This window comes from Streptomyces sp. NPDC050315, from assembly GCF_040655775.1.
GTDB lineage: Bacteria > Actinomycetota > Actinomycetes > Streptomycetales > Streptomycetaceae > Streptomyces.
In genome coordinates, this window is sequence record NZ_JBFAKN010000002.1 from 340,601 (window position 1) to 455,390 (window position 114,790).

The window sequence follows — 114,790 nt, forward strand, 5'->3', positions numbered from 1 at the left end:
CGGACGCCGCGCCGCCGCGGCTGGCCGACGACCCGCGGGTGCGGGCCGCGCTGGACGCGCGCCGGGCCGGTCTCGCGCCGTTCTGGCTGCGGATGCAGACCACCGCGCCGACCGCCGCGCTGAGCGGCCACGCGCTGGTGATCGACGCCGAGGACACCTTCACCGCGATGCTGGCGCACCTGCTGCGCACCTCGGGGCTGACGGTGGAGGTACGGCGGTACGACGAGCCGGGGCTGCGGGAGGCGGCGCTCGCGCACGAGGGGCCGATCGTGCTGGGCCCGGGGCCGGGCAACCCGTCGGACGCGGCCGACCCGAAGATGCGGATGCTGCGCGCGCTCGCCGCCGAGCTGGTGCGGGAGCACCGGCACGGGCTGCTGGGCGTGTGCCTGGGGCACGAGCTGATCGCCGCGGTGCTCGGGCTGGAGATCGCCCGCAAGGACGTGCCGTTCCAGGGGGCGCAGGAGCGGATCGACTTCTTCGGGCGCGAGGAGACGGTCGGCTTCTACAACACCTTCACCGCGCGCTGCGACGAGGCGGCCGTCGCCGAACTGGCCATGCACCGCGTGGAGCTGAGCCGGGACCCGGCGACCGGGGACGTGCACGCGCTGCGCGGGCCGGGCTTCGCCGGGGTGCAGTTCCACCCCGAGTCGGTACTGACGCTGGACGGCGCGGCCCTCACCTCCCAGCTGCTGGCTGCCGTTCTGGTGTGAGCCGCCCCTCGGGGGTCACCAGGAGGTTCTCCCCGGCGCGGCCGGCCAGGTAGTCCTCGATGTTGCGGACCGTGGTGTCGATGACCTGGCCGACCGCGTCCTCGGTGAAGTACGCCTGGTCCGCGGTGAGCAGCGCGTTCGGGAAGGGCATCAGGCGGGCGAGGGTGTCGTCCGGGACTCCGTCCAGGGCGACACCGCGCAGCCGTCCGGCCGCGAGCGTGGCGACGAGCGCCGCGGTGTCCACCAGGCCGTCGCGGCCGGTGTTCACCAGGACCGCGTCGTCCTTCATCGCGGCGAGCGCCGCGGCGTCGATGAGGTGCCGGGTGCTCTCCACCAGCGGTACGTGCAGGGAGACCAGGTCGGACTCGGCGAGCAGCTCTTCCTTGCCGGTGTACGTCATGCCCAGCTCCGTGCAGGCGGGGTTCTCGACGGCGTCCCAGCCGAGCAGCCGCATCCCGAAGCCGTGCGCGATCCGGGCGAAGGCGGCGCCGGTCCGGCCGGTGCCCAGTACGCCCGCGGTGCGGCCGTGCAGGTCCCGGCCCATCAGTCCGTCGAGCCGGAGGTCGGCGTCGCGGGTGCGGCGGGCGCCCCGTACCAGCCGGCGGTCGACGGCCAGCGCCAGGCACCAGGCGAACTCGGCGGCGGAGTGCGGCGAGGAGCGGGCGACCCGGCCGATGGTCAGTCCGAGGTCGGCGGCCGCGCACAGATCGATGGTGCGGTGGCCCGTGGCGCGCTGGGCGATCATCTTCGTGCCGCCGGCCGCCAGTTCCTGGAGCACCTCGGCGCTCAGATCGGCGTCGACGCCGACCGTGATGATCTCGTAGCCGGCCGCGATGGGGGCGGTGTCGCGGTTGAGGAGGACGTCGAGGCAGCGGATCTGGTGGTGGCCGTCGAAGGCCCGCTCCAGCAGCGGCCGCTCATCGGCCTGCACGCCGAACGCCAGGATTTCCACGCTTCCTCCCACTGATCCCCGTATCGGGCGGCTTGCGGCGATGGGCCGAATATACGGCCCACCGCCCGGCGGCGCGCGTCGCGTCAGCCGAAGAAGACCCCGGCCTCGGAGTACAGCTTCGGGTCGACCGTCTTCAGCTTCGCGGTGGCCTCGGCGAGCGGCACCCGCACGATGTCCGTACCGCGCAGCGCGACCATCTTCCCGAAGTCGCCGTCGCGCACGGCATCGATGGCGTGCAGCCCGAAGCGGGTGGCCAGCCAGCGGTCGAAGGCGCTGGGCGTGCCGCCGCGCTGGGTGTGGCCCAGTACCGTCGTGCGCGCCTCCTTGCCCGTGCGCCGCTCGATCTCCTTGGCCAGCCACTCCCCCACGCCGGAGAGCCGGACGTGCCCGAAGGAGTCGGTGGAGTCGTCCTTCAGGACCATCTGGCCGTCCTTGGGCATGGCGCCCTCGGCGACGACCACGATCGGCGCGTACCGCACCTTGAAGCGGGACTCGACCCAGGCGCAGACCTGGTCGATGTCGAAGCGCTGCTCGGGGATGAGGATGGCGTTGGCGCCGCCCGCGAGGCCCGAGTGGAGCGCGATCCAGCCCGCGTGCCGTCCCATGACCTCCACGACCAGGACCCGCATGTGCGACTCGGCGGTGGTGTGCAGCCGGTCGATGGCCTCGGTGGCGACGCCCACGGCGGTGTCGAAGCCGAAGGTGTAGTCGGTGGCCGAGAGGTCGTTGTCGATGGTCTTGGGGACGCCGACGCAGGGCACGCCGTGCTCGGCCGACAGCCGCGCGGCGACGCCGAGGGTGTCCTCGCCGCCGATCGTGACCAGCGCGTCGACCTCGTGCTTGGCGAGGTTCTCCTTGATCCGGCGGACGCCCTCCTCCTGCTTGAAGGGGTTGGTGCGCGAGGACCCGAGGATCGTGCCGCCGCGGGGCAGGATGCCGCGCACCGCGGGGATGTCCAGGGGGACCGTGTCGCCCTCCAGCGGGCCGCGCCAGCCGTCCCGGAAGCCCACGAAGTCGTACTCGTACTCCTGGGTGCCCTTGCGTACCACCGCCCGGATGACGGCGTTCAGACCGGGGCAGTCGCCGCCACCGGTAAGCACTCCTACCCGCATCGCTTCTTCCCTTCGTCCCGTGATGGACCGACGCGGGTCACGCTAATGGTGATCCAGGTCACTCAGGAGAGGGACGAGGGGCTGATTCCGGTGATTTTCCGGGGCGTTGGGGCATTGCCGTTCACTCGTACGAGCGTTTCCCGAAACGGCGGCGGCGTCAGGGCGTATCGAGCCCGCGCTCTATCGCGTACCGGACCAGCTCGACCCGATTGTGCAGCTGGAGCTTGCCGAGGGTGTTCTGCACGTGGTTCTGCACCGTGCGGTGCGAGATGACCAGGCGCTCGGCGATCTGCTTGTACGAGAGGCCCTTGGCGACCAGCCGCAGCACCTCGGTCTCGCGGTCGGTGAGCCGCGGCGCGCCCGGCTCGTCCTCGGTGGCCGGGGCCGGGTCGCTCGCCAGCCTGCGGTACTCCCCCAGCACCAGCCCGGCCAGGCCCGGGGTGAACACCGGGTCGCCGACGGCGGTGGAGCGCACCGCCTCGATCAGCTCCGCCGTGCTGGCGGACTTGACCAGATAGCCCGTCGCGCCGGACTTCACGGCCTCCAGCACGTCCGCGTGCTCGCCGCTCGCGGAGAGCACCAGGACCCGCAGCCGGGGGTTGGCGCCGACCAGCTCGCGGCAGACCTCGACGCCGGGCAGACCCGGGAGGTTGAGGTCCAGGACCAGCACGTCGGGACCGGCGGCCTGGGCCCTGCGGACCGCCTGCGGCCCGTCGCCCGCGGTCGCGACCACGTCGAACCCGGCCTCGGCCAGGTCCCTGGCCACCGCGTCCCGCCACATCGGGTGGTCGTCGACCACCATGACCTTCACGCCCTGCGGCTCGCTCATGCGCCTGCCTTACCCCGTCGTCCGCCCTCGGGCGCGCCGCCCTTGGGAACCATCAGCTCCACCTCCGTGCCCTGGCCGTGGACCGAGATCCACTCGGCGCGGCCGCCGAGGTCCCGCAGCCGCCCCCGGATGGAGAGCGCGACCCCGAGCCGGCCCTCGCGCTCGGCGTCGGCGAGCCGGCCCTCGGGGATGCCCGGGCCGTCGTCCCGCACCGTCACCAGCACCGCCTCCGGCTCGTCCTCGACCAGGATCCACGCATGGGCGCCGGGCCCCGCGTGCACTCGTACATTGTCCAGTGCGGCACTGACAGCGGCGGCCAGCTCCGCCGCGCGGGACGCCGGGAGCAGCACCGGAGCGCCCGGCTCGGAGAAGGTCACCCCGGCGCCCGCGTGCGGCGCGAGCAGCGCCCGCACGTCGCACGGCTCGTCCGAGAACTCCTCCCCCTCGGGCACGCAGTTGTCCCCGTACGAGGACCCGGCCGCCTCGCCGTCCTCGTAGCCCGTGCCTTCCGTGCCCGCCGCGTCCGGCGCCGTCGTCCGCCGCTTCGCGGGCACCAGGCCGCTGGAGACCAGCGTGCGCAGCGCGACCTCCTGTTCGCCCGCCATCCGGCCCAGCTCCGCCGCCTCGCCGCCGAGCGCGGCGCCGCGCCGCTGCACCATCGCCAGCACCTGGAGCACGCTGTCGTGGATGTCGCGGGCCAGCCGCTCGCGCTCGCGGGTGGCCGCCTCGATCTGCAGGGCGCGCGCGAGGGTGCGCTCACTGGCCCTGGCCACCTCGACGACGTAACCGATCGCCACGCTCGCGACCCACACCAGCAGCACGTTGTGGACCGTGTCGCGGGCGAACTCCTGGCGCTCCACGAGGTTGGCGACCGCCACCACCGAGGAGGCGCCCGCCGCCCAACGCCAGCCGCCCTTGATCGCGAAGCCCAGCGCGGCGCCCGCCGTCCATATCGACGGCAGCGTGGGCGCGCCGCCCACGATCCGCGCATGGGTGTCGACGAGCGGGGTGAGCAGGATGCCGGTGACCGCGAACGCGAGGTCACCGAAGAGGAAGCGGCGGCTGCACCGCTCGGCGGAGGTGGTGCAGCGCCAGGTCAGCACCATCCATACCGTGAGCGCCGCCATGTACGCGGCGCCGCCCAACGGGTGCGCGTACTCGGTGTAGTTGAGGGAGAAGATCACCACGGCGTAGACCAGGGTGAGCACGCGGTACCCCGTCAGCGCCCGCCACAGCGGGAGTTCGACGGACATCCGCAGCACCCGCGGCTGACGGGTACGCGCCTTGGCCCCCTCGGCCGCCTCCACCGCCGTCGTGCTCGCCGGCCCCGCCGCCACGGCCGGTATCCGGTCCTCCGCTGTCATCTCTGGCCCACCCCCTCGCCGGCCGGCTAAGCGCCGGACCCGGACTTCTTCGCCGCCTTCTCCGCCTCGGCCTGCTTCTTCGCGGCGTCGGCGAGCTGCCGCTTGGCCGCGGTCGCGTAGATGTCGACGTACTCCTGGCCCGACAGCTTCATGATCTCGTACATGACCTCGTCGGTGACCGACCGCAGGATGAAGCGGTCGCCCTCCATGCCGTGGTACCGGCTGAAGTCCAGCGGCTTGCCGATGCGGATGCCGGGCCGGATCATCTTCGGCACGATCTTGCCGGGCGGCTGCACCTTCTCCGTGTCGATCATCGCCACAGGGATCACCGGCGCGCCGGTGGCCAGCGTCACCCGGGCCAGGCCGCCGGGCTTGCCACGGTAGAGCCGGCCGTCGGGCGAGCGGGTGCCCTCGGGGTAGATCCCGAACAGCTCGCCGCGCTCCAGCACCTCGATGCCGCTCTTGATCGCCGCCTCGCCCGCGCCGCGCCCGCCGGAGCGGTCCACCGGCAGCTGGCCCACGCCCTTGAAGAACGCGGCGGTCAGCTTGCCCTTGACGCCGGGCGAGGTGAAGTACTCGGCCTTGGCGATGAAGGTGACCTTCCGGTCGAGCACCGCGGGCAGGAAGAAGGAGTCCGAGAAGGACAGGTGGTTGCTGGCCAGGATCGCGGGCCCCTCGGCGGGGATGTTCTCCAGGCCCTCTACCCAGGGGCGGAACGCCAGCTTCAGCGAGTTGCCGATGGAAAACTTCATTGCGCCGTAGATCAACGCCACTCCTTCTTGGTCCGTCGCAAAGACCTTAACCCGCGCGGCGGCCCGCCTCCTCACCGTGCGTGGCGCCGGGGCCGCACCCCGCACGGCACACCCTTCCCTGCGGACCTATCCGGGCGGCTGGGCTTTGCGTACCCTGCAGTTACCAGCTTTCGCCGCAGGTTGGCGCGCTTCCTCCTCTCGATCACGCACGCTTCCCCTTTACCGATTTACCGAACGGAGTCCTCCGGTGCCGCTTCTCCCCGGGGCCGAGCCGTTCCGCCATGAAGGCGGTCGGGTCGGCGTCCTCGTCTGTCACGGCTTCACCGGCTCCCCGCAGTCCGTCCGCCCCTGGGCCGAGTACCTCGCGGCCCGCGGCCTCACCGTCTCGCTGCCTCTGTTGCCCGGACACGGCACCCGCTGGCAGGACCTGCAGGTCACCACCTGGCAGGACTGGTACGCGGAGGTGGACCGCGAGCTGCGCGCGCTGACCGCCCGCTGCGACCAGGTCTTCGTCTGCGGCCTGTCCATGGGCGGCGCGCTGTCGCTGCGGCTGGCCGCCCGGCACGGCGACGCGATCAGCGGCCTGGCCCTGGTGAACCCGGCGAACAAGGTGCACGACGCGGCGGCCCCGCTGCTGCCGGTGCTGCGCCATCTCGTCCGTACGACCAAGGGCCTGACCAGCGACATCTGCCAGGCGAACGCGATGGAGACCGGCTACGACCGGGTGCCGCTGCACGCCGCGCACTCCGTACGGCAGTTCTTCCGCCTGGTGGACGCCGAGCTGCCGCAGGTCACCCAGCCGCTGCTGGTGATGACCAGCCCGCAGGACCATGTGGTGCCGCCGGCCGACTCCGAGCGCATCATGAGCCGGGTCTCGTCCAAGGACCTGCGGCAGAAGCTGCTGGAGCGCAGCTATCACGTCGCCACCCTGGACCACGACGCCGAGCAGATCTTCGAGGACACCTACGACTTCATCGCCCGCCTCGCACCGGCCGTGAAGGGGGAGGGGACGACCACCAGTGGGGGAGCGTGACCCGCGCGATCCTCTGGACGAGGACGCCGCCTGGGCAGAGATCGTGGCCTCCTACGGGGAGGAGCCGGCCTTTCCCGCGCCGGAGGACCGGCCGTCCGCGCCCGTCTCGGTGCGGCCGGAGGCCGGGGATCCGGAGCGCCCGGTGACGGATCTGGACCTGGAGAAGGGCCTGGAGAACTGGGAGAAAGGGCTGGGCCTGGAGAAGAGCCCGGAGCCGCAGCCCGAACCGGAGTCGCAGCCGGGTTCCGGGGAGGCGGCGGGCGACGCGCCGCCCGCCGACCGGCCGGGGAGCGGTCCCGCCGACCGGCCCGGCGACGCGTCGGGTGACCGGCCCGGCAGCTTCATCGTGTACGCGCCGGGTGTCGGGCCGGGCGCCGGGCCGCGCGACTGGTCGACCGACGAGTCCGCCGACGACGGTGACAAGGACAACGGTGCCGACGAGGACGACGAGGGACACTTCACGCCGCCCGAGCCGCCGCCGCTGCCGCAGGCCGATGTGACGACGAAGTTCGCGTGGATCGCGGTGCTGGGCGGGCCGTTGCTGCTTGTCGTGGTGATGATTCTGCAGGTGCCGGTTACGTGGTGGATCACCACGTTGGGGATCGGTGGGTTCTTGGGGGGCTTTGCGACGCTGTTTGCTCGGATGAAGACCGATGATGATGACGACGATCCCCGGCCCGGAGGCGGTGCGGTTGTCTGACGGCTGACGCGCCGTCGTGGCTGGGCGCGCAGTTCCCCGCGCCCCTGGAGCGCCCCTTACGGGGCGATCTGTGTCGGCACCCGTAGTGCCGCCAGGACCGGCAGGTGGTCGGAGGCCGCCAGCAGGTCGGCTTCCGTTACGCCCGGGAGGTCGATCGGTACGCCGCATGCCAGGACCTCCACGCCCGAGGTCGTGAAGACGCCGTCGATGCGCTGGTGCGGGTCGTGCGGTGTGGAGGTGTACTCGCCGCCCCACGGCGCGGCCTGCCAGGCGTCCGTCAGGGACCCGGCCAGGCGCCGGAAGCTGCGGCCCTTGGGCCGGTCGTTGATGTCGCCGCCGGCCACCGCGTGCGGCGCGTCCAGCAGGGCGAGCCGCTCCAGGAGCAGTCCCGCCTGCTCGTACCGCTCCGCCGCGCTCAGGCTCAGATGCGCGCTGAGCACGCCGAGCCGCGCTCCCCCGATGCGCAGCACCGCGGTCGCGAAGCCGCGCCGGTGCAGGCCGGGGGTCTTCGGCAGCAGGACGTCCTCGGCGCGCTCCACGTGGGCGCGGAGCGAGGTGAGGATCATCGGGCCGCAGGCGGTCGCGCCGCCCGTGGCGTACACCAGCTCCGACCCCCGGGCCAGGGCCGCCGCGGCCTTCCGCCAGCGGAAGAAACGCGGCGCCTCCTGGATGAGCGCGACGTCGGGGGCGCAGGCCCGGATGACCCTGGCGAGCGCCGCCCGGTCGTCACGCATCGAGCGGATGTTGTAGCTGAGCACCCGGATGACGGCGGAGCCGTCGGACTCGGTCGCGGACTGCGGGAACCCGGCCGCGGTCTCCGGGCGCTCGGCCACCACCGCGTCAGCCCTGGCGCGCCAGGTCGGCAGCGCCCACCAGACCCGCCTTGCCGCCGAGCTGGGCGGCGAGGACCTGGGCGTGCGGGCGCCACTGGTTGCCGACCAGCCAGCGGCGGAAGGACTTGCGGATCGGGTCCAGGACCAGTTCGCCCTCGTCCGAGACTCCGCCGCCGACGATGAAGGCGGAGGGGTCGAAGAGCGAGGCGAGGTCGGCCAGGCCCGCGCCGGCCCAGCGGGCCAGCTCGCGGAAGGAGTCGATGGCGACCGCGTCGCCCTGGCGCGCGGCCTCGCTGATGTGCCGGCCCTCGATGCCCTCGGAGGTGCCGTCGCCCAGGCTCAGCAGGACCTTGGCGTTCTCCGGGGTCGCGAAGGCGCGCTGCTTGGCGTACCGCAGGAGCGCGCGCCCGGAGGCGTACTGCTCCCAGCAGCCCTGGCTGCCGCAGCCGCAGAGCAGGCCGTCGGGCACGACCCGGATGTGGCCGAACTCGGCCGCGACGCCGAAGCGGCCGCGGCGCAGCTTGTTGCCGATGATGATGCCGCCGCCGAGGCCCGTGCCGAGCGTGATGCAGATGACGTCGCTGTGGCCCTGGCCGGCGCCGAACTTGTACTCGCCCCAGGCCGCGGCGTTCGCGTCGTTCTCCACTACGACGGGGAGGCCGACGCGCTGCTCGACATTGTCCTTGAGCGGCTCGTGACGCCAGTTGATGTTCGGGGCGAAGAGCACCGTGGCGCGCTTCTCGTCGACGTATCCCGCGGCGCCGATGCCGACGGCCTCGACCTGGTGGTCGGCACCGACGGTGCGGACCGCGTCGGCGATGGCCTCGGTCAGCTCCGCGGCGGTCGGCGGGGTCGGCACCTTGCACGTCTCGAGGATCGTGCCCTCTTCGTCGACCACGCCGGCCGCGATCTTCGTGCCGCCGATGTCGACGCCGATGGTGAGTCCCATGTGTCCCTCAGTTTTCCGGTCGAACCCCGCCAACGGACAACCGTACCGGAGCCGGGGCCCCACCGGAGGCCAATGGATCACCAGCCGGACACCCGACTTGCTCCGGACCGCCGGTCGAGGCCGCTCCGCTCGGTCGAGGTCGCTCCGTTCAGTCGAGGTCGATGCGCTCGCTGCCGCCCGCGCCCGCCGGGCCGTCGTCGTCGCGCGGTCCGCCGCCGGGGCGCTCCGCGTCCTCCGCCCGCGGGCCGCGCGCCGTGGCGTCCCGGCCGTCGGCGGCGCCCCGGGTCCAGCGCCGCTCCCCCGCCTCGACGGCGGAGCGGTACGCGGCGAGCAGCTCGGAGCCGGCCGCCGCGAGGTGGTCGAAGACGTCGGGGTTGCGCTCGATGACCGGCTCGACGGCGGCCTTGGCCTGCCGGAGGAGGTGGTCGACCGCGCCCTTCGCGGCCAGGCCGCCCGCGCCGGGCAGCTGGATGCCGGCGAGCTTGTCGGTGACGGCCTCGGCGAGCTTGCGCAGCTCCTCGGCGGCGCTGCCCGGCTGCTGGCCGTACTCGGCGCGGCGGCGGGCCCGCTCCGCCGCCAGATCCTCGGCGCATGCCTGTTCCCAGGCCTTGTCGTCCGTCCCGTGCGGGTTGTCGGCGGGGCGCTCGGTGTCATCGGTCATGACGGGCTCCTGGCGGCGGTACGACGGAGTGCGGGTGCTTCCGACGGTACCGGAATGGCGGTACTCAGTGGCCTCGCGCCCGGGACCTGCACCGTTCGTTCATCGGCCGTCCGGCCCGCCGCGCTCCCGGGGCCACAGGTCGGGGTCGGGGCTGAAGCGGACGTGCAGCGCGCCGTCCCGCAGCCCGGCGCCGGAGACGGTGCAGCGGCGCAGCGCGGAGGGGAGCGTACGGATGCGCCGGAACGGGCCGACCGTGATGATCAGTTCGTCGCCGCGGCGGACCAGGCCGAGGCCGTCACGGACCGCGCCGGGCAGCGGCAGCCGCCAGACCAGCAGCCCGTCCTCGGCGAGGCGGTCCTCCACGGTCCCGGTGAGGTCGGCGGCGCCACTCGCGCCCGCCTCGCCGGTCTCCCCGGCCGGCCCGTCGAGCAGCTCGGCCAGCTCATCGAGGCCCTGCGGGTCGCGGCCCAGGTGCCGTACCTCGTGCACCGGCACCCCGGCGAACTCCTCCCGCAGCTCCTTCAGGGCGGCCTGCTGCTGGCCGGAGAGCCCGGCCAGGAACGGGTCGGCGGAGCCGGTGGGCAGCACCCGGTTGGCGAGCACGGCGTCCAGCCGGTGCCCGAAGAGGGCGAGGCCCGCGCGGGCGGTGCGCAGGTCGGCGGCGCCGGCCGGGCCCGGCTCGACGACCAGCCGCACGCTGGTGCCCGGGTCCTCGATGACCGCCTGCACGGCGGCGAGTTCGTGCTCCCAGCGCGCGGCGGTCTCGTACACCTTCTGCGCGGGCATCGGCACCCCGGCGAGCTGGGCGAGTACCGGGCGCAGCGCGCGGGCCGCCTGGCGTTCGGCGGGCAGCAGCCGGCGCAGGCCCCGGCGGGCCTGCTCGGGCAGGGCGAGCAGGCGGACGGCCCGGTCGGCGGGCGGCAGATCGACGACGACCAGGTCCCAGGCGCCGGCCTCGTGCGCGGCGCGCAGCGCGTGCAGCAGCGCGAAGATCTCCGCGCCGGGGAGTTCAGTGAGCTCGTCCTCGTCCAGCGGCGTGGCGCCCAGCAGGTCGAGCGCGGCCTCCGCACGCTCCTGGAAGGCCAGGAACTCGCGGCGGAAGTGGTCGGCGGTGTCGACGCGGGCCGCCCACAGGCCGGGGGCGGCCTCGGTGGGCTCGCCGGTCAGCGGCGTGCCGAGGGCCGCCTCGGGGACGCCGCTCTCCAGGGTGAGGAAGAGGACGCGCTGCTGCCGCCGGGCCGCCGCGAGGGCGGTGGCGGCAGCGACAGTGGTGCGGCCCGCGCCGCCGGGACCGGTGACGAGGACCGTACGCACGCTCAGCTGCTCGCGGCCTCGTCGGAGGAGCCCGGGGCGCCGCTCTCGACGCGCTTCTTCAGGCCGGCCAGCGCGCGGTCGATGATGACCTTCTCGGCCTTGCGCTTGATCATGCCGAGCATCGGGATCTTGACGTCGACGGTGAGCTGGTAGGTGACCTCGGTGTGCTTGCCGCCCGCGGCGGGCGCGAGCCGGTACGAGCCGTCCAGCGCGCGCAGCATCTGGGACTTGACGAGCGACCAGCTGACCTCGTGCTCGCCGGTCCAGGTGTAGGCGAGGGTGTGGTCGTCCTTGATGGCGCCGGCGTCCAGCACGAGCCGGACCTGCTTGGCGCGGCCCTGGTCGTCCTTCTCCAGTACCTCGGCCTCCTTGACCTCACCGGTCCATTCCGGATAGCGGTCGAAGTCGGCGATCACTCCCATCACATCGGCGGGTGCCGCCTCGATCGTGATGCTAGAGCTGGTGTGTTCGGCCATCGCCGTGACTCCTCCATGCCGATCCATGCCGATTCGTGCCGGTGCGCCGACTCGTGGGCCCGTGTCCGGACGGTGCGGACGACCGTGTCCGACCCTGCTGCTGAAGGCTACCGCGCGGCGGGGGCGGCCCCGACCCGCGGTCGGCGGGCGCGGCCCGGTACGGCACGGGTGTCCACGGGTCCCGCGGGTCACCACTCCAGCGCGAACGGCGTCCCGGTCGCATTGAAATGCCCGACATTGATGCACTCCGTCCGGCCGATCCGCATCCGCCGGGACAGCGGCTGGTGAACGTGGCCGAAGAGCGAGTAGCGCGGGCGGGTGCGCCGGATGGCATCGAGGAGGGCGCGGCTGCCGCGCTCGAAGCGGCGGGCGACGGTGTCGTAGCAGAGGTCGGGGACGTCGGGCGGGATGTGGGTGCACAGCACGTCCACCTCGCCGACCGCCTCGATCTTCGCGGCGTACTCCTCGTCGCTGATCTCGAAGGGCGTGTTCATCGCGGTCCGCAGGCCACCGCCGACGAAACCGAAGACCCGGCCGCCGATTTCCACCCGCTGGCCGTCCAGGACGGTGGTGCCGGGACCGGCGAACTCCGGCCAAAGACGGGGCAGATCGACATTGCCGTAGGTGGCGTACGTAGGAGTGGGGAACGCGGCGAACATTTCGGCGTACTGCTTGCGTACCGCGCCCTCGATGGCGGCGTCCCGGTCCCGCCCCGCCCACAGCCGGCGGCCCAGCTCGCGCGCCTCCTCGAAGCGGCGGGCGGTGCGCAGTTCGACCAGGCGGTCGGCGTTCTCGGTGCCGAAGAGGTCGGGGAAGATGCCGCGCGAGTGGTCGGCGTAGTCCAGGAAGAGGACCAGGTCGCCGAGGCAGATCAGGGCGTCGGCCCCGTCGCCGGCGGTGGCGAGGTCCCGGCTGTTGCCATGTACGTCACTGACCACATGTACGCGCATACGGCTCAGATTAAGCCCCGTGGCCGGGCCCCGGGAGACCGCGCCTACCTGCGGTTACTTTCGAGTCACCGAGAAACTCGACTACGCTTCGCGGGAGCCGTCCGGATGTGTGTGACGCATAAAACATCTGGGCGGGACCCCCTATCCCCGAAGGCATACCGATGGGTAACGTCCGGGCAGTCCAATCCCCTTTGCCTGATCATGGACCGCAGCCGGCCTGACGCACCGCGTGGTGACGCCGGCGCCACCGAGGAGCAGCAGTCTTGCGCGAGTTCAGCCTTCCGGCCCTGTACGAGGTCCCCGCGGACGGCAACCTGACGGATCTCATCCGCCGGAATGCCGCGCAGCACCCCGATGTCGCGGTCATCGGCCGCAAGGTCGCCGGCCAGTGGCAGGACGTCACCGCCGCCGCGTTCCTCGCCGAGGTGCGGGCCGTGGCCAAGGGCCTGATCGCCTCCGGCATCGGCCCGGGCGACCGCATCGGCCTGATGTCCCGCACGCGGTACGAGTGGACGCTGCTGGACTTCGCCATCTGGAGCGCGGGCGCGGTCACCGTCCCCGTCTACGAGACCAGCTCCCCCGAGCAGATCCAGTGGATCCTGGGCGACTCCGGCGCGGTGGCCTGCCTGGTGGAGACCCCGGCGCACGAGGCCGCGGTGGAGTCGGTACGCGACCGGCTCCCGGCCCTCGCCCACATCTGGCAGATCGAGCGGGACGCGATAGCCCGGCTGCACGCCGCGGGCGACGGGATGCCGGACGAGGAGGTCGACGCGCGCAGCGCGCTGGCCGACGCCGACTCCCCCGCCACGATCGTCTACACCTCCGGCACGACGGGCCGCCCCAAGGGCTGCGTCCTCAGCCACCGCGCGTTCTTCGCCGAGTGCGGCAACATCGTCGAGCGGCTGCGCCCCCTCTTCCGTACCGGTGACTCCTCCGTCCTCCTCTTCCTCCCGGTCGCGCACGTCTTCGGGCGGCTGGTCGAGGTCGCCTCCGTGATGGCTCCGATCAAGCTCGGCCATGTCGCGGACATCAAGCACCTCACCGACGAACTGGCGGCTTTCAAGCCGACGATGGTGCTCGGCGTGCCGCGCGTCTTCGAGAAGGTCTACAACACCGCGCGGGCCAAGGCGCAGGCCGACGGCAAGGGCAAGATCTTCGACAAGGCCGCGGACACCGCGATCGCCTACAGCCGCGCGCTGGACACCCCGGCCGGCCCGTCGATGAGCCTGAAGCTGAAGTACAAGGTCTTCGACCGGCTGGTCTACGGCAAGCTGCGCGCCGTGCTCGGCGGCCGCGCCACGCACGCGATCTCCGGCGGCGCGCCGCTGGGCGAGCGGCTCGGCCACTTCTACCGGGGCATCGGCTTCACGGTCCTGGAGGGTTACGGCCTGACGGAGTCCTGCGCCGCGACCGCCTTCAACCCCTGGGACCGGCAGAAGATCGGCACGGTCGGCCAGCCGCTGCCCGGCTCGGTGGTGCGCATCGCCGACGACGGCGAGGTGCTGCTGCACGGCGAGCACCTCTTCACGACGTACTGGAACAACGAGCAGGCCACCGCGGACGCGCTGTCCGACGGCTGGTTCCACACCGGTGACATCGGCACCCTGGACGAGGACGGCTACCTCGCCATCACCGGGCGCAAGAAGGAGATCCTGGTGACGGCCGGCGGCAAGAACGTCGCCCCCGCCGTCATCGAGGACCGCATCCGCGCCCACGCGCTGGTCGCCGAGTGCATGGTCGTCGGCGACGGCCGGCCCTTCGTCGGCGCGCTGGTCACCCTGGACGAGGAGTTCCTGCCGCGCTGGGCCACCGAGCACGGCAAGGTCGGCAAGAGCGCCGAGGAGCTCGCCGAGGACCCGGAGCTGCTGGCCGCGGTCCAGCGCGCGGTGGACGACGGCAACGCGGCGGTCTCGCGCGCCGAGTCGGTACGCAAGTTCCGCGTCCTGCCGACCCAGTTCACCGAGGAGTCGGGACACGTCACCCCGTCCCTGAAGCTCAAGCGCAATGTCGTGGCGAAGGACTTCGCCGAGGACATCGAAGCGCTGTACCGGAGCTGAGCGCCCCGTACGCACGACGTCGGCCGGCCCGCTTGTCCGCGGGCCGGCCGACGTCGTTCCGGAACGCCTAGAGCAGCTCCTTGAGCCGTTCCGCGAGCAGGTCCCAGCGCCACTTCTCCTCGACCCAGGCGCGGCCGCGCTCGCCCATGCGGTGGCGCAGGGCCGGGTCCTGGAGGAGGGGGACGATGCGGTCGGCGACGGCGGTCGGCGAACCGCCCGGCACCACCCAGCCGGTCTCGCCGTCCAGCACCGCGTCCGGGGCGCCGCCGGAGTCGCCCGCCACGACCGGCAGCCCGGTCGCGGACGCCTCCAGATACACGATGCCCAGGCCCTCCACGTCCAGGCCACCGCGCCGGGTGCGGCACGGCATCGCGAAGACATCGCCCGCACCGTAGTGCGCCGGCAGCTCCTCCCACGGGACGGCGCCGGTGAAGTACACCTCGTCGGCGACACCACGGGTCTCCGCGAGGGCGCGCAGCTCCTTCTCGTACGGACCGCCGCCGACGATCAGCAGCGCCGCGTCCGGCACCGACGCACGGATCCGGGGCATGGCCTCGATCAGGGTGTCCTGGCCCTTGCGCGGCACGAGCCGGGAGACGCACACCACGACCGGGCGGCCGGCCAGCCCCAGGCGGGCCCGCACCTGGTAGCCGCCGGAGCCGGGGTGGAAGGTCTCCTCGTCCACACCGGGCGGCAGTTGGACCATGCGCCCGGCCGCCGCCGGGGTCAGCGCCCGCGCGATCCGGGAACGGGTGTACTCACCCAGATACGTGATCGTGTCCGTGCCCTCGCCGATCCGCCGCAGCAGCTCCCGCGAGCCCGGCAGCTGCGCCCAGCCCGCCTCGTGGCCGTGCGTGGTGGCCACGATCCGGCGCGCGCCTGCCGCGCGCAGCGCGGGTGCCATGAGCCCCAGTGGGGCTGCGGCGCCGAACCACACGGACGTGCAGCCGTGTTCGCGCAGGAGGGCCGCTGCGCGGCGGGTCACCCGGGGCGTCGGCAGCAGCATGGTCGTACGGTCCCGGATTACCGGGTACGGCTGCTCGGCGTCGAATGCCGCGGTTGCCGCGAGGCCGTCTGCGCTGCGCTTCCAGGTCGAGGCGTAGACGACGACCTTCTCCGGGTCCAGGCGGAGGGCCATGCTGTGCAGGAATGCCTGGATTCCGCCGGGGCGGGGCGGGAAGTCGTTGGTGACGATCAGGGTCTTGTCCATCGGGGCCGACAGTAGCGCGTGCCGCATGGGGCGCCCCGTAAGGGGCGCGGGGAACTGCGCGAGCAACCACAGCGGCGGGAAAGGTGCGGACCTCGTACCTCAGCCCAGCACACGCTGCACGTACACCCGCCACTTCGCCGTGAACTCCGCCGTTGAGACGTGTAGTTCATCCCGGAGCGTGCGGTCCAGGCCACTCGCCCCCTTCGGGGCCGTGGCCATTGCCCGGTAGAAGCCCGCCAAGCGGGCTTCACCCCACGTGTCGGCGATCAGGCGGCACGCCAGCCACGCGCCCTCGTAGGCGCGGTTCAGGCGGTCGGCGCCTGCGTTGAAGCCGAAGTCGGACGTGGTCGGCAGGCGGTCCGGGAGGCGGCCCGCGGCGACCGCGCGGGTCAGTTCGGGGGCGGCGGCGCGTGGCGTGCGCTGGGCGGTGCGGTATGCGGTCCAGTCGGCGAAGCCCTCGGAGAGCCACAGGGGGGTGGCGGCCGTCGTCACGGCACGGGTGGCGACATGGGCCGTCTCGTGGGTGAGGACGATGCGGCGGCCGAGGTCGCTCAGCTCCCCGTACGCCTGCGGGTTCACGATCACCCGGTCCGCCGGTGCCCGGTTCGAGGCACCCGCCTCGCCCGTGGTGACGGCCGCGATCCCCGTGTACGCGGAGTCGTCCGAGGAGCCCAGCAGCTCGGCCATGCGGCGCACCGAGTCCGGCGCCTCGATCACCACCTTGCGCGACCAGCGGCCCGGCCAGGCGTCCGCGACGGCCGGCACCGCGGCGTCCGTGCGCCGGGCCAGCTCGCGCAGGCGCGCGGTGGGCTGCCCGGTGCCCAGCACCAGGCTGCGCTCGCCCCGTACGAGACGGACCCGCCCCTGGTCCCACAGCTGACGCGCCGTCCGCTTGCCGTTCAGCGCGCCGTCGCTGTCCGAGGTGATCCGCCAGTGGCCGTCGTGCCGGGTGAGGGTGAGGTACTGGACGGCCGTGACGGGCGCGGTGTCGTACCCGGCGAGGCGGTAGCTCAGCCGGACCTCGGCGGCGACGCGGGGGCCGCTGCCGGCCGCGGCGGGCAGCGGGAACGCGCCGGTGCGCACGAGGCGGTAGCGCCAGTCGGCGAGCGGCACGCCGCGCAGGTTCGCGAACATCTCCCGCTGCCGGTCCCGGAAGCCGTCCGCCGCCGGGTCCACGGAGGCGAGGAAGGCGTCTTCGTCGTGGTCGCGGACGGCGGCGGCGCGGGCGTCCAGCACCTGCTGCACGGCCGTGCTGTCGGGCACTTCGCGGGCGGGACCCCCGCAGCCCGCGAGCACCGCGAGCAGCAGGGCCAGACAGGCCGCCGCCCAGGTCACCGCCGTGTGCCGCCGGTACGGCCGCCGCTCTTCCGTCACGCGGCGAATCGTACGCGTGAGCGGATACCGGCGGGCAACATTCGGACGCCGGCCGACCGCTTCCGGACCGCGACGCCGGTCGGCCGCTTCCGAGGCGACCGGACTCAGACGCGGGTCACCCCGGTCACCGGCATCATGCCGACCGGGTCGTAGCGCACCTGGGCGCCCGGGTGCGGCGCGTGCACGACCTGCCCGTTGCCCACGTACATCCCGACGTGGCTGGCGTCGGAGCGGTAGATCACGAGGTCGCCGGGGCGGGCCTGGGAGAGCGGGATCTGGCGGCCGGCGTGCCGCTGCGCCTGCGAGGTGCGCGGCAGGGAGACCCCGGCCCTGGCGTACGCCCACTGCATCAGCCCGGAGCAGTCGAAGGACCGCGGGCCCGAGGCGCCCCAGACGTACGGGGCGCCGACCGCCGACCGGGCGGCGGCCACCGCGAGCCCGGACCGGCCGGAGAGCCCGGAGAGTTCGGTGAGTTCCGGGAGCGCCCCGTCGCGGGCGCCGCGCGAGGCGCGGGTGTACGCCGCCCGGTCGCGGGCGGGCAGCGAGGCGAGCAGCTGCCGGGCCACGCCGAGCTTGCGTTCGACTGCGTCCTTGTGGCGGGCGACGGCGCGCCGGGCCTCCTCCAGCCGGGCCAGCCGCCCGGCGGCCTCCCGGCGCTGCTGCTGCAGTACCCGCTCGGCGTCCACCAGCCGGTTCAGCCGCCCGGCCTGGGCGGTGCCGAGCCGGTTCAGGGTCTGGGCCTTGTCGAGGTAGTCGGCGGGGCGCGCGGAGAGCATCAGGGCGAGCGAGGGGTCCACGCCGCCGGACCGGTACTGGGCGGCGGCCATCGCGCCGAGCCGGTCGCGCAGCCGGTTGACCCGTTCCTGGGCGCGGGCCGCGCGGTCCTGAAGGACGGCCACTTGGTCGCGCAGCTCGGTGGCGCGTTCCTTGGCGCCGTTGTACCGCTCGGTGGCCCGTTCGGCGCGGGCGTAGAGCGCGTCGACGCGTGCGGTGAGCTTCGCGTGGCTCGCGGCGCGGCCGGTGCCGGTGCCCGGGTCGGCGGTCGCGGGGACCGCGGTCAGCGCGGCGGCGGTGGCCGCGGCGGCGGCCGACATCAGGGTGATCCGTGCCGGGCCCTGCGGGCCGGCCGGTGAGGAACGGCGGTGGGACGCCACGTGAGGCCGCACTCCCTTCCCGTGCAGCCCCTGCCGCCCGGGGCGGGCGGTCGTATCCGGCGACTGCGAGGGCAGACAGTAATCGCGCCGGTACACCCCGGCCAAAGACCTCCGAACCCGTACAAAAATCCGCCTCGCCGGTGACTGCGCAGGTCACCGGCGAGGCGGTAAGTCAGGGGCGGCTGCCGCAATTCCCCCGATCGGGCGGTACGTTCGGACGTTTCCGGCGTGTCGGGCCGGCCGTCGTCACGCAGCGTCAGCCGCGCACGGGATCAGGAGACAGGCCCTCAGACGCGGACGCCGTACATGAAGGGCATGTTGTCCATCGGCTCGAAGCGCACCGCAGCACCGGGCTTGGGCGCGTGCAGCACCTGGCCGTTGCCCGCGTACAGGCCGATGTGGTGCAGGTCGTCGTAGAACATGACCAGGTCGCCGGGCTTGAGCTGGTCGCGGCCGATCTGGGTGCCGGCGGTCGCCTGCTCCTGCGAGGTGCGCGGCAGCGACTGCCCCGCCTGCTGGTACGCCCACTGGGTCAGGCCCGAGCAGTCGAACGAGGAGGGGCCGGTGGCGCCCCAGACGTAGGGCGAGCCTATCTTCGTCTTCGCGGCGGCGAGGGCCGCGGCGGCCCGCTGCGAGCTGGGAACGGCGGTGCCGAGGTCGACCCGGCTGTTGGCGCGGTTGGCGCGCTCCTCCTTCGCCTCGAGCGCCGCGCGCTCCTTGGCGGTGAGGGTGTTGAGCAGCTCCTGCGCCTCGGCGAGCTTGCCCTGGATCTCGTCCTTCTTGTCGCCCAGCGCCTTGCGGGTGTCGGAGAGGTCCTTGATCTTGCCGGCGGCCTCCTGGCGCTGCTGCGACAGGGTGCGCTGCTTGTCCGCGATGACCTTCAGCTGCGAAGCCTGCTTGCCGCTCAACTGGTCGAGCGTGGACGCCTTCTCCAGGTAGGTGTCCGGGTCGCCGGAGAGGAAGAGCTGTACCGAGGGGTCGATGCTGCCGCTGCGGTACTGGCCCGAGGCGACCGAGCCGATGTCCTTGCGGAGCTTGTTCAGCTCCTCCTGGCCACGGGCGACCTTGTCCTGGAGGCGGTCGACCTCCTTCTGCAGCTCCTGCTGGTCCTCCTTGACCCCGTTGTACTTCTCGGTGGCCGCCTCGGCCTCTTCGTAGAGCTTGTCGACCTTGGACTTGACTTCTTCCTTGGTCGGCTTCGGGGCGGCCTGAGCGGACCCGGCCTGGGAGGACAGCGCGACTGCCGCCGCTGCGGTCGCGGTGAACACGGTGACACGCGTGCGGCTCGGCTGCTTGGGTCGACGGTGGGACGCCACGGGGGCGAGCTCCTTCTTCCTTCAGCCGCCTACCGGGTGGTGGGGGGAACTGGTCCCCGGCTCCGCGTCAACGCCGCGGACTCGGCGGTTCCTTCACTGTTCATCCCGGTTGGATGATCAACTGCATGAAGGCTCGGGGCCTGACCTTAGTAACCGAGTTGTGATCGCTTCAAATCTTCACGGGAAAAAACTTGGCCACACGCGCATCCTTTACCAATGTGGCACCGCCCGTAGCAGGTAATTGACGCTCCGAGACCGCTGGAAGGGCCGCGGAGTGTTCTATCCCACACCTTCTAGATCGCGGCCGACGCCCGTTCAGGTACGGGCAAGTCGCTTGAGAAGAAGGGCCGATGCCACCGGGCGGGCGCCCGCCTTCGCCACCCCGTCGGCCACTTCGCGGTCGGTGGAGACCACCACGACGGGACGGCCGGGCGGTTCGGCCCTTACCAGCTGACGAATCAACTCATCTGCCGTTACGCCCGGTTTGCTGAAAAGAACCCTTACGCCGCGCGGTGGCGCGAGCAGTACCGGCGCGGCCAGCTCGGCGCCGTCGAAGACGCACGTCATCTCGGCGCCGGTCTGCGCGGCCAGGACGGCCAGCCCGCCCAGCAGCCGCAGCCGCTGCTTGTCCAACGGCATCGTCGGATAGCCGGTCTTGGTGACGTTGTAGCCGTCCACCACGAGGTGCGCCTGCGGCAGCGCCAGGAGCTGGTCCAGCAGCGCCGGATCCGTTTCGGACAGGGCGCGCGCCGCGACGTCCTTCGGGGTCATCCGGCCCGGCTCGACCGCGTCGACCGTGTCGGCGGGGTGGACATTGGCCGGCGGCAGCGCCAGTTCGCGACGGAGCCCCTGGGCCGCGTCCAGGACGGTGTCCAGAAGCAGTCGCAGGCGCATGTCCTCGACACTGCGCCCCTCCCGCGCGGCGCGGCGCCCCGCTTCGAGCGCCGATTCCGCCTCCGCGACCCGGGCCTTGAGCCGGCGCATCTCGCTGTCGGTGGTCGCCTTGTCCGTGGCCGCCGCGGAGCGCAGCGACTCGGTCTCGGTCTCCGCCTTGCGCGCCGCGGCCTGCGCGCGCTTCACGTCGCTGAGCGCGCTGCGCAGCTTGCGCTGCAGCACGTCGTTCTCCTTGCGCGCCGCTTCGAGGTCGCCTCTCGCCCGGTCGGCTTCCGCGCGGGACGCCGCCCGCGCCTCGGCCAGCTCCTCCCGCAGCCGGGCGAGCTCCCGCTCGGCCTCCTCACCGGCCCGCTGTTCGTCCGCGCGCCGGACCTCCTCGCCCGCGGCGGCGACCAGCTTGGCCCAGCCCGGCGGGCGCAGAACATACGCCGCCGCCGCGACGTCCTGCGGGTCGGCGGCGGCGGGTGGGGTGCCCTGCTGCAGGGCCTCGGCCAGCTCGGCCTGGGTCTCGCGCAGCCGGGCCGCGATCCGCTGCCGGAAGACCGGATCGCTCTCCAGCGCCGCGGCCATCGCGTTGCCCGCGAACTTCACCCGCCGGGACGGAGTAAAACGGGCGTACTGCCGCAGAGGTGGCGGAAGTTCGGCGACCGTCAGGCCGCCGAAGGACTCCGCGGTGAGCGCCACGACACGGCGCCGCACGCCCTCGGGCAGGGGACGGTCGAGCACTTCGTCGGCCGCACCGGCCTCCGGGTCGCGCTCTTCCCCCTCATGCCCTGCTGGACGCTCCACCACTGCTGCACCGCTCCGATCTCAGGCGTCCGCGCCGGGGCGGTCCACCAGCTCGATCTGGTCGACCGCGTTGCACCAGCGGCAGCGGACGGACTCGATGCTCTCACTGAGCACCTCCCGCTCCTCCACCTTGGGCTCACCGGCCAGGTCGAGGTGGACGTACTCCACCACCTTGGACCGGCGGGTCACATCGAAACGGGTGAGGTTGCCGCACAGAGTGCAGCGCCACCGGGTTTCGGCCGTCGGCAGGGGAACAGCCATTGTGTCGTCCTCTTTCGTCAAGCGTGATGCGGTTGTGCGGGCTCTCGCGGTGCGCCGTCGAACTGCGGAGGTACGGAAAGTACTGCCCGTAACCCTACGGCCTGGTGGCGACCGGGTGCCGTCCCCGCCCGGGTACCGGAACACGGCGAGGCACTCTGTCCCCTTTGTGGCTATTACGCCATGATCACTTCATGTCGGCCTCGTTTCCGTCCCCGCGGACCGTGTTCTCCCGGATGACCAACATCCTGATCGGCATCTGCTGCCTGGTGTTCGTCATCGGCCCGGCCTCGGGGCTGAACGGAATACACGGCACCGGCGAATCGCTCCTGCAGGCGCAGAGCGCGTACTTCGCCCGTTGGGGCGTCATCCCGCGCGACCTGTGGAGCGGCGACCCGCAGGCCCTGGTCACCCCGCTCACCGCGCTCTTCGTGCACGGCAGCTGGCTGCACCTGCTGGGCAACATGCTCTTCCTCTACGTCTTCGGGGGCATGGCCGAGGCCAGGATGGGCCGGCTGCACTTCGCGGTCTTCTACGTCCTGACCGGTTACGTGGCCCTGATGGGCTACGCGGCGGCGCACGCCGAGTCGGGCCAGACCCTGGTCGGCGCGTCCGGATCGATCTCCGGAGTGCTCGGCGCCTTCCTCTACCTCTTTCCCCGCGCGCGGGTGACCAGCCTCTTCCCGTTCCTCTTCTTCCTGCCGCTGCGCTTCCCCGCCTGGGCGGTGCTGCTCTTCTGGTTCGTCCTGCAGTGGCTGGCGGCCCAGCGCGCGGTCAACGGCCCCGGCGTCGCCTACCTGGCCCACGTCGTCGGCTTTGTACTGGGCTTCCTGTACGCCTGGGTCCGCTACCACGTACCGGACGCTCCACCGCAGGCCGCGCCGGGGCTCCCCGGTAGGGTGGAGCCCACAGAACGGCCGACCGAGGGAGAGAGCCAATCGTGATCACTTCGATCGTGCTCATCAAGACCAGCGTGGATCAGATCCCGGAGATCGCGGAGAAGATCGCGACGATCGAGGGCGTCAGCGAGGTCTACTCGGTCACCGGCGCGCACGACCTGATCGCGATGGTCCGGGTCCGCGAACACGACGACCTCGCGGACGTCATCCCCGGCCGCATCAGCAAGGTCCCCGGCGTCGCCTCCACGGAGACCCACATCGCCTTCCGCACGTACTCCCAGCACGACCTGGAAGCGGCGTTCGCGATCGGCTTGGAAAGTTGAGCCCGTCCGGCGATTGAGGACATCTTGAACGCCAAACGGCCACCGGCCGGCGCCGGTCCCGCTACGGGAACCAACACCGGCCGGTGAAACCCGCGGCTCAGCCGCGGTCGGGGACGCAGCGGCCATCCTCGGTCCGGTAGGACCACCGCGCCCCGTCCCGTACGAGCTCCGTCACCGCCGTGACGAACCGCTCCACATGCTCATCCGGCGTCCCCGCACCGAAGCTCACGCGGATGGCGTTCAGGGACCGCTCGCCGGGCCGGGCGTCCGGCGCGCCGCACTCCCCCGGGTCCTGCGGGTCGCTGCCCAGCAGGGTGCGCACGAGCGGGTGCGCGCAGAACAGCCCGTCCCGTACGCCGATGCCGTACTCCGCCGAGAGCGCGGCCGCGAAGTGCGAGCTGTTCCAGCCCTCCACGACGAACGACAGCACGCCCACCCGCGGCGCGTCGTCGCCGAAGAGCGACAGCACCTTCACCTCGGGCACCTCGGCGAGCCCGGCCCGCACCTTCGCGATCAGCTCCTGCTCCCGCGCGACCAGGTTGTCGAACCCGGCCTCGGTCAGCGCCTTGCAGGCCGAGGCGATCGAGTACACGCCGATGACATTCGGCGAACCGGCCTCGTGGCGGGCAGCCGTGGTGTGCCACTCCACCTGCACGCCGCCGTCCTCGCGCCGCGCGACCTTGCGGCTCGCGCCGCCGCCGGCCAGGTACGGCTCGGCGTCCTGCAGCCAGTCGGCGCGCCCGGCCAGTACGCCGGACCCGAAGGGCGCGTACAGCTTGTGGCCGGAGAAGGCCACCCAGTCCACGTCCAGGTCGGCGATGTCCACCGGGTGATGCGGGGCCAGCTGCGCGGCGTCCAGCACGATGCGCGCGCCGTGCGCGTGCGCCGCGGCGGCCAGCTCGCGCACCGGCCAGAGCTCGCCGGTCACGTTCGACGCGCCGGTCACGCACACCAGCGCCGGGCCGTAGGGCTCGCGCTCGGCGAGCGCCTTCTCCAGCGTGTCGACCGCCTGCTGCGGGGTCCGCGGGGCGTTCAGGTAGGTGACGGTGACGTCGGACCGCTGCTCCCAGGGCAGCAGCGACGCGTGGTGCTCGGTCTCGAAGACGAACACCCGGGTGTCCGCGGGGAGCACGCCTGCCAGCAGGTTCAGCGAGTCGGTGGTGGACCGGGTGAAGATCACCTGGTCGGACTCGCGGCAGCCCAGGAACTCGTGCACCGTCACCCGGCTGTTCTCGAACAGGTCCGTCGACAGCTGCGAGAGGTAGCCCGCGCCGCGGTGCACGCTCCCGTAGTACGGCGCGTACGCGGCCACGTCGTCCCACACCCGCTGCAGGGCCGGGGCGCTGGCGGCGTAGTCCAGCGCGGCGTAGCCGACCTCGCCACCGGTGACGAGCGGGACGAGCACGTCGCGGCCGAGGACGGGGAGCGGGGCGCAGGCGGGGTCGGCGTCGGCGGAATCGGCGGTGGCGAGGGCGGTGTCAGGGCGCACGGACATGGCGGAGTCTCCCGGAGGCGTAAAACCGTACGGAACGCACGGAGTAGGCGAATGACACGCACAGGGCGTGGAAGGACCCGCGGGCGCACGCACACCTCGTACGGCTCGTACGGCTCGTACGGCTCGTACAAAGGGGGCACCCAGGCGGGGTGTTCGGAAACGGGGCCGAGCGGCCCTAGCGCATTCGCTGCATCACGGAAGAGCTCCCTCGATAACCAGGATCCCTGGCGAGGGATCCGCGCTTGCCGCAGACCTCGCTGCCTGCGGCCTGGTCATCACCCGGGGCACCCCGCCACGGACGGAGGGTTGCCGGACAGCAAGCCGGGGCCTAATCGCTGTCACTCGTGACCTGCCGAGAATCATGCCACATGATCGCGGCACTGCAAGGGGTGTCCGGGATGCGGACACCCCTCGCGTCGCAGGGCCGTTACGCGTGCGAAGCGGTCACCCAGCGCTCCAGCACCGCCCGTGCCGCGCCCGAGTCGATCGACTCGGCGGCCTTGGCCATCCCCGCCGCGATCTGGTCGTTCAGCGGTGCGTCCGTCGGGTCCAGGGCCACCAGGGCCGCGGCGGAGTTCAGCAGGACGGCGTCCCGTACCGGGCCGGTCTCGCCGGCCAGCAGGCGGCGGGCGACGTCCGCGTTGTACGAGGCGTCCGCGCCGCGCAGGGCCTCCACCGGCACCAGCTCGATGCCCACGTCACGCGGGTCGAAGGGCACCTCGCGCACGGTGCCGTCCCGGACCACCCACACCGTGGAGGTGGCCGTGGTGGTCAGCTCGTCCAGGCCGTCGTCGCCGCGGAAGACCAGCGCGGAGGAGCCGCGCTCGGCGAGCACACCGGCCAGGATGGGCGCCATCCGGGCGTCGGCGACGCCGGTGGCCTGGGCCGCGACCTTGGCCGGGTTGGTGAGCGGGCCGAGCACGTTGAAGGTCGTACGGATGCCCAGCTGGCTGCGGGCGGGCGCGACATGCCGCAGCGAGGGATGGAACTTCACCGCGAAGCAGAAGGTGATGCCGGCCTCCTCGGCGACCTCCACCACCCGGCGCGGCGTCAGGTCCAGGTTCACGCCGAGCTTCTCCAGGACGTCGGAGGCGCCGCTGGCGGAGGACGCGGCGCGGTTGCCGTGCTTGACGACCTTCGTGCCCGTACCGGCCACCACGATCGAGGACATGGTGGAGATGTTCACGGTCTTGGCGCCGTCGCCGCCGGTGCCGACGATGTCCACGCTGCGGCCCGGCACCTCGATGAGGTTGGCGTGCTCGTACATCGCGCGGACCAGCCCGGAGATCTCCGCGACCGTCTCGCCCTTGGCGCGCAGCGCCACCGCGAAGCCGGCGATCTGCGCGTCGCTGGCCTCGCCGCGCATGATCCGGTCCATCGCCCACTGGGTGGAGTCGGCGGAGAGGTCACGGCCTTCGAGGAGGGCGTTCAGTACGCCCGGCCAGGTGCGGGCCGCCACGCTGCCGCCGCCATCCGGGGTCACAACGTTCATGGTCCACGCTCCTGGGTGAGTCAAAAATCTTCACAGCGAGCCTATCGGGCCCGCGGGTACGCCGGAGGGCCCCGTCCGATGCTCGGACAGGGCCCTCTGGGTGGCGTTCTTTGCTACGTGCACGAGGTCACGGTGTCGGTACCGCTCCCCCGCGGAGATCAGTGGTGGCCGTGGCCGCTGGTGATCTCCTCGTACTCCTCCACCGTCGGCTTCGGAATGTGGCTGTCCTCGCCGTAGAAGCTCTTGGAGAGCTTGGCGCGCAGCTTCTGCGAGCGCGGGATCTTGCGCTTGACGCCGTTCTCGTCGACCTCGGGGCCGATCTCCAGCGGCTTGGGCTGCTCGTGCGAGGTGAGGTGGTGGAGCTGCTCCTGCGTGAGCGGCTCGTGCACCTCGATGAACTCACCGTGCGGCAGCCGCTTGATGATGCCGGACTCGCGTCCGTGCAGCACCTTGTCGCGGTCGCGCCGCTGCAGACCCAGGCAGATCCGCTTGGTGACGATGAAGCCCAGCACCGGCCCGACGAAAAACGCGATCCGGATGAACCAGGTGATCGAGTTGATCGACAGGTGGAAGTGCGTGGCCCACAGGTCGTTGCCACCACCGACGAGCATGACCAGGTAGGCGATCAGCCAGGCCACACCGAAGCCGGTACGGGTCGGGGCGTTGCGCGGGCGGTCCAGCAGGTGGTGCTCACGCTTGTCGCCGGTGACCCAGGACTCGATGAACGGGTAGACCGCGATGGCCGCGAGAACCAGCGGGAAGACGATGATCGGGATGAGCACACCGAAGTTGAGGGTGTAGCCACCCGGGAGCACCCATTCCCAGCCCGGCATGACACGGACCAGACCCTCGGCGAAGCCCATGTACCAGTCGGGCTGGGCGCCGGTGGACACCTGGTCCGGGCGGTACGGGCCGATGGCCCACACCGGGTTGATGCTCGCGATCGCGGCGATCACCGAGATCACACCGAAGACCAGGAAGAAGAAGCCTCCGGCCTTGGCCATGTAGACCGGCAGCAGCGGCATGCCGACCACGTTCTTCTCGGTCTTACCGGCACCCGGGAACTGCGTGTGCTTGTGGTAGAAGACCAGGATCAGGTGCGCCACCAGCAGGCCGAGCATGATGCCCGGCAGCAGCAGCACGTGGATCGTGAAGAACCGCGGAATGATGTCGTGGCCGGGGAACTCCCCGCCGAAGATGAACATCTGCAGGTACGAGCCGACCAGCGGCATCGCCAGGATGACACCCTCGATGAAGCGGACACCGGTGCCGGAGAGCAGGTCGTCCGGGAGCGAGTAACCGGTGAAGCCGGTGAACATGCCCAGGACGAACAGCAGGAAGCCGAACAGCCAGTTGACCTCGCGCGGCTTGCGGAAGGCGCCGGTGAAGAACACCCGCATCATGTGGACCATCATGCCGGCGAGGAACACCAGCGCGGCCCAGTGGTGGATCTGCCGGATCAGCAGGCCGCCGCGGACGTCGAAGCTGATGTCCAGCGTCGACTCGAAGGCCTGCGTCATCCGGATGCCGTGCATGGGCACGTAGGAGCCGTGGTAGACGACCTCGGCCATGCTCGGGTGGAAGAACAGCGTCAGGTAGACGCCGGTCAGGATGATGATGATGAAGCTGTAAAGGCAGATCTCACCGAGCATGAAGGACCAGTGGTCCGGGAAGATCTTGCGCATGTTGGACTTGGCGAGGCTGTAGATGCCCAGCCGGCCGTCCGCCCAGTCGGCGATCCGCTCGCCCCGCGGCGCCTGGCCGCGGCGCGCGTTGGTCGCGCTCGTCTCGTTACTCATCCGCGCTCCCAGAAGCTCGGGCCGACGGGCTCCGCGAAGTCGCTGACGGCTTCGAGGTAGCCGTCCTTCACCGTGATGTTCAGCTGCGGCAGGGCGTGGCCGGCCGGACCGAAGATCACGCGGCCACCGTCGGAAAGGTCGAAGGTGGACTGGTGGCAGGGGCAGAGCACGTGGTGCGTCTGCTGCTCGTACAGGGAGATCGGGCAACCGACGTGGGTGCAGATCTTCGAGTACGCCACGATGCCCTCGTGCGACCACTCAAGTTCCTGCTTGTCCTTGATGTTCTGCGGCTGGATCCGCACGAGCATCAGGGCGTCCTTGGCGATCTTGGTGTTGAACTCGTGATCGTCCTCCTCCAGGCCCTCGGGCTTGGCGAAGGTCAGCGAGCCGACCGCGATGTCCTCGGGACGCAGCGGGAGGTTGGTGGACTGGTTGACCAGGCGGATGCCCTTCTTCCAGCCCGTGGTGCGGAGCTTCTTCTCCGGCAGCGGACCGAGGTCGCGCAGCAGCACCACACCGGACAGCGGCACCAGGGCCAGCGCGCCGAACATGGTGTTGCGGATCAGCTTGCGGCGGCCCATGCCGGACTCCGCGGCGCCTTCCCGGAAGTCGGCCATGACCTTGGCCTTGACCTCGGGCTCGGCCTCGATCGGGTGCCGCTCCTGCGCCACCTCGACGTCCGACATCAGCGTGCGGGCCCAGTGGACCGCGCCGGCGCCGATGCAGAACAGCGCCACGCCCAGCGTCAGGCCCAGCGCGAAGTTCAGCGCGCTGATGTGGCCGAGCGGCCAGACGTAGATGATCTTGTCGACCGGGAAGATCACGTACGAGGCGATGAAGCCGATCGTCGCGAGCATGGACAGCGTGAAGAGCAGGGCCACGGTGCGCTCGGAGCGCCTGGCCGCCTTCTCGTCGATGTCCTGGATGCGGTGCTCGTGGGGGGGCAGGCCCGGGTCGGCGAAGGGGTTCTCCCTCGTCGCCACGTCACCGTGGGCACCGTCGCGCCCACTGGGCAGGGTTTCTTCTGGCACGTCTGCGTGTCGTCCAGTCTCACTCATGACTTCTTGGCCTTCGCTGTCCGGGCTGCGACCCAGATGGCGACCGCGACCAGTGCGCCCAGGCCGAAGATGTAACCGAAGAGGCCCTCACTGACCGGGCCGAGACCACCGAGGTCCATGCCACCGGGGCTCGCGGTCTTGTCGCCGTTGACCTCACCGAGGTAAGCGACGATGTCCTTCTTGTTCTGCTGCGAGAGGCTGCCGTCAGGGAACGAAGGCATGTTCTGCGGGCCGGTCTCCATGGCCTCGTAGATGTGCTTCGGATCCACACCATCAAGCGCCGGTGCGAACTTTCCGTTGGTCAGGGCGCCGCCCTTACCGGTGAAGTTGTGGCACTGCGCGCAGTTCGTACGGAACAGCTCACCGCCCTTGGCGATGTCCGCTCCGTCCTTGCTGTACTGCTCCTTGCCGGGCACGGCGGGACCGGCGCCGAGCGACGCGACGTACGCCGCCAGCTGGTCGATCTCGGCCTGGCTGTAGATGTTCTTCTTCCGCGGCACCTGGGCGCCGGGCTGCTGCGCCGGCATCCGGCCGGTGGCCACCTGGAAGTCGACGGCGGCAGCGCCCACGCCGACCAGGCTCGGGCCGTCGGAGGTGCCCTGACCGCCGGTGCCGTGGCAGCTGGCGCAGCCCACGGCGAAGAGCTTCTTGCCCTCCTTGATGGCAAGAGACTGGGCGGTGTCATCGGCCTGAGCCTTGTCCGCCGGCGCGAACGCGGCGTACAGCCCCCCAGTGACCGCCAGCGCGAAGAGTAGGACGACGAGCGCCGCCAGCGGATGGCGCCGTCGTGCGGAGAGCTTTTTCACGGATTACCCCGGTGTCAGGATCTTCTGCGTCGATGCTTCTGGTCTGTGTCTGTCTGAACTGCGGGTCCGGTCGGGACCGGACTACCTACTTGATCAGGTAGATCGTGGCGAAGAGGCCGATCCAGACGACATCGACGAAGTGCCAGTAGTAGGACACGACGATGGCCGCGGTGGCCTGTTCGTGGGTGAACCTCTTGGCCGCGTACGTCCTGCCCAGGACCAGCAGGAAGGCGATCAGACCGCCTGTCACGTGCAGTCCGTGGAAGCCGGTGGTCAGGTAGAACACCGAGCCGTACGGTCCGGACGAGAGCGAGAGGCCCTCGTGCTTGACCAGCTCCGTGTACTCGAAGACCTGACCGCCGATGAAGATCGCACCCATGATGAAGGTGACCACGAACCAGGCCCGGAGCTTCTTGACGTCGCCACGCTCGGCCGCAAAAACACCGAGCTGGCACGTCAGAGAGCTGAGCACCAGAATCGTGGTGTTCGTCGCGGAGAACGGAAGATTCAGCGCATCGGCGGATTCCTTCCAATACTCGGCTCCGGTCACCGATCGGAGGGTGAAGTACATCGCGAAGAGGGCCGCGAAGAACATCAGCTCGGAACTCAGCCAGATGATGGTTCCGACGCTGGTGAGGTTCGGCCGATTGACCGACGGGTGCGCGTGCCCGGTTTCTACTGCTGTTGCTGTCGCCACGACCGACATTATGTCGGTCGCTTATCTTGCGCTCACTCCGGGGGGTGCCGTTCGGTGTGTCAAGGGGGTGTGCGCTGGCCATACGGTCCAGTGGCGAGGTCCCCCGAAGGGGGGAAGCGCAGCTTCCGCCCCCCTCTGGCGCCCCCGCTCCGACCAGTCCTGACGGGCCGTCGGGCGCAGCATTGATCCGTACGAACCCTCCTGCGCGGGCCCTTCCGGGCAGTAGCATCCGCTGAACGGGACCGGCCCCAGTGGTGCTCCCGTCGACGGTGCTCCCCAAAAGCGTGGAGGAACGATGCAGGCGACTGCCACGGTGCTGGTCTACAGCGATGATGCGGGCACCCGCGAGCAGGTGCGCCTCGCGGCCGGCCGGCGACCCGCCGCCGATGTGCCGCAGGTGGAGATTGTGGAGTGCGCGACACTCCCGGCCGTCCTCGCGGCCCTGGAGCAGGGCGGCATCGACGTCTGTGTGCTGGACGGTGAGACCGCCCCGGCGGGCGGCATGGGCGTGTGCCGGCAGATCAAGGACGAGATCTTCCACTGCCCACCGGTGCTGCTGCTGATGGGCCGCCCGCAGGACTCCTGGCTCGCGACCTGGAGCCGGGCGGACGCCGCGGTGACCCACCCGGTCGACCCGGTGGCGTTCGCCGACGCGCTGGCGGGGCTGCTGCGCCGCCGCCTGCTCGCGCAGACCTGAGCGGTCCCGCACAGCGCGGCTTGAAGACGTACAGCGCCCCGTCCGGGCGGGAATGAGCCCGGACGGGGCGCTGTGTGCCGTTCTGCGGGCCGCTCAGACCCGCGGGCGCAGTCGAGCAGCGTCGGCGGGTGCCGCGGCCTCCTCGTCGCTCCCGGCGCCACTCACGCCGCCGCCCAGGGCGCTGCCGGCGCGCCACTTGTCCCAGGACAGGTTCCAGTCGCCGAACCCGTTGTCGAACGGGACCATCTTGTCGCCCTTGCTGTTGACCACCTGGACGATGTCGCCGACCCGTACGCGGCCGAAGAACCAGCGCGCGTCGGCGGTCGACATGCCGGTGCAGCCGTGGCTGACGTTGGCCGCGCCCTGCGAGCCCACGGACCAGGGCGCCGCGTGCACGTACTCGCCGCTCCACGTGACCCGGGTGGCCCAGCGGACCGGCAGGTCGTACGCCTCCGAACTGCCGCGGGCGATGCCCACGGTGGTGCTGCGCATCCGGACGAACGCCTCCTTGCCCAGCACGGTCTTGATGCCGTTGCGGGTCTCGAAGCCGGCCTTGCCGGTGGTGACGGGCAGCGTCTTGAGCACCTTGCCGTTGCGCCGGACCGTCATCCGGTGCGCGGCGGCGTCGGTGACCGCCACGACCCGGTCGCCGGTACGGATCCGCACCGGCTTGCCCGGCCCGCCGTACAGGCCCTTGGCGACCTTCAGGCCCTGGAGGTTGCTGTACGCCTCGACGGAGGCGTGCGCGGGCCAGTACGTACGCGGGCGGTAGTGCAGGGTCCGGTCGTCGACCCAGTGCCAGGAGCCCACCACGCGCGGGCTGCTGTCGACCTTCAGGGCACCCTCCACGAGCGCCTTGGCGCGCGCGCCGTGCACCGGGCGGCTGAGCTCCGCGGTGAGCGGCTGGCCGACGCCGTACGTGCCGCTGTCGGGCCCGAAGGTGACCCGCAGCCGCTTGTCGCCGCTGCCCTTCGTCGCCATCCGCAGGACCTTGCGGCCCGGCTTGCCGTCGCTGTCCTCGGTACTGACGCGCACGGTGTAGCGGGTGCCGGCGGCGAGCGGCACGGTGCTGCGCCAGCGGGTGCCGTCGGCGGTCAGCCGGCCGCGGATGTGGCGCCCCGCGGCGTCCGTCGCGGTGACGTCCGTGATCCGCGCCTCGTCGCCCGTGGTGGTGACTTCCAGTGGCCGGTCGGGGTCGGCCTTCCGCTCGCCCGCCGGGGCGTTGGCCGCGATCTGGCCGGCCGCGTCGTAGGGCTGGGCGGCGAGCGGATCCGAGGTGGCCCCGCCGCACCCGGTGACCCCCACCGCCAGGGGCAGCAGCAGGAAGGCCGATCTGAGCACCGTCCGGGATCGTGGCATATGGCTCATAGGCCCAAAATAGGAAGAGACACGCCGGTGCGGCGCGTTCAAGGACTGCAAATGGGTCGGGCCCGGCCACTCCTTGGAGTGACCGGGCCCGACCCGTCCGTACGAGAACGGCGCTTACTGCGTGCGGTTCTCGCCCCGGTAGTACTCGAACACCCAGCCGAACAGGCCGACGAGGATGATCGGAGCGGAGAAGTACAGCAGCCACCAGCCGAAGACGACGCCCAGGAAGGCGAACGCGCCGCCGATGCCGAGGGAGAGCGGCTGCCAGCTGTGCGGGCTGAAGAAGCCCACCTCACCGGCGTCGTCCGCCACATCGGCGTCCTTGCGGTCCTGCGCTCCGGTGTCGACCCGCCGGGCCGTGAAGGCCAGGTAGTAGCCGATCATGATGCACAGGCCGAACGAGAGGAACAGCGCGGTGGTGCCTACCGGCTCCTTCGACCAGACGCCATAGACGATCGCCATGGCGAGGACGAAGACGGAGAGCCAGATGAACATCTTGCCCTGGATCTTCACTTGCCGGCCTCCTTCGTGCCGCCCATGAGCGCCGTGTCCTTCTGACCGTCGTTCTCGAGCACGTCGAGCGCGGCGATCTCAGGGTGGTGCAGGTCGAACGCCGGGGATTCGGAGCGAATGCGCGGCAGCGTGAGGAAGTTGTGCCGCGGCGGCGGGCAGGAGGTCGCCCACTCCAGCGAGCGGCCGAAGCCCCACGGGTCGTCGACCTCGATCTTCTTGCCGTACTTCGCCGTCTTCCAGACGTTGTACATGAAGGGCAGGATCGACAGGCCCAGCAGGAAGGAGCTGATCGTCGAGATCGTGTTCAGGGCGGTGAAGCCGTCGGCCGCCAGGTAGTCGGCGTAACGACGCGGCATGCCCTCGGCGCCCAGCCAGTGCTGGACCAGGAAGGTGCCGTGGAAGCCGATGAACAGCGTCCAGAACGTGATCTTGCCGAGCCGCTCGTCCAGCATCTTGCCGGTGAACTTCGGCCACCAGAAGTGGAAGCCGGCGAACATCGCGAAGACGACCGTACCGAAGACGACGTAGTGGAAGTGCGCCACGACGAAGTACGAGTCGGAGATGTGGAAGTCCAGCGGCGGCGAGGCCAGGATGACGCCGGTCAGACCGCCGAAGGTGAAGGTGATCAGGAAGCCGACCGCCCACAGCATCGGGGTCTCGAAGGACAGCGAGCCCTTCCACATCGTGCCGATCCAGTTGAAGAACTTCACACCGGTCGGAACCGCGATGAGGAACGTCATGAAGGAGAAGAACGGCAGCAGTACACCGCCCGTGACGTACATGTGGTGCGCCCACACGGTCACCGACAGACCCGCGATCGAAATCGTCGCCGCGATCAGACCGATGTAACCGAACATCGGCTTGCGCGAGAAGACCGGAATGACCTCGGAAATGATGCCGAAGAACGGCAGCGCGATGATGTACACCTCTGGGTGGCCGAAGAACCAGAAGAGGTGCTGCCAGAGCAGTGCGCCACCATTTGCCGCGTCGAATACGTGCGCACCGAACTTACGGTCCGCCTCCAGGGCGAACAGCGCGGCGGCCAGCACCGGGAAGGCCAGCAGGACCAGCACACCGGTCAGCAGGACGTTCCAGGTGAAGATCGGCATACGGAACATCGTCATGCCGGGAGCGCGCATGCAGATGATCGTGGTGATGAAGTTGACCGAGCCGAGGATCGTGCCGAAGCCGGAGAAGGCCAGACCCATGATCCACATGTCGGCGCCGACGCCCGGCGAGCGGACCGCGTCCGACAGCGGGGAGTAGGCGAACCAGCCGAAGTCGGCCGCACCCTGCGGGGTGAGGAAGCCGGCCACCGCGATCAGCGAGCCGAAGAGGTAGAGCCAGTAGGCGAACATGTTCAGCCGCGGGAACGCCACGTCGGGCGCGCCGATCTGCAGCGGCATGATCCAGTTGGCGAACCCGGCGAACAGCGGCGTCGCGAACATCAGCAGCATGATCGTGCCGTGCATCGTGAACGCCTGGTTGAACTGCTCGTTCGACATGATCTGCGTGCCCGGACGGGCCAGCTCGGCGCGCATGAAGAGCGCCATCAGGCCGCCGATGCAGAAGAAGGCGAACGAGGTCACCAGATAGAGCGTGCCGATCGTCTTGTGGTCGGTGGTCGTCAGCCACTTCACCACGACGTTGCCGGGTTGCTTCCTGCGTACGGGCGGTGCTGCCGGAGCCGATGCGGCGGCGGCACCCTGAGGTTCGTTGAGGATGCTCACTTGTTCTTGGTCTCCGCGTTCCTGGCGTGATCGGTCTGCTCGATACCGGCCGGCAGGTAACCGTTCTGGCCCTTCTTCGCCAGGTCCTTCAGGTGCTCCTGATACCGCTCGGGAGACACGACCTTGACGTTGAAGAGCATCCGGGAGTGGTCAACGCCGCAGAGCTCGGCGCACTTGCCCATGAAGGTGCCCTCCTTGTTCGGAGTCACCTCGAAGACATTGGTGTGACCCGGGATGACGTCCTGCTTCATCAGGAACGGCACCACCCAGAAGGAGTGGATGACATCACGCGAGGTCAGGATGAACTGAACGGTCTCGCCCTTGGGCAGCCACAGCGTGGGGCCCGGGTTGCCGTTCTGCGGATTCCGCTCGCCCGGCGTGCCCTGGTCGTAGACGCCCTCGGCACCCGCGGGAGCCGACTTCTTCATCCTGTCGGGGATCGCGGAGAGTTCCTTGGAGTTCACCGCCGAATTCGACTTGTTGCCGTCGACGTCCTCCATGTAGTTGAACGCCCAGCTCCACTGGAAGCCCACCACGTTCACGACGTGGTCCGGCTTCTTGGAAGTCTTCAGGAGTTCGTTCTCATCGCGCGCGGTGAAGTAGAACAGCACCGCGATGATGATGAACGGGACGATGGTGTACAACGCCTCGATCGGCATGTTGTACCGGGTCTGTGCGGGGACCTCCACCTTGGTCCGGCTGCGGCGGTGGAAGATCCAGCTCCAGATGATCAGGCCCCACACCAGCACGCCCGTTGCGAGGGCGGCGGCCCAGGAGCCCTGCCAAAGGGAGAGGATCCGCGGCGCCTCGTCCGTGACGGGCGTTGGCATGCCGAGGCGGGGGAAGTCCTTGTATGTGCAACCGGTCGCGGTCGCCAGGACCAGGCCCGCAGCCAGCACCTGCGGCAGCTTCCGCCGCATCGGGCGCCGCGACGAGCGGTCGGAGCCGTTGGGACTCACGTAGCGCCTTCCCGAGAGTCTCGCCCGCAGAACCGGCTGCGGCCGTCTCAGCTGGTCGGTCGCCGGCCCGTCACGGGCAGGGGTTTGGATGTTTATGCGGACCAAACCCTACTGGACGCTATTTGGCGTCGCGCGGGGAGGGTGCCCAACGCGGCGCGTTGCCCCTCGAAGGGGTGGCCATCCCCTCCCACTGCGCCCGTGCGGCCTCCGGATTCCCCGCTTCCTCCCGGCATCTGACGCCGCGCCCGGCGGTCGGGGCCGTCTCGTGAATCGGACCCCGGACCGCACGCGTTAGCGTTTTGCCCGTGCCCTACTTCGATGCCGCCTCCTCCGCTCCCCTGCACCCCGTCGCCCGCGAGGCGCTGCACGCCGCGCTCGACGAGGGCTGGGCCGATCCGGCCCGGCTGTACCGGGAGGGGCGGCGCGCCCGGCTGCTGCTGGACGCCGCGCGCGAGACCGCGGCGGAGGCGGTCGGCTGCCGCCCCGACGAACTGGTCTTCACCCCGTCGGGCACCCGCGCGGTGCACACGGGCATCGCGGGCGCGCTGGCCGGCCGGCGGCGGGTCGGCGGCCGGCTGGTCCACTCCGCCGTCGAGCACTCCTCCGTACTGCACGCGGCGGAGACGCACGAGGCGGCGGGCGGCAGCGTGGCCGTGGTGGGCTGCGACCGTACGGGCCGGGTCGACCCGGCGGAGTTCGCCGCCGCGCTCACCCCGGACACCGCGCTGGCCGCCCTGCAGTCCGCCAACCACGAGGTGGGCACCGAACAGCCGGTGGCGGAGGCGGCGGAGGCGTGCCGCGAGGCGGGTGTGCCCCTGCTGGTGGACGCGGCCCAGTCGCTGGCCTGGGGGCCGGTGCCGGGCGCCTGGTCGCTGCTGGCGGGCAGCGCGCACAAGTGGGGCGGCCCGGCCGGGGTGGGGCTGCTGGTGGTCCGCAAGGGCACCCGCTTCGCGCACCAGGGCCCGGCCGACGAGCGCGAGTCGGGGCGGGCCCCCGGCTTCGAGAACATCCCGGCGGTGGTGGCCGCCGCCGCGTCGCTGCGTGCCGTACGCGCGGAGGCGGTGGCCGAGGCGGCCCGGCTGCGCGCCCTGGTGGACCGGATCCGCGCGCGGGTGCCGGAGCTGGTGCCGGACGTGGCCGTGGTCGGCGACCCGGAGCGGCGGCTGCCGCACCTGGTGACCTTCTCATGTCTCTATGTCGACGGGGAGACGCTGCTGCACGCGCTGGACCGGGCGGGGTTCTCCGTCTCCTCCGGCTCCTCGTGCACCTCCAGCACGCTCACCCCCAGCCACGTCCTGAAGGCGATGGGCGTGCTCTCGGAGGGCAACGTCCGGGTGTCGCTGCCGGCCGGGACCTCCGAGGCGGACGTGGAGCGCTTCCTGGAGGTGCTCCCGGGCGCGGTCGCCGCCGTACGGGAACAGCTGGGCGCACCCACGGAGCGGCCCGCGCACGCGCCCGAGGGCACCTCCGGCGAGCTCGTCGTGGACGCGCTCGGCGCCCGCTGCCCGGTCCCGGTGATCGAGCTGGCCAAGGCGATCACGGAGGTGCCGGTCGGCGGCACGGTGACGGTGCTGTCCGACGACGAGGTGGCGGCGCTGGACATCCCGGCGTGGTGCTGGACGCAGGGCCAGGAGTACCTGGGGGAAGCGCCGGAGCCCCCGGAGCGCGGCGCCGCCTACGTGGTGCGGCGCCGCGTCTGACCGGAGCGGCTCAGTTCAGGTACTGCTGGATCTCCGCGGCCGCCTCGTGGCCGTACGCCTTGGTGAAGCGGTCCAGGAAGTGGCTGCGGCGCAGCTCGTACTCCTGGGTGCCGACCGTCTCGATGACGAGGGTGGCCAGCATGCAGCCGACCTGCGCGGCGCGCTCCAGGGACACGCCCCAGGCGAGGCCGGAGAGGAAGCCGGCGCGGAAGGCGTCGCCGACGCCGGTCGGGTCGGCCTTGGCGTTCTCCTCGGGCACGCCGACCTCGATGGCGGGCTCGCCCGTGCGCTCGATGCGGACGCCGCTGGCGCCGAGGGTGGTGACGCGGGTGCCGACCTTGCCGAGGATCTCCTCGGAGGTCCAGCCGGTCTTGGACTCGATGAGGCCCTTCTCGTACTCGTTGGAGAAGAGGTAGGCCGCGCCGTCCATGAGGGTGCGGATGTCGTCGCCGTCCATGCGGGCGATCTGCTGCGAGAAGTCGGCCGCGAAGGGGATGGAGCGGGAGCGGCACTCCTCGGTGTGCCGGATCATCGCCTCGGGGTCGTCGGCGCCGATCAGGACCAGGTCCAGGCCGCCCACGCGCTCGGCGACGTGCTGCAGCTCGATGAGGCGGGCCTCGCTCATCGCGCCGGTGTAGAAGGAGCCGATCTGGTTGTGGTCGGCGTCGGTGGTGCACACGAAGCGGGCGGTGTGCAGCACCTCGGAGATCCGTACGGACGCGGTGTCCACGCCGTGCCGGTCGAGCCAGGCGCGGTACTCGCCGAAGTCGTTGCCGGCGGCGCCGACCAGGATCGGCTTCGTGCCGAGCTGGCCCATGCCGAAGCAGATGTTGGCCGCGACGCCGCCGCGCCGCACGTCCAGCTGGTCGACGAGGAAGGAGAGGGAGACCGTGTGGAGCTGGTCGGCGACCAGCTGGTCGGCGAAGCGTCCGGGGAAGGTCATCAGGTGGTCGGTGGCGATGGAGCCGGTGACTGCGATACGCACGGCGATTCGCTCCTGCGGGGAGGCGTGGGGCGGTGACGGACGTGACCCAACGCTACCCGTTCGGGACTGCCGCTCCGACCTGGCGAAACTACCCGATAGTAGGGCTTCTTCCCCGGGGCGAAGGGTGCGTACGGTGCGCGTATGACCCAGCATGTGAAGCGTGTCACAGCAGCTCACCCCGCCGGCCGTCGCCCGGACGGCGGGGAGCACGACTCGATGGAGCAACTGCGCGGCGACTGCGCCCGCATGGCGCCGCACTGGAAGCCGGACGGGCTGCCGGCCGGTCCGCGGCGACCGGTCGCCGAGCTGCGCGGGATCACGGTCCCCGCCACCTCTGCGAAACTGCTGGAAGGGATGTCCGAGTACGGCGACTGAGTACGGCGATCCATACCTCCACCGCTCTTCCACGGGCCGCGGGCGGAACCGCCCGCGGCCCGGCTCCGTCCAATCGGCGTCCCCCTCACGGAGGATGGCGCATCAGTTGTTCAGCGGAGCCGAAGGAGCGATGCGGTGAGCACCGAGGACACTCCCCCTGCCGACGGCAGCGGGAACCCCACCGAGAACCCCACCGCCCCGGGGCGGCGCGGGCGCAGGCCGCTGGTGGTCGCCTCGATGGCCGCGGCCGTGCTGCTGGCCGGCGGCGGCGCGGCGTACTGGGCATCGGGCGCTTCCGGCCAGGACGGCGAGGGCGGCGCGGGCGCGGCGGCCGATCCGCCGCCGCTGGCACTGGAGGGGTACGGCCAGTCCCAGTCCCAGCCCCGCGACGGGATCGCGCCGGGCGAGCCGAACCCGCAGGGCGCGGGGTACCGCGCGGTCGGCGAGCTGCCGGACGGCCCGGCCGACGCGCCTGTGTACCGGCCGCAGGGCGCGATCAGCAAGGACGCGGTGGCCCGGCTGGCCAAGGCGCTGGACGTGGCCGGCCAGGTCCGCTCCGAGGGCGGTTCGTGGAAGGTCGGCGGCCAGGACAAGGACTCCCGCGGGCCCGTACTGCAGGTGGCCAAGGCCGGCACCGGCTCGTGGACGTTCGCGCAGTACGGCACGCCGGGCGGGGTGAACTGCGCGCTGCCCGCGACGCCCAAGGGCAAGGAGGCGGACGAGAAGACCGGGCACTCCTCGGACGGGCCGGGCTGCCCCTCGTACCGCGGCCGGGACGCCACGACCGAGGACGACGGCAGCGGCAAGGGCGCGGTCTCCCAGGAGAAGGCGAAGCAGGCGGTCGAGCCGGTGCTCGCGGCGCTGGGCCAGCAGGGCGCGAAGCTGGACGCCGGCGGGCTGTCCGGCGCGGTGCGCATCGTCTCCGCGAACCCGGTGATCGGCGGCCTGCCGACGTACGGCTGGCAGAGCGACCTGCAGGTCGGCGCGGACGGCCAGGTGGTCGGCGGCAGCGGCCAGCTCGCGCGGCCGCTCAAGGGCGACACGTATCCGGTACTGAGCGCGGAGAAGACGCTCGCGCATCTGAACGGCGGGGCCGGCTCGGCCGAGGGCAAGGGCGAGGACGCGAAGTGCGCCACGCCGCTGCCGGACAAGGGCGAGCAGGCCGGGAAGGGCGACGGGAAGGGTGTCGCGCCCTGCGAGCCGGCGCCCGGGAAGCCCGCGCCCGCCGAGGTGACCGGCGCCCGGTTCGGCCTGTCGGTGCAGTTCGTGAACGGCAGCCAGGCGCTGGTGCCGTCGTGGATGTACGAGGTGCGGCAGCCCGGCTCGACCAGCGCCAAGGACGCGCGTACCACGGTCGCGCATCCGGCCGTCGACCCGAAGTACGTGGTGGACCGGGACGCCGGGGACGCCGCGACGCAGCGGCCCGCGCAGCCGCCGCAGGGCGGCAAGGAGGGCAAGAAGGGTGCGATGGGCCTGGAGTCGTACTCGGTGGCGGACGGCGGCAAGAAGCTGACGCTGCACTTCTGGGGTGGGGTGTGCAGCGACTACTCGGCGAGCGCCGACCAGTCGGGTACGGCCGTGACCGCGCAGGTCACCGGCAAGGAGAAGAAGCCGGGCGGGGTCTGCGTGAAGGTCGCCAAGCAGTTCACCAAGACGGTGACGCTGGACTCCCCGCTGGACGGGCGGGAGGTCATCGACGCCTCCAGTGGCGAGACGGTGCCGCAGAGGGGGAAGTGACGGCGGCGGCCCGGGGCCGCCGGTAGGCGGTCATGACGAAGGCGGCGTTCCCAACCGGGAACGCCGCCTTCGTCTGTGTCTCCGTGTGCCGGAGCCCGTCTCCGTGTGCCGGAGCCCGTCGGCTCAGCTGAAGGAGTCGCCGCAGGCGCAGGAGCCGGTGGCGTTGGGGTTGTCGATCGTGAAGCCCTGCTTCTCGATGGTGTCGACGAAGTCGATGGAGGCGCCACCCAGGTACGGGGCGCTCATCCGGTCGGTCACGACCTTCACGCCGTCGAAGTCCTTCACGACGTCGCCGTCGAGCGAGCGCTCGTCGAAGAAGAGCTGGTAGCGCAGGCCGGAGCAGCCACCGGGCTGAACGGCCACCCGCAGCGCGAGGTCGTCCCGGCCTTCCTGCTCCAGCAGGCTCTTGACCTTCGACGCGGCCGCGTCGGACAGGATGATGCCGTCGCTGACGGTGGTCTCGTCCTGAACGCTCATCTACATCTCTCCCGGGTTGTACGGACCCCTTGCCCTCGGCAGTAACCGACGGGGCCCCGGATTCATTCCGGGCGGGCTCGAAGTTCTGGCGGAATTCTCCGCCCCTCCTCATGCTCGCACACCCCACGCGGAAGGTCAGCGGCTGTCGGCACGCGGCCGGCCGGGTGATGCGTCACATCGACACAATGCCCATCGTCAAACTGACGTGAAGCGGCTATGATAGATAGCGTCATATCGACGAAAAGTGACCTCGTAACAACGAAGAGAGGGTGCGTGCCGTGACCACCGCCCAGCCCCGTCAGGACCTCGACGTGCAGCCCACGCCGCTCGCGCTGCTGCTCCTCGGTCGCGAGGCCGACCCGAAGAGCGAGCGCGGCGTCGAGTGCCCCGGCGACCTGCCCGCCCCCTCCGACCCCGACCTCGTCGAGCGCGCCCGCGCCGCGAAGGCGAAGCTCGGGGACAAGGTCTTCGTCCTCGGGCACCACTACCAGCGCGACGAGGTCATCGAGTTCGCCGATGTCACCGGCGACTCCTTCAAGCTCGCGCGCGATGCCGCGGCCCGCCCGGACGCGGAGTACATCGTCTTCTGCGGCGTGCACTTCATGGCCGAGTCCGCGGACATCCTCACGGGTGACGACCAGAAGGTCGTCCTCCCGGACCTGGCGGCCGGCTGCTCGATGGCCGACATGGCCAGCGCCGAGCAGGTCGCGGAGTGCTGGGACGTGCTGACCGAGGCGGGCATCGCCGAGCAGGTCGTGCCCGTTTCGTACATGAACTCCTCCGCGGACATCAAGGCGTTCACCGGCAAGCACGGCGGCACGATCTGCACCTCGTCCAACGCCAAGCGGGCGCTGGACTGGGCGTTCGAGCAGGGCGAGAAGGTCCTCTTCCTGCCGGACCAGCACCTGGGCCGCAACACCGCGGTGCGCGACATGGGCATGTCGCTGGACGACTGCGTCGTCTACAACCCGCACAAGCCGAACGGCGGGCTCACCGCCGAGCAGCTGCGCGCCGCGAAGATGATCCTGTGGCGCGGCCACTGCTCCGTGCACGGCCGCTTCTCGCTGGAGTCGGTCGAGGACGTACGGGCGCGGATACCGGGCGTGAACGTGCTGGTGCACCCGGAGTGCAAGCACGAGGTCGTGGCGGCGGCGGACTACGTCGGCTCGACGGAGTACATCATCAAGGCGCTGGAGGCGGCGCCTGCCGGGTCGAAGTGGGCGATCGGTACGGAGCTGAACCTGGTCCGCCGGCTGGCGAACCGTTTCGCTCCCGAGGGCAAGGAGATCGTCTTCCTCGACAAGACGGTCTGCTTCTGCTCGACGATGAACCGCATCGACCTGCCGCACCTGGTCTGGGCCCTGGAGTCCCTGGCGGACGGCAAGGTCGTCAATCGGATCGAGGTCGACCGGGAGACGGAGGACTTCGCCAAGCTGGCGCTCGAAAGGATGCTGGCGCTGCCGTAGCCGTCATGCACGTGGGGCCCGTACCGGATTCGGTACGGGCCCCACGTGCTGGTACGGATTACACGCCTGCCGGCTCCGGCGTGCGGTCCTCCTCCTGCGAAGGTGCGGCCTTCTTGGCCGCCTTCTTCGCGGCCCGCTTCTCCCTCCGCAGCTCGACCATCGCGTACAGCGTCGGTACGAGGAGCAGGGTGAGGAGCGTGGAGGTGATCAGGCCGCCGATCACGACGACCGCCAGCGGCTGGGAGATGAAGCCGCCGTCGCCGGTGACCGAGAGGGCCATCGGGAGCAGGGCCATGATCGTGGCCAGCGCCGTCATCAGGATGGGCCGCAGCCGGTGGCGGCCGCCCTCGATGACCGCCTCGACCACGCCGTAGCCCCGGTCCCGGTACTGGTTGATCAGGTCGATCAGCACGATCGCGTTGGTGACGACGATGCCGATGAGCATCAGCATGCCGATCATCGCGGGGACGCCCATCGGGGTACCGGTCGCGACCAGCAGGCCGATCGCGCCGGTCGCCGCGAACGGTATCGAGACCAGCAGGATCAGCGGCTGGATCAGCGACCGGAAGGTGGCGACCAGCAGCATGAAGACGATCGCGATGGCCGCCAGCATGGCCAGGCCCAGCGAGCTGAACGCCTCGTCCTGGTCGGCGGAGACGCCGCCGATCTCGGCCGTGGCGCCCTTGGGCAGGTCCAGGTCCTTCAGTTCGGACTGCAGTTGGGCGGTGACCGCGCCGGTGTTGTCACCGGTCGGCTTGGCCGTGACCGTCGCGGACCGGGCGCCGTCGATGCGGGTCATCTGCACCGGGCCGGGAACGGTCTTCACCTCGGCGATGTCGCCGAGCCGCACCACGCCCGACGGGCCCGGCAGCGCCAGCTTCTTCAGCTCGGCTTCGGTCGTGGCCGGGTGCGCCGACTTCACCACGACGTCCCGCTCGGCGTCGTCCAGCAGCGCCGTGCCGCTGGTGGTGCCGCGTACCGCCTGGGCGACGGCCTGGCCGAGGGTGGCCTGGCTGTAACCGGCGGCCGCCGCCTTGCTGTTGGCGGTGACGGAGATCCGCGGCACGCTCTGCGCCAGGTCGCTGGTGACGTCGGTGACGTCGTCCAGGCCCGCGACCTTCTTGCGCACCTGCTCGGTGGCGTCCTTCAGTACGTCGGCGTCGGCGGCCTTCACGACCACGCTCAGGTCCTGATTGCCGAACGCCTGGCCGGCGGAGACGGTGGTGTCGCCGATGGCGGGGCCGAGCTTCGCAAGGCCGTCCCGAATGTCCCGCACGACGCGGTCGGAGTCGTCGGCGTTCGCCAGCTTGACCTGGTACGACGCCTGGTTCGCCGACGAGCCGCCGCCGAAGGCCGCCATCATGCCCGAGGAGCCGACGGTGACCTGGTAGTCCTGCACGCCGTCGGTGTCCGCGAGCACCTTTTCCACCCGCTTCGCCTGCTTGTCGGCGGCGCCGAGGCTGCTGCCGGGCTCCAGTTCCTGCTGGATGGACAGGGTGTCCTGGTCGCCCTGGTCGAAGAAGTTGGTCTTGAGCAGCGGGCCCATGCCGAACGTGCCGATGAGGATGACGACGGCGATGACCAGGCTGGTGATCCGGCGCCGGGTCGCGAAGCGCAGCACCGGTACGTACAGCCGCTGCAGCGCGCTGCGGCTCTCCTTCTCCTCGGCGGCCTTGCGCAGCGCCTCCGGGTCGCCGCCCTCGGCGGACTTCGGGGCGCGCAGGAACCAGTACGAGAGGACCGGTACGACGGTCAGGGAGACCAGCAGCGAGGCCAGCAGCGCCACGGTGACGGTGATCGAGAAGTCGCCGAAGAGGGCGCCCACCATGCCGCCGACCACGCCGATCGGCAGGAAGACCGCGACGGTGGTGAGGGTGGAGGAGGTGATCGCGCCGGAGACCTCGCGGACGCCGGTGAGGATGGCGTGCTTGCGCTCCTCGCCGTAGCCCAGGTGCCGCTTGATGTTCTCCAGTACGACGATGGAGTCGTCCACGACCCGGCCGATGGCGATGGTCAGCGCGCCCAGCGTCAGCATGTTCAGCGACAGGTCGCGGGTCCACAGCACGATCAGCGTGATGACGACGGACAGCGGGATGGACACCGCGGTGACCAGCGTCGAGCGCAGGCTCAGCAGGAAGACCAGGATCACGATCACGGCCATGACCAGGCCGAGCAGGCCCTCGGTGGTGAGGGACTCGATGGACTTGGAGACCTGCGGGCCCTGGTCGGAGACGACCGTGACGTCCGCGTCCTTGCCGAGGTCCGCGCGGATCTGCGGGAGCTTGTCCTTGACCGCGTCGGAGATGGCGACGGCGCTGCCGTCCTGGTCCATGGTGATCTGGACGGCGAGGCTGGGCTTGCCGTTCGTACGGGTGAGGGAGGTCGGGGTGGCCGACTCCTGCTTCACAGTGGCGATGTCGCCGATCCGTACGGGCGCGCCGCCCCCGGGCTTGCCCGCCGCGGCACCGGCCGCGGCCGGGGAGACGGTGAGGTCCTTGATCTGCTGGAGCGAGGTGTAGCCGCTGCCCACCTGGACCGTGCGGCTCTTGCCGTCCTCGGCGAAGGAGCCGGCCGGTACGGAAGCGCCGCCCGCCTCCAGGGCCTGGCCGAGCGCCGCCGGGGTGAGCCCCGCCTTCGCGAGCTTGGCGTCGTCGGGAGTGACGGCGACGACCTGGTCGCGGACGCCGCTCACGGTGACCTGGCCGACGCCGTCGATGTCCTTCAGGGACGGGACGACGCTGCGGTCCAGCCGGTCGGCGAGGGCCTGCTGGTCCTGCCCGCCGGAGGAGACGGCCAGCACGGTGGTCGGCAGGTCGTCGGTGCCACCGGCCACGACCTGCGGGTCGACGTCCTCGGGCAGCTTGGCGCGGGCCCGGTTGACGGCCTGCTGGACGTCGGCGACCAGCGCCTTGGAGTCGTTGCCGTAGTCGAACTCGGCCATCACCACGGCCGAGCCCTCGCTGGCGGTGGAGGTCACGCCCGTGATGCCGTCGACCGACTGGATGCCGTCCTCAAGGGGCTCGACGACCTGCTTCTCGACGACGTCGGGCGAAGCACCCTGGTACGGCGCCACGACGGACACCATGGGCATATCGATGGACGGCAGCAGCTGCTGCTTGAGCTGTGGGATCGCGATGGCCCCGAAGACGATCGCCACGATCGACATCAGTGCTATCAGGCCCCGTTGTGCGAGGCTGAGTCGGGACAGCCTGAACATGGGTGGGGTCTCTCTCTTTTGTTCTGAACGCTTCTCGGCACCGGCCCATGGCGGGCCCGACTACACGATCCGGCACAAGAAGCGCTGTTTCCCTAGCACCCAGGTCCATTTCCGGCGCCGGGGCGTACCGCGTCCGCAGTACGCCCCGCTCCACCCGCTGCTACACCCGCGGGCGGACCAGCCCCGATTCGTACGCCATGACGACGAGCTGCGCCCGGTCGTGGGCGCCCAGCTTGGCCATCGCGCGGTTCACATGCGTCTTGACCGTCAGCGGACTGACGGTCAGCCGCCCGGCGATCTCGTCGTTGGAGAGGCCGCCCGCGACCAGTACCAGTACCTCGCGCTCCCGGCCGGTCAGCGACGCCAGCCGCTCGGCCTCCGGCCCCTCGCCGCCGTCCTCGCCGCTCCCCTGCGCCAGGAACCGCGCGATCAGCCCCTTGGTGGCCACCGGCGAGAGCAGCGCCTCGCCGGCCGCCGCGACCCGGATGGCGCTCAGCAGTTCGTCCGGCTCGGCCCCCTTGCCGAGGAAGCCGCTCGCGCCCGCCCGCAGCGCCTGGATCACATAGTCGTCGACCTCGAAGGTCGTCAGGATCACCACGCGGACGTCGGACAGCTCGGGGTCCTCGCTGATCATGCGGGTGGCGGCCAGCCCGTCCGTGCCGGGCATCCGGATGTCCATCAGGACCACGTCGGGCGCGGCCGACCGGGCCAGCTCGTACGCCTCGGCGCCGTCCGACGCCTCGCCCACCACCCGCATCCCGGGCTCGGAGTCCACCAGCACCTTGAACGCGCTGCGCAGCAGCGCCTGGTCGTCGGCGAGCAGCACCTTGATCGTCATGTCGTCTCCCCCGTGCGCGCGGTCTGCAGCGGCAGCCGCACCCGTACCTTGAAACCACCGGCCGGGCGGGGCCCGGTCTCCACCGTGCCGCGCAGCGCCGCGACCCGCTCCCGCATCCCGATCAGGCCGTGCCCGCCGCCTTCCGCTCGACTCTCATCGGTGGGCCGACCGCCGCCCCCGCCGTCGTCCAGCACCGTCAGCGTCAGCGCCTCGGCCGACCGGACGATCCGTACCGAGGCCCGGGCGCCCTCCCCCGCGTGCTTGTGCACATTGGTCAGCGCCTCCTGGACGATGCGGTACGCGGTGAGGTCCACCGAGGCGGGCAGGCCCTCGGGACTGCCGGGCGGCAGCTCCAGCTCGACGGGGAGTCCGGCGCGTACGAAACCGTCGATCAGCTGGTCCAGGACGCCGAGGCCCGGGGCCGGCTCGGTGGGGGCCTGCGGGTCGTCGGACTGGCGCAGCAGGCCGACCGTGGCGCGCAGCTCGTCCAGCGCGGACCGGGATGCCTCCCGAACGTGGGCGAGGGCCTGTTTGGCCTGGTCGGGGCGGCTGTCCATGACGTGCGAGGCGACCCCGGCCTGCACGTTGACCAGCGCGATGTGGTGCGCGACGACGTCGTGCAGCTCGCGCGCGATGCGCATGCGTTCCTCGGCGACCCGCCGCCCGGCCTCCTCCTCGCGGGTGCGTTCGGCCCGCTCGGCCCGCTCCTCGATGGCGGCCACGAAGGCGCGGCGGCTGCGCACCGCGTCACCGGCCGCGGCCGCCATGCCCGTCCACGCGAAGATCGCCAGGTTCTCCTGGGCGTACCAGGGCCGGGTACTGGTGAGCATCGCGGCGGCGGTGAGCACCAGGACGGTCAGCGCGCCGATCCGCCAGGTGGTGGGGCGGTCGGTGCGTGCGGCGAGGGTGAAGACGGCGATGACCGAGGCGGCGGCGACCGGAGCGCGCGGCTCGCTGGTGGCGGTCACCAGCTCGGCCAGCGTCATGGCACAGGTGAAGGCGAGGACGGTGCGCGGGTAGCGGCGGCGCAGTACCAGTGCGGCGCAGGCCACCGCGGCGAGCAGGACCGTCGTCGGCTCCAGCGGGTGGGCGCCGAAGCGGGGCCCGTACCGGCCGTGCGGGCCGGCCGCCGCGCCGATCAGGATCACCGCGAAGACGGCCACCGCCAGGACCGCGTCGAGCACGACGGGGTGTGCGCGGAGCCGGGCGAGCAGCGCGGGCCCGGGCAGCGGGCCCTGTCCGGTGGCGAGGGGAGTCACGGGAGGAAACGGTAGCGCCCCGGCCACCGGGCGCTCCCCGCCGAGGCGGGTGGCGGCCGGTGGCCGGGGCGCGTACCTGCTGGAAGAAGCCGGGCGGTCACGCCCCCGTACGCACGGGGACGGGGCCGCCGGAGCGGGCTGGTCAGCCCGGGATGAGGCCGTCGTCGCTGAGCATCTCGCGGACCTCTTCGAGGGTGGCGTCGGGGCCGGGGAGGATCAGCTCCGAGGGCTCCAGAGCGTCGTCGGGCAGCGGGTCGCCCAGCCGGCGTACGGCGTCGAGGAGCGCGCCCAGCGTCCGCCGGAAGCCGTCCGTGTCGCCGTTCTCCATCTCGGCGAGCAGCTCGTCATCGAGCTTGTTGAGCTCGATGAAGTGGCTGTCCGCCACCTTTACCTGCCCCTCGCCCATGATCCGTACGATCACGACGGTCTCCTCTGGTCCGGTCCGGCGATCCCGATGAGGCTATCCGCGCCCGCCGGTCACTGCTTGTCGAAACGCGTCTGGTCCTGCTGCGGCGCCTGCTGGGCCTGACCGCCCTGACCGCCCTCGATGGCCTGCTGGCCACCGGCGCCGCCGCCCGCCAGCTCGGCCTTCATGCGCTGCAGCTCCAGCTCGACGTCGCCGCCACCGGAGATCCGGTCCAGCTCCGCGGTGATGTCGTCCTTGGCCATGCCGGTCGGGTCGTCCAGCGCGCCGGACGCCAGCAGCTCGTCGATGGCCCCGGCCCTGGCCTGCATCTGCGCGGTCCGGTCCTCGGCGCGCTGCACGGCCAGGCCGACGTCGCCCATCTCCTCGGAGATGCCGGAGACGGCCTCGCCGATACGGGTCTGCGCCTGGGCCGCGGTGTAGGTGGCCTTGATGGTCTCCTTCTTCGTACGGAAGGCGTCCACCTTGGCCTGGAGGCGCTGCGCGGCGAGCGTGAGCTTCTCCTCCTCGCCCTGCAGCGTCTGGTGCTGCGTCTCCAGGTCGGTGACCTGCTGCTGCAGGGCCTGCCGGCGGGAGAGCGCCTCGCGGGCCAGGTCCTCACGGCCGAGCGCGAGGGCCTTGCGGCCCTGGTCCTCCAGCTTGGCCGACTGGCCCTGGAGCTGATTGAGCTGGAGCTCCAGGCGCTTGCGGGAGGTCGCGACGTCGGCGACCCCGCGCCGCACCTTCTGGAGCAGCTCCAGCTGCTTCTGATAGGAGTAGTCGAGGGTCTCGCGCGGATCCTCGGCCCGGTCAAGGGCCTTGTTGGCCTTCGCGCGGAAGATCATCCCCATCCGCTTCATGACACCGTCGCTCATGGGCCTCGAGCGCCCCCTTCTGACCGAGTTTCTTCGGGCTTCGGCTCCAGCACATCTACAGACCCCACAGTACGGGCCCCGGTTCCATTACCGCACTGGTTGGGCGCGGATGTGCTCCTCCTGCAGGACGATCAGGTATCTCCCTTTCTCACGCGCAGGGAGTAGGCGGTACGGGTAACCCGACCCGCCGTTGCCGGATCGTTCCCCTCGGACTCTGGCTCTCGGAGGGCAACCGCGTACCCTTGGGTTTTGTGTTCCGAAGCCGTTCGAAGGATGAGCAGGCCGCGACCGCCAAGGTGACCGCGGACCAGCCCCAGCAGCCACGCGACCCGCAGGCCCCCAAGGGCCGCCCGACGCCGAAGCGCAGTCAGGCGCAGAGTCAGCGCCGTACTCGCGCGCAGTCGGCACCGGCCAACCGCAAGGAGGCCGTCAAGGCCCAGCGGGAGGCCCGCCGCGCCGACATGGCCAGGCAGCGCGAAGCGCTGGCCAAGGGCGACGAGCGGTACCTCCCCGTCCGGGACAAGGGCCCGGTGCGCCGTTTCGCGCGCGACTACGTCGACGCGCGCTGGTGCGTCGCGGAGTTCTTCCTGCCGGTGGCCGTGCTGATCCTGGTGCTGGCCATGGTCCGGGTGCCGCAGATCCAGAGCATCGCGCTCATCCTGTGGCTGGTCGTGATCCTGCTGATCGTGCTCGACTCGATCGCCGTCTGGATCGGTCTGACCAAGCGCCTCAAGGAGAAGTTCCCGAACGAGAACCTCAAGGGCGTCAAGCCCTACGCCCTGATGCGCACCCTCCAGATGCGCCGCCTGCGCCTCCCCAAGCCGCAGGTCAAGCGGGGAGAGCGGCCCTGAGCACGGCTTCCTCCGGCTTTGCCGGAGGGGCCGGCCCCTGGCTCGACGAGCTCGGGGGCATCCGGAACACCGTCCGGCAGGAGCTGGTGGCCCGGCAGCTGGAGGAGCAGATCACCGCGCGGTTCCCCGTGGGCCAGCGGCTGCGCGTCCTGGATGTCGGCCTCGGCCAGGGCACCCAGGCGCTCCGCCTCGCCCGCGCCGGGCACAAGATCACCGGCCTGGAGTCGGACCCGAAGATGCTCGCCGCGGCCCGCGCCACGCTGGCCGGCGAGCCGGCCGGCATCCAGGAGCGGGTCCGGCTGATCGAGGGCGACGGCCGGGACACCGGCGTGCACTTCCTCCCCGGCACCTTCGACGTGGTGCTCTGCCACGGCGTCCTGATGTACGTCGACGATCCCGACCGGATGCTGGCCGGGCTGGCCCGGGTACTGGCGCCCGGCGGCCTGCTGTCCGTCCTGGTGCGCAACGGCGACGCGCTCGCGCTGCGCCCGGGGCTGTCCGGCGACTGGGACACGGCCATGACCGCGTTCGACTCGCCCCGGTACAAGAACCGGCTCGGCCTCACGGTGCGCGCCGACCGGCTCGCCACGCTCACCGACACCCTCGCCGGGATCGGCGCCCCGCTGCACGCCTGGTACGGCGTGCGGCTCTTCACCGACCTCGCGGCCGACGACGCCGTGCCGCCGCCCGTCGAGGAGCTGACCCGGCTGCTGGCCGCCGAGGAACGGGCCGGGCGCACCGATCCGTACCGTGCGGTGGCGGCCCTGCTGCACCTGTGCGGCGTGCGGGGCTGATCCTGCGGACGTGAAGGGGCGGCGGGCCATCGGGCCCGCCGCCCCTCACGCGTGCCGGGAGCCGCTCAGCCCTCCGCCGTGTCGGCGCCCTCGCCGCTCTCCTCGGCGTGCAGGCTCATCGGGCCGTAGACCTTCACGCCGTCCTCGAACAGGGTCACCTGGTCCACATCGCGGTCCAGGAGCGTCTTCCACTCCTCCCCGATCCAGGACTCCGCGTCCCCCTGCGTGGAGAAGTCCTCCGGCGCCTCCCCCGCGGGGGCCTCCGTACCGTCGGCCTTCTCGAACCGCCACGTCCACGCCATGTCCGCCTCCTGGTCCCACCGGGTACGTGCTTGCTCGTGCTGGTGCCGTGCTGTGCCGTGCAGTGGTCATGCCCTGTGCTGCCGCCCAGATGACATGTCCGGTACTACGCGCGAATACTGATCAGCAGCCTAACGGCCGTGTCGAGACGTCCCCCCGCGCGCCCGCGAGCCGGGGACAGGAGAAAATCGGCGAGTGGAACTGACACTGCTCGGCACCGGGGCCCCCGAGGGCCTGCCCCACCCTGGCTGCCCCTGCGCCTCCTGCGCCGCCGCCACGGGCGACGCGGCGCGGGCGGCCACCGCACTGCTCCTGGACGGCGCGCTGCTCCTCGACCTGACCCCGGGGGCCGCCTTCGCCGCGGCCCGCGCCGGGCAGTCGCTCACCGGCGTACGCCAGGTACTCCTGACGCACCCGCACGAGGGACCCTCCTTCGAAGTCCCCACCGGGGTGCCGCAGCCGGGCCGGGTCGCGGACGGGCGGGAGCTGGCGCTGCTGGACGGGCACCGGGTACGCGCGGTGGCGGTCGACGTGCCGGGCACCGGCTACGAGATCGGCGGCACCTACGGCGAACGGCTGCTGTACCTGCCGCCGGGCGCCGCGCCCGCCGGCATCGCCGCCGAGGGCAAGGGGCCGTACGAGATGGTCGTACTGGACGTACTGGGGCGCCCCGACGCGCTGGCCCGGCTGCGCGCGAACGGCGCGGTGGACGCGGCCACCGACGTGATCGCGGTGCACATCGACCACGACACGCCGCCCGGCGAGGAGCTGCACCGGCGGCTCGCCGCGGTCGGCGCGCGAGCGGTGCCGGACGGCACGTCGCTGCTGGTCGGCGAGTACCACGCGGTGCCCGACCTGCCGCGCCGGACGCTGGTGCTGGGCGGCGCGCGCAGCGGCAAGTCCGTCGAGGCCGAGCGCCGGCTCGCCGCCTTCCCCGACGTGCTGTACGTCGCGACCGGCGGGCTGCGGGACGGCGACACGGAGTGGGCGGCGCGGGTCAGCGCCCACCGCGAGCGCCGCCCGTCCTCCTGGCGCACCGCCGAGACCTGCGACCTGGTACCGCTGCTGGCGGGCGAGGACGAGACCGGCGCCGGCACCGCGGAGAAGACCGCCGGCTCCCCGCTGCTGATCGACTGCCTGTCCCTGTGGCTGACGCACGCCATGGACGAGGTGGGCGCCTGGGACGACGAGACCTGGGCGAACGGCGGCGAAGAGGCGCTGCACGCGCGGGTGGACGAGCTGGTGGCCGCGGTGCGCGCCACCCGCAGGCCGCTGGTGGCGGTCAGCAACGAGGTCGGTTCCGGGGTGGTCCCCGCGACCCCGGCGGGCCGCCGCTTCCGGGACGAACTGGGCCGCCTGAACGCCGCGTTCGCCGCCGAGTGCGAGCACGTGCTGCTGGTCGTCGCGGGGCAGGCCATTGCGCTGCGCGGGTGACGCGCGCGACCGGCGGCCCGTGTCCCGCTTGCCGGACGGCCTTCCGTACCGTCACCTGACGGCATGGAACCGTTCGACGAGGCGGTACGCCGCTATCTGCGGGACCGGCCGCAGGCCACGGTCGTGGCGCTCGGCGAGGGCCTGGACACCGGCTTCTGGCGGGTGGACAACGGGCAGTTGCGCTGGCTGACCGTCGAGGAGCCGGCGACCGCCGCGCTGCGCCGGATGCTGCTGCCGGACGGCCCCCGCTGGCGCACCCTCACCGGCCGGCTCACCGGGCCCAACTGGCCGACCGCCGTCGCCCGCCCCGCACTCGGCGTCCTGGTCCTCGTCTTCGGGCCGCCGCCCGCCGCCGGGGCGCTGCGCGAGCTGCGTGCCCTGTGCGCGCGCCGGCTGCCGGGCGCGGCGCTGCTGCTGGAGGCCCCGCTCCGGCAGCGGTACCGGCCGTCCGCGCACCGATGGTGGCGTTGCCGGTAACCTGCGCCGAATGAGCGCCCTGAACCTCGATGACTTCGCGAACCTGATCGAGCGCCCCGACGGCGGCCTGCGCCGGGACGCCGAGGAGCGGCGGGAGCACCGCCTCGTGCAGCCCGCCGCGCTGGGCCGCCTCGACGAACTGGGCGACTGGCTGGCCGCCGTACAGCAGCAGGTTCCGGTCCGGCCCCTCGACCGGGTCCGTACGGTGCTGTTCGCGGGCGACCACGGGGTGGCGGAACTGGGCGTCTCCGGGCGGCCCGCGGGCAGCGCGTCGGAGTTGGTGCGCGGAGTACTGGACGGGACGAGCCCCGCGGCGGTACTGGCGCGGCGGTTCGACGCCCCGCCGCGCGTGGTCGACATGGCCCTGGACTGCGACCCCGGCGAGCTGCCCGAGGACGTCACCCGGCACCGCGTACGGCGCGGCTCCGGGCGGATCGACATCGAGGACGCGCTGACCGCGGAGGAGGCCGAGCAGGCGTTCCGCGCGGGCATGGCGATCGCCGACGAGGAGGCGGACGCCGGTACGGACCTGGTCGTGCTCGGCGACCTGAGCGTGGGCGGCACGACGGCGGCGGGCGCCCTGATCGCCGCGCTGTGCGGCACGGACGCCTCGGTGGTCACCGGGCGCGGCGGCGCGGGCATCGACGACCTGGCCTGGATGCGCAAGTGCGCGGCGATCCGGGACGCGCTGCGCCGGGCCCGCCCGGTACTGGGCGACCAGCTCGCGCTGCTGGCCACCACCGCGGGCGCCGATCTGACCGCGGCCACCGGCTTCCTGCTGCAGAGCGCGGTGCGCCGGACGCCGGTGATCCTGGACGGCGTGGTCTCCGCGGCCTGCGCGCTGGTGGCCCAGCGGATCGCGTTCCGCGCCCCGGACTGGTGGGTCGCCGGCCAGTCCACCGGCGAACCGGCCCAGTCCAAGGCCCTGGACCGCATCGCCCTCACCCCCTTGCTCGACCACGGCGTCACGGCAGGCGAGGGCACAGGCGCCCTCCTGGCCCTGCCGCTTGTCCAAGCAGCGGCCTCCCTGGCAGCGGAGCTGCCGGTACGAAACGAGGGCTCCGCGGAGGCCTGAGACCGCGCCCCGCAAGGGGCGCGGGGAACTGCGCGACCAGCCACGACGGCGCAGCCAGTCGGCAACGGCGCCGTCGGGGCACCCCCGACTCCGCGCCGCAGCTCCCACCACGGTTAGCCTGCCGCGGTGAGCGACACCCCGACGGCCCCACCGACCCCGCCGACCCCGGCAGACGCACTGCGCTTCGCATTCGGCACCCTGACCGTGCTGCCGGTCCGCCTGACCCGCTGGGATCGCCCCACGGCCCGCGGCGGCATGCTCTGCGCACCACTCGCCGGTCTGGTCGTCGGCCTGTGCGCCGCGGCACTCGGCGCAGTGCTGCTCCTGCTCGGCGGCGGCCCGCTACTGGCGGCCGTCGCCACCGTCGCGGTGCCCGCCGGGCTCACCCGCGGCCTGCACCTGGACGGGCTCGCGGACACCGCCGACGGCCTCGGCAGCGGCAAGCCTGCGGACGACGCGCTGCGCATCATGAAGCAGTCCGACATCGGCCCGTTCGGCGTGATCGTGCTGCTCCTCGCGCTGCTCGCCCAGGTAGCGGCGCTGTACGAGCTGTACGCGACCGGCTGGGCGGCGGGCGCGGCGGCGGCCGTGTCCGGCGCGGTCACGGCCCGCCTCGCCCTCACCCTTGCCTCCCGCGAGGGTGTACCGGCGGCCCGGCCCGAGGGGCTGGGCGCGGCAGTCGCCGGGACGGTGCCCGTGGGCCGGGCGGCGGTCGCCGTACTCGCCGCCGTGGCCGTACTGGCCGGTCTCGGGGCGTACGGGGGCGCGTACGGCGCCTTGCACGCGGCCCTCGCGGTACTTCTCGGCCTCGCCGCCGGCGAGGTACTGCTGCGCCACTGCCGACGGCGGCTGGGCGGGGTGACGGGAGACGTCTTCGGCGGACTCGCCGAAACGGCCGGGCTCGCGACCATCGTGGTACTGACCCTCGGCTGACACCCCCGCCGACGGCACCGGCTTCAGCAGGTCTCCCGCCAAGCCGTCAGCTCCATCTCCTTCCGCAGCGAACTGAGCCTCAGCTCCCGGGACGTCGCGCAGAAGCGCTCCCGCGGCAGCTCGTACTCCACGTGGAAAACGGCCTTGCCCGCGCGGATGAACGGCGTGAGCTCACCGCACTCCTCGTACTGCGCGCACTGCTCGTTCACCGCGAAGTCGAAGTCGTCCACCAGCTGCGGGATCTGGTCGAGGTCGTTCTTCAGGCCGACCGCCATGCCGCGCTCGTGCGCGAGGCGGGCCACCAGGCGGTTGAACGCCAGCTGGTGGGCGGCGGTCAGCGGGAAGCCGGAGCGGTTCGCGTAGCCGTCGACGTTGTCCGGCTCGATCGCGTCGAAGCCCTTGTCGCGGCACATGTCGAACCGTTTCGCCAGCAGCGGTTCCAGTACGTCCGGCCGCCGGATGTCCAGCCACCGTTCGCCCTTCCAGCCGTTGGACCGGCCGATGACGGAGCGCGGGAAGTCGTCGGCGTCGGGGCGCCAGTCCTCCCAGGCGCCGACGCTGAGGTAGCAGATCACCTTGCGGTCGCGGCGGTGCAGGTCGGCGACGGTGCCCGCGCTGTGGTCGAAGCCCTCGATGTCGTAGACCGGTGCGTCCACGTCCTTGTCGAGGCGGCCGCTCAGCTGCCACTGCCAGTCCGTACCGGGCTTCGGCTGCCAGCGGTCGGGCGGGGCCGTCGTACAGGCCGTGACGAGGGCCAGCAGTAACGCCAGCAGGGCGGGCAGCAGCATCGGTCTGTGCACGGGGGGTCGCTTCACTCCGCGTAGCGTACGGGCCCCGGCGGCGCGCACCTTCAGCACCTTCAACACCATCCGCACAAGCCGACGAAAACCGTCATACCATGCTTTACGCGGTCAAGTGCCGGGCAAACCAAGGGAGTTCGGCCCACACGGCGGCAATTCAACCGGTCAGCCCGGGGAACAGGTATGGCATTGGGCGGGACCGGGCAGGGCACCCGAGCGTAGGCTCGGCGCCAGCGGTGCCACGAGCGCCCACGGATTCCCCGGACGGAACAGGACCTTCAATACCGTGACTGCACTGACCCTCAGTACTTCATCCGCCGCGACGCTGCGCGCGGACGCCGTTGTCGTCGGCCTCGCCAAGGGCACCAAGGGCCCCGTCGTGGCGCCCGGCGCCGAGGCCGTGGAGACGGCCTTCGACGGCAGGCTGGCCGATGTCCTGGAGACCCTCGGCGCGAGCGGCGCCGAGGGCGAGGTGACCAAGGTTCCGGCCGGTTCCGGGCTCAAGGCACCGGTCGTGCTGGCGGTCGGTCTGGGCGAGGCCCCGGTCGAGGGCGAGGGTTACGACAACGAGGCGCTGCGCCGCGCCGCCGGTGCCGCCGCGCGTGCGCTGGCCGGCACCAAGAAGGCCGCCTTCGCGCTGCCCGTCGAGGACGCCGACGCGGTGGCCGCGGTCGCCGAGGGCGCGCTGCTCGGCGCGTACAGCTTCACCGCCTACCGCAGCAACAACGGCGACGCCAAGAAGGGCGCGGACAAGTCCGCTCCCCTGGCCGACATCGCCGTCCTTGGTGCGAAGCCGCGCGACAAGGCCCACAAGGCCGCCGCCGAGCGCGCGCAGGCCCTGGCCGCGGAGATCAACCGCGCCCGCGACCTGATCAACACCCCCTCCAACGGCCTCACCCCCAAGGACTTCGCCGCGCAGGCGCAGGCCGCGGGCAAGGAGTACGGCCTCAAGGTCGAGGTGCTGGACGAGAAGGCGCTCAAGAAGGGCGGCTACGGCGGCCTCATGGGCGTCGGCCAGGGCTCGGAGAACCCGCCCCGGCTGGTGAAGATCAGCCACACCCACGCCAAGGCGAAGAAGCACCTGGCGCTGGTCGGCAAGGGCATCACCTACGACTCGGGCGGCATCTCCCTGAAGCCGGCCGGCCACAACGAGACGATGAAGTGCGACATGAGCGGCGCCGCCGCCGTGTTCTCCGCGGTCGTCACGGCGGCCCGGCTGAACCTCCCGGTCAACGTCACCGGCTGGCTCGCGCTCGCCGAGAACATGCCGTCGGGCTCGGCCACCCGCCCCGGCGACGTGCTGACCATGTACAGCGGCAAGACCGTCGAGGTGCTGAACACCGACGCCGAGGGCCGCCTGGTCCTGGCCGACGCGATCACCCGCGCCTCGGAGGAGAGCCCGGACGCGATCGTCGACGTCGCGACGCTGACCGGCGCGATGGTGCTGGCGCTGGGCAACCGCACCTTCGGGATCATGGCCAACGACGACGCGTTCCGCACCTCGGTCCACGAGATCGCGACCGAGGTCGGCGAGCAGTCCTGGCCCATGCCGATGCCCGCCGAGCTGCGCAAGGGCATGGACTCCCCGGTCGCCGACATCGCCAACATGGGCGAGCGGATGGGCGGCGGCCTGGTCGCAGGCCTCTTCCTCCAGGAGTTCGTCGGCGAGGGCATCACCTGGGCGCACCTGGACATCGCGGGCCCGGCCTTCCACGAGGGCGCGCCGTACGGCTACACCCCCAAGGGCGGCACCGGCTCCGCGGTCCGCACCCTGGTCCGGCTCGCCGAGCGCACGGCGGCGGGCGACCTGCTCTGACCTGCCGCGGAAGCGAGTAGGGACACGGCCCCGGGCTCCGCTGCCCGGGGCCGTACGCACGGGCACGGACACGTGTTCGCTCTCGACGAAATCCGTAGGTCCGTACGCCTGCGTAACCCGTGCGGGCAGCCGATCGGCGGGCCCCGGGCCCGGCCCGCCGTCCCGCCCGTGTTCAACAAGTGCGAAGATGGGGCTCGGCAGGACAGGGCCCCCCTTACCCAGGGCCGAAGTACTAGCGGCCGAACAACAGCCGCCGTCCGGTCATCGGAGACCGGCTCCGGCGTACCCATGCATGGAGGACGTGACGTGGCGAACGACGCCAGCACCGTTTTCGACCTAGTGATTCTCGGAGGCGGTAGCGGCGGCTACGCGGCTGCCCTGCGCGGTGCGCAGCTCGGCCTGGACGTCGCCCTGATCGAGAAGAACAAGCTCGGCGGCACCTGCCTGCACAACGGCTGCATCCCCACGAAGGCGCTGCTGCACGCCGGTGAGATCGCGGACCAGGCCCGTGAGGCCGCCCAGTTCGGTGTCAAGACCTCGTTCGAGGGCATCGACATCGCCGGGGTCCACAAGTACAAGGACGAGGTCATCTCGGGCCTGTACAAGGGTCTGCAGGGTCTGGTCGCCTCCCGCAAGGTGACCTACATCGAGGGTGAGGGCCGGCTGTCCTCCCCCACCTCCGTCGACGTGAACGGCCAGACCGTCCAGGGCCGCCACATCCTGCTGGCGACCGGCTCCGTGCCGAAGTCGCTGCCGGGTCTGGAGATCGACGGCAACCGCATCATCTCCTCGGACCACGCGCTGACGCTGGACCGCGTGCCGGAGTCCGCGATCATCCTGGGCGGCGGCGTCATCGGCGTCGAGTTCGCCTCGGCGTGGAAGTCCTTCGGCACCGACGTCACGGTGATCGAGGGCCTCAAGCACCTCGTCCCGGTCGAGGACGAGAACAGCTCCAAGCTGCTGGAGCGCGCCTTCCGCAAGCGGGGCATCAAGTTCAACCTCGGCACCTTCTTCGAGAAGGCCGAGTACACCGAGAACGGCGTCAAGGTCACCCTTGCCGACGGCAAGACCTTCGAGGCGGAGGTGCTGCTGGTCGCGATCGGCCGCGGCCCCGTCTCCCAGGGTCTCGGTTACGAGGAGGCCGGGGTCGCCATGGACCGCGGCTACGTCCTCGTCGACGAGTACATGCGGACGAACGTGGAGACGATCTCCGCCGTCGGTGACCTCGTCCCCACGCTCCAGCTCGCGCACGTCGGCTTCGCGGAGGGCATCCTGGTTGCGGAGCGACTGGCCGGTCTGAAGACCGTGCCGATCGACTACGACGGCGTGCCGCGCGTGACGTACTGCCACCCGGAGGTCGCCTCGGTCGGTATCACCGAGGCGAAGGCCAAGGAGCTGTACGGCGCCGACAAGGTCGTCGCTCTGAAGTACAACCTCGCGGGCAACGGCAAGAGCAAGATCCTCAAGACCGCGGGCGAGATCAAGCTCGTCCAGGTCAAGGACGGTGCCGTGGTCGGCGTCCACATGGTCGGTGACCGTATGGGCGAGCAGGTCGGCGAAGCCCAGCTGGTCTACAACTGGGAGGCTCTGCCGGCCGAGGTTGCGCAGCTCATCCACGCGCACCCCACGCAGAACGAGGCGCTCGGCGAGGCCCACCTGGCCCTGGCCGGCAAGCCCCTCCACTCCCACGACTGACCCCAGTCCGGGCGCGACCACATCCCGCAATTCGTTAGGAGCAACTGAAACCATGGCGGTTTCCGTAACCCTTCCGGCGCTCGGCGAGAGCGTCACCGAGGGCACCGTCACCCGCTGGCTCAAGGCCGAGGGTGAGCGCGTCGAGGCCGACGAGCCCCTGCTGGAGGTGTCGACCGACAAGGTCGACACCGAGATCCCCGCCCCGGCGGCCGGCGTCCTGGCGTCCATCAAGGTCGCCGAGGACGAGACCGTCGAGGTCGGCGCCGAGCTGGCCATCATCGACGACGGCTCCGGCGCGCCTGCCGAGGCCGCCGCTCCGGCTGCCGCCGAGGCCCCCGCCGAGCAGCCTGAGCCCGCCGCCGAGGCCCCCGCCCCGGCCGCCGCCGAGGCCCCGGCCGCTCCGGCCGCCGGCTCCGCCGAGGGCACCGACGTCGTCCTGCCCGCGCTGGGCGAGTCGGTCACCGAGGGCACCGTCACCCGGTGGCTGAAGGAGGTCGGCGAGTCCGTCGAGGCCGACGAGCCGCTGCTCGAGGTCTCCACCGACAAGGTCGACACCGAGATCCCGGCCCCGGCCTCCGGCACCCTGCTGGAGATCGTGGTGGGCGAGGACGAGACCGCCGAGGTCGGCGCCAAGCTCGCCGTCATCGGTGCTGCCGGTGCCGCTCCGGCCGCCGCCCCGGCTCCGGCCGCTCCGGCGCCCGCCCCGGCCCAGGAGGCCCCGAAGGCCGAGGCCCCCGCCCCGGCTCCGGCGCCCGCCCCGGCCGCTCCGGCTGCCCCGGCCGCCCCGGCTCCGGCTCCGGCCCCCGCCGCCCAGCCCGCTCCGGTCACCCCGGCGGCCCCCGCCGGTGAGCCCGACGGCGCCTACGTCACCCCCCTGGTCCGCAAGCTGGCCCAGGAGAACGGCGTGAACCTGGCCTCGGTCCAGGGCACCGGCGTCGGTGGCCGCATCCGCAAGCAGGACGTCATCGCCGCCGCCGAGGCCGCGAAGACCGCTGCTCCGGCCGCTGCCGCCCCCGCTCCGGCCGCCGCGTCCAAGGCTCCGGCCCTGGAGGCGTCGCCGCTGCGTGGCCAGACCGTCAAGATGCCGCGGATGCGCAAGGTCATCGGCGACAACATGATGAAGGCCCTGCACGGCCAGGCGCAGCTGACCTCCGTGGTCGAGGTGGACATCACCAAGATCATGCGGATGCGCGAGAAGGCCAAGGCCGGCTTCGCCGCGCGCGAGGGCGTCAAGCTGTCCCCGATGCCGTTCTTCGTCAAGGCCGCTGTCCAGGCGCTGAAGGCCCACCCGGTCATCAACGCCCGGATCAACGAGGACGAGGGCACCATCTCGTACTTCGACTCCGAGAACGTCGGAATCGCGGTGGACAACGAGAAGGGCCTGATGACCCCGGTCATCAAGGGCGCCGGCGACCTGAACATCGCGGGCATCGCCAAGAAGACCGCCGAGCTGGCCGGCAAGGTCCGCGAGAGCAAGATCAGCCCGGACGACCTGTCCGGCGCGAGCTTCACCATCAGCAACACCGGCTCGCGCGGTGCGCTGTTCGACACCGTCATCGTGCCGCCGAACCAGGTCGCCATCCTGGGCATCGGTGCCACCGTCAAGCGCCCGGTGGTCGTGGACCACCCGGAGCTGGGCGAGACCATCGCGGTGCGCAACATGACGTACCTGTCGCTCTCCTACGACCACCGTCTGGTGGACGGCGCGGACGCCGCCCGCTACCTGACCACGGTCAAGCAGATCCTGGAGGCCGCCGAGTTCGAGACCGAGATCGGTCTCTGATCCCGCACGGCCCTCAGCAGGTGTGACGAAGGGGACGGCCCCGGTTCGTACGAACCGGGGCCGTCCCCCGTTGCGTCCCCGCAGATAATGAACCGTTGGCCTGCCCGTCCCGTGCGCCGGCCCGTCCGCCGCTAAGGAGCACCGCATGACCCCACCCGTCGTCCACTCGCTGCGCGAGCAGATCCGCGAGCACATCCTCGAGGGGATCGTCAGCGGCCGCTGGCAGCCGGGCGAACGGATCGTCGAGCGGCGCATCGCGGTGGAGCTGGAGGTCAGCCAGACGCCCGTACGCGAGGCGCTGCGCGAGCTGGAGAGCCTGCGGCTGATCGAGTCGGCGCCGAACAAGGGCGTACGCGTACGGAATCTGACCGCGGCCGACCTGAAGGAGAGCTATCCGGTCCGGGCGGGGCTGGAGCAGGTCGCGGCGGAGCTGGCGGCCGGGCGGCTGGCGGACGACGCGACGGCCCTGGAGCGCGAGGTCGCGGCGCTCACCACGGCCGACGCGGCGGGGGACGGCGAGGCGCAGGTACGGCACACCGTGGCCTTCCACCGCGAGATCATCCGGGCCGCGCGGAACGATGTCCTGCTGCACACCTGGGAGTCGCTGGGCGTGGAGGTGTGGACGACGCTGTCGATCCGCTGGTTCTCGCCCGACCCGCGCTCGCACGCGCAGGACCACCAGGATCTGGTCGACGCGTTCCGGCGGCGCGACCCGAAGATCGGCGAAATCCTCAAGGCACACGTCCTGAGCTGCGCACCTCGCGTCTGAGGTTTCTGGACGATCTTGCGGGACAGTCCGCAAGGATCTTGAGGGGGAGCTCGGAGGCTCAACGGAGTGAGCCCTCCGGAGGCTCATCTGAGCTTGGCACGCGGTGCCCAAATCGGCGACACCCCGTGCCGACCTGCGGTTTTTCCACTGGGAAGCGTTGATCGATCATCGATCAGGGGCGTATCGTCCTCCCTCGGGGCGCGACACCCTGCCTGCCAGCAAAACCTCGCACCTCCCTCCCTCCGTCCGGAAAGGGGCCACCCATGCCCGATCCCGTACGTACTCCGTACAGTCAACTCGACCAGATCCCGGACCGGGATCCGCAGGAGACGGCCGAGTGGCGCGAGTCCGTCGACGCCGTCACCAAGGCAGCGGGCCCGCAGCGCGCGGACTACCTGATGCGCCGTGCCCTGGAGCACACCGCGCGCAACGAAGGCAGCGCGCTCCCCCAGCTCCTGGAGAGCGACTACGTCAACACCATCCCCACCGCCGACGAGCCGGAGTTCCCCGGTGACGAGGCGATGGAAGCCCGGATCACCGCCTGGAACCGCTGGAACGCGGCCGCCATGGTGACCCGCGGCTCGCGGTTCGGCGTCGGCGGCCACATCGCGACGTTCGCGTCCGCCGCCTGGCTGTACGAGACCGGCTTCAACCACTTCTTCCGCGGCAAGGAAGGCGACGGCTCCGGCGACCAGCTCTACATCCAGGGCCACGCCTCGCCCGGCATCTACGCCCGCGCCTTTCTCGATGGCCGCCTCTCCGAGCAGCAGCTCGACAACTTCCGCCAGGAGGCCGGCGGCAACGGCCTCCCGTCCTACCCGCACCCGCGGCGGCTGCCCTGGCTCTGGGAGTTCCCGACCGTGTCCATGGGCCTCGGCCCGCTGTCGGCGATCTACCAGGCCCGCTTCAACCGCTACCTCCAGGGCCGCGGCATCAAGGACACCTCCGCCTCGCACGTCTGGGCCTTCCTGGGCGACGGCGAGATGGACGAGCCCGAGTCGACCGCGGCACTGGCGCTCGCCGGCCGCGAGGGCCTGGACAACCTGACCTTCGTCATCAACTGCAACCTGCAGCGCCTCGACGGTCCGGTCCGCGCCAACTTCAAGATCGTTCAGGAGTTGGAGGCGCAGTTCCGCGCCGCCGGCTGGAACGTCGTCAAATCCCTCTGGGGCTCCGCCTGGGACGAGCTGTTCCAGCTCGACACCACGGGCGCGCTGGTCCGCCGGCTCCGCCAGGTCCCGGACGCGCAGTTCCAGACGTACCAGACGCGCGACGCGGCCTACATCCGCGAGCACTTCTTCGGCGCCGAGCCGGCCCTCGCCGAGCTGGCGAAGCTGCTGACCGACGCGAAGATCGCCGAGTGCTTCCACACCGCCCGCGGCGGCCACGAGGCCCGCAAGGTGTACGCGGCGTACAAGGCGGCCGTGGAGTTCAAGGGCGCGCCGACCGTCATCCTCGCGCAGACCGTCAAGGGCTACACCCTGGGTCCCGGCTTCGAGTCCAAGAACGCCAACCACCAGATGAAGAAGCTGTCGGGCAAGGAGTTCCGCGCCATGCGGGACCTGCTCGACCTCCCCATCCCGGACTCTCAGCTGGACGAGGAGCTGGTGCCCTACGGTCACCCGGGCGCCGACTCCGCCGAGATCCGCTACCTCCAGGAGCGTCGCGCGGAGCTCGGCGGCCCGGCCCCGGCCCGCCGCATCCACGCCTCCGCCGCGCTGCCCGAGCCCGAGGAGCGCGCCTTCAAGGCGCTGTACAAGGGCTCCGGCAAGCAGGAGATGGCCACCACCATGGCCTTCGTCCGGCTGGTCAAGGACCTGATGCGGGACAAGCAGACCGGCAAGCGCTGGGTGCCGATCGTCCCGGACGAGGCCCGTACCTTCGGTATGGAGTCGCTCTTCCCGTCGGCCGGCATCTACTCGCCCAAGGGCCAGACGTACGAGCCGGTCGACCGCGACCAGCTGATGTACTACAAGGAGGCCACCGACGGCCAGATCCTCAACGAGGGGATCACCGAGGCCGGCGCGATGGCCGACTTCATCGCCGCCGCATCGTCCTACGCGACGCACGGCGAGCCGATGATCCCCTTCTACATCTTCTACTCGATGTTCGGCTGGCAGCGCACCGCCGACCAGATGTGGCAGCTCGCCGACCAGCTCGGCAAGGGCTTCATCGTGGGCGCGACGGCCGGCCGTACGACGCTGACCGGTGAGGGCCTGCAGCACGCCGACGGCCACTCGCACCTGATCGCGTCCACGAACCCGGCGTCGCTCAACTACGACCCGGCCTTCGCGTACGAGATCGCGGTGATCGTCAAGGACGGTCTGCGCCGGATGTACGGCCCGGACGCCGAGGACGTCTTCTACTACCTCACCGTCTACAACGAGCCCAAGGTGCAGCCGGCCATGCCGGAGGGCGTCGAAGAGGGCATCGTCAAGGGCCTGTACCGCTTCAAGGAGGCCGAGGGCGCAACCGACAAGGCTCCGCGCACCCAGCTGCTGGCCTCCGGCACCGCGATCCACTGGGCGCTCGAAGCGCAGCGGATCCTCGCCGAGGAGTGGGACGTGGCCGCCGACGTATGGTCCGCGACCTCCTGGGGTGAGCTGCGCCGGGACGCCCTTGAGTGCGACGCCGCGCGCCTGAAGGGCGAGGACCGCGTGCCGTACGTGACGCGTGCGCTGGCCGGTGCCGAGGGCCCGGTCGTCGCGGTCAGCGACTGGATGCGGGCCGTGCCCGACCAGATCGCCCCCTGGGTCGAGCAGGACTGGGTCTCCATCGGCACGGACGGCTTCGGCCTCTCCGACACCCGTGAGGCCGCCCGCCGCCACTTCGGCGTCGACCCGCAGTCCGTCGTCGTCCAGGTGCTCGCGGCGCTCTCCCGGCGCGGCGAGGTCAAGGCGGAGACGGTCAAGGAGGCCGCGGAGAAGTACGGCCTGTGAGCCGTACGAACCGCGTCTGAGGCGGTGGGCGTCGGGGCCGTGAGGGAGCCCCGGCGCCGCCCCTCCCGCGTACGGGCCGCGCGCCCGTACGCCCCACCACTCCCGTGCGGAGGCAATCCACCCGCGCCCGGACCTCCGCACGGGAACCTTTCTCCATCTCGTTGTCAGTGCCGCGCGGCATGATGAACTCATGCGTGCCGCCCGGCTGATCAAGATGGTGCTGCTGCTCCAGTCCCGGCCCTCGATGACGGGGGCCGAGCTGGCGCGCGAGCTGGAGGTCTCCGAGCGCACGGTCGCCCGGGACGTCCTCTCCCTGTCCGAGGCCGGCATCCCCGTCTACGCGGACCGCGGCCGGACCGGCGGGTACCGCCTGATAGGCGGCTACCGCACCCGCCTCACCGGCCTCGGCCGCAGCGAGGCCGAGGCCCTCTTCCTCTCCGGCGTGCCTTCCGCGCTGCGCGAGCTGGGCCTGGCCGACGCCGCCTCCGCCGCCCGCCTGAAGGTCTCCGCGGCCCTCCTCCCCGAGCTGCGCGACGCCGCCGACGGCGCGGCCCAGCGCTTCCACCTCGACGCGCCCGCCTGGTATCAGGCACCGAGCACCCCCGCGCTGCTCCCCGCGATAGCCGAGGCCCTCTGGGACGACCGCACAGTGACCGCGCGCTACCGCCGCAAGGACACCGAGGTCGAACGCGTACTGGAGCCGTACGGGCTGGTCCTGAAGGCGGGGGTCTGGTACCTCGCGGCGCGCGCGGACGGCGACGGGGGTCGCGGGGGCGATGGGGGTCGCGGGGGCGACGGGGGCCGTGGCAGTCACGGGGGTCGCGGCGGTCATCGGGTCTACCGCGTCGACCGTTTTCTCTCTATCGCCGCCGGCGAGGACCGCTTCGTCCGCGACCCGGAGTTCGACCTGCCCGCCTTCTGGGAGGAGCGGGCCGCCCAGTTCGCCCGCTCGATCCTGCGCGAGGAGGTGACCGTACGGCTCACGCCCGCGGGCGCGCGGTGGCTCCCGCACGTGACGGACCGTACGGCGGCGGCGGAAGCGATAGCGGCCGCCGGGGCCCCCGACAACCAGGGCCGGATCACCGTCACCCTCGCCGTCGAGACCCTCGACGTCGCCTACGCACAGCTGCTGGGCCTCGGCCCCGAGGCGGAGCTCCTCGGGCCACCGGAGCTGCGCGAACGGTTCGCGGAGGCGGCCCGCCGGACACACGAGCTGTACGAGTGACCGGGCGCGCGGGCGGTGATCACCGGTACCCGGTCACATCCGCCGGCTTCTCCGGCCCCTGCACCTCCGCCATGTACCGCCAGGCGTCCGGCGCCGAGCCGTCCGCGTCCGTGAAGCCGTACTCCCCGGCCAGCCCGCCGCTGGACAGCGACCGCCCGTTCCACCGCGCCACGTCCGGATCGGTGGCCAGCGCCGCCAGCGCGCGCCCCACGAAGACCGGCGACTCCGAGATCGCGAAGTGCGGGTTCTGCGCGCAGCCGTCCCGCCAGTTCTCCTCCGTCACCTTGAAGTACGTGTCGAGCATGGCCTCCGAGCGCAGCCACCCCGGCGTGAGGCAGACCGCCGTACAGCCGTACTCCGCCAGCTCCTCCCCCAGGTCCCGCGCGATCCGGATCGGCGCGCTCTTGGCGAGGTCGTAGTAGAGCGGCTTGCGGTACTCGCGGTTGGACTCGGCCGTGCCGTCCGTCACCTCGACGACCAGCCCGCCGCGCCGCCGGATCAGCAGCGGCAGCGCGTACCGGCTGGTGATCAGATGGCTCTCGACGCCCAGCCGCAGCACCCGCAGCCCCTTGTCGAGGTCGTGCTCCCACGCCTTCTTGTCCCACTCGACGTGCCGGTCACCGCCCCAGAGGTCGTTGACCAGCACATCCAGCCGCCCGTGGTCCCGCTCGATCCGCTCCACCAGCGCGCGTACCTGCTCCGGCTCCAGATGATCGACCCGTACCGCGATCCCGGTACCTCCCGCGACGGTCACCCGCTCCGCCGTCCCCTCGATCGTCTCGGTCGTCCGGCCCACCTCGCTGACGTGCTCCCGTGTCGTCCGCCCGGTGACGTAGACGACCGCACCGGCCCGCCCCAGCTCCACGGCCATCGCCCGCCCCGCGCCCCGGGTGGCCCCGGCGACCAGCGCCACCTTGCCCGCCAGCGGCCGCCCTTCCCGCTGCGCGCGCTGCCCGTCGTCCTGCCCGTCGTTCTGCCCCTGCTGCCCGTCATTGTTCGTACCGTTCCGCATGTCGCTCGCCATATCGCGACCCTCGCACCCAATCCCGTCACCTCCTGTCCGCTTTTCCGGTGAATTCCGTGTCGGTAACGACCCGGACGGATGCCCGCGCTCCGCGTGCGCGGCCGGGCGGCAAGCTGGATGCTTGACCCTGTGATGGACGAGACGGAGTTCTGGGAGCTCATCGACGACTCCCGCGAGGCGGCCGAGGACGACCCCGAGGAACAGGCCGATCTGCTGATCGAGCGGCTGATGCGGCTCGATCCCGACGCCGTGATCGACTTCGCCCGGCACTTCGAGGCGCGCTACAACCGCGCGTACACCTGGGACCTGTGGGCCGCCGCCGCGATCCTGCTGGACGGCGCGAGCGACGACGCCTTCGACTACTTCCGCTGCTGGCTGATCGGCCAGGGCCGGGAGGTCTTCGAGGGCGCGCTGCACGACCCCGACCGGCTGGCCGACCTCCTCCCGGACTTCGACGAGGAGGAGGACGGCGACGCGGAGGATCTTGGGTACGCGGCGGACGAGGCGTACGAACGCCTCACCGGCATCGTCATGCCCGACCTGGGCCTCGCCCCCGCCCCCCGCGAACCCCTCGGCACGGTCATCGACTTCGAGGACGACGCCGCCCTGGAGGAACGCTTCCCCGCTCTGTGGGAACGCTTCCGGGGGGAGTCGTACGGGTAAGGCCGCCGGCGAGGTCCGTTCGTACGGCTGAGGCCGGCGGCAAGGTCCGTTCGTACGGCTGAGGCCGGCGGCAAGGTCCGTTCGTACGGCTGAGGCCGGCGGCAAGGTCCGTCAGACCGCGGGTCCGTGCGGCGGCACAGGGCAGCTCGGCCCGTGATCCGCGCGGGGGCAGGGCGCCTCAGCCCGTCCCGTGCCGCCCGGCCCCGTCCAGCCACCGCCCCATCAGCACATCGTCCACATACCGCCCCTCCAGCCGGAACTCCCCCGGCAGTACGCCCTCCACCCGGAACCCCGCCGACTCGTACAGCCGCCGGGCCGGCGCATTGTGCCCCAGCACCCGCAGCGTCATCCGCGACGCGCCCTCCGCCACCGCCCGGCCGATCGCCGCGTCGAGCAGCGCGCGGGCCACCCCGCGGCCGCGCGCCCACTCGTCCACGGCCAGGCCCTGTATCTGCCGCACATGGGCATTGGAGGCCAGCGGGATCGGCCGTACCAGCCGCAGATACCCGGCCGTCCGGCCGTCCGCCTCCGCCACCAGGAAGTCGTCCGGCACGTGCCAGGCGTCGAAGAACGGGTCGTACGGCGGCTCCGGGCGCGGCTGAACGGAGTGCAGCGGCGACCAGGTCCGCCTGTCCAGCGCCCCCAGCGCCGCCTCGTCGGCGGGCACGGCAGTACGTACGATCGGCTCGGGCATGCCGGTCACTGTGCCACGCGTGTGCCGCCACGGGCAGTATGGGGACCATGCGGATCGCGATCACCGGCTCGACCGGTCTCATCGGTACGGCGCTCGTCCGATCACTGCGCGGGGACGGGCACGACGTGCTGCGCCTCGTCCGGCACGCGCCACGCGCCGCCGACGAAGTGGCCTGGGACCCCGAACGGCAGACCGTGGACACCGCCTCCCTCGCCGGCTGCGACTCCGTCGTCCACCTCGCCGGCGCCGGCATCGGCGACCACCGCTGGACGCCCGCGTACAAGAAGCGGATCCGCGACAGCCGGGTGCTCGGCACCGCCGCGATGGCCGAGGCCCTCGCCTCCCTCGACACCCCGCCGCGCTCCTTCGTCTGCGGCAGCGCGATCGGTTACTACGGCGACACCGGCGAGCGCCGCGTGGACGAAACCGCCCCGCCCGGCGACGACTTCCTCGCCAAGGTCTGCGTCGACTGGGAGGCGGCCGCCGACCCGGCCGTCGAAGCCGGTATCCGTACCACCTTTCCGCGCACCGGCCTGGTCGTCTCGCGCACCGGCGGCGCCTGGGGCCGGCTCTTCCCGCTGTTCCGGGCCGGGCTCGGCGGCCGCCTGGGCGACGGCAGCCAGTACTGGTCGTTCATCTCCCTCCACGACCACATCCGCGCCCTCCGCCACCTCATCGACGACGAGACCCTCTCGGGCCCGGTGAACCTCACCGCCCCCGAGCCGGTCACCAACCGCGCGGCAACAGCCGCCATGGGCAAGGTCCTCCACCGCCCCACCCTCCTCACCGTCCCCCCACCGGCCCTCCGCCTGGCCCTCGGCGACCTGGCCACCAACATCCTCCAAAGCCAACGAGTCCTCCCCACCCGCCTCCTGGAAAACAACTTCACCTTCACCCACCCAACAATCACCTCAGCGATAAGGGCGGCGTAACAGGCCCGCAGGCTCCCTCGGCTCAGCTCAGGCTCTTCTCGATGGCGTCAAAGATGTCCGAGTCGGTCTCCGAGGGAGTCCGTTGCCTGCACAGCGCAACATCGACCACGAACACGTACGCCCACCACGGCCCCTGCCCCTGCCCCGAATTGCTCAGCGAGCCGTCAACCGCGCTGGAGATCGGGTACGGCGTGCCGGGCATGTCGAGGGTGACCGGCAGTTCCGGGGTGGGGGTGTCCGGGTCGGCGGCGGTGTACTCGGGCGAGTGCGGCGATGGAGCGGCCTTCCAGGTACGCGGTGCGCACGGCGCCGGATTTGTCGGCCGCCACGGCGGGGCGGCGAGGGTCTGCACCATGAACTTCACGGTGGACAGCAGCTCGCCGGTGCGTGGGTGGCGGGCGGTGAGGTCCATGGCGGAGAACGCGCCGTCGTGGATGCGCAGGGCGAGGCGGTCGCGGTGAGCACGTCGAGCACGTCGAGCACGTCGAGCAGAGGAATGGCCCCTATCTGTCGTCAAACGATCGTTTGCCGACAGGCGGCACGCGGACTGGTGCGACGGTCCGGGCCCGTCAGAGCTGACGGGCCCGGCGCTGGGCGCTGGGCGCTGGGCGCTTGAAGTTGCGGTGCAGAAGCGCTGCCGAGATCGACCTCGCCGAGGGCCGGCCTGCTCCGTGGGTGATCGGCTCAGATGCCGGGCAGGTCGGTCAGGGCTGCCACCAGTCCGAGGGCGGCGCAGATACCCAGGGTGCGCAGCACGCTCCAGCGCACCGAGAAGATCAGCAGCACCGCGACCGCGGTGATGACGAGAGCTGTTGGCCGCAGCGTGGTGAGGTCCGGCAGGGCCAGATGGAGCGGCCCTGCGGTGAAGGTGTCGACTGTGCGGAACAGGGTGTGCTCCGCGAAGTACAGGGCGAGGTTGGCGATGACACCGACGACGGCGGCGGTGATGCCGGTCAGTGCTGCGGAGACGGAGCGGTTGCCGCGCAGGCGCTCGATGTGGGGGGCGCCGAGGAAGATGAACAGAAAGCAGGGCACGAAGGTGACCCAGGTGGTCAGCAGGGCGCCGAGCAGTGCGGCGGCCCACGGGTCGAGGGAGCCGGGGTCTCGGTAGGCACCGAGGAATGCGACGAACTGCACGACCATGATCAGCGGTCCGGGGGTGGTCTCGGCGAGGGCGAGTCCGCGGACCATCTCGCCGGCGCTGAGCCAGCCGTAGTGCTGGACGGCCTGCTGGGCGACGTAGGCGAGGACGGCGTAGGCGCCGCCGAAGGTGACCAGTGCGGTACCGGAGAAGAACAGGCCCTGGCCGGTGAAGACGCTGCCCGTGCCGGTCAGTACGGCGACTGCCGCCACCGGTAGGGCCCACAGCACCAGTCCCACGAGCAGGATGCGCACCGTGCGCCGCCTGCGGGGAGCCTCGTGGTGCAGGGCGTCGTCCGGGATCAGTGGCGCGGGCCCGTCGTCCTTGCCGTGTGCGGTGGCCGGCTTGAGCATGTGGGGGGCGAAGCGGGCCAGGAGCCAGCCGATGACCGCAGCGAGGATGATCACCAGAGGGAAGGGGACGGCGAACAAGGCCAGGGCGGCGAAGGAGGCCACCGCGAGGGCGATCAATGCCGGGTGGGTCAGGGAGCGGCGGCCGACCCGCCACACGGCCTGGGCGACGATGGCGACGACTGCCGGGGCGAGGCCGGCGAACAGTCCGGTGACCGCCGCGGTCGTGCCGAAGGCGACGTAGATCGCGGACAGGGCCAGCAGCGCCAGGACGCCGGGCAGCACGAACAGGGTTCCCGCGGCCAGTCCTCCGCGCGTGCCGTTGAGCAGCCAGCCGGTGTAGATCGCGAGTTGCTGGGCCTCGGGGCCCGGCAGCAGCATGCAGTAGGACAGGGCGTGGTTGAACCGCTGCTGTCCGATCCAGCGTTTGTCCTCGACCAGGGTGCGCTGCATGACCGCGATCTGTCCGGCCGGTCCCCCGAAGGTCTGCAGCGAGATGGAGAACCAGGTCTTCAGCGCCTGCCTGAACGGGATGAGATCGCCGTCCCGAGCCGTGTCCTTTCCTGGCGGGAGGGCCTGCGGTGCGGGCAGCGGGGAATGATCGGCGGCGGTCACCGGGATCTCCGTCCATCGTGAGCGGCAGGGGCGGCATCTTCCGGCGGGCCCTGATCCTGACAAGGCGGACCGGGACGCGGTCCGCGCCGGCCTTCTGCACTGACCTCACCAGATGATGATGTAACCATGGTTACATCACAGGGGACGGCCAGGGGAAGGCCGCCCGGTCACGGGGAAGATGAAGACTTCGTTTCATCGCCACCGCCCACGACGAGGTGCGCACGACAGAGCAAGGAGGACAGCCCAGGTGACATGGGATGCGAAAAGAGGCGAGGGCGGGTGACCGGCCGCGCCGTTGCGCAGCCCGCGCCGGCCGGTGCGGGGCAGTGGGTGCTGCTCTCCTACCGGTTGCCGCGCGAGCCCTCCACCCCGCGCATCACCGTCTGGCGCAAGCTCAAGCGACTCGGGGTCGCCCAGATCGGCGACGGACTGATCGCGCTGCCCGCCGACGCCCGCACCCGCGAGCACATCGACTGGATCGCCGAGGAGATCACCGAGTTCGGCGGCACCGCCACCGTGTGGATCGCCCAGCCCGCCGACGCCGAACAGGAACGCCGGCTCGCCCGGAGCATGGCCGACGCCCGCACGGCCGAGTACGAGCAGGTCCTCGACCAGGCCGAGCAGGCCCGCAGCCTCAGCGAGGACGAACGCCGACGCATCCTGCGCAAACTCCGCGCCGAACTACGCCGCATCCATCGCCGCGACTACTTCCCCCCACCCGCACGGCGCGCCGCCGAAGCCGCGGTCGATGCCTTGCACCCCACCCATAACCCCACCCACAACCCCACCGAGGAGACCGCATGAAGTGGGCCACCCGCGCCGGCATCCACATCGACCGCGCCGCCTGCGCCTGGCTGATCCGCCGCTTCGTCGACGCCGACGCCACATTCGTCTTCGTCACCGACCCCGCCGACGTGCCCGCCGACGCCACGCCCTTCGACATGCGCGGCGCCGACCTCGGCCACCACCACGGCGACTGCAGCTTCGAGACCATCCTGTCCCGCTACGACCTCACCAGTGATCCGGCACTGCAGCGGATCGCGGAGATCATCCACGAAGCCGACCTCGACGACGAACGCTTCGACGCCCCCGAAGCCCCCGGCCTCGATGTGATCTTGCGCGGCCTGTCCATGATCGGCGACGACGAACACACCATGACCATCACCAAGCCCGTCTTCGATGGCCTGTATGAGTACTACCGCCGCGCCACCCTCCTGGGCCGTGAACCCGCGTGACCGAGTCGTGGCCCCTGCCGCGCCGCCTCCGGTTCTCTCGTCGGTCCTGTCACCCCGCGCGCAGCGGGCCCGTCTCCGCGGCTACTGGCGAATGCCGGCTGCCGGGACGGTGGCGGTGAAGCTGTAGCGGCCGAGCAGGTTGAGGTTGCGGTGCTTGAGCGGGCAGAGCCGGGCGACGTCTTCCTCCCGGATCTCGTGACCCTCGGCCTTCAGCTGAGTGACGGCGGCGTCGATGTACTTCGTCGTCCGGAGCACGATGGCGTTGAGGACCAGGCCGAGCGCGCCGAGCTGGTCCGACCGGGTCGACCACGCGCAACAGGTGCTCGGTCTTCGCGATCCGCCCGTACTCCGCGAACGCCACACCCAGCGGAGTCGGGCGCCCCTCGCGTCCGAACGTGCGCAGCAGGTCGTAGGCGCGGACCTGGTTGGTGACCAGTGAAACCAGCGACCTTCAACATGTCCGGCCACTACATGATCACCTTGGTCAGGTTCACGCGGTTGCGGGCCAGGTCCTCCACCGCGCCGTAGCTGCCCGTCTCGACGCCGGGCATCGTGGCCCGCCAGAACCGCTGGTCGTCCAGGTCACGGAACCGGGGTGAGAAGTTGTAGCCGAGGACCTTGAACAGGCCGAACACCATGTCGCAGTACGAGGCGTTGTCGGTCGCCACCATCTCGGCTTGACCCCGCCGTCGAGGTTCAGCAGGGCGTCCAGGGTGTGCAGGGAGTCGCGCGGGGTGCCGGGGACGACCATCGGCCCGATGCCCGCGACCTGGTCGTTGACGGCGTTGAGCCAGGTGATGCCCCGTTTGAAGCCGAAGTACTTCGGCGACGGCGCCGCGTTCACGGTGCGGACGGGTACGACGAACCGCAGCCCGTCGACCGAGGCGAGCAAGCCCTCGCCCCAGAACTGCACGATGGGCACGGCGGCCTGGGCCTCGATGAGCCGTGCGTTCGCACGGCGATGGTGTCGGCCCGCAGGTAGTCCTGGTCGACGTGCACGAGCCGGGCCCGGGTCAGCGCCTCGTGGGCGGGGGTGACCACGGGGCCAGGCCGATGTTGCACGCCTCCGACACCAGCAGCGCGACCACCGAGGTGGACAGGTCCTTCATGCGGGTGGTGCCGTCGCCGAGGTGCACGAAGGCGTCGAGGGGCCCGGTCCAGGCGTTCACCTCGAACAACAGGTCCGGCAGGTCGATCTTCGGGAGCATCCTCTCGACCCGCTTGCGCAGCCAGGTCAGGGACTTTGGCTCGCCGAGCGCGCCGAGCCCCGCGACGTTCGGCTTCACCCGCCCGTCGTCCTGCATCTCAAGGGACACCTTCGCCGTCGGCCGTGCCGCCTCCAGGCGTTCGGCGAGCTGCTTCCAGGCGGCGTCCAGGCCCCGGACCAGGACCTCGCCCGACTTGGCATCAAGATGACCGGCGTAGGTGGGTGAGACGGGGCGGGCAGCGGGGGCTTGGGCGGGACGGAGGCGGGGCTTGGAGCGGGGCGGGGGGGCGGGGGCGGGGGTGTGGGCCCCACCCCCGCCGTCTTTGCCAGCGGCAGGGCGGCATGCCTTTTGTGGCTTGCCGGTGGCATGGCTCGGTTGTGAGCCCGTGTGCGCCCTCCCGTTCGAATGTGTGGGTATCAGGGGTGCGTGCGAAGGGCATGAGACGTGGGCCGAAACCCCGGCCGACCCAGGGAGGGACCCGTGCCGCGCACCCCCGCTTCCCGAACCCCCTCGTCACAGCCCGTAACCCCGGCGGACACCGTGGACGTCGTCATCATCGGTGGTGGAGTGGCCGGTCTGGCCGCCGCGCACCACCTCACCCGCGCCGGCGCCACCGTCGCCGTCCTGGAGGCGGCCGATCGCGTCGGTGGCCGGGCGGTCACCGAGGAGCTGGACGGCTTCCGCCTGGACCGGGGCAGTCAGCTCCTGGTCAGCTCCTATCCCGAGCTGAGCAGAACCCCCGCGCTCGGCGACCTCACGCTGCGGCCCTTCGCGCCCGGTATATGTCTGCACAACGGGCGCCGCGCGCAGCGCATCGGGGCCGTCCGGAGCACAAGGGTCGCACTGGCCACAGCGCGCGCCCTTTCGCGCGCCTCCGCACGCCCCTCGCCGCGCACCGGCGTCCGTATCCCCTCGCTCCCCGGTCCCCGCCTGCCATCGCCCGGCGGCCCGCCGGCCCCGTCGACCCGAACTCTCCCCTCACTCGGCGCTCCCCGTCTCCCCTCGCTGGCAGCCTCCCGGCTCCCCGGCCTCGGCATGTCACGGATGACCGGCATCGCGACCTCCCGGCTCCCCGGCCTCGGCACGTCGCGACTTCCCGGCCTGGGCACCTCGCGACTTCCCGGCCTGGGCACCTCGCGACTTCCCGGCCTCGGCACGTCGCGACTCCCCGGTCTCGGCGCCTCCCGGCTCCCCGGGCTCGCTGCCTCCCGGCTTCCCGCGCTGCGCGTCTCCCAGGGCGCGCAGTGGGCTTCCCGCGGTGCCTCGGGGGCCGGGCGCGACCAGCCGGTCCAGGACGTGCTCTCGCCTCGCGCCGCCGCGCTGCGTCCGTTGCTTACCGCCCTGCTCGGCGATCCCACGCTGCAGGGCTCCAGCCTCGGCGCCGCCCTCACCCTGCGCGCCTTCGCCACCGGGCGGCTATGTCTGCCGGCGGGAGGTGCGGCGAGCGTCCCCGAGCTGCTCGCCGCCTCGCTGCCGCCGGGCACCGTGCGCACGTCCGTCCGTGCCGTCTCCGTCTCCACCACGCTCGTCACCACCTCCGATCAGCGTCAACTGCGGTGCCGCGCGGCGCTCGTGGCCACGGGAGCGCGCGACGCCGCTGAGCTGTTGCCGGGGCTCCGGGTCCCCGACTTCCATCCCGTGACCATGTTGCACCACACCGCCGACACCCCCCTGAGTTATCCACAGGCACAGGACGCGGCGCTGTTCCTGCCGACCGAGGGCCCGGTGGCGTACAGCTATGTCGCGAGTGCGGTGGACCCCTCGCGCACCCCGCCCGGCAAGTCGCTGATCACCACGGCCGTGCTCGGCTCCGCCGCCACGCTGCCCGCCGGCGCGCTCGACAAGACCGTCCGCGCGCAGCTGGAGCGGCTGTACGGAGCCGGCGTCGACGGCTGGCGGCTGCTGGCCGCGCACCATGATCCGTACGCCGTGCCGGCCATGCCCGCGCCGCACGATCCGCTGCGTCCCGTGCGCGTGCTGGCCGGGCTGTACGTCTGCGGGGACCACCGCGACACCGGCACGGTCCAGGGCGCGCTGCGCTCCGGCCGCCGGGCCGCGCGCGCCCTGCTGCGCGACTTCGGCATCCCGGCCCCGGACGACGCTCCGCACGCCCTGTCCGACGCCGCTTGAGGCCCCATGCCCCCAGCGCCACAGCGCCACAGCGCCACAGCATCACAGACCCCAGGGCCAGGTCCTCAGGCCCGGCACAGCCGCGAGGCCGGGGCGTCACACGCGCCGCCCCGGCCCCGCCGTCCTCGCGCCGTGGCGCCCGCGCCTCACCCCAGCGCGGTCACCTTGTCCCGGTACCCGCGTACGGGGGCGGCGTCCCGGTACGGCTCCAGCCTGCGCTCGAAGTCCCGTACGTACTCATGCACGCGTACGGACCGCATCTCCGCCGCCTGTACCGCCGCCTCGGCGCCCAGCGTGCACGCCTGCTCCAGTTCGCCCAGGCCCAGCCGGGCGCTCGCCAGTACGAGGCGGCAGAGCAGCCGGCTGCGGGCGTAGCCCGCGCCGCGCAGCTGGAGCGAGCGTTCGGCGTGCTGGGCGGCCGCGCGGTACTGCTGCAGATCGCGGTGGCAGTGCCCGAATTCGTCCGCGAGCTGGGCCTCGTCGAAGAAGCGCGCCCAGTGCGGGACCTCGTCCCCGGGGCGCGCGGCCTCCAGTGCCCGTTCGGCGCGGGCCAGGGACGCGGTGCAGGCGCGTACCTCGCCCAGTACCGCGTGGCCGCGTGCCTCCGCCGCGTGCAGCAGCGCCTGGACCAGCGGCGGGGGTCCGCTGCCGATGCCCTGCTGGGCCACCCGCGCAAGCTGGACGGCCTCCCGGCCGTGGCCGAGGTACACCGCCTGCCGGCTCATCGTGATCAGGACGTAGCTGCCGTACGCGCGGTCCCCGGCGGCCTGTGCGAGCCGCAGCGCCTGGACGAAGTACCGCTGTGCGAGGCCGTGCGCGGTGATGTCGTACGAGGTCCAGCCCGCCAGCCGGGTCAGGTCGGCGACGGCCGAGAAGAGCCGCCGCCCGATGGTCTCGCTGTACGCGCCGCGCAGCATGGGCTCGGCCTCGTGTTCCAGGTAGCGCACCAGTGCCTGGCGCGCGTGCCCGCCGCCGTACGCGTGGTCCAGCGTCCGGAAGAGCTCGCCGACCGACCGCAGTGCCGCGATGTCGCCGGCCGACACGCGGTAACCGTGTGTCGGGTCCGGGCGCTCCGGGCGGCGCTGGCGCGGCACCCCGGTGCGCAGCTGCGGCGGCACCCGGGGGCCGGGCGGCTCGGGCCCCGGTTCGCCCCGCGCGACCCGTTCGTCGGCGCGGCCGATGAGCCAGTCGCGGCTGGGCACCACCAGCCCTGCCGGGGTGAACGCGATCTTCCGCAGCTCGGCGTGGCTGCCGGAGTCCTTGCGCCACAGTCCGCTGACGATGTCGACCGCCTCGCCGGGGCTCGCCGCGAATTCGAGCCCCGCGTATACGGGCGCGCAGGCGTCCAGACCCAGGTCCTGCGCCGAGAGCCGGCGTCCGAGGCGGCGGGTGAAGACCTCGGCGATCAGTGCGGGAGTGGTGCCGCGCGGCTGCTGGCCGCGCAGCCATCTCGTCACCGATGTCTTGTCGTAGCGCAGGTCGAGCCCGTGTTCCAGCCCCAGCTGGTCCACCCGGCGGGCCAGACCGGCATTGGAGAATCCCGCCTCCGCGATCAGCGAGGCGAGTCTGCGGTTGGGTGTGCGTTGCGGCGATCCCTCAAGCTGTGGGCCTGGGTCGGGTCGTTCCGTCATCAGCTTTACGGTCTCCTGCCTTCCGGGCCACGCCGCCCGGGCCCGGTCGACACCGTCCGGCGCTTTCGCCCTCCTGGAACGGCGTGAATGTAGCGGCCTGAAGAGGAGTTCCGGCCAGGTTCTCTCCGCGTTCATCCGATCGTGTGAGCACAGCACCGCAGGGCAGACGCGGCCTCACTGCGCCCCGCCGGAAGTCCTGCCCCGCGTGTCCTATCCGTACCGTCCGTCACACCTGCCTCACTCACGTCACGGCTGCCGCCACCAGCCGTCCGTACCGTCCGCCACCGCCCGCATCCGGCCGCCCGTACCGTCCCGTACCCGGCCGCCCTCGGGCGTTCCCGGGCACGGCCGTACAGTGGTGACGGGCGCGATGGATGCAATACGAGGAGCCGCCATGAGTGAGCTGCGCTTTGTCCGGATGGGCTTCGGCGCCGACCGTGTGGAGTACACGACGGCGTGGCAGGAGCAGCGCCGGGTGCACGCAGCCCGGTTCGCCGACGAGATCCCGGACACCTGTCTGCTGCTGGAGCACCCGCCCGTGTACACGGCGGGCCGGCGTACGGACGACAGCGAGCGCCCCCTGGACGGCACCCCCGTCATCGACGTGGACCGCGGCGGGAAGATCACCTGGCACGGTCCGGGGCAGCTGGTCGGTTACCCGATCCAGAAGCTGCCGCGGCCCGTCGACGTGGTGGCGCACGTGCGCCGCCTCGAAGACGCCCTGATCCGCGTGGCCGCCGAGTTCGGCGTGGAGACCTCCCGGGTCGAGGGCCGCAGCGGTGTATGGGTGCTGGGCGCTCCGATCGAGCAGCGGGCGGCCCTGGGCGGCCTGAATCTGGACTTCGACCCGCGCGTCAACGACGAGCTGTTCGACCCCCGGCTGAACGGCCCGGAGTACGCCCCGTCCAACGCCGGGCAGCGCCACGAGGACCGCAAGCTCGCCGCGATCGGTATCCGCGTGGCGAAGGGCGTGACGATGCACGGCTTCGCGCTGAACGTGAACCCAGACAACACCGAGTTCGACAAGATCGTCCCGTGCGGCATCCGCGACGCGGGTGTGACCTCGCTCTCGAACGAGCTGGGCCGCGAGGTCACCATCGACGAGGTGCTGCCGGTCGCCGAGAAGCATCTGCGCGACGTCCTGGAGAACGCCGAGCTGCTGCCCCGCGCCGTCTGACCCGGCCCGCCGGCGCCGGCCACGAGCGGGCTCCGGTGGAATGCAGCCCGGCAGTAGCGGGTTGCGCAGCACGTAAAGACGTGCGAATAACGGGCGTACCCTGGGTACGCCGAAGAAACGAAGCTTAGGGAGCCGGAGTGTCCGCTGTCGCACCCGACGGACGCAAGATGCTGCGCCTGGAGGTCCGGAACAGCCAGACCCCCATCGAGCGCAAGCCCGAGTGGATCAAGACCCGGGCGAAAATGGGCCCCGAGTACAACCACCTGCAGGGCCTGGTGAAGAGCGAGGGCCTGCACACGGTCTGCCAGGAGGCGGGCTGCCCCAACATCTTCGAATGCTGGGAGGACCGCGAGGCGACCTTCCTCATCGGCGGTGACCAGTGCACGCGCCGCTGCGACTTCTGCCAGATCGACACCGGCAAGCCGCAGGAGCTGGACCGCGACGAGCCGCGCCGGGTGGCCGAATCCGTACAGACCATGGATCTGCGGTACGCCACGATCACCGGTGTCGCCCGGGACGACCTGGAGGACGGCGGGGCCTGGCTGTACGCCGAGACCGTCCGGCAGATCCACGGCCTGATGCCCGACACGGGCGTGGAGCTGCTGATCCCCGACTTCAACGCCGAGCCCGACCAGCTGGCCGAGGTCTTCTCCTCGCGCCCCGAGGTGCTGGCCCACAACGTGGAGACGGTGCCGCGGATCTTCAAGCGGATCCGCCCCGGCTTCCGTTACGAGCGCTCCCTAAAGGTCATCACGGAGGCCCGCAAGGACGGCCTGGTGACCAAGTCGAACCTGATCCTGGGCATGGGCGAGACCCGTGAGGAGATCAGCGAGGCGCTGCAGGACCTGCACGACGCGGGCTGCGAGCTGATCACGATCACCCAGTACCTGCGCCCGTCGGTGCGGCACCACCCGGTGGACCGCTGGGTGAAGCCGCAGGAGTTCGTCGAGCTCAAGGAGGAGGCGGAGGAGATCGGCTACGCGGGCGTCATGTCCGGGCCGCTGGTCCGCTCCTCGTACCGGGCCGGCCGCCTCTACCAGCAGGCGATGGACAAGCGCGCGGCGGACGCGGAGCGCCCGGCCGTGTGATCACCATCGGGAAGCGCCCGCATGGTGGACGGGTGGTCATCGCGCCACGTAGATCACCATCGGACGCCGCCCGGTCCGCTGATCACCCGCAAAATCTTTGCATTCGCGAGCGGCCTCATCGGGGCCCGGTGATGTGAATCCCGGCACACGCCGGACGGCGCGGCCCGTACTTCTCCCAGGCGGGAGGGGTACGGGCCGCGCCCACGATTCATGGGCGTTTGACCGTACGGTCATCCGTTGGTAACACCTATCCGTGATGCTTTCCGTGACGATGGATGCACGCACCGCTCACACCCCCGTTGTTCCCACCACCCTGAAGGGGACTCACGCCATGCAGGCCGCGCCCGTCCGCGCCACCGCTCTGCCGCTCCCGTCCGTCACCGGCGCCCTGCGCGCCGTGGAATCGCTGCTGATGCGCAATGGTCAGCGCACCGCCCGCCGGAACGCCTGGACCGCGGTCCTCGAGGACCGCCGCCGCGCCGAGGACCGGCGGGCCGCCCAGCACGTACTGGAGGCCGCGGCGACCCGGAGCACCTCGGCCACGTAAACTTCCGTACATGGCGAGGAAGGAAAACGCAGACACTGCGAACCAGGGGCGGCTCAAGCAGATCGCCCTGACCTACAAGATGACCCGTCGGGTCGACTCCAAGGTCGGTCTTGTCGTCGCGGGCGTGGGCATCGTCGTATTCGGCGTTCTCCTTGCCATCGGCTTCCTGATCGGCCACCCCGTGTACGCGGGCATTCTGGGCTTCCTGCTGGCCTTCCTGGCGATGGCGATCATCTTCGGCCGGCGCGCCGAGAAGGCCGCCTTCGGTCAGATGGAGGGCCAGCCGGGTGCGGCAGCCGCCGTTCTGGAGAACATCGGCCGCGGCTGGTCGGTGACGCCCGCCGTGGCGATGAACCGGAACCAGGACGTGGTGCACCGCGCGGTCGGCAAGCCCGGCATCGTGCTCGTCGGCGAGGGCAACCCGAACCGGCTCCGTGGCCTGCTGGCCGCGGAGAAGAAGCGGATGGCCCGGACGGCAGCCGACGCGCCGGTCCACGACTTCGTGGTCGGTGACGGCGAGGGCCAGATCCCGCTGAAGAAGCTCCGTACGACGCTGCTGAAGCTGCCGCGCACGCTGACCGGTCCCCAGGTGACGGCCACCAACGACCGGCTGAAGGCGCTCGGCGACCTGATGAGCAATATGCCGGTGCCGAAGGGGCCGATGCCCAAGGGCATGCGGATGCCGAAGGGCGGCCGGATGCGGTGACGGCTTCGCCGCCCGCCTGACGACACGACTGCGGCCCGGGACCTGGTGGTCCCGGGCCGTTCGTCATGCGCGGGTGCGCGCCTCAGCGGGTGCGCGCCTCAGCGGGTGCGCGCCTCAGATCGTCTCGTCGTACGCGCGCGTACGCGTCTCAGATCCGTACCTGTACGGCGCGGGCCAGGCGGTCGTGGAGGCCGCGGCCGTCGCGGTCCCAGATGGCGGCGGGGATGACGATCATCAGCGCGACCGTACGGACCAGTACGCGGGGCAGCGACAGCCGGCCGCCGCCCTCGGCGACCACCCGCAGGCCCAGCAGCCGCTTCCCGGGCGTGAAGCCGACCGTGCCGACGGTCAGCAGGCTCAGGACCAGGAAGACCAGCAGCGCCCAGTTGCTCGCCGCGTTCGCCTTGCCGCCGCTGAGCAGCCCGTACGCGATGAGCATGCACAGCGCCCAGTCGATGATCAGGGCCGCGATCCGGCGGCCCGGGCGGGCGACCGAGCCGGAGCCGTGCTCCGGCAGTCCCAGCTGCTGCCCCCGGTAACCGAAGTCGACGCCCATGTCCTCGGCCGCCGCGCGGGGCCCGGAGAGCCACGATCCCATTGCTTGCCTGTTGTCCACCCGTCCACGGTACTGCGACCGCATACATTTCCCGCGGGCCGGGGCGCCGGAACCGGGTGTGCGGCGGCCATCACGCCGTACGGGGTAAGTGCCCGTCCCGGCACCCGGCCGGGGCGCCACGACGGGCCACAGGCCCCGCGCGCCGGTTAACCTGGGCGAAACAAATGGGTCATGCTTGGGAAATCCCGCCTACCTAAGGTCGGGCGAGCGCGCCACCGCACATGGTCGCGATCCGAGGAGCAACCCCGAGCCGCCGACCGGTGACCGGGCTAGGAGGAGTTGGATGTTCCAGAACGCCGACGAGGCCAAGAAGTTCATCGCGGACGAGGACGTCAAGTTCGTCGACGTCCGATTCTGCGACCTGCCCGGTGTCATGCAGCACTTCACGGTACCGGCGGAGGCGTTCGACCCGACCGAGGAGCTCGCCTTCGACGGCTCCTCGATCCGCGGCTTCCAGGCCATCCACGAGTCCGACATGGCGCTGCGCGCGGACCTCACCACGGCCCGTGTCGACCCGTTCCGCCGGGACAAGACCCTCAACGTCAACTTCTTCATCCACGACCCGATCACCGGCGAGCAGTACAGCCGTGACCCGCGGAACGTGGCGAAGAAGGCCGAGGCGTACCTCGCCTCCACCGGCATCGCCGACACCGCGTTCTTCGGCCCCGAGGCCGAGTTCTACGTCTTCGACAACGTCCGCTTCGAGACGTCGGCGAACCAGTCCTTCTACCACATCGACTCCGAGGCCGGCGCCTGGAACACCGGTGCGGTGGAGAACAACCGCGGCTACAAGGTCCGCTACAAGGGCGGTTACTTCCCGGCCCCGCCGGTCGACCACTTCGCCGACCTGCGCGCCGAGATCTCCCTGGAGCTGGACCGCGCGGGCCTGAAGGTCGAGCGCCAGCACCACGAGGTCGGCACCGCCGGCCAGGCGGAGATCAACTACAAGTTCAACACGCTGCTCGCCGCGGCCGACGACCTGATGCTCTTCAAGTACATCGTGAAGAACGTCGCCTGGCGCAACAACAAGACCGCGACCTTCATGCCGAAGCCGATCTTCGGTGACAACGGTTCCGGCATGCACGTCCACCAGTCCCTGTGGTCCGGTGGCGAGCCGCTCTTCTACGACGAGCAGGGCTACGCGGGCCTCTCGGACACCGCCCGCTACTACATCGGCGGCATCCTCAAGCACGCTCCGTCGCTGCTGGCCTTCACCAACCCGACGGTGAACTCCTACCACCGCCTGGTCCCCGGCTTCGAGGCCCCGGTCAACATGGTGTACTCGCAGCGCAACCGTTCGGCCGCGATGCGTATCCCGATCACCGGCTCGAACCCGAAGGCCAAGCGCGTCGAGTTCCGCGCCCCGGACCCGTCCTCCAACCCGTACCTGGCGTTCTCCGCGCTCCTCCTCGCGGGCCTGGACGGCGTGAAGAACAAGATCGAGCCGGCCGAGCCGATCGACAAGGACCTGTACGAGCTGGCTCCCGAGGAGCACGCGAACGTCCAGCAGGTCCCGACCTCCCTCCCCGCGGTCCTCGACGCCCTGGAGGCGGACAACGAGTACCTCCAGCAGGGCGGCGTCTTCACCTCGGACCTGATCGAGACCTGGATCGACTACAAGCGCACCAACGAAATCGCCCCGATCCAGCTCCGCCCGCACCCGCACGAGTTCGAGCTGTACTTCGACATCTAAGAGCGGCGCTCTTTGTCGGACGAGGGCCGGCACCCCACGTTGGGGTGCCGGCCCTCGCGGCGTTCAGGAGCCGACCTGGGAGATGCCGTTCGTGAGCTGACCCAGGACATCCAGGATTCCCTGGCCGAGCGGGGTCGTGGCGATGAGGACTCCGAACGACACGGCGAGGAGCACCGTCACCGTCTGGTCGACTCGGCTTCTGGCCTGCACGCGGCGGCGCAGCAGCAGGAAGAGGATGACAGCGAGTAATAGCGCCACATTGATGGTCAGCAATGCGGGACCTCCCGTCAGGCCATACACCCTGATCCTCCGGTATAGCCCGAAACGGGAGATTCCGCGCCTGTGCTGCTGGGGGAGGCCGGTCGTGCGGTCAGTGCGCCGGGATACGGGCCGAGACGCAGGGGTCCTCGTTGCGGTAGCCGAGGCGGGTGTAGAGGCGGTCGGCGGGGGTGTTGTCGGCCAGTTGCCAGAGGGTGCAGAAGCCGTGGAGGCGGACGGCGTGGCGGGTGAGCCAGGAGGTCAGGATCGCGCCGAGGCCCTGGCCGCGGAGGGTGGCGTCGGTGGCGACCGAGGCCATCAGCGGGGCGCCGCTGTCGCGCAGGCTGCTCAGGGCGCCGCAGGCGACGAGCCGGCCGTCGGGGTCGCGGATGCCGGCCCACAGGCTGACGTCGGCGGAGCCGGGGCCGGTGGAGTGGGCGGGGCTGTGCTCGGCGAGGAAGGCGCGGATTTCGGCGTGGTGGGACTCGTCGAGGACGATCACGCGGTCCTCGCCGCGTTGCGCCGGGGGCTCGTCCAGGGTCCAGCGGAAGATCCACTCGACGATGTCGGTCAGCGGCAGGTGGCGGCCGACCAGGGTTTCCGTGCCGAGGGGGCCGGTGAACTCCCGTACCCGGTCGGGAGAGCCCAGCGCGGCGCGCAGTACGAGGCCGGCGGCGGCGTCCGGCTCGCCGACGGACCACACATGACCGCGCGCGTCGTCGAGCCAGGCGGCGGCGCCGTCGGTGGTCCAGCTGATCCGGTCGGCCGGGCGCGGCCGGGCGGCGCCGAAGCGCAGCAGGGCGGCGCCGGTCCGGTTCTCCAGACCTTGGGTGAACAGGTCGGCGGCTCGGGGAGCAAGAGTCGTTGCCTGCATCGCTCTCAGGGAGGTCGTCGGGAAAGCGGCATTCCGGACACGCAGGGCGCTGCGGCCGGAAGGTCTGGGTTAAGGGGGGTCCCCGGCGACGGCTGCGCACGCGCGCGCCCGGACGGCCGGGGCGGACCACTGTGGCATACCGCCCCCGGGCCAGGGCAAATCCGGCGGTCGCGGCGCCGGCCCGGCCCCGCGTGAGGCCCCGCCGTGAGCGCCATAGGGGAGGGCCGCCACCCCGCGTCGGGTGGCGGCCCTGCCGTATGGCGAAGAGGCGCGTTACTCCCCCGCCAGCAGCTCCCGCAGTTCTGCGACCGCCGTGCGGAGGTGGTCCGCGAAGGCGTGCATCTGGTCGGCTACCGGGCGTGGGGTGCTCAGGTAGAGGTTGAAGCGGTCGGGGAGGAGGACGTAGGCGATGCCGATGCAGCGGCTGCTCGTGGAGCCGAAGCCGAAGTACTGGATGTACTCGGACGGCGCCGAGCTGGTGCTCAGGTAGTCGTCGCGCATCGTCAGCCAGCCCGGGGAGCGGTAGAGCGCCGGCTGTTCGGGCACGCCCAGGTCCGCGCCGCGGCGGCGCTGGATCAGCTCCAGTTCCCACAGGTGCTGCTCGGGCGCGTCGCCCGCCTGGCACTCCTTGGCGCGGGTGACATGGGCCGCCGCGGCGGTGCGGAAGGCGGCGCGGCGGGCCTCGGCGTCGGCCGCCGGGTCCTCCATGGCGGCCACGAACGCCTGGATCTCGGGGGTGACGACGCGCATGGCCTCGGTGCGGCCGCGCCGCCACTGGCGGGTGGCGATCGACTCGTACGTGGCGCCCAGCCGGCCCTTGGCGCGCTGGTGGGCGAGCTGGTACGCGAGCTGCACGAAGGCGTCGGGCGAGGTGCGGAGGGCCTTGGCCGCGGTACTGCCGAAGTCCTCGAAGGACACCGTCTGCGTGGCGGTGTCCGCGCCGTACTGGGCGAAGGACTCGGCGGCGGCGCGGGCCCTGGCCTGGAGGGCGTCGTCCAGCGCGAAGACGACCGGGGCGATCTCGGGGCGGCCCTGGGAGCGGGCGCCGGAGAGCCGGGAGTGCTCCTCGGCGGGGGTGCCGAGGAGGGCGTCGACGAAGCTGAGGATGGTCGTGCCGTCCAGTTCGCAGTGCTCGACGTTGATGCCGGCCCGGCCGTCGGCGAAGACGACGAAGGTCACGGCCTTGTCGAACCAGCGGTTGCCGCGGTCCCCGTAGAGCAGCTCGTCGCAGGTCTCCTGGGTGTCGGCGGGCGCGAAGTCCTCCAGGGAGACGCAGAAGAGAGCCGTTTCGACGGTGTCGAGGGCTGCCGCGTTGCCGGGGTGAGCGAGGAGGTCGGCGCGGGCGGCCGCCCACTCGGCGCGGGCCATGGTGGTGAGGTGGCCCACGGACGTGCCCGGTGCCGGCGGTTCCGCGCCGGCCTTCACCACGGCGGCCAGCCCCGCTTCGAGGTCGGCGAGGCTGTGCGGGGTGCCGTCGGCGGCCAGGACGTCCATCCGGTACATCGCTCCCCGGAAGAACACCACGATGTGGCGCGCGTCCGAGGGGCCGGGCCACTCCTCGGAGTACGGGTGGCGGACCGTGTCCTGCTCCGCGCCGGGGATGCGGGTGGTGGAGAAGAGGTACTTGTTCTGCTCCATGGTCTGCGGCGCCCCGCGCAGCACCACGGGCGGGATCTTCTCCTCGTCGAGCTGCTTCTTGTAGGCGAGCGCCCCGGCGATCAGCCCGGCCGCCCGCTCGGCCTGCTGCTGCCCGGTGTCCTGGAAGAGGAAGAAGAAGTTGGCGTTGAGGGCGATGCGGTCCCGGCGGCCGAGGTAGCGGTAGGGCCAGAAGGTGTCGAGCCAGCTGTGCACGCCGGGCGTGCGGTCGTACCCGGCCAGCGCCGCCTGCAGGACCGGGCCCGGGCCGTCCGGGCGGCGGAAGGCGACCACCTCCGCCTCGGTCGCCGCCCGCTCCTCGGGGGTCAGCAGCGGCCCGCACCAGGCGAGGAACCGCTCGCAGCTGTCCTCCAGCGAGGGCAGCGGCACCCGCGGCAGGGTGTCCTCATGGGCGAAGGTGGAGGTGGTGGGGGCGGCGGTGGCCGGGGGTGCGGTGGCCGTGCCCTGACTGGGGTTCAAAGCTGCTCTCGATTCGGGTCGTGAGGATCATGGGACCGGAGGCGTCCTGCCGGGCCGTACGGCCGGGAGACGTAGAGCTGTGCGTACAGCCAGCCTTCCGCTTCCAGACCGGTGGCATCCACTCCGGCTGCCGACATCGTGTCCAGGACGAGCGCCTGTTCCTCGGGGGAGGCGAAGCGGCGCTGCTTGTGCATCCCGTCGACGCGGGTGGTCTCGTAGCCCAGGCCCGCCAGCGCCCGCTCGACCGGGTCGAACGGGAACATCCGCAGCACGAAGTGGGCCATCCAGGGCCGGTGGCCGCCCTGCGCGCGGACGACGCGGGTGAGGGTGCGTTCGGTGACGTAGCCGATGCAGCCGGTGGAGAACACCAGGTCGGCGCCGGACAGCAGGGCGCGCTGGTCCGGTGTGGGGTCGTGGTTCTCCAGGTCGGCGTGGACGGTGTCGTCGAGGAAGCCGGCCTCGCGCGCGTACGCGAGGGCGTTCTCGGAGGCGTCGAGGCCGACGAAGCGGGTGAGCTGGGCGGGCCGGCGGGCGCGGGACAGCTCCCGGTCCCGGGCCAGCAGCTCCTCGCGCGTCAGCCCGGCGGCCGCGTCGCCGCCGTAGCGGGCGTACAGCTCGTCCATGGACACGTCGTACTTCAGCAGCGCGGCGTTGATGCCGTACGAGCAGCCGATGTCGACGACCTTGGGCACCGCCACCCGCCGGTCCTCGCGGTACTCCTTGAGGAGCTTGGCGAAGTACGGCTTGGCGAGCTGCGGTACGCAGTAGTCGAGCGTGCGCAGCACCGTGAAGTACGCGCGCGGGTCGGGCTGCGTGTAGATGTGGTCGAGCGAGACTTTTCCGGTCGTGTCGAAGCGCACGGGGTTGCTCCTCCGTGGATCGCGAGTGGGGAAACGTCCTGCGGCGTGCTGCGGGGCGCCCCGTTATAGGGAGGATGCCCCGCGACGGCTCAGTCCAGCAGCTCGTCCCCCCGCACGGCGCGGCCCTCGGCCGCCGCCAGGTGCTCGGGGAGCACCCGGCCGAAGAGCTGGCGGGTGCGGGCCACGCTGCCGATGACGCCGGGGCGCTCGCTGTACGCGAAGATCGCCGAGTGGCGTGCCGTGCCGCCGCCGACGGGGCTGACGCGGTGCAGGGAGTAGCGGCCCTTGAAGAGCTGGAGGTCGCCGGTGTGCAGCGGGAGGCGGCGGATCAGCCGCTCGCCGCGGCCGGCCAGGACGTCCCGTACGTCGTCGAAGTGCTCGTCCTTCGCCGACCGGATGTTCGGGCAGTACTCGAAGGCGCCGCCGGCCTCGGCCTCCTGCGTGAGCATGGAGACGGTGAACTCGTTGGTGTCGAAGTGCCAGGGGTGTTCCCGGCCGGGCGCGACGACGTTGAGGACGAGGCCGGCGAGCGGGTCGGCGAGCTCGTACAGCCCGGGGAGGCCGAAGCAGCGGGCGACGAAGGTGCGGAACGCCTCGTGGCGGTAGAGCCGGCTGATGAGCGCTTCGGCCGGAATGTGGTCACGGGCGACGAAGGCGTTGCCGCGCTCGAAGGTGGTGCGGCCCGGGTGGTCCGCGGGCAGGTCCGCGTCCACGGAGGTGTTGTAGACGTTGACCGTCTCGACGTCGTAGTACGCACGGGGCGCGAGGTCCGCGCACTCCTCGCGCAGCGTGTCGCGCAGGGCCGGGCGGACGAAGTCCGGCAGTACGGTGCAGCCGAGCGTATCCAGCTCGTGGCGGGCGCGGGCGGTCAGGGCGCGGCCCTCGGCGCCGTCCGGGTCCGCCAGGGGATAGCGGGCCGTATCGACCAGTTCGTCGAGCGCCGTGGCTTCAAGTGTGCTCATGCGATCCTCTCCACGCGTGCGGGCGGACGTGCCAACTGTACGGAGGAGTAACGCAGTTGAACGTGTCACAGTGTCGCAATGTTGTCTGTGACACGTCACACGGCGCGTTCACGCATACTGACCGGCCATTTCGAGACGGTCAGGGAGCGGGTCCCGCATGGCGTGCGTCACAGCGGGCCCAGGTAACACGGGGTTCACATTCGAGCAATGGCCGGGAAACGGCTCGTTGCCATGGTGCATGAGTACGCCCGCACGCGTATTCGTACCAAACCGCAGGAAGGGCCCCCGTGACCATCAAGGCCGAGTACATCTGGATCGACGGCACGCAGCCGACCGCCAAGCTCCGCTCGAAGACGAAGATCCTCTCCGGGCCCCGTGAGCTGGCCGAGCTGCCCGTGTGGGGCTTTGACGGTTCCAGCACCAACCAGGCCGAGGGTCACTCCTCCGACCTCGTGCTGCAGCCCGTCTTCTCCTGCCCGGACCCGATCCGCGGCGGTGAGCACATCCTCGTCCTGTGCGAGGTGCTCAACACCGACATGACCCCGCACGCCTCCAACACCCGTGCGCTGCTGCGTCCGGTCGCGGAGAAGTTCGCGAACCAGGAGCCGATCTTCGGCATCGAGCAGGAGTACACCTTCCTCAAGGGCAGCCGCCCGCTCGGCTTCCCCGAGGGCGGCTACCCGGCCCCGCAGGGCGGCTACTACTGCGGCGTCGGCGCCGAGGAGATCTTCGGTCGCGAGATCGTCGAGAAGCACCTCGACCACTGCCTCGCCGCGGGCCTGGGCATCTCCGGCATCAACGCCGAGGTCATGCCGGGTCAGTGGGAGTTCCAGGTCGGCGCGCTGCCGGCGCTGGAGGTCTCCGACCACATGTGGATCGCGCGCTGGCTGCTCTACCGCACCGCCGAGGACTACGGCATCACCGCCACCCTGGACGCCAAGCCGGCCAAGGGCGACTGGAACGGCGCGGGCGCGCACACCAACTTCTCCACCAAGGCGATGCGCGAGGGCTACGACGCGATCATCACCGCGTGCGAGTCGCTGGGCCAGGACGGCAAGCCGCTGGAGCACGTGAAGCAGTACGGCACCGGCATCGAGGACCGCCTGACCGGCGCCCACGAGACCGCCCCCTGGGACCAGTACAGCTACGGCGCGTCCGACCGCGGCGCCTCGGTCCGCATCCCGTGGCAGGTCGAGCGGGACAAGAAGGGCTACATCGAGGACCGCCGCCCGAACGCGAACGTCGACCCCTACGTGGTCACTCGCCTGATGGTGGACACCTGCTGCACCGCGCTGGAGAAGGCCCTCCAGGTCTGAGGCACGGTCCGAGGCACGCAATTCCCGTGAGGGGCGCCCCGCTTGACGCGGGGCGCCCTTCTCGTATGACGGGCGCACGAAGGACAGATCACGCCCCGTCTGGTTGAATAGGGGCATGGCCAGCCTCACCGAAACCTCGACGGGTCGCACCGACCTCGAGCCGTTCTGGCCGTCCCGGCAGGATCACCTCTTCGACCGTCTGTGTTGCCGCGCGCACTGAGCGCGGGCCCGCAAAGCACCCAGACAGCAGCCCTGCCCGCGCGCACGACGTCCCCCGACGCCCCACTGCGCGAAAGAGCTGACCTCGATGACGAACGTACGATCCCTCTCTGCCACCGCCCCGACGGCCGCCGTTCCCGCTCCGCCCCGGCTGCGTGCCGTGGCCCCCGACGAAGTACCGCCGGTCGCCGACCTCTTGGGCGCCGACGCCACCTGGCTGCCGGCCCCTCAGCACACCCTTCCCGAGCTGCCGGGCCGGCCCCCGATGGTCGGCTACCTCGTCCTCGTACCGGCCGCCGCCACGCCCCGTCCTGAGCCCGAGCCGGAGTCCAAGGCCCCCGCTGCCAGTTATGGCGAGGGCGGCGTCCGGGTCGACCCGGAGCGCCGCACCGTGCACGTCCAGGACCGTCAACTGGAGCTGACCTTCCTGGAGTTCGAGCTGCTGGCACACCTGGTGGCGCACCCGCAGCGGGTGCACACCCGCGACCAGCTCGTGACGACGGTGTGGGGTTACGGGCATGTCGGCGACGGCCGCACGGTCGACGTCCACATCGCCCGCCTGCGCCGCAAGCTGGGCGCCGCGCACCGCTCGTCGATCGTGACGGTGCGGCGTGTCGGCTACAAGTACGTGCCGGTGTCCTGACCGTGTGCCTGCGGGGCCCTGCCGGTGCGGCCGGGCCCCGCAGGCCGTCACGTCAGGCGGTCCGCGCGCGCCGTCGGGCCAGTGCCCCGGCGCACACGTCGATCACCAGGAAACCCAGCAGCGGTATGCCGAACAGCGGCAGGAACCAGCCCACCGCGGCCGTCACCGCCGCCAGCGGGAGCAGTACCGGCAGCGGGAGCTGCCGCCAGGCGCCGCGCGGGTAGGCCCGCCCGGCGCTGAAGCCGGAGTCACGGCGCGGCCTGCGCTGCCACCACATCCGGTAACCCCACACGATCACCAGGATCAGCGCGGCCATCAGGGCGGCGAGCGCCACCTGGTTCGCGAGGCCGAACAGCACGCCCATGTGCACGTCGATCCCCCACCGGGTCAGCTTGGCGAGCAGCGGGTGGTCGGCGAAGTCGAGCCGGTCGGTGACCTGCCCGCTCGCCGGGTCGACCGCGATCGAGTCCAGGTGCGCGGGCCACTGCTTGTCGGTCTGCTGGACGACGTACGCGGGCGCTGCGGCGGTCGGGATGCGGATCTCCACGGGCCCGCTCAAGCCCTCCTTCCGTGCTGTACGCAGGGTGGCGTCGAGCCCGTCGAGCGGCTGGGCACGGGTACTGCCGTGCCCGGCGTGGCCCTCGTGCTGCGCGTGCGCGCCGTGGTCCATGCCCGGCATGTTCGGCGGCATCCCCGGGACCTCGGTCGACACGGCCGGGGTGGCGCCGCCCAGCGCGTCCTGGATCCGCCCGATGTGCTCGCCCGCGTACGTGGACCAGGTCAGGCCCGTCGCGGAGAGCGCGATCAGGCCGACGGCCGACCACAGGCCGACCGTGCCGTGCAAGGACAGCGTGCGACGACGCCCCGTCGTACCGCGCAGCTTGCGCGCCGCGCGCCGCCGCCCGAGCCACAGCAGTACTCCGCCGAGCGCGACCACCCACAGCCAGCTGGCGGCCAGCTCGCTGTAGAGCCGCCCCGGTTCGCCGAGCAGCAGATCGCGGTGGAGGTGGTCGATGGTGGCGCGCAGCGGCAGCGCGCCGGAGCTGCCGTAACTCTCCAGCGCGCCGCGCACCTTGCCGGTGTACGGGTCGACGAAGACGGCCAGCGATTCGCTCTCCCCGAGGCCGGGCACGTCGAGGGCGACCCGGGTCGTGGCGCCGGGTTCGGCGGACGGCCGGACCGCGGTCAGGGTGCCTTCGGGGTGTGCCCGCAGGGCGGCGTCCACCTGGCGGGAGAGCGGGAGTTGCGTACCGCGGGCGTCGGTGCGGAGTTCGTGCGCGTACACGATCTTCTCCGCCTGGAGGGAACCGGCGTACAGCAGGCCCGTCACGGCGGCGACGAGCAGGAACGGGGCGATCAGCAGCCCCGCGTAGAAGTGCAGCCGCAGCACGAGCGGGCGCAGCGCGGGCCATCCGGCGCGCCGGGGCGGCGGCTCGGCGGCCTCCCGCGTGCGGGCAGGGTCGAGTACGGACATGGTGATTTCTTCACCTTTCAGCGGCGAACAAGGGAAATGTCCGCGCCATGGCCGTGCCCCCGGCCCGGGGTCGAGTACGGACTCAGCGGGGCAGGGGCGGGCCGGCGGGCGCGGTGATGCGCAACACCGCGCCCACCGGCGGCCCGCGCCGGCTGACGACGTCAGCGATCAGTTCCCAGCGGGGAACGCGCGGGTGGGTGCGTTCCGGTGCCCGCGCCTTGCGTACCGGAGCGGGGGTCCGGCATACCACGACGACCAGGCGCAACGCCCGGAAGGCCAGGGCCGCCACGCACCGCAGCAGTTGGAAGAACGCGGCCTCGCCGCGGCGCAGCCACAGTGCGCACAGCAGGGCGGCAAGGAGATGCGCGGCGGTCATCCCGGCGGACATGCCGTCCGCCATGCCGTGCATCGAGTGCATCGAGTGCATCCCATGCATCGAGTGCGTCTCGTGCATGGAATGCATCGAATGCATCGCGTGGGCGCCCGGCATGCCCGCCATGTGAGCCTTTGGAGTCGCGTCGGCCTGCTGGGCCGCGGCGAACGCGAGGTGCAGGACCGTCTGTACTGTCAGCACTCCGCCCGCGATGGCCGGGAGGCCGCGCTGTCGCCCCGCGGCGAGCCAGGCCGCCGCGCCGACGGCGGCCAGGGCCACGGCCAGTACGCCTGGCGGAATGGCCTCGCCGGACATCGCCGCGTGCCCGGCCGCCGCCAGCACCACGCACACGGCCGCGAAGAGCGCGGCGCGCACGGCGCGGAACGGCGGGCGGGCATCGGAGGTCACGAGCCGCCATCCTGTCACCCGGGCCGCGCCCGCCGGGCTCCGGGGCGGGCGGCCCCCGCAGCGCGCTCAGGCGTGCGCGGCCGGTTCCGCGGGGCGGCGGCCGAGTATCACCGCTTCGGTCACCGCCGCCAGGTCGCGGCGGTCGCGGGTGCCCGGTAGCAGCGGCGGATGCACCGTGACCCGGGCCGTGAGGGCGCTCGCCGTGAGGACGCGGCGGAGCGAGGACGCCAGGTCCTCCTCGCCGACGAAGGCGGGCACCGTGGAGGGCGCGCCGTGCTGGAGGTACCGGACGGTGACCGGGCGGACCGGCGCGCCCGCGTCGATGGCCGCCTGGAACGTCGCCCGGCGAAAGCCGCCCTCGGTCGCCGAACACCACGTCGTGGCCTGCGGGAAGACCACCACCGAGCGGCCGTCGCGCAGCTCCGCCGCGAGGTCGGCCACGGCCTGCGGGAGGCCGCGGGGGCTGCTGCGGTCGATGAAGCGGGTGCCGGCGCGGCGGGCGAGCGGGCCCATGACGGGCCAGCCGCCGACCTCCTGCTTGGCGAGCATGGTGACCGGTTCGACGGCGAGCAGCGCGAGGATGTCCAGCCAGGAGATGTGGTTGACCACGACGAGCGTGCCGGGGCCGCCGGTCGCGTCGGCCGCCACCCGCAGCGGCGGGCCGTCGTGGACCAGACCGACGCCCAGCGCGGCCAGGGAGGCGCGGGCGTGCCGCCGCAGCCGCCCCGGTTCCGCGAGCCGGTCCCGGTCGGCGGCTGCGCGCAGCAGTACGTGGGCGAAGGACGCGGCGCGGCGTGCCGCCCCGGCGAGCGGTACCCGGGGCGCGGCGTGCGTGATGCAGCCGGACGTGCAGGTGGAGAGCACGTCCCAGATGCCCGACCGGGCGGCGCCGGGGGCCGCGGTGCCGGGTACTGCGGTCCCGGCGCTCACCGCTGGTCGCCCAGGAAGAACCGCCGGTACCGGTCGCCGAGCCGGTCCATGTCCAGGACGACGAAGAAGTCGGCCACGTCGAACTCCGGGTCGTGCGCGGGCGCCCCGCAGATCCAGGCGCCGACCCGGAGGTAGCCGCGGAGCAGGGGCGGCAGCTGGGCGCGGTCGCCCGCGCCGGGGGCCGCGGCGGTTGCCGTGTCCGGCAGCCAGGGCCGGTGCGGCCGGACCCGCAGCTCCTCGGGTGCGGCGTGCTTGGTGCGGCCGAGTTCCCAGGCCGCCCGCGCGCACTGCCCGCCGTCGGCGAGCGGTACGGAAGCGCAGCCGGCGAGGTAGCGGTGGCCGGAGAGCAGGGTGTAGCGGGCGAGCGCGGCCCACATCTGGTTGATGACCGCGCCGGTGCGGTGGTCGGGGTGGACGCAGGAGCGGCCGGCCTCGATGAGCGAGGGGCGCAGCGCGCGCAGTCCGGACAGATCGAATTCGCCGTCCGAATAGAGCCATTCGCTGCGGCCGGGCGGCAGCAGCCGGTAGGTTCCGACGACCTCGCCGGTCGCGGTCTCGGTGACGATCAGGTGGTCCACGAGGTCGTCGTAGTCGTCGATGTCGTGGCCGGGCAGCGGGGAGTGCAGCGTGGCGCCCATCTCCTCGCCGAACACCTGGTGGCGCAGCCGCTGGGCGGCGCGGATCTGCTCGATCGAGTCGGCTATGGAGGTGGTGTACGCGGCGGGGGCGCCCGGCGCGGGCACGTGCGGGGTGGGCTGGGCGTGCGGGAACGCGGTCGTCATAGGCGAAGACGTGGACATGACAGCTCCGTCCATCCAGGTGAGCGGGAACCGCACCGGCCGTCGCGGGGACGGCACCGGCCGGCGGGCACGGCGGTCGTGACACAGCGGCGGCGAGAGCCCGGGGAGACCCCGGCCGCCCAGCCGACTTTTCCCCCGCCCGGCGCCCCGTCGCGTGAAGCCCAGTAGGAGCGCGGGTAAGAAACCGCCGAACACTGGCCCCCGAAGGGCCCGGGTCACGCTCGACGCAGAAGCCGCGACAACGGTCGAAAACGCGCCGAAACCCCTCTCACTCCACCGGCCCACAGCCGCGACATTCGGCGCGTTCTGGTCGTATCAACATCCTTGGAGATGGACTGACTGCCCGTTAGCGTGACCCCTCGCACGTAACCGTTGATACTGCCGAGCAGTGGGGGCATGCGTGAGCCACGTCACTAGACGCAACGTGTTGGGTACCGCGGGCGCCCTGGGTGTCACGGTCGCGGTCGGCGGGCATACCCCCGCCATGGCCGCCTCCGCCGTACCGGGGCCGGCACGCCCCGCGGGCCCGACGAGCCGCAAACCCACCGCTGCTCCCTTCGACACCGCACCGGCGCTCGCCGCGCTCAAGCGCCTCCTCCCCCACCACGCCGACCAGTTCCACCTCACTTCGGTGAAGCGCCCCGCGGGCACCGCCGAGCGGTTCCTCGTGGCCGGCGCGCCCGGCCGCATCGAGGTCACGGGCACCAGCCCGGCCGCGATCCTGACCGGCGTGAACTGGTACCTGAAGTACACCTGCCAGGCACACATCTCCTGGGCCGGCGAGCAGCTGAACCTCCCCGCGAAGCTCCCCGCACCCAAGCGCCCGCTGCAGCGCTCCACCGCCCTCGCCCACCGCTTCGCGCTCAACGACACGCACGACGGGTACACCGCGCCCTACGCCGACTGGGCCCACTGGGAACGCACGATCGACGTCCTCGCGCTGCACGGCGTGAACGAGGTCCTGGTCACGGCGGGCTCGGAGGCCGTGTACCACCGGGTCCTGCAGGACTTCGGGTACACCGACGCCGAGGCGCGCGCCTGGCTCCCGGCGCCGACGCACCAGCCGTGGTGGCTGCTGCAGAACATGAGCGGCTACGGCGGCCCGGTCAGCAAGGAGCTGCTCGCCCAGCGGACCGCGCTGGGCAAGCGGATCGCCGACCGGCTGCGGTCGCTGGGGATGCACCCGGTGCTGCCGGGCTACTTCGGCACCGTCCCGGACGGCTTCGTGCGGCGCAATCCCGGCGCCAAGGTCGTCCCGCAGGGCAACTGGGCGGGCCTGAAGCGCCCCGACTGGCTGGACCCGCGTACCAAGGTCTTCGAGAGGGTCGCGGCGTCGTTCTACAAGCACCAGAAGGCGCTCTTCGGGACCATCAAGCACTTCAAGATGGACCTGCTGCACGAGGGCGGCAACCCGGGGAACGTCCCGGTGCCGGCCGCCGCGAAGGCCGTGGAGCGGGCGATGCTGGCCGCCCACAAGGACGCCACGTGGGTGATTCTCGGCTGGCAGGAGAACCCGCGGCGGGACCTGCTGGACGCCGTCGACCACAAGCACATGCTGATCGTGGACGGCCTCTCGGACCTGGAGACGGTCAAGGACCGGGAGAAGGACTGGGGCGACGTGCCGTACGCGTTCGGCACGATCCCGAACTTCGGCGGCCGGACGACCATAGGGGCCAAGACCCACATGTGGGCCGAACGGTTCACGAAGTGGCGCGACAAGAAGGGCAGCAAGCTGGTCGGCACGGCCTACATGGCCGAGGCCACCGAGCGGGACCCGGCCGCGTTCGAGCTCTTCAGCGAGCTGGCGTGGCGGGAGGAGGCGGTGGACCGCGCGGCGTGGTTCGACGGATACGCGGACGCGCGGTACGGCGGCCGGGACGCCAAGGCGCGAGCGGCGTTCGCGGCGCTCCGGGAGAGCACGTACGAGATCAGCAGCAAGGACGGGCGGCCGCACGACTCGATCTTCGCCGCACGCCCCTCGCTCACGGCCCGCTCCGGCACGTACTACGCCACGCACACCCCCGCGTTCTCCTCCGCCCGGCTCGACGCCGCGTTCGCCGCGCTGCTGGCGGTCCGGCCCGCGCTGCGCGACAGCGACGCGTACCGCCTGGACCTGACCGACCTGGCCCGGCAGGCGCTGGCGAATCGTTCCTGGCAGCTGATCCCGCAGCTCCAGGAGGCGTACCAACGCAAGGACCTGGCCGCCTTCCGCAACCTCGCCAAGCTCTGGCTCCAGCTGATGCGGCTCAGCGAGGACATGACCGGCGCGCACCGGCACTTCCTCCTCGGCCCGTGGCTGGACGCCGCCAAGCGGATGGCGACCGGCGCCCGGGAGGAGGCGCAGCTGGAACGCACCGCGCGGGTGCTGATCACCACGTGGGCGGACCGCCCCACCGCGGACGGCGGACGGCTCGCCAACTACGCCAACCGCGACTGGCACGGCCTGATCGGTGACTTCCATCTCCCGCAGTGGCAGCGGTACTTGGACGAGCTGGAGGACGCGCTCGCCGGGAACCGCAAGCCGAAGGCGTTCGACTGGTATGCCATAGAGGAACCGTGGACGCGGGAGCGCAAGAACTACCCGCTGCGGCCCACCACCGACGCCTACCGCACCGCCGAGAAGGTGCACGACGTGCTCGCCAGGGCGCCGTACCAGGGGCGGGTCGTGGTCACCGCCGAGCCGGCCGCCATGACGCCGGGCGGCGCGACCACCGTCACCGCGACCCTGCACAACGTCAGCGGGCTGCGGGACACCGGCCGGGTGGACTTCGCGCTGAGCGGCGTGGACGCCGAGGACCGCGGCCCCGTCTCGCTGCCGTCGATAGAGGCCGGCGGCAAGGGAGCCGTCGACTGGCGGGTCGCGGCGCCCGCCGAACCGCTGACGTCGCCGCTGAAGCCGATGCCGTACGAACTGACGGTCAGTTACGGGCCGAAGGGCGAGACGGCGGTCTCGACGGTGCGCACGGGATCGCTCTTCGTGGCCGGGCCGCTGGACGAGGGCCTGCGCACGGTCACCACCAACGAGGCGGTTTTCGGTCAGCTCGACGGGCGGTTCGCCATCGACGGAGCGGGCGCCGACCTGTGGAAGGCCACCGCCGAGTTCGGCGCCGTCTACCGTCCGGGGGCGCTGCGCTCGGGCGGTTCGGTGACGGTGAAGGTGACCGAGCAGACCACCACCGGCCCGTGGGCGCGTGCCGGGATCGTCGTCCGGAACAGCCTGGCGGAGGCGGACTCGGCGGGGTTCGTGAACCTCTCCGTCACGCCGGAGAACGGCGTCGCGCTGTCCTACGACACCGACGGCGACGGCACGCTGGACCGGTACGAGCGGGTCACGGGCGTCAAGGCGCCGGTCACGCTGCGGCTTTCGCGGGACGCGGGCGGCGCGTTCAAGGGCGAGTACTCCACGGACGACGGCCGCACCTGGCGCACGGTCGCCACCGCCACCGTGCCCGGCGCGGCCACCGCGCAGGACGCGGGGCTGCACATGTCGGCGGCCAACGGCGGCTCGGGCGCCCGCGGCCGGGTGGAGTTCGACGGCTGGCGCACGGACTGAGTACCTGCGACGGCACGACGGCGGCCCCGGACGGTGAAGCACTGTCCGGGGTCGTTCGTTCGCTCCCCGTAGCAGGTCGGCGCGGCGTACGCTGACCTCCGTACCGACCGGGCTATCGCGAGGAGAGCACCGCATGAGCGCCGCAGCTGAGAAGGAGTGGCTCTACGCCCTCGACATCTCCGACGCCGTCTGGCAGCGCGCCCCCGGCGACGCCGAGGAAGCCGTGGAGATCGCGTTCCTGGAGCGCGGCGCGGTGGCGATGCGCAATTCCACCGACCCCGACGTGGTGCTGCGGTACACCGAGGGCGAGTGGCGCGCGTTCGTACTGGGCGCCCGGGACGGCGAGTTCGACCTCGACCGCCGGCACTGAGCGACCGCCACGGCTCGGGACCGGCCGCCCCGGCCGGTCGGCCCGATGGTCAAAGTGACCATCCGAAGAATCACTCGTTCTACGGAACGTGGAACAGCAGCAGGCAATATCACCGCCACCGGACCGCACCTCCCCGCTCGGCGTCATCGACGTCGAGCAGGCCGAAGCCGTGCTCGTGGAGCACTACCCGCGGCTGGTGCGGCTGGCCTATCTGGTGCTGCCGCCCCGGCTCGGCCGCAGCCGCCGGGTGCTGACCGCGCACGCCGTCACCCAGCGCGCCCTGCCCCGGCACCGCACCGACGTCCCGGAGAGCGCGCTGCCCGCGCAGCGTCCCGGCGCCGACGGGCGGCCCGCGCCGGACCCCGCGTACGCCTTCGTACGGCAGCGGGTGCTGCGCGCGGCGCTCGCGGTCGACCGGCCGGCGGTGCGGCTCGGGCGGCTGCGGATCTCGCTGCCGCCGCCGCTCCCCCAGGTCTGGGGGCTGCGGCTCTTCCCGCGCTCCGGCGGCGCCGACGAACTGGCCCTGGACCAGACACTGTCGGCGCTGTCGGCCCCGGCCCGCGCGGCGTACGCGCTGCGCGGCCTGGAGGGGCTGGGCGACCGGGAGGTGCGGCGGACGCTGGCGGCCGCGGGCGTGCCGGAGCCGCGGGACGCGCTGGCCGAGGCGGACGGCGCCGCGGCCCCCGCGGGCAGCCGGGACGGCTCGCTGCTGGACTCCGCCGAGTTCGACCCCTGCTCGCTGCAGGCCCGGCCGACGGACCTGATCCGGCGGCGGCAGCATGTGCGCGCCGTGCTGGCGGCGGTCGTCGCGACGGTGGTGTGCGGGGCGCTGCTCGCGCTGCCGGGCGACGGCTGGGGCCGGGACGGCGCGGCGGCGCCCCCGTACGCACGTAACGCGGCAGCCGAACGGGCCCTGGACCCGGGCGAGTTGACCCGAGCACCCGGTGACGCCTGGCGGACCGCGGTCCGTACGGACTTCTCGGTCTGGCCGGCGCGCGGCGCCCGTACGCACGACACGGCCCTGCTGCGCCGCGCGCTGGCGGCCTGGGCCCGCCCCGGCGACCGGGTGCAGGTCTCCGCGACGCCCGGCACGCCGTCCGGACCCGCAGCGGGCCCCGCGCAGTTGTTGTACGCGGGTGAGGTGGACCGGGCCGCCGTGGTGCTGCTGTACGACGAGCTGCGGGTGGTGCGGTACGCGGAGTCGGCAGACGGGCCGGGCGGCGGCGCGGCGCTGGACTTCGCGCGTACGGACGGGGCCGACGCGGCGGGCTCGGCGGCGCTGGTGGTCAGCCGCACGGACGGCAACGTCCGCTATCTGACGGCCCCTTGGGTTCACAAGGCCGCGCTCGCCGACCTGACCCGCGGCCCGAAGGAGCGGGCCGCCGCGCTGCGCCGCACGGCGGACGGCGTGACGGACCCGGCGCCCGCGCCCGCGCGCGGCGCGTCCTGCGCCCGCTGGCCCGCGCTGCGGATGGCCGGGCACCTCTACACCGACCTGGGCGAGCTGACTCCGGCGCGGCTGACGTACGGGCCTCCGGACCGTACGGACGACCCGGCGGGCGACGCGGCGCTGACGGCCTGGGCGCGCACGGCCTGCCAGTTGGCGGCCGTGCGGTCGCTGGGCGTGCGGAGCGTGAACGCCTGGGAGTACGCGCGTCAGCGGCTGCCGGAGCGCGGCGGGACGGCGGCGTGGCTGTGCACGCGGGCCGAGACCTGGCGCGGGCCCGGGAGCCGGACGATGGCGCAGTTCCAGGCGCCGGTGGCGGAGTCCGGGGCGCGGCGGTACGCACCGGGTGCGGTGGCGGCCCGGACGGAGGGCGGCCGGGCCTGCGGGCCGCGGTCGCCGCACGCGCTGGCCGGGGTGCTGTGGAAGTCGGCGGCCGGGCACTGGTGGCTGGTGGCGGCGGGCAGCGCGGAGCTGCGCAAGGTGACGGCGGGCGGCGGGGTGACCGGCAGCGCAAAGGGCCGGCTGCTGGCGGTGCGCGCCGAGGCGGGCGAGCGGGCGCGGCTCACGGCACGGCTGCCGGACGGCGGGCGGCTCACGGCGCTGCACTGAGCGCCCGGGGACACAAGACGGGGGTACGGGCACACGCTCGTACCCCCGTCGGCGTTCCCCGCGAAAACCTCGTGCAAGGGTCTGTCGTTCCTTCCTTACCCCCCAGTACATTGACGCCATGTCTAACAAGGCCCCGTTGCGGCCCGAGCCGGTCGCGTCCGAACACATACCGCTGAAGGCCCGCAACGTCGCTTTCGACTGGGACGGGACCCCGCTGCACTGGGTCCCCGGCGACCCGTCCACCACGCACACGATCAACGTGCTGCATCTGCTGCTGCCGGCCGGCGAGCGCTGGTTCGTGCACGTCTACAAGCAGGTGCTGCCGTACATCCGGGACGAGCGGCTGCGCGCCGACGTCATCGGGTTCATCGGCCAGGAGGCGATGCACTCCCAGGCGCACGACGACGTGCTGCCGCACCTCAAGAAGCAGGGCCTGGACCCCACGCCGTACACAGCCCAGGTCGACTGGCTCTTCGAGAAACTGCTCGGCGACCGCACCCTGCCGCCGGGCCGCGCACGCCACTGGTGGCTGCTGGAGCGGGTCGCGCTGATCGCCGCGATCGAGCACTACACGGCGTTCCTCGGGGACTGGGTGCTCAACGCCGAGGAGCTGGACGCCAGGGGCGCCGACGCGACCATGCTGGATCTGCTGCGCTGGCACGGCGCCGAGGAGGTCGAGCACCGCTCGGTCGCCTTCGACCTCTTCATGCACCTGGACGGCGGCTACCGGCGGCGCGCCCGCACCTGGGCCACCGCCTTCGCCGCGCTGGTCTTCCTGTGGCAGCGCGGCGTGCGCTTCTTCATGGCCAACGACCCGACGCTGCTGGACGGCAAGGCGTCGTTCAAGGAGTTCTTCCGGGCCGGGCAGCAGGGCGTACTGCCCACCACCGGCGCCGTGGCCCGCACGATCCCGCAGTATCTGCACCGCACGTACCACCCCTCGCAGTACGGGAGCACCTCGCAGGCCGCCGCCTACCTCGCCGCCTCCCCCGCCGCGACCGCCGCAGAGTCCCGCACCGCTCCCGGAGCCGCCTGACATGACTGCCGTCCTCCGCTCCCGCCGCGTCCGCGCCCTTGTGGTGGCCACCGGCGCGGCGCTGCTGGTCAACCGCGCCCTGCGCCGCCGGATCAAGGAATCCCCGCTGTGGCCGATGCCGGCCCTGGAGGAGCCGATCTCGGGCACCGGGCGCCCCGGCCGCCGCGAACTGCTGGTCGTCGAGCGCGCCGAGGAGGCCGAGGGCGTCGTACGGCTGCGCCTGGAGGGCGACGCGCTGCCGGGCTGGGAGCCGGGCGCGCACATCGACCTCGTGCTGCCCTCGGGCACGGTGCGCCAGTACTCGCTCTGCGGTGACGTCGCCGACGGCGGTACGTACACCATCGCCACCCGGCTCATCGCGGACGGCCGTGGCGGCTCGCGGGAGGTGCACGAGCAGCTGCACGAGGGCACGGTCGTGGAGGTCCGCGGGCCGCGCAACCGCTTCCGGCTGGAAGAGTGCCATGCGTACCTCTTCATCGCGGGCGGCATCGGTATCACGCCGATCCTGCCGATGGTCCGCCGGGCGGAGCGGGAGGGCGTGCCGTGGCGGCTGCTGTACTGCGGGCGGTCGCGCGCCTCGATGCCGTTCCTGGCCGAGATCGAGAAGCTGGCGGGGGCCGGCGGGGACCGGGTGCGCATCGTCGCCGAGGACGAGGACGGGCGGCCGGACCTGGCCGCCGCGCTCGCCGACGCGCCGCCGCACTCCGCCGTGTACTGCTGCGGCCCGCAGCCCCTGATGGACGCGGTCGCCGGGCTGCTGCCGGACGGGCTGGAGCTGCACACGGAGGCGTTCGCGCCGGCGGGCGGCACGGCAGGGGGCGCGTTCGAGGTGGAGTTGCGCCGCACCGGCAGCACGGTCGCGGTGGCCAAGGACCAGAGCATCCTGCGCGCCATCCGCGAGCAGGCCCTGCCGAACCTGCCGTACAGCTGTGAACAGGGCTTCTGCGGCACCTGTCTGCAGCAGGTGGTCGAGGGCGACATCGACCACCGCGACGAGCTGCTGACCGACGCCGAGCGCCACGACCAGATGCTGATCTGCGTCTCCCGCTGCCACGGGGAGCGGCTGGTGCTCGATCTGTGACGCGGAATCCCGGCCGGGGCTGAAGCGGTTCGGGCCGTCCGGCGGTGGCATACCGCTGCCGCACCCCGGTCGTTAGGGTGTTCGCATGACGACCGGGGTGCGCCGCAGGATGGGCGTCGAGGAACGCCGTGACCAACTGATCTCCGTGGCTCTGGGCCTGTTCAGCCACCGCGCCCCGGAGGATGTGTCCATCGATGAGATAGCCGAGGCCGCGGGCATCTCGCGGCCGCTGGTCTACCACTACTTCCCCGGCAAGCAGAGCCTGTACGAAGCGGCGCTCGGGCGGGCCGCCGACGAGCTCGCCGCGCGCTTCGTCGAGCCGCACGAAGGCCCGCTGGGCTCCCGCCTGCTGCGGGTCATGGGCCGCTTCTTCGACTTCGTCGACGAGCACGGGCCCGGGTTCTCCGCGCTGATGCGCGGCGGCCCGGCGGTCGGGTCCAGCCGCACCAGCGCGCTGATCAACGGCGTGCGGCAGTCCGCCTACGAGCAGATAGTCGCCCACCTGGGCCTGGTCACGCCGACCCCGCGCATGGAGCTGGTGATCCGCTCCTGGATCTCGCTCGCCGAGTCCACCGCGCTGCAGTGGCTGGACGGCAAGCGCATCCCGCGCGCCGAGCTGGAGCGGCAGCTGGTGCACGACTTCGCCGCGCTGGCGGCGGTGAGCGCCGCGTACGACGAGGAGACGGCGGAGACGCTGCGGGCGATCCTCGCCGCCGAGCCGATCGACGGCCCGTTCGCGGAGCTGGCGGCCCGGCTCTTCGCGCTGGTACCGGGCGACGCGTGACCACCGGGCTCGGTTGACGACCGTATTCGCGTCACTGCCCGACACTTCCCGAAGCCGCGCGATCGTCTCCCACCAGCTTCTGGCATCCGCTTCCGCGTGATTCCGCCGCGGTGCCAGAGTGGCCGTCCCACCGCAGGGCGCGTGGGAGGGGCGGGGATTGACCGGGACGGAGTTCACCGACGAGCTGGGCGGCGTCAGCCTCGCGGGCCGTTACCGCCCGGCCGTCGAGAGCGCCGTCACCGGCGGCGATCTCCTCACCGCGGTGGACTCCCCGTACGGCCCGCGGGTGCTGATCGGTGACGTACGCGGCCACGACGTCGAGGCCGCGCGGCTCTCGACACTCGCCACCGACTGCTTTCGCAAACACGTCCGCACCATGCCCGACCTGGTCCGGCTGACCACGACGCTGGACGCCCGGCTCACCCCCGAGCTGGACGACGAGGGGTTCGTCACGGCCGTACTGGCCGAGTTCGCGCCGGGCGAGGTGCGGCTGGTCAACTGCGGCCATCCGGCGCCGCTGCGGATCAGCCGCCGGATGGAGGCGCTGACCCCTGCCGAGCCGGGGCTGCCGCTCGGTCTGCAGCCGGACCCGCGCGTGCAGCGCGCCCGGCTGGCCGACCACGAGCGGCTGCTGCTCTACACCGACGGGCTCATCGAGGCGCTCGACGCGGACGGGACCGCCTTTCCGCTGGACGAGCGGGTCCGCGCGGCGCTGACCCGCCCGACGCTCGACGACGCCCTCGAAGCGCTGCATGCGCTGCTCATGGCGCACACGTCGGCGGCGCCGCTCCGGGACGACCTGGCGCTGCTGCTGTGCCAGCCGAGCCTGCCCGCCGCGCTGCCGTCCGTTCCCGCGGCGCGCAGGCCGGGGGAACGGACGGGCGATCGCCGGATCAGCCGCGGGTGAAGACCGCGACCGTACGGCCCGGGACGGTGAAGGTGCCGGTCCCCTTCTCGTAGGACGAGGTCCGTACGACCGGGTCGGCGCCGCGGGCCTGGACGGGATGCAGCGCGTACGGCTGCCCGGCCGCGTCCCGTACGGTCTGCGGCTGCCGGTCCGGCGTGGCGTTGAGGACCACGACCAGCCGGCCGAGCCGCATGGTGACCACGCCGGGCGTCTCGTCGCGGCCGGACAGCGGGAAGGACAGCGCCCGCTGCACCTGCTCGGTGGTGGCCAGCCCGAAGTCCGGCTCGGTGGCGCGGATGCGGGTGAGGTCCCGGTACGCGGCGGAGGTGCCGGTGATCTCCGCGCAGCCGGGGCGCAGCGCGGGGTCGGCGAGCAGCGGCCGGGCGTACGGCCACTTGTCCTTGTTGTCGGCGGCGGGCGGCAGGCCGCGCCCGAAGCCGTTGCCGTCGGCGCAGTTCCAGTGCAGCGCGTTGAACCAGTCGCCGCTGTCGTAGGAGTTGCGGTCCAGCGACTTGGAGCGGAGCAGGTCGGTGCCGGCCTGGGAGAGCGCCGGGCCCTGCGAGAGGGTGGCGGTGGCCATGGCGAGGACCTGCATACGGGCGCGGTCGCCGGGCTTCGTGCGCTGCGGGAGCTTGTAGGCGAGTGCGTCGTAGAGGGTTTCGTTGTCGTGCGCGTCGGCGTAGGCCAGTGCGTCGCCGGGTGCGGCGGCGTATCCGGCGGGCGCGCCGTTGTAGTCGACCTGCGAGCCCTTGACGCGGCGGCCCTTGCTGTCGGTGAAGGTGTACTCGGCGAGGCCGCCGGTCAGCCCGACCTTGATCAGGTCCTGGTAGTGCAGCAGCCGGGCGCGCTGTTCCTCGCGGGTGCCGTTGGCGGGCGAGTCGTTGGGATCGGTGAAGAGGCCGGAGGCGAAGCCCTGGACGCGCGGGTCGGCGTCGAAGGGGCCGCCGCCGCGCACCGCGTCGCGCGCGCGGTCGTCGAAGGTGGCGATGCCGGTCCCGGCCATGTTCTTCTGAGTGGCCTGGACGAAGCGGGCGTCGTTCGCGACCTCGCCGAAGTTCCAGCCCTCGCCGTAGAGGACGATCGCCTTGCCGTCCACGCCGTCCTTGTCCACAGTGAGCGCGTCCAGGGCCTCGCGCACGGCGACGATGTTGGCCTTCGGGTGATGCCCCATCAGGTCGAACCGGAAGCCGTCGACCTTGTACTGCTTCGCCCAGGTGACGAGCGAGTCGACGACGAGCTTGCCCATCATGGTGTGTTCGGGCGCGGTGTTGGCGCAGCAGGTGGAGGTGGCGACGGTGCCGTCGTCCAGCAGCCGGTGGTAGTAGCCGGGGACGATGCGGTCCAGTACGGACCGGGGGTCCTGGCCGCTCGCGAGGGTGTGGTTGTAGACGACGTCCATGACGGTGCGCAGCCCGGCGCCGTTCAGGCCCTGCACCATGCGGCGGAACTCCAGGGTGCGGGCCGTGCCGTCGGGGTCGGAGGCGTACGAGCCCTCGGGGACGGTGTAGTGCACCGGGTCGTAGCCCCAGTTGTACGCGTCCTTCGCGGCGGTCTTCGCGACGCACTCCTGCTGTTTCTCGGAGTCCGGCGGGTAGGACGCGAGGTCGCAGTCCGGTGCGGCCTGCCGGTCGCGGCGCTCGGGGACGGACCCGAAGTCGAAGGCGGGCAGCAGGTGGACATGGCTGGTGCCCGCGCGGGCGAGGCCGCGCAGGTGCTTCATGCCGTCGGAGGCGCGGTCGGTGAAGGCGAGGTACTGCCCGGGGTGCTTCGAGGTGCGGTCCGCGATCGAGAAGTCGCGGATGTGCAGCTCCTGGATGCGGGCGTCGCGCAGCGGTACGGCGGCGGGCTTCTCGATCCGGTCCCAGCCCCGGGGTGCGAGGCGGGGGTCGGCGAGGTCGGTGACGAGGCTGCGCTCGGAGTCGACGGTGAGCCCGGTGGCGTAGGGGTCGGTGACCTTGTTGGTGACGGTCTGCCCGGCGGCGGGCGCGAAGACGGTGACGGCGTAGCGGTACGGCTTGCCGGTCCAGCCTCGGGCGCCGGTCACCGACCACACGCCGGTCCGGTCGTCGCGGGTCATCGGCACGGTACGGCCGTCCAGTTCGAGGGCGACGGTGCGGGCGGTGGGGGCCCAGACGGAGAGGGTGGGGCGGCCGCGGTCGAAGACCGGGCCGAGCCGGGCGTCGGCGGCGGCCGCGCCGTACAGGTCGTCCAGCACGCCGGGTATCTGCACGCCGGTGGCCTCGCGCAGGGTGCCGTCGGCGGCCCGGCGGGTGGCGACGAGCCGGTCGCGCAGCGCGGTGGCGGCCTCGGCCCGGTCGCGCGGGTCGACGGTGAAGGCCGGGAAGCCCTTCAGGTGCGGGTACTTGGCGCGCTCGTCGGGGGTCAGGGTGCCGGGTGCGAGGCGCAGCCGCCGGTCGCCGTCGGGGCCCGATTCGAGCTGGAGGGTGCCGCCGGCCGGGTCGGGCGCGCCCTTCCAGACGACGGTGTCCCGGTCGATCCACTGGGCCTCGGCCTTGGCGGGGTAGGGCGGCGGGGCCGCTTGCGCGGGCGCGGCGCCGGGCAGGGCGGCGGCCGCCGCGGCGCACAGCGCCGCGGCGAGCGCGGTGACGGTTCGGCGGAGGGTGCCGGTCACGGAGGTGGTCTCCTTCACGGTGGTCAGCCGCAGCTGCGGGCGCCGACGTGCAGCGCGAGGGCGGTGTTCGGCGCGAGGGTGGCGGTGAACCGGCCGGCGCCGTCGACCGTGACGGTCCGCCCGCTCTGCACGTCGCAGTAGTTCCCGGCGGGCAGCGAGGACTGGAACGTACGGCTCAGGTTCGATCCCTCGTGGTTGATCGCGACGTACGCCTTGTCGCCGCGCCCGAAGGCGATGGCGTTGTTGCCGTTGTCCCACCAGTTGGTCACGGCCGTGCCGTGCGCGGTGTTGCGGAAGGCCACCATGGCCTTGATCTCCGGCCACTTGTGCTGGCACTTCCAGCCGTCCTGCCAACAGGCGTGCACCGCTCCCCCGTTGGGCGGCCCGGCGTCGTGGTCGGTGAATTCATAGCCGGAGTGGACGTCCGGGGAGCCGTACGGCCAGGCCAGCATGAAGACATTGGCGAGGGTGTAGTCCGCGCCGTTCTTGTAGCTGAGCGTGGAGCCGTTGCGCTCGGTGTCCCAGTTGTCGACGAAGACCCCGGACTTGCCGCTCGCCATGTAGCCCCAGCCCTCGCCGAAGTTCTTCAGGTACGCGAGCTTTTCGTTCTGGAAGACGCGCTTGAGGTCGCGGCCGTAGCGGAACTCCTGCACGTCCCCGTTGCCGAGGTACTCGTTCGGCGAGACGGCCTCGCCCTCCCCGTGGATGGCCTCCTGCTTCCAGTACACGCCCGGCTTGCTCAACTGGCCCTTGATGGCGGCCAGATCCTCGGCGGGCATGTGCTTGGCGGCGTCGATGCGGAAGCCGTCCACGCCGAGGGAGAGCAGGTCGTTGAGGTACTGCGCGAGGCGGGAGCGGATGTAGGGCTCGCCGGTGTCCAGATCGGCCAGGCCCACCAGCTCGCAGTGCTGGACGTTGAAGCGGTCCCGGTAGTTGGAGATCTGCGCGGTGCAGTCGTCCATGTCCTGCGGCTGGTAGATCCCGGGATAGGTGTACTTGCTGTACGAGGAGCCGCCGGTGCCGGTGCCGGACCCGGCCGACATGTGGTTGATGACGGCGTCCGCGACGACCTTCACGCCTGCCGCGTGGCAGGCGTCGATCATGTTCTTGAAGGCCGTGCGGTCGCCGAGCCGACCGGCGATCCTGTAACTGACGGGCTGGTACGAGGTCCACCACTGGCCGCCCTGGATGTGCTCCGTGGCGGGCGAGACCTCGACGTAGCCGTAGCCGGCCGGGCCGAGGGTGTCCTTGCACTCCTTGGCGACCGAGTCGTAGCGCCACTCGAAGAGTTCGGCGGTGACGTCCTTGGCGCCGGGCGGCGCGGCCTCGGCGGGGGCGGAGGCGGCGGCCGTGGCGAGCGCCAGGGCGGCCGCCGCGCAGCAGCGGGCGAGGGTTCTGCGGTGGGGCATGGTTCCTCCTGAGGGGGATGGAAGGCCTTGCCCGGCAACGCGCCATGTCCGTAAGGCCGTTGTTGTTGTATCCGGCGGAACCCGTTGTTGCAAGACCTTTCGCAAGCCATTGCAACGGTGTTAACTTCACCGGGCACCACCCGGTCCGGCCGGCCGGGGGCCACCCGCTAGGCGGGGGGCCTCACGCGCCCGGCCGGCCGGACCGGTCCTCCCGGTACCGGCCCCGTCGACCCCCGTACCACCAGCTCCGGCTGGAAGACGAACTCCGTGCGCTGTACGGGGTTCCCCTGGATCTCCTCGATCAGCGCGCCCACCGCCGCGGTCGCCATCGCCTGCACGGGCTGCCGCACGGTGGTCAGCGGCGGGTCGGCGAACGCGATCAGCTGCGAGTCGTCGAAGCCCACCACCGACAGCTGTCCCGGCACGGCGAGGCCGCGCTGCCGGGCGGCCCGCACGACGCCCAGCGCCATCAGATCGCTGCCGCACACCACGCCCGTACAGCCCGCTTCCAGCAGCGCGGCGGCCGCCGCGTGCCCGCCCTCGACGCTGAACAGCGTGTGCTGCACGAGCCGTTCGGCCTCCCCCTGCGGTAAGCCGAACAGCTCCGCCATGGCAGCGGTGAACCCCTCCGCCTTGCGCCGGGACGGCACGTACCGGGACGGGCCGACGGCCAGCCCGATACGGGTGTGCCCCAGCGCGGCGAGGTGGGTGACGGCCATTCGCGCGGCCGCCCGGTCGTCGGGCGAGACGAACGAGGCGTGGATGTCCGCGTTGTAGCCGTTGATCAGGACGTACGGCACACCGCGCGCGGTGAGCCGGGTGTAGCGGGCCGGGTCGGCACCGGTGTCCGCGTGCAGCCCGGAGAGGAACACGATCCCGGTGACGCCCCGCGCCTCCAGCTGCTCGACCAGCTCGTCCTCGGTCGCGCCGCCCGGCATCTGCGTGCAGAGCACGGGCGTGTAGCCGTGCCCGGCCAGCGCCTGCTCGATGATCTGCGCGAACGCGGGGAAGATCGGGTTGGTCAGCTCCGGGATGACCAGCCCGACCAGGCCCGCGCTGCGCCGCCGCAGCCGCACCGGACGCTCGTACCCGAGCACGTCCAGTGCGGCCAGCACCCGCTGCCGGGTGGCGCCGGCCACGCCGGCCTTCCCATTGAGCACCCGGCTCACGGTGGCCTCGCTGACATCGGCCTGCGCGGCGATGTCGGCGAGCCTGGGGGGCACCGTCACTCGGCCCACCACACGGCCGTGTCGGCGGCCAGTTCGTAGGTACCGGGACGGCCCGGGATCTCCTGGGGCAGCGCGCCGCTGGACAGCAGCGGCCGCCCGGGGACGGACAGCCGCACGGCCTCCGCCGTGGTGTTCACCGCGCAGCTGAAGCCGCCCGCGCGGCGGAAGTGCAGCACGCCCTCGGGTGCGGGGCGCCACTCCACCGCGTCGCCCGCGCCGAGCGCGGGGTGCTCCCGGCGGACGGCGAGCGCCGTGCGGTACAGCTCCAGCGTGGAGTCCGGATCGCCGGTCTGCGCCGCGACGCTCAGGGACGCCCACTCGGCGGGCTGCGGCAGCCAGCTGCCGCCGGTCCCGAAGCCGTACGGGGCTTCCGTACCGGACCACGGGAGCGGCACCCGGCAGCCGTCCCGCAGCCCCTCCTGCCCGTTCTCCTTGAAGAAGGACGGGTCCTGGCGGACCTCGTCGGGCAGGTCGGTGACCTCCGGCAGGCCCAGCTCCTCGCCCTGGTAGACGTACGCGGAGCCGGGCAGCGCGAGCATGAGGAGAGCGGCGGCGCGGGCGCGGGGCAGGCCGCCGCCGAGCCGGGTGCGGTGGCGCACGACGTCGTGGTTGGAGAGCACCCAGGTGGTCGGCGCGCCCACGGGACGCATGGCGTCCAGCGACGCGTCGATGACCTCCCGCAGCTCCTCCGCATTCCAACCGGCGTTCAGATAATGGAAGTTGAATGCCTGGTGCAGCTCGTCGGGGCGGAGGTAGAGCGCCGTACGGTCCGCGCTCGGCGTCCATGCCTCGGCGACGGCTATGCGCTCCCCCGCGTACTCGTCGAGCACCTTCCGCCAGGAGCGGTAGATCTCGTGCACGCCGTCCTGGTCGAAGAAGGGCAGCTCCTGGTTGCCGAGCAGCTTGAGCTGTTCGGCGTGGCCCATGTCGGGCAGCCCGGCGGCCTTGACCAGGCCGTGCGCGACATCCACACGGAAGCCGTCGACGCCCAGGTCCAGCCAGAAGCGCAGGATGGAGCGGAACTCGTCCTGGACGGCGGGGTGCTCCCAGTTGAAGTCGGGCTGCTGGGGGGCGAAGAGGTGGAGGTACCACTCGCCGTCCGGGAGCCGGGTCCAGGCGGGGCCGCCGAAGATGGACTCCCAGTCGTTGGGCGGCTCCTCGCCGTTCTCGCCGCGGCCCTTGCGGAAGTGGAACCGCTCGCGCAGCGTCGACCCCGGCCCCTCGGCCACCGCGCGCTTGAACCATTCGTGCTGGTCGGAGCAGTGGTTGGGCACCACGTCGACGATGGTGCGCAGGCCCAGCTCGCGGGCGTCGCGGAGCAGCGCCTCGGCGTCGGACAGGTCGCCGAACATCGGGTCGATGGCCCGGTAGTCGGCCACGTCGTACCCGGCGTCGGCCTGCGGCGACGCGTAGAAGGGGCTGAGCCAGACGGCGTCGACGCCCAGGTCCTTGAGGTACGGCAGCCGCTCGCGGATGCCGGCCAGGTCGCCCATCCCGTCACCGTTGCCGTCGGCGAAGCTGCGCGGGTAGACCTGGTAGATCACCGCGTGGCGCCACCATCCGGTGGCAGGGGTGGTGGAGTTCTGGTTCATGTCATCCCTTGGTCGTGCCGGCGGTCAGGCCGGATACGAGATGGCGCTGGGCGAAGGCGAAGACGGCGGCCGCGGGCACGGCGACGATCACGGCCGCGGCGGTCATCGATCCCCAGTCGTTGTTGTACTGGCTGACGAAGGTCTGCAGGCCGCCGGCGAGGGTGAGGTGCTCCTCGCCGGTCATGAAGGCGGAGGCGTAGGCGACCTCGGCCCAGGCCGTGACGAAGGTGTAGAAGCCGGTGACGGCGAGCCCGGGGCGGGCCAGCGGCAGCACGAGCCGCCAGAAGGTGCCGAAGGGGTTGAGCCCGTCGACCCGGCCCGACTCGTCGATCTCCACCGGGATGGTGTCGAAGAACCCCTTCATCATCCAGGCGCAGAACGGCACGGCGATGGTGAGGTAGGTGATGACGAGGCCCGTGGGCTGGTTGAGCAGGCCCAGGCCCGCCATCAGGTTGTACAGCGGCACGATCAGCACGGCCACCGGGAACATCTGCGTGATCAGCAGCAGCCACATCAGCGGGCGCATCCCGGGGAAGCGGAAGCGGCTGACGGCGTAGCCGGTGGTGGCGGCGAGGAAGACGCCGAGGAGCGTGGTGAGGCCGACGACGATCACGGAGTTGCCGAACCAGGTGAGGAACGCGGTCTCGCCCAGTACGTGCGTGTAGTTGGCCAGCGTGAAGTGGGTGACGGGCTCGGTCGTGAACGCGTCGTTCTTCGGCTTGAAGGAGGTGATCAGCAGCCACAGCGGCGGAAAGACCGCGACGGCGGCGGCGGCCAGCAGCGTCAGATGCAGCCCGGTGGACGCCAGCGGACTTCTCGTGTTCTTGCGCATTGTCACCACACCTCGCCCTGCTTGCGCAGCGCCCGCCGGTAGACGACCGCGATGACCGAGAGCAGGAGCAGGATCAGTACGCCCCAGGTCGCGGAGGTGGAGAAATTGCGCGGGCTGTCGACGAAGGAGAGCCGGTAGGCGTACGTCACGAGGATCTCGGTGGCGTCGCCGGGCCCGCCCCGCGTCAGCAGGAAGATCACCGGGAACATGTTGAAGGTCCAGATCGTGCTGAGCAGGATCACCGTGCCGGCAACGGAGCGCAGTCCGGGGACGGTGATGTTCATGAACCGCTGCCAGGCGTTCGCGCCGTCCATCTCGGCGGCCTCGTACAGCTCGCCCGGTATGGACTGCAGCCCGCCCAGCAGCGCGACGAGCATGAAGGGCACGCCGAGCCAGACGTTGACGGCGATGACGGAGAGCTTCGCCCAGGTCGGGTCGTTGAGCCAGGGAATCGCGTCGATGCCGCCGCCCTGGAGCATCTTGTTGAGCAGCCCGTTCTTCTCGTTGTAGAGCAGCCGCCAGGTGAAGACGGAGATGAAGGCGGGGATGGCCCAGGGCAGGATGAGCGCGATCCGGTAGAAGGTGCGGCCCCGGAACTGCCGGTTGAGGAGGTTGGCCAGGGCCAGCCCGAGGAGGAAGGTGAGCCCGACACAGCCCACCGTCCAGACGACGGTCCAGCCCAGCCGGTCCCAGAAGACGGAGTCGGCGAGCACGGCCTGGTAGTTGTCCAGGCCGGTGAACTTGTACGTCGCCGGGATGTGGTTCATGCCGATGGTGCGCTCGACATTGGCCTCGGTGGCATCGGTGAGGGAGAAGTACACGCCGCGCGCCAGCGGGTACCCGATGATCACGCCGATGACGACGACCACCGGGGCGACCATCGTCCAGGCGTACCAGTGGGTCCCCAGCGCGCGGCGCAGCCGTACGGTGAAGGTCACTTGTAGTCCTTGAGCAGCTTCCGGTAGGCGTCACCGGTGTTCTTGGCGGCCTGCTCCGGGGTGGCGGACCCGGTGAGGACCTTGTTCATCTGGACCTTGACGGGCTCGAAGAGCGAGTTGCCCTCGGCGATCCAGGGCCGCTCGACGGCCTTCTCGACGGCCGGCCGGAAGAACTTGACCATCTCGTTGTCCCGGACGGACGGCACGTCGTAGACCGACTTCCGGGTGGGCAGCAGGCTCAGCTTCTCGGTGGTCTGCTGCTGGACCTTGGCGGAGCTCATGTACTTCACGAACTCGTACGCGGCGTCGAGGTTGCCGGACCCGGCGTAGACGGAGAGGTTCCAGCCGCCCTGCGGGGAGCCCTGGGCCTTGCTGCCGCCGGGCACGGGCGCGACGCCGAGGTTGCTCTTGTCCTTGAACTCCTTGCCGGCCAGTGCGCCCTCGATGTCCCACGGCCCGTCGACGGCCATCGCGACATTGCCGTCCTTGAGGGCCTTGAGCTGGTTCTCCTGGCCGTCGGTGGCGTCGGTGACGGCGGCCTTGGAGTCGACCAGGTCCTTGATCGTCTTGAAGGCGCGGACGCCGGCCGGGTCGTCGATGAGGACCTTCTTGCCCTTCGCCTGGACCATGTCGCCGCCCTCGCCGTAGAGGTAGGGCAGGAACCAGTACGGATCGTCGCCGCGCAGGTAGAGCGCGGTCGCCCCGGTCTTGCTCTTGATCTTCTCGGCGGCGGCCTTCAGCTCGTCGAAGGTCTTGGGGACCCCGACCCCCGCCTCCTTCAGCAGCTTCTTGTTGTAGAAGAGGCCGAGGGTGTCGATGACCTGGGGCGCGGCGTAGGTCTTGCCCTTGAAGCGGGTGGAGCCGGCCGCCTGCTCCAGGTAGTCCTCGTTCTTGTCCAGCGCGGGGGTGTTGTCCAGCGGCGCGAGGTAGCCGAGGTTGGCGAAGTCGGCGACCCAGGCGACCTCGGTACGCATCACGTCCGGCGCGCCGGAGTTGCCGCCGGCCGCGTTCTTGAACTTGGCGTTGGCCTCGCCGAAGGGGACGTTCACGTACTTGACGTCGACCCCGGGGTGCTCGCGCTCGAAGCCCTCGGCGAGCTTCTTGTACGTCGCCTTCTCGGCGTCGTTGGAGGTGTCCCAGAAGGTGACGGTCCCGGACAGTTTGCCGCCGCTCTTCTGGTCGCTCCCGCCGCCGTCACCGCCGCACGCGGTCGCCGTCAATGCCAGACCCGCGACCAGCGCGGTGGCCGCTATGCCACGTCGCATGTGAACTCCTTCTGGAAAAGCCCGAGATACGCACGAGATACGAACGAGGTAGGTAGGAATCCGCCCGAGAGGGCGTCAGGAACGTAACAGCGGCGAAAAGAAACCGAAAGAGCTTGCGGCAAATTTCTGCAAGACCACCGGAAGATGTTGCAGCCCGGTTACCTCGACCCGTCACCCCCGGGCCCGCCGGGGCGTTGATCATCAGTAGCCCGATCGACCGAAGGACGGCCGATGACCGATGAGCTGACCTTTCCCGCCCCCGCCGCGCCGCCGGCCCCGGACCGCCCCGGCACGGGCTGGTGGCGCGACGCCGTCATCTATCAGATCTACGTACGCTCCTTCGGGGACGCTGACGGCGACGGCGTCGGGGACCTGCCCGGCGCCCGCGCCCGCCTGCCGTACCTGAAGGAGCTGGGCGCCGACGCCGTCTGGCTGACGCCGTTCTACGCGTCACCGCAGGCCGACGGCGGGTACGACGTCGCAGAGCACCGCGCCGTCGACCCGCTCTTCGGCACCCTCGCCGACGCCGAGGCGTTCCTGGACACCGCCCACGACCTCGGCCTGCGCGTCATCGTGGACATCGTCCCGAACCACACCTCCGACCGGCACCCGTGGTTCCGCGACCCGGACCTGGCCCGCGAGCGGTACGTCTTCCGGCCGGGGCGCGGCACGCACGGC

At 71.9% G+C, this 114,790-nt stretch carries 100 protein-coding genes, 2 pseudogenes and 1 riboswitch (2 of these 103 cut by a window edge); of the genes and pseudogenes, 43 read left to right on the top strand and 59 right to left on the bottom strand.

Annotated features, from left to right (window positions below):
• Positions 1-710, top strand: the 3' end of a protein-coding gene (locus AB0I82_RS08530; RefSeq protein WP_363256377.1) for an anthranilate synthase family protein. 1,147 nt of this gene lie to the left of the window's left edge; the window shows 710 of its 1,857 coding nt (coding positions 1,148-1,857); its start codon lies off the left edge, out of view; its stop codon occupies positions 708-710.
• Here AB0I82_RS08530 and AB0I82_RS08535 read toward each other — a convergent pair.
• From AB0I82_RS08535 to AB0I82_RS08555, 5 genes are all read right to left on the bottom strand, one after another.
• Positions 676-1,662 (bottom strand): NAD(P)-dependent oxidoreductase, encoded by a 987-nt coding sequence (locus tag AB0I82_RS08535; RefSeq protein WP_363256378.1) that lies wholly within the window; start codon positions 1,660-1,662, stop codon positions 676-678. The two genes, AB0I82_RS08530 and AB0I82_RS08535, sit on opposite strands and share 35 nt — an antisense overlap.
• Positions 1,663-1,745: 83 nt before the next feature.
• On the bottom strand, positions 1,746-2,774 hold the full coding sequence (locus tag AB0I82_RS08540) for a 6-phosphofructokinase (protein ID WP_363256379.1): 1,029 nt from the start codon (positions 2,772-2,774) through the stop codon (positions 1,746-1,748).
• A 157-nt stretch (positions 2,775-2,931) separates the two neighbouring features.
• Positions 2,932-3,603, bottom strand: a complete 672-nt coding sequence (locus tag AB0I82_RS08545) for a response regulator transcription factor (protein ID WP_223733714.1) — start codon at positions 3,601-3,603, stop codon at positions 2,932-2,934.
• On the bottom strand, positions 3,600-4,856 hold the full coding sequence (locus tag AB0I82_RS08550) for a DUF5931 domain-containing protein (RefSeq protein ID WP_363256909.1): 1,257 nt from the start codon (positions 4,854-4,856) through the stop codon (positions 3,600-3,602). Before AB0I82_RS08550 ends, AB0I82_RS08545 begins: the two co-directional genes overlap by 4 nt.
• 137 nt (positions 4,857-4,993) lie before the next feature.
• On the bottom strand, positions 4,994-5,719 hold the full coding sequence (locus tag AB0I82_RS08555; protein WP_363256910.1) for a lysophospholipid acyltransferase family protein: 726 nt from the start codon (positions 5,717-5,719) through the stop codon (positions 4,994-4,996).
• Between the two features lie 247 nt (positions 5,720-5,966).
• Between AB0I82_RS08555 and AB0I82_RS08560 the strand changes: the two genes are divergently transcribed.
• Both AB0I82_RS08560 and AB0I82_RS08565 read left to right on the top strand, forming a co-directional pair.
• Positions 5,967-6,752 (top strand): alpha/beta fold hydrolase, encoded by a 786-nt coding sequence (locus AB0I82_RS08560; RefSeq protein ID WP_363256380.1) that lies wholly within the window; start codon positions 5,967-5,969, stop codon positions 6,750-6,752.
• On the top strand, positions 6,739-7,452 hold the full coding sequence (locus AB0I82_RS08565; protein ID WP_363256381.1) for a hypothetical protein: 714 nt from the start codon (positions 6,739-6,741) through the stop codon (positions 7,450-7,452). Before AB0I82_RS08560 ends, AB0I82_RS08565 begins: the two co-directional genes overlap by 14 nt.
• 56 nt (positions 7,453-7,508) lie before the next feature.
• Here AB0I82_RS08565 and AB0I82_RS08570 read toward each other — a convergent pair whose 3' ends face one another.
• The 6 genes from AB0I82_RS08570 to AB0I82_RS08595 form a co-directional block, all read right to left on the bottom strand.
• A complete protein-coding gene (locus AB0I82_RS08570) occupies positions 7,509-8,288 on the bottom strand; it encodes an endonuclease/exonuclease/phosphatase family protein (protein WP_363256383.1) in 780 nt (259 codons plus the stop codon).
• Between the two features lie 4 nt (positions 8,289-8,292).
• A complete protein-coding gene (locus tag AB0I82_RS08575; protein WP_030256655.1) occupies positions 8,293-9,234 on the bottom strand; it encodes an ROK family glucokinase in 942 nt (313 codons plus the stop codon).
• Between the two features lie 148 nt (positions 9,235-9,382).
• A complete protein-coding gene (locus AB0I82_RS08580; RefSeq protein ID WP_363256384.1) occupies positions 9,383-9,895 on the bottom strand; it encodes a DUF5304 domain-containing protein in 513 nt (170 codons plus the stop codon).
• Between the two features lie 99 nt (positions 9,896-9,994).
• On the bottom strand, positions 9,995-11,209 hold the full coding sequence (locus AB0I82_RS08585; RefSeq protein ID WP_363256385.1) for an ArsA-related P-loop ATPase: 1,215 nt from the start codon (positions 11,207-11,209) through the stop codon (positions 9,995-9,997).
• Between the two features lie 2 nt (positions 11,210-11,211).
• On the bottom strand, positions 11,212-11,685 hold the full coding sequence (locus AB0I82_RS08590) for an SRPBCC family protein (protein WP_363256387.1): 474 nt from the start codon (positions 11,683-11,685) through the stop codon (positions 11,212-11,214).
• 188 nt (positions 11,686-11,873) lie between these two features.
• Entirely contained in the window at positions 11,874-12,635 is a 762-nt protein-coding gene (locus AB0I82_RS08595) for a metallophosphoesterase (protein WP_363256388.1), read from the bottom strand.
• 263 nt (positions 12,636-12,898) lie between these two features.
• Between AB0I82_RS08595 and AB0I82_RS08600 the strand changes: the two genes are divergently transcribed.
• The gene (locus AB0I82_RS08600) at positions 12,899-14,692 is read left to right on the top strand and encodes an AMP-dependent synthetase/ligase (protein WP_363256389.1); all 1,794 of its coding nucleotides are present in this window, start codon (positions 12,899-12,901) and stop codon (positions 14,690-14,692) included.
• A 67-nt stretch (positions 14,693-14,759) separates the two neighbouring features.
• Here AB0I82_RS08600 and AB0I82_RS08605 read toward each other — a convergent pair whose 3' ends face one another.
• The 6 genes from AB0I82_RS08605 to AB0I82_RS08630 all read right to left on the bottom strand — a co-directional run bounded on the left by AB0I82_RS08605 (position 14,760) and on the right by AB0I82_RS08630 (position 21,690).
• Positions 14,760-15,902, bottom strand: a complete 1,143-nt coding sequence (locus AB0I82_RS08605) for a glycosyltransferase family 4 protein (RefSeq protein WP_363256390.1) — start codon at positions 15,900-15,902, stop codon at positions 14,760-14,762.
• A gap of 99 nt (positions 15,903-16,001) precedes the next feature.
• Positions 16,002-17,276: a hypothetical protein gene (locus AB0I82_RS08610; protein ID WP_363256391.1), complete on the bottom strand. Its 1,275-nt coding sequence runs from the start codon at positions 17,274-17,276 to the stop codon at positions 16,002-16,004.
• A 104-nt stretch (positions 17,277-17,380) separates the two neighbouring features.
• Entirely contained in the window at positions 17,381-18,430 is a 1,050-nt protein-coding gene (locus AB0I82_RS08615; protein ID WP_363256392.1) for an NlpC/P60 family protein, read from the bottom strand.
• Between the two features lie 287 nt (positions 18,431-18,717).
• Positions 18,718-19,746 (bottom strand): NlpC/P60 family protein, encoded by a 1,029-nt coding sequence (locus AB0I82_RS08620; protein WP_363256393.1) that lies wholly within the window; start codon positions 19,744-19,746, stop codon positions 18,718-18,720.
• A gap of 315 nt (positions 19,747-20,061) precedes the next feature.
• Positions 20,062-21,366, bottom strand: a complete 1,305-nt coding sequence (locus tag AB0I82_RS08625; RefSeq protein ID WP_223733732.1) for an NYN domain-containing protein — start codon at positions 21,364-21,366, stop codon at positions 20,062-20,064.
• 84 nt (positions 21,367-21,450) lie between these two features.
• Positions 21,451-21,690 carry a hypothetical protein gene (locus AB0I82_RS08630; protein WP_030616609.1) on the bottom strand — a complete coding sequence of 80 codons (240 nt, stop codon included), beginning with the start codon at positions 21,688-21,690 and terminating at the stop codon, positions 21,451-21,453.
• 191 nt (positions 21,691-21,881) lie between these two features.
• Between AB0I82_RS08630 and AB0I82_RS08635 the strand changes: the two genes are divergently transcribed.
• Both AB0I82_RS08635 and AB0I82_RS08640 read left to right on the top strand, forming a co-directional pair.
• The gene (locus tag AB0I82_RS08635; protein WP_363256394.1) at positions 21,882-22,631 is read left to right on the top strand and encodes a rhomboid family intramembrane serine protease; all 750 of its coding nucleotides are present in this window, start codon (positions 21,882-21,884) and stop codon (positions 22,629-22,631) included.
• On the top strand, positions 22,628-22,909 hold the full coding sequence (locus tag AB0I82_RS08640; RefSeq protein WP_363256395.1) for an Lrp/AsnC ligand binding domain-containing protein: 282 nt from the start codon (positions 22,628-22,630) through the stop codon (positions 22,907-22,909). The genes AB0I82_RS08635 and AB0I82_RS08640 overlap by 4 nt, the downstream gene beginning before the upstream one ends.
• A gap of 97 nt (positions 22,910-23,006) precedes the next feature.
• Here AB0I82_RS08640 and AB0I82_RS08645 read toward each other — a convergent pair whose 3' ends face one another.
• The 6 genes from AB0I82_RS08645 to AB0I82_RS08670 all read right to left on the bottom strand — a co-directional run bounded on the left by AB0I82_RS08645 (position 23,007) and on the right by AB0I82_RS08670 (position 30,265).
• Positions 23,007-24,404, bottom strand: coding sequence for an aminotransferase class V-fold PLP-dependent enzyme (locus AB0I82_RS08645; protein WP_363256396.1), 1,398 nt, complete (start codon positions 24,402-24,404; stop codon positions 23,007-23,009).
• Positions 24,405-24,637: 233 nt separating this feature from the next.
• Positions 24,638-24,754, bottom strand: a riboswitch (SAM riboswitch).
• Positions 24,755-24,831: 77 nt separating this feature from the next.
• Positions 24,832-25,896, bottom strand: a complete 1,065-nt coding sequence (trpD, locus tag AB0I82_RS08650) for an anthranilate phosphoribosyltransferase (RefSeq protein ID WP_363256397.1) — start codon at positions 25,894-25,896, stop codon at positions 24,832-24,834.
• Positions 25,897-26,054: 158 nt separating this feature from the next.
• Positions 26,055-27,695, bottom strand: a complete 1,641-nt coding sequence (locus AB0I82_RS08655; protein ID WP_363256398.1) for a ubiquinol-cytochrome c reductase cytochrome b subunit — start codon at positions 27,693-27,695, stop codon at positions 26,055-26,057.
• A complete protein-coding gene (locus AB0I82_RS08660) occupies positions 27,692-28,753 on the bottom strand; it encodes a Rieske 2Fe-2S domain-containing protein (protein WP_363256399.1) in 1,062 nt (353 codons plus the stop codon). The genes AB0I82_RS08655 and AB0I82_RS08660 overlap by 4 nt, the downstream gene beginning before the upstream one ends.
• Positions 28,750-29,559, bottom strand: coding sequence for a c-type cytochrome (locus AB0I82_RS08665; protein ID WP_363256400.1), 810 nt, complete (start codon positions 29,557-29,559; stop codon positions 28,750-28,752). The genes AB0I82_RS08660 and AB0I82_RS08665 overlap by 4 nt, the downstream gene beginning before the upstream one ends.
• Before the next feature lie 85 nt (positions 29,560-29,644).
• Positions 29,645-30,265, bottom strand: a complete 621-nt coding sequence (locus AB0I82_RS08670) for a heme-copper oxidase subunit III (protein ID WP_030256711.1) — start codon at positions 30,263-30,265, stop codon at positions 29,645-29,647.
• Positions 30,266-30,551: 286 nt separating this feature from the next.
• Here AB0I82_RS08670 and AB0I82_RS08675 point away from each other — a divergent pair, with 286 nt between their 5' ends.
• Positions 30,552-30,953 carry a hypothetical protein gene (locus AB0I82_RS08675; protein ID WP_363256401.1) on the top strand — a complete coding sequence of 134 codons (402 nt, stop codon included), beginning with the start codon at positions 30,552-30,554 and terminating at the stop codon, positions 30,951-30,953.
• A gap of 93 nt (positions 30,954-31,046) precedes the next feature.
• Here AB0I82_RS08675 and AB0I82_RS08680 read toward each other — a convergent pair whose 3' ends face one another.
• From AB0I82_RS08680 to coxB, 4 genes are all read right to left on the bottom strand, one after another.
• Positions 31,047-32,321 (bottom strand): Ig-like domain-containing protein, encoded by a 1,275-nt coding sequence (locus AB0I82_RS08680; protein ID WP_363256402.1) that lies wholly within the window; start codon positions 32,319-32,321, stop codon positions 31,047-31,049.
• A gap of 114 nt (positions 32,322-32,435) precedes the next feature.
• Complete coding sequence (locus AB0I82_RS08685; RefSeq protein WP_030256722.1) at positions 32,436-32,834, bottom strand: cytochrome c oxidase subunit 4; 399 nt, start codon at positions 32,832-32,834, stop codon at positions 32,436-32,438.
• Positions 32,831-34,564 carry a cytochrome c oxidase subunit I gene (ctaD, locus tag AB0I82_RS08690; protein ID WP_363256403.1) on the bottom strand — a complete coding sequence of 578 codons (1,734 nt, stop codon included), beginning with the start codon at positions 34,562-34,564 and terminating at the stop codon, positions 32,831-32,833. Before ctaD ends, AB0I82_RS08685 begins: the two co-directional genes overlap by 4 nt.
• On the bottom strand, positions 34,561-35,523 hold the full coding sequence (gene coxB, locus AB0I82_RS08695; protein WP_363256404.1) for a cytochrome c oxidase subunit II: 963 nt from the start codon (positions 35,521-35,523) through the stop codon (positions 34,561-34,563). Before coxB ends, ctaD begins: the two co-directional genes overlap by 4 nt.
• Before the next feature lie 305 nt (positions 35,524-35,828).
• Between coxB and AB0I82_RS08700 the strand changes: the two genes are divergently transcribed.
• Positions 35,829-37,223, top strand: coding sequence for an aminotransferase class V-fold PLP-dependent enzyme (locus tag AB0I82_RS08700; protein ID WP_363256405.1), 1,395 nt, complete (start codon positions 35,829-35,831; stop codon positions 37,221-37,223).
• 10 nt (positions 37,224-37,233) lie between these two features.
• On the opposite strand, the gene AB0I82_RS08705 is transcribed toward AB0I82_RS08700, so the two are convergent.
• Entirely contained in the window at positions 37,234-38,208 is a 975-nt protein-coding gene (locus AB0I82_RS08705) for a carbohydrate kinase family protein (RefSeq protein ID WP_363256407.1), read from the bottom strand.
• Between the two features lie 141 nt (positions 38,209-38,349).
• On the opposite strand from AB0I82_RS08705, the gene AB0I82_RS08710 reads away from it, so the two are divergent.
• Both AB0I82_RS08710 and AB0I82_RS08715 read left to right on the top strand, forming a co-directional pair.
• The gene (locus AB0I82_RS08710) at positions 38,350-38,583 is read left to right on the top strand and encodes a hypothetical protein (protein WP_363256408.1); all 234 of its coding nucleotides are present in this window, start codon (positions 38,350-38,352) and stop codon (positions 38,581-38,583) included.
• Positions 38,584-38,718: 135 nt separating this feature from the next.
• On the top strand, positions 38,719-40,320 hold the full coding sequence (locus AB0I82_RS08715; RefSeq protein WP_363256409.1) for a hypothetical protein: 1,602 nt from the start codon (positions 38,719-38,721) through the stop codon (positions 40,318-40,320).
• Positions 40,321-40,443: 123 nt separating this feature from the next.
• Here the strand turns inward: AB0I82_RS08715 and erpA are convergent, their stop codons facing one another.
• Positions 40,444-40,797 carry an iron-sulfur cluster insertion protein ErpA gene (gene erpA / locus AB0I82_RS08720; RefSeq protein WP_006606077.1) on the bottom strand — a complete coding sequence of 118 codons (354 nt, stop codon included), beginning with the start codon at positions 40,795-40,797 and terminating at the stop codon, positions 40,444-40,446.
• A gap of 269 nt (positions 40,798-41,066) precedes the next feature.
• Here erpA and nadA point away from each other — a divergent pair, with 269 nt between their 5' ends.
• Positions 41,067-42,263: a quinolinate synthase NadA gene (nadA, locus tag AB0I82_RS08725; protein ID WP_363256410.1), complete on the top strand. Its 1,197-nt coding sequence runs from the start codon at positions 41,067-41,069 to the stop codon at positions 42,261-42,263.
• Positions 42,264-42,321: 58 nt separating this feature from the next.
• Here the strand turns inward: nadA and AB0I82_RS08730 are convergent, their stop codons facing one another.
• The 5 genes from AB0I82_RS08730 to AB0I82_RS08750 all read right to left on the bottom strand — a co-directional run bounded on the left by AB0I82_RS08730 (position 42,322) and on the right by AB0I82_RS08750 (position 48,840).
• Complete coding sequence (locus tag AB0I82_RS08730; RefSeq protein WP_363256411.1) at positions 42,322-45,480, bottom strand: efflux RND transporter permease subunit; 3,159 nt, start codon at positions 45,478-45,480, stop codon at positions 42,322-42,324.
• 160 nt (positions 45,481-45,640) lie between these two features.
• The gene (locus tag AB0I82_RS08735; RefSeq protein WP_363256412.1) at positions 45,641-46,318 is read right to left on the bottom strand and encodes a response regulator transcription factor; all 678 of its coding nucleotides are present in this window, start codon (positions 46,316-46,318) and stop codon (positions 45,641-45,643) included.
• Positions 46,315-47,547: a sensor histidine kinase gene (locus AB0I82_RS08740; protein WP_363256911.1), complete on the bottom strand. Its 1,233-nt coding sequence runs from the start codon at positions 47,545-47,547 to the stop codon at positions 46,315-46,317. Before AB0I82_RS08740 ends, AB0I82_RS08735 begins: the two co-directional genes overlap by 4 nt.
• 172 nt (positions 47,548-47,719) lie before the next feature.
• Complete coding sequence (locus tag AB0I82_RS08745) at positions 47,720-47,998, bottom strand: hypothetical protein (protein WP_363256413.1); 279 nt, start codon at positions 47,996-47,998, stop codon at positions 47,720-47,722.
• 56 nt (positions 47,999-48,054) lie between these two features.
• Entirely contained in the window at positions 48,055-48,840 is a 786-nt protein-coding gene (locus tag AB0I82_RS08750) for a PspA/IM30 family protein (RefSeq protein ID WP_363256912.1), read from the bottom strand.
• A 266-nt stretch (positions 48,841-49,106) separates the two neighbouring features.
• Between AB0I82_RS08750 and AB0I82_RS08755 the strand changes: the two genes are divergently transcribed.
• Both AB0I82_RS08755 and AB0I82_RS08760 read left to right on the top strand, forming a co-directional pair.
• Entirely contained in the window at positions 49,107-49,706 is a 600-nt protein-coding gene (locus AB0I82_RS08755; protein ID WP_363256414.1) for a DUF3043 domain-containing protein, read from the top strand.
• An 86-nt stretch (positions 49,707-49,792) separates the two neighbouring features.
• The gene (locus AB0I82_RS08760; protein ID WP_363256415.1) at positions 49,793-50,500 is read left to right on the top strand and encodes a class I SAM-dependent methyltransferase; all 708 of its coding nucleotides are present in this window, start codon (positions 49,793-49,795) and stop codon (positions 50,498-50,500) included.
• Positions 50,501-50,565: 65 nt separating this feature from the next.
• Here AB0I82_RS08760 and AB0I82_RS08765 read toward each other — a convergent pair whose 3' ends face one another.
• Entirely contained in the window at positions 50,566-50,802 is a 237-nt protein-coding gene (locus tag AB0I82_RS08765) for a hypothetical protein (RefSeq protein ID WP_363256416.1), read from the bottom strand.
• Positions 50,803-50,995: 193 nt separating this feature from the next.
• On the opposite strand from AB0I82_RS08765, the gene AB0I82_RS08770 reads away from it, so the two are divergent.
• From AB0I82_RS08770 to AB0I82_RS08785, 4 genes are all read left to right on the top strand, one after another.
• Entirely contained in the window at positions 50,996-52,234 is a 1,239-nt protein-coding gene (locus tag AB0I82_RS08770; protein WP_363256417.1) for a bifunctional adenosylcobinamide kinase/adenosylcobinamide-phosphate guanylyltransferase, read from the top strand.
• A 63-nt stretch (positions 52,235-52,297) separates the two neighbouring features.
• Positions 52,298-52,711: a hypothetical protein gene (locus AB0I82_RS08775; RefSeq protein ID WP_363256418.1), complete on the top strand. Its 414-nt coding sequence runs from the start codon at positions 52,298-52,300 to the stop codon at positions 52,709-52,711.
• Positions 52,712-52,721: 10 nt separating this feature from the next.
• Positions 52,722-53,786: a nicotinate-nucleotide--dimethylbenzimidazole phosphoribosyltransferase gene (locus AB0I82_RS08780; RefSeq protein ID WP_363256420.1), complete on the top strand. Its 1,065-nt coding sequence runs from the start codon at positions 52,722-52,724 to the stop codon at positions 53,784-53,786.
• A 126-nt stretch (positions 53,787-53,912) separates the two neighbouring features.
• Positions 53,913-54,719, top strand: coding sequence for an adenosylcobinamide-GDP ribazoletransferase (locus AB0I82_RS08785; protein WP_363256421.1), 807 nt, complete (start codon positions 53,913-53,915; stop codon positions 54,717-54,719).
• A 23-nt stretch (positions 54,720-54,742) separates the two neighbouring features.
• On the opposite strand, the gene AB0I82_RS08790 is transcribed toward AB0I82_RS08785, so the two are convergent.
• The gene (locus AB0I82_RS08790; RefSeq protein WP_363256913.1) at positions 54,743-55,507 is read right to left on the bottom strand and encodes an endo alpha-1,4 polygalactosaminidase; all 765 of its coding nucleotides are present in this window, start codon (positions 55,505-55,507) and stop codon (positions 54,743-54,745) included.
• Positions 55,508-55,805: 298 nt separating this feature from the next.
• Here AB0I82_RS08790 and AB0I82_RS08795 point away from each other — a divergent pair, with 298 nt between their 5' ends.
• From AB0I82_RS08795 to AB0I82_RS08820, 6 genes are all read left to right on the top strand, one after another.
• Positions 55,806-57,335 (top strand): leucyl aminopeptidase, encoded by a 1,530-nt coding sequence (locus AB0I82_RS08795; protein WP_363256422.1) that lies wholly within the window; start codon positions 55,806-55,808, stop codon positions 57,333-57,335.
• Positions 57,336-57,641: 306 nt separating this feature from the next.
• Positions 57,642-59,030 (top strand): dihydrolipoyl dehydrogenase, encoded by a 1,389-nt coding sequence (gene lpdA / locus AB0I82_RS08800; RefSeq protein ID WP_030256793.1) that lies wholly within the window; start codon positions 57,642-57,644, stop codon positions 59,028-59,030.
• A 52-nt stretch (positions 59,031-59,082) separates the two neighbouring features.
• Positions 59,083-60,813: a 2-oxoglutarate dehydrogenase, E2 component, dihydrolipoamide succinyltransferase gene (sucB, locus tag AB0I82_RS08805; protein ID WP_363256423.1), complete on the top strand. Its 1,731-nt coding sequence runs from the start codon at positions 59,083-59,085 to the stop codon at positions 60,811-60,813.
• A 145-nt stretch (positions 60,814-60,958) separates the two neighbouring features.
• On the top strand, positions 60,959-61,582 hold the full coding sequence (locus tag AB0I82_RS08810; RefSeq protein WP_363256424.1) for a GntR family transcriptional regulator: 624 nt from the start codon (positions 60,959-60,961) through the stop codon (positions 61,580-61,582).
• A gap of 263 nt (positions 61,583-61,845) precedes the next feature.
• A complete protein-coding gene (aceE, locus tag AB0I82_RS08815) occupies positions 61,846-64,521 on the top strand; it encodes a pyruvate dehydrogenase (acetyl-transferring), homodimeric type (RefSeq protein WP_363256425.1) in 2,676 nt (891 codons plus the stop codon).
• 190 nt (positions 64,522-64,711) lie between these two features.
• Positions 64,712-65,746 (top strand): WYL domain-containing protein, encoded by a 1,035-nt coding sequence (locus AB0I82_RS08820; RefSeq protein ID WP_363256426.1) that lies wholly within the window; start codon positions 64,712-64,714, stop codon positions 65,744-65,746.
• Between the two features lie 19 nt (positions 65,747-65,765).
• On the opposite strand, the gene AB0I82_RS08825 is transcribed toward AB0I82_RS08820, so the two are convergent.
• The gene (locus AB0I82_RS08825; protein WP_363256427.1) at positions 65,766-66,770 is read right to left on the bottom strand and encodes an SDR family oxidoreductase; all 1,005 of its coding nucleotides are present in this window, start codon (positions 66,768-66,770) and stop codon (positions 65,766-65,768) included.
• A gap of 132 nt (positions 66,771-66,902) precedes the next feature.
• On the opposite strand from AB0I82_RS08825, the gene AB0I82_RS08830 reads away from it, so the two are divergent.
• Positions 66,903-67,433 (top strand): DUF4240 domain-containing protein, encoded by a 531-nt coding sequence (locus AB0I82_RS08830; protein WP_363256914.1) that lies wholly within the window; start codon positions 66,903-66,905, stop codon positions 67,431-67,433.
• A gap of 178 nt (positions 67,434-67,611) precedes the next feature.
• Here the strand turns inward: AB0I82_RS08830 and AB0I82_RS08835 are convergent, their stop codons facing one another.
• The gene (locus tag AB0I82_RS08835) at positions 67,612-68,127 is read right to left on the bottom strand and encodes a GNAT family N-acetyltransferase (protein WP_363256428.1); all 516 of its coding nucleotides are present in this window, start codon (positions 68,125-68,127) and stop codon (positions 67,612-67,614) included.
• Between the two features lie 38 nt (positions 68,128-68,165).
• Here AB0I82_RS08835 and AB0I82_RS08840 point away from each other — a divergent pair, with 38 nt between their 5' ends.
• Positions 68,166-69,059: a TIGR01777 family oxidoreductase gene (locus AB0I82_RS08840; protein ID WP_363256429.1), complete on the top strand. Its 894-nt coding sequence runs from the start codon at positions 68,166-68,168 to the stop codon at positions 69,057-69,059.
• A 22-nt stretch (positions 69,060-69,081) separates the two neighbouring features.
• Here the strand turns inward: AB0I82_RS08840 and AB0I82_RS08845 are convergent, their stop codons facing one another.
• On the bottom strand, positions 69,082-69,471 hold the full coding sequence (locus AB0I82_RS08845) for a hypothetical protein (protein WP_363256430.1): 390 nt from the start codon (positions 69,469-69,471) through the stop codon (positions 69,082-69,084).
• Between the two features lie 272 nt (positions 69,472-69,743).
• A complete protein-coding gene (gene chrA / locus AB0I82_RS08850; protein WP_363256431.1) occupies positions 69,744-71,165 on the bottom strand; it encodes a chromate efflux transporter in 1,422 nt (473 codons plus the stop codon).
• A 279-nt stretch (positions 71,166-71,444) separates the two neighbouring features.
• Between chrA and AB0I82_RS08855 the strand changes: the two genes are divergently transcribed.
• Both AB0I82_RS08855 and AB0I82_RS08860 read left to right on the top strand, forming a co-directional pair.
• Positions 71,445-71,969, top strand: a complete 525-nt coding sequence (locus AB0I82_RS08855) for a Chromate resistance protein ChrB (protein WP_363256433.1) — start codon at positions 71,445-71,447, stop codon at positions 71,967-71,969.
• Positions 71,966-72,400 carry a chromate resistance protein ChrB domain-containing protein gene (locus AB0I82_RS08860; RefSeq protein WP_363256434.1) on the top strand — a complete coding sequence of 145 codons (435 nt, stop codon included), beginning with the start codon at positions 71,966-71,968 and terminating at the stop codon, positions 72,398-72,400. The genes AB0I82_RS08855 and AB0I82_RS08860 overlap by 4 nt, the downstream gene beginning before the upstream one ends.
• 81 nt (positions 72,401-72,481) lie before the next feature.
• On the opposite strand, the pseudogene AB0I82_RS08865 reads toward AB0I82_RS08860, so the two are convergent.
• A pseudogene (locus AB0I82_RS08865) lies at positions 72,482-73,695 on the bottom strand (transposase); the annotation flags it as partial.
• A gap of 393 nt (positions 73,696-74,088) precedes the next feature.
• On the opposite strand from AB0I82_RS08865, the gene AB0I82_RS08870 reads away from it, so the two are divergent.
• Positions 74,089-75,738, top strand: coding sequence for an FAD-dependent oxidoreductase (locus tag AB0I82_RS08870; protein ID WP_363256435.1), 1,650 nt, complete (start codon positions 74,089-74,091; stop codon positions 75,736-75,738).
• 146 nt (positions 75,739-75,884) lie between these two features.
• Here the strand turns inward: AB0I82_RS08870 and AB0I82_RS08875 are convergent, their stop codons facing one another.
• A complete protein-coding gene (locus tag AB0I82_RS08875) occupies positions 75,885-77,369 on the bottom strand; it encodes a regulator (protein WP_363256436.1) in 1,485 nt (494 codons plus the stop codon).
• A gap of 394 nt (positions 77,370-77,763) precedes the next feature.
• Here AB0I82_RS08875 and lipB point away from each other — a divergent pair, with 394 nt between their 5' ends.
• The 4 genes from lipB to AB0I82_RS08895 all read left to right on the top strand — a co-directional run bounded on the left by lipB (position 77,764) and on the right by AB0I82_RS08895 (position 80,887).
• A complete protein-coding gene (gene lipB / locus AB0I82_RS08880; RefSeq protein ID WP_363256437.1) occupies positions 77,764-78,546 on the top strand; it encodes a lipoyl(octanoyl) transferase LipB in 783 nt (260 codons plus the stop codon).
• 137 nt (positions 78,547-78,683) lie between these two features.
• Entirely contained in the window at positions 78,684-79,634 is a 951-nt protein-coding gene (gene lipA / locus AB0I82_RS08885) for a lipoyl synthase (RefSeq protein ID WP_363256438.1), read from the top strand.
• 331 nt (positions 79,635-79,965) lie between these two features.
• Entirely contained in the window at positions 79,966-80,181 is a 216-nt protein-coding gene (locus AB0I82_RS08890) for a hypothetical protein (protein WP_363256439.1), read from the top strand.
• 10 nt (positions 80,182-80,191) lie between these two features.
• The gene (locus AB0I82_RS08895) at positions 80,192-80,887 is read left to right on the top strand and encodes a DUF4191 domain-containing protein (protein ID WP_363256440.1); all 696 of its coding nucleotides are present in this window, start codon (positions 80,192-80,194) and stop codon (positions 80,885-80,887) included.
• Positions 80,888-81,035: 148 nt separating this feature from the next.
• Here the strand turns inward: AB0I82_RS08895 and AB0I82_RS08900 are convergent, their stop codons facing one another.
• The gene (locus tag AB0I82_RS08900; protein WP_363256441.1) at positions 81,036-81,503 is read right to left on the bottom strand and encodes an RDD family protein; all 468 of its coding nucleotides are present in this window, start codon (positions 81,501-81,503) and stop codon (positions 81,036-81,038) included.
• A 283-nt stretch (positions 81,504-81,786) separates the two neighbouring features.
• Between AB0I82_RS08900 and glnA the strand changes: the two genes are divergently transcribed.
• On the top strand, positions 81,787-83,196 hold the full coding sequence (glnA, locus tag AB0I82_RS08905; protein ID WP_363256442.1) for a type I glutamate--ammonia ligase: 1,410 nt from the start codon (positions 81,787-81,789) through the stop codon (positions 83,194-83,196).
• 63 nt (positions 83,197-83,259) lie between these two features.
• Here glnA and AB0I82_RS08910 read toward each other — a convergent pair whose 3' ends face one another.
• The 5 genes from AB0I82_RS08910 to AB0I82_RS08930 form a co-directional block, all read right to left on the bottom strand.
• Complete coding sequence (locus AB0I82_RS08910; protein ID WP_363256443.1) at positions 83,260-83,469, bottom strand: hypothetical protein; 210 nt, start codon at positions 83,467-83,469, stop codon at positions 83,260-83,262.
• A gap of 97 nt (positions 83,470-83,566) precedes the next feature.
• The gene (locus AB0I82_RS08915; RefSeq protein ID WP_363256444.1) at positions 83,567-84,328 is read right to left on the bottom strand and encodes a GNAT family N-acetyltransferase; all 762 of its coding nucleotides are present in this window, start codon (positions 84,326-84,328) and stop codon (positions 83,567-83,569) included.
• A gap of 273 nt (positions 84,329-84,601) precedes the next feature.
• Positions 84,602-86,443: a choline/carnitine O-acyltransferase gene (locus tag AB0I82_RS08920; protein WP_363256445.1), complete on the bottom strand. Its 1,842-nt coding sequence runs from the start codon at positions 86,441-86,443 to the stop codon at positions 84,602-84,604.
• The gene (locus AB0I82_RS08925; RefSeq protein WP_363256446.1) at positions 86,440-87,303 is read right to left on the bottom strand and encodes a class I SAM-dependent methyltransferase; all 864 of its coding nucleotides are present in this window, start codon (positions 87,301-87,303) and stop codon (positions 86,440-86,442) included. Before AB0I82_RS08925 ends, AB0I82_RS08920 begins: the two co-directional genes overlap by 4 nt.
• Before the next feature lie 89 nt (positions 87,304-87,392).
• Entirely contained in the window at positions 87,393-88,265 is an 873-nt protein-coding gene (locus AB0I82_RS08930; protein ID WP_363256447.1) for an arpA protein, read from the bottom strand.
• A gap of 287 nt (positions 88,266-88,552) precedes the next feature.
• On the opposite strand from AB0I82_RS08930, the gene glnII reads away from it, so the two are divergent.
• The gene (glnII, locus tag AB0I82_RS08935; protein WP_363256448.1) at positions 88,553-89,581 is read left to right on the top strand and encodes a glutamine synthetase; all 1,029 of its coding nucleotides are present in this window, start codon (positions 88,553-88,555) and stop codon (positions 89,579-89,581) included.
• Between the two features lie 307 nt (positions 89,582-89,888).
• On the top strand, positions 89,889-90,443 hold the full coding sequence (locus AB0I82_RS08940) for a winged helix-turn-helix domain-containing protein (protein ID WP_363256449.1): 555 nt from the start codon (positions 89,889-89,891) through the stop codon (positions 90,441-90,443).
• Between the two features lie 52 nt (positions 90,444-90,495).
• Here AB0I82_RS08940 and AB0I82_RS08945 read toward each other — a convergent pair whose 3' ends face one another.
• From AB0I82_RS08945 to AB0I82_RS08960, 4 genes are all read right to left on the bottom strand, one after another.
• Positions 90,496-91,917: a PepSY domain-containing protein gene (locus tag AB0I82_RS08945; RefSeq protein WP_363256450.1), complete on the bottom strand. Its 1,422-nt coding sequence runs from the start codon at positions 91,915-91,917 to the stop codon at positions 90,496-90,498.
• A gap of 82 nt (positions 91,918-91,999) precedes the next feature.
• On the bottom strand, positions 92,000-92,698 hold the full coding sequence (locus tag AB0I82_RS08950; protein ID WP_363256451.1) for a hypothetical protein: 699 nt from the start codon (positions 92,696-92,698) through the stop codon (positions 92,000-92,002).
• Positions 92,699-92,764: 66 nt separating this feature from the next.
• A complete protein-coding gene (locus AB0I82_RS08955; RefSeq protein ID WP_363256452.1) occupies positions 92,765-93,628 on the bottom strand; it encodes a lysophospholipid acyltransferase family protein in 864 nt (287 codons plus the stop codon).
• On the bottom strand, positions 93,625-94,428 hold the full coding sequence (locus AB0I82_RS08960; RefSeq protein WP_363256454.1) for a GNAT family N-acyltransferase: 804 nt from the start codon (positions 94,426-94,428) through the stop codon (positions 93,625-93,627). The genes AB0I82_RS08955 and AB0I82_RS08960 overlap by 4 nt, the downstream gene beginning before the upstream one ends.
• A 400-nt stretch (positions 94,429-94,828) precedes the next feature.
• Here AB0I82_RS08960 and AB0I82_RS08965 point away from each other — a divergent pair, with 400 nt between their 5' ends.
• From AB0I82_RS08965 to AB0I82_RS08995, 7 genes are all read left to right on the top strand, one after another.
• Positions 94,829-97,981 carry an alpha-N-acetylglucosaminidase TIM-barrel domain-containing protein gene (locus tag AB0I82_RS08965; protein ID WP_363256455.1) on the top strand — a complete coding sequence of 1,051 codons (3,153 nt, stop codon included), beginning with the start codon at positions 94,829-94,831 and terminating at the stop codon, positions 97,979-97,981.
• A 133-nt stretch (positions 97,982-98,114) separates the two neighbouring features.
• A complete protein-coding gene (locus AB0I82_RS08970) occupies positions 98,115-98,351 on the top strand; it encodes a DUF397 domain-containing protein (RefSeq protein ID WP_103832820.1) in 237 nt (78 codons plus the stop codon).
• A gap of 88 nt (positions 98,352-98,439) precedes the next feature.
• Positions 98,440-100,407, top strand: coding sequence for a hypothetical protein (locus AB0I82_RS08975; protein WP_363256456.1), 1,968 nt, complete (start codon positions 98,440-98,442; stop codon positions 100,405-100,407).
• A gap of 118 nt (positions 100,408-100,525) precedes the next feature.
• Positions 100,526-101,443: a metal-dependent hydrolase gene (locus AB0I82_RS08980; RefSeq protein ID WP_363256457.1), complete on the top strand. Its 918-nt coding sequence runs from the start codon at positions 100,526-100,528 to the stop codon at positions 101,441-101,443.
• 1 nt (position 101,444) lies between these two features.
• On the top strand, positions 101,445-102,524 hold the full coding sequence (locus AB0I82_RS08985; RefSeq protein WP_363256458.1) for a PDR/VanB family oxidoreductase: 1,080 nt from the start codon (positions 101,445-101,447) through the stop codon (positions 102,522-102,524).
• 85 nt (positions 102,525-102,609) lie between these two features.
• On the top strand, positions 102,610-103,308 hold the full coding sequence (locus AB0I82_RS08990) for a TetR/AcrR family transcriptional regulator (RefSeq protein ID WP_363256459.1): 699 nt from the start codon (positions 102,610-102,612) through the stop codon (positions 103,306-103,308).
• 157 nt (positions 103,309-103,465) lie between these two features.
• Positions 103,466-104,215, top strand: a complete 750-nt coding sequence (locus AB0I82_RS08995) for a PP2C family protein-serine/threonine phosphatase (RefSeq protein ID WP_363256461.1) — start codon at positions 103,466-103,468, stop codon at positions 104,213-104,215.
• On the opposite strand, the gene pulA is transcribed toward AB0I82_RS08995, so the two are convergent.
• The 7 genes and pseudogenes from pulA to AB0I82_RS09030 form a co-directional block, all read right to left on the bottom strand.
• Positions 104,202-106,847 (bottom strand): pullulanase-type alpha-1,6-glucosidase, encoded by a 2,646-nt coding sequence (gene pulA, locus AB0I82_RS09000; RefSeq protein ID WP_363256462.1) that lies wholly within the window; start codon positions 106,845-106,847, stop codon positions 104,202-104,204. The two genes, AB0I82_RS08995 and pulA, sit on opposite strands and share 14 nt — an antisense overlap.
• A 29-nt stretch (positions 106,848-106,876) precedes the next feature.
• Positions 106,877-108,256, bottom strand: a pseudogene (locus AB0I82_RS09005) (alpha-amylase family protein); the annotation flags it as partial.
• Between the two features lie 167 nt (positions 108,257-108,423).
• Entirely contained in the window at positions 108,424-109,494 is a 1,071-nt protein-coding gene (locus tag AB0I82_RS09010) for a LacI family DNA-binding transcriptional regulator (protein ID WP_363256463.1), read from the bottom strand.
• Positions 109,482-111,077, bottom strand: a complete 1,596-nt coding sequence (locus AB0I82_RS09015) for a glycoside hydrolase family 13 protein (RefSeq protein ID WP_363256464.1) — start codon at positions 111,075-111,077, stop codon at positions 109,482-109,484. The genes AB0I82_RS09010 and AB0I82_RS09015 overlap by 13 nt, the downstream gene beginning before the upstream one ends.
• A gap of 1 nt (position 111,078) precedes the next feature.
• Entirely contained in the window at positions 111,079-111,909 is an 831-nt protein-coding gene (locus AB0I82_RS09020; RefSeq protein ID WP_363256465.1) for a carbohydrate ABC transporter permease, read from the bottom strand.
• Between the two features lie 2 nt (positions 111,910-111,911).
• Entirely contained in the window at positions 111,912-112,847 is a 936-nt protein-coding gene (locus AB0I82_RS09025) for a sugar ABC transporter permease (protein WP_363256466.1), read from the bottom strand.
• Positions 112,844-114,112, bottom strand: coding sequence for an extracellular solute-binding protein (locus tag AB0I82_RS09030; RefSeq protein WP_363256467.1), 1,269 nt, complete (start codon positions 114,110-114,112; stop codon positions 112,844-112,846). The genes AB0I82_RS09025 and AB0I82_RS09030 overlap by 4 nt, the downstream gene beginning before the upstream one ends.
• Before the next feature lie 231 nt (positions 114,113-114,343).
• Between AB0I82_RS09030 and AB0I82_RS09035 the strand changes: the two genes are divergently transcribed.
• On the top strand, positions 114,344-114,790 hold the 5' end (the start) of the coding sequence (locus tag AB0I82_RS09035) for a glycoside hydrolase family 13 protein (RefSeq protein WP_363256468.1). The gene runs 1,188 nt beyond the window's last position; 447 of the gene's 1,635 nt are visible here — the first part of the coding sequence; the start codon lies at positions 114,344-114,346; its stop codon lies off the right edge, out of view.

Excerpts from the sequence above, each read along its gene's own strand:
- AB0I82_RS08540 (WP_363256379.1), bottom strand. The coding sequence starts at position 2,774 with ATGCGGGTAGGAGTGCTTACCGGTGGCGGCGACTGCCCCGGTCTGAAC.
- AB0I82_RS08545 (WP_223733714.1), bottom strand. The coding sequence starts at position 3,603 with ATGAGCGAGCCGCAGGGCGTGAAGGTCATGGTGGTCGACGACCACCCG.
- AB0I82_RS08550 (WP_363256909.1), bottom strand. The coding sequence starts at position 4,856 with ATGTCCGTCGAACTCCCGCTGTGGCGGGCGCTGACGGGGTACCGCGTG.
- AB0I82_RS08555 (WP_363256910.1), bottom strand. The coding sequence starts at position 5,719 with ATGAAGTTTTCCATCGGCAACTCGCTGAAGCTGGCGTTCCGCCCCTGG.
- AB0I82_RS08575 (WP_030256655.1), bottom strand. The coding sequence starts at position 9,234 with ATGGGACTCACCATCGGCGTCGACATCGGCGGCACGAAGATCGCGGCC.
- AB0I82_RS08580 (WP_363256384.1), bottom strand. The coding sequence starts at position 9,895 with ATGACCGATGACACCGAGCGCCCCGCCGACAACCCGCACGGGACGGAC.
- AB0I82_RS08590 (WP_363256387.1), bottom strand. The coding sequence starts at position 11,685 with ATGGCCGAACACACCAGCTCTAGCATCACGATCGAGGCGGCACCCGCC.
- AB0I82_RS08595 (WP_363256388.1), bottom strand. The coding sequence starts at position 12,635 with ATGCGCGTACATGTGGTCAGTGACGTACATGGCAACAGCCGGGACCTC.
- AB0I82_RS08605 (WP_363256390.1), bottom strand. The coding sequence starts at position 15,902 with ATGGACAAGACCCTGATCGTCACCAACGACTTCCCGCCCCGCCCCGGC.
- AB0I82_RS08630 (WP_030616609.1), bottom strand. The coding sequence starts at position 21,690 with ATGGCTGTTCCCCTGCCGACGGCCGAAACCCGGTGGCGCTGCACTCTG.
- AB0I82_RS08635 (WP_363256394.1), top strand. The coding sequence starts at position 21,882 with ATGTCGGCCTCGTTTCCGTCCCCGCGGACCGTGTTCTCCCGGATGACC.
- AB0I82_RS08645 (WP_363256396.1), bottom strand. The coding sequence starts at position 24,404 with ATGTCCGTGCGCCCTGACACCGCCCTCGCCACCGCCGATTCCGCCGAC.
- trpD (WP_363256397.1), bottom strand. The coding sequence starts at position 25,896 with ATGAACGTTGTGACCCCGGATGGCGGCGGCAGCGTGGCGGCCCGCACC.
- AB0I82_RS08655 (WP_363256398.1), bottom strand. The coding sequence starts at position 27,695 with ATGAGTAACGAGACGAGCGCGACCAACGCGCGCCGCGGCCAGGCGCCG.
- AB0I82_RS08660 (WP_363256399.1), bottom strand. The coding sequence starts at position 28,753 with ATGAGTGAGACTGGACGACACGCAGACGTGCCAGAAGAAACCCTGCCC.
- AB0I82_RS08670 (WP_030256711.1), bottom strand. The coding sequence starts at position 30,265 with ATGTCGGTCGTGGCGACAGCAACAGCAGTAGAAACCGGGCACGCGCAC.
- AB0I82_RS08675 (WP_363256401.1), top strand. The coding sequence starts at position 30,552 with ATGCAGGCGACTGCCACGGTGCTGGTCTACAGCGATGATGCGGGCACC.
- AB0I82_RS08680 (WP_363256402.1), bottom strand. The coding sequence starts at position 32,321 with ATGAGCCATATGCCACGATCCCGGACGGTGCTCAGATCGGCCTTCCTG.
- AB0I82_RS08710 (WP_363256408.1), top strand. The coding sequence starts at position 38,350 with ATGACCCAGCATGTGAAGCGTGTCACAGCAGCTCACCCCGCCGGCCGT.
- erpA (WP_006606077.1), bottom strand. The coding sequence starts at position 40,797 with ATGAGCGTTCAGGACGAGACCACCGTCAGCGACGGCATCATCCTGTCC.
- AB0I82_RS08730 (WP_363256411.1), bottom strand. The coding sequence starts at position 45,480 with ATGTTCAGGCTGTCCCGACTCAGCCTCGCACAACGGGGCCTGATAGCA.
- AB0I82_RS08735 (WP_363256412.1), bottom strand. The coding sequence starts at position 46,318 with ATGACGATCAAGGTGCTGCTCGCCGACGACCAGGCGCTGCTGCGCAGC.
- AB0I82_RS08750 (WP_363256912.1), bottom strand. The coding sequence starts at position 48,840 with ATGAAGCGGATGGGGATGATCTTCCGCGCGAAGGCCAACAAGGCCCTT.
- AB0I82_RS08765 (WP_363256416.1), bottom strand. The coding sequence starts at position 50,802 with ATGGCGTGGACGTGGCGGTTCGAGAAGGCCGACGGTACGGAGGCCCCC.
- AB0I82_RS08775 (WP_363256418.1), top strand. The coding sequence starts at position 52,298 with ATGGAACCGTTCGACGAGGCGGTACGCCGCTATCTGCGGGACCGGCCG.
- AB0I82_RS08780 (WP_363256420.1), top strand. The coding sequence starts at position 52,722 with ATGAGCGCCCTGAACCTCGATGACTTCGCGAACCTGATCGAGCGCCCC.
- AB0I82_RS08790 (WP_363256913.1), bottom strand. The coding sequence starts at position 55,507 with ATGCTGCTGCCCGCCCTGCTGGCGTTACTGCTGGCCCTCGTCACGGCC.
- sucB (WP_363256423.1), top strand. The coding sequence starts at position 59,083 with ATGGCGGTTTCCGTAACCCTTCCGGCGCTCGGCGAGAGCGTCACCGAG.
- AB0I82_RS08810 (WP_363256424.1), top strand. The coding sequence starts at position 60,959 with ATGACCCCACCCGTCGTCCACTCGCTGCGCGAGCAGATCCGCGAGCAC.
- aceE (WP_363256425.1), top strand. The coding sequence starts at position 61,846 with ATGCCCGATCCCGTACGTACTCCGTACAGTCAACTCGACCAGATCCCG.
- AB0I82_RS08820 (WP_363256426.1), top strand. The coding sequence starts at position 64,712 with ATGCGTGCCGCCCGGCTGATCAAGATGGTGCTGCTGCTCCAGTCCCGG.
- AB0I82_RS08825 (WP_363256427.1), bottom strand. The coding sequence starts at position 66,770 with ATGGCGAGCGACATGCGGAACGGTACGAACAATGACGGGCAGCAGGGG.
- AB0I82_RS08830 (WP_363256914.1), top strand. The coding sequence starts at position 66,903 with ATGGACGAGACGGAGTTCTGGGAGCTCATCGACGACTCCCGCGAGGCG.
- AB0I82_RS08835 (WP_363256428.1), bottom strand. The coding sequence starts at position 68,127 with ATGCCCGAGCCGATCGTACGTACTGCCGTGCCCGCCGACGAGGCGGCG.
- AB0I82_RS08840 (WP_363256429.1), top strand. The coding sequence starts at position 68,166 with ATGGGGACCATGCGGATCGCGATCACCGGCTCGACCGGTCTCATCGGT.
- AB0I82_RS08845 (WP_363256430.1), bottom strand. The coding sequence starts at position 69,471 with ATGGACCTCACCGCCCGCCACCCACGCACCGGCGAGCTGCTGTCCACC.
- AB0I82_RS08860 (WP_363256434.1), top strand. The coding sequence starts at position 71,966 with ATGAAGTGGGCCACCCGCGCCGGCATCCACATCGACCGCGCCGCCTGC.
- AB0I82_RS08875 (WP_363256436.1), bottom strand. The coding sequence starts at position 77,369 with ATGACGGAACGACCCGACCCAGGCCCACAGCTTGAGGGATCGCCGCAA.
- lipB (WP_363256437.1), top strand. The coding sequence starts at position 77,764 with ATGAGTGAGCTGCGCTTTGTCCGGATGGGCTTCGGCGCCGACCGTGTG.
- AB0I82_RS08890 (WP_363256439.1), top strand. The coding sequence starts at position 79,966 with ATGCAGGCCGCGCCCGTCCGCGCCACCGCTCTGCCGCTCCCGTCCGTC.
- AB0I82_RS08895 (WP_363256440.1), top strand. The coding sequence starts at position 80,192 with ATGGCGAGGAAGGAAAACGCAGACACTGCGAACCAGGGGCGGCTCAAG.
- glnA (WP_363256442.1), top strand. The coding sequence starts at position 81,787 with ATGTTCCAGAACGCCGACGAGGCCAAGAAGTTCATCGCGGACGAGGAC.
- AB0I82_RS08915 (WP_363256444.1), bottom strand. The coding sequence starts at position 84,328 with ATGCAGGCAACGACTCTTGCTCCCCGAGCCGCCGACCTGTTCACCCAA.
- AB0I82_RS08930 (WP_363256447.1), bottom strand. The coding sequence starts at position 88,265 with ATGAGCACACTTGAAGCCACGGCGCTCGACGAACTGGTCGATACGGCC.
- AB0I82_RS08940 (WP_363256449.1), top strand. The coding sequence starts at position 89,889 with ATGACGAACGTACGATCCCTCTCTGCCACCGCCCCGACGGCCGCCGTT.
- AB0I82_RS08945 (WP_363256450.1), bottom strand. The coding sequence starts at position 91,917 with ATGTCCGTACTCGACCCTGCCCGCACGCGGGAGGCCGCCGAGCCGCCG.
- AB0I82_RS08960 (WP_363256454.1), bottom strand. The coding sequence starts at position 94,428 with ATGTCCACGTCTTCGCCTATGACGACCGCGTTCCCGCACGCCCAGCCC.
- AB0I82_RS08970 (WP_103832820.1), top strand. The coding sequence starts at position 98,115 with ATGAGCGCCGCAGCTGAGAAGGAGTGGCTCTACGCCCTCGACATCTCC.
- AB0I82_RS08980 (WP_363256457.1), top strand. The coding sequence starts at position 100,526 with ATGTCTAACAAGGCCCCGTTGCGGCCCGAGCCGGTCGCGTCCGAACAC.
- AB0I82_RS08985 (WP_363256458.1), top strand. The coding sequence starts at position 101,445 with ATGACTGCCGTCCTCCGCTCCCGCCGCGTCCGCGCCCTTGTGGTGGCC.
- AB0I82_RS08990 (WP_363256459.1), top strand. The coding sequence starts at position 102,610 with ATGACGACCGGGGTGCGCCGCAGGATGGGCGTCGAGGAACGCCGTGAC.
- AB0I82_RS09015 (WP_363256464.1), bottom strand. The coding sequence starts at position 111,077 with ATGAACCAGAACTCCACCACCCCTGCCACCGGATGGTGGCGCCACGCG.
- AB0I82_RS09020 (WP_363256465.1), bottom strand. The coding sequence starts at position 111,909 with ATGCGCAAGAACACGAGAAGTCCGCTGGCGTCCACCGGGCTGCATCTG.
- AB0I82_RS09030 (WP_363256467.1), bottom strand. The coding sequence starts at position 114,112 with ATGCGACGTGGCATAGCGGCCACCGCGCTGGTCGCGGGTCTGGCATTG.